90 protein-coding genes and 4 tRNA genes are annotated in these 105,566 nt (G+C 46.0%); 49 read left to right on the top strand and 45 right to left on the bottom strand.

The features are described from left to right. The first annotated feature begins 77 nt into the window (after positions 1 to 77). Together DK430_RS09540 and DK430_RS09535 are read left to right on the top strand one after the other, a co-directional pair. Positions 78 to 593 (top strand): baseplate complex protein, encoded by a 516-nt coding sequence (locus DK430_RS09540; RefSeq protein WP_109078829.1) that lies wholly within the window; start codon positions 78 to 80, stop codon positions 591 to 593. Next, positions 593 to 2,191: a hypothetical protein gene (locus tag DK430_RS09535; protein WP_109078828.1), complete on the top strand. Its 1,599-nt coding sequence runs from the start codon at positions 593 to 595 to the stop codon at positions 2,189 to 2,191. The genes DK430_RS09540 and DK430_RS09535 overlap by 1 nt, the downstream gene beginning before the upstream one ends. Before the next feature lie 512 nt (positions 2,192 to 2,703). Here DK430_RS09535 and DK430_RS09530 read toward each other — a convergent pair. From DK430_RS09530 to pgsA, 4 genes are all read right to left on the bottom strand, one after another. Continuing rightward, positions 2,704 to 2,779 (bottom strand) — tRNA-Lys (locus tag DK430_RS09530). Between the two features lie 51 nt (positions 2,780 to 2,830). Then, positions 2,831 to 2,917, bottom strand: a tRNA-Leu gene (locus tag DK430_RS09525). 1 nt (position 2,918) lies between these two features. Continuing rightward, a tRNA-Gly gene (locus tag DK430_RS09520) sits at positions 2,919 to 2,994 on the bottom strand. Positions 2,995 to 3,154: 160 nt separating this feature from the next. Continuing rightward, positions 3,155 to 3,712 carry a CDP-diacylglycerol--glycerol-3-phosphate 3-phosphatidyltransferase gene (gene pgsA, locus DK430_RS09515; RefSeq protein WP_109078827.1) on the bottom strand — a complete coding sequence of 186 codons (558 nt, stop codon included), beginning with the start codon at positions 3,710 to 3,712 and terminating at the stop codon, positions 3,155 to 3,157. A gap of 176 nt (positions 3,713 to 3,888) precedes the next feature. Here pgsA and metC point away from each other — a divergent pair, with 176 nt between their 5' ends. Both metC and DK430_RS09505 read left to right on the top strand, forming a co-directional pair. Further along, the gene (gene metC / locus DK430_RS09510; protein ID WP_109078826.1) at positions 3,889 to 5,079 is read left to right on the top strand and encodes a cystathionine beta-lyase; all 1,191 of its coding nucleotides are present in this window, start codon (positions 3,889 to 3,891) and stop codon (positions 5,077 to 5,079) included. A gap of 208 nt (positions 5,080 to 5,287) precedes the next feature. After that, the gene (locus DK430_RS09505) at positions 5,288 to 6,361 is read left to right on the top strand and encodes a porin (protein ID WP_109078825.1); all 1,074 of its coding nucleotides are present in this window, start codon (positions 5,288 to 5,290) and stop codon (positions 6,359 to 6,361) included. A 60-nt stretch (positions 6,362 to 6,421) separates the two neighbouring features. Here the strand turns inward: DK430_RS09505 and DK430_RS09500 are convergent, their stop codons facing one another. The 4 genes from DK430_RS09500 to dnaK all read right to left on the bottom strand — a co-directional run bounded on the left by DK430_RS09500 (position 6,422) and on the right by dnaK (position 10,658). Beyond that, the gene (locus DK430_RS09500; RefSeq protein ID WP_239496808.1) at positions 6,422 to 6,646 is read right to left on the bottom strand and encodes a type II toxin-antitoxin system RelE/ParE family toxin; all 225 of its coding nucleotides are present in this window, start codon (positions 6,644 to 6,646) and stop codon (positions 6,422 to 6,424) included. Positions 6,647 to 6,703: 57 nt separating this feature from the next. Continuing rightward, positions 6,704 to 6,937: a hypothetical protein gene (locus DK430_RS09495; RefSeq protein ID WP_109078824.1), complete on the bottom strand. Its 234-nt coding sequence runs from the start codon at positions 6,935 to 6,937 to the stop codon at positions 6,704 to 6,706. Between the two features lie 138 nt (positions 6,938 to 7,075). After that, a complete protein-coding gene (dnaJ, locus tag DK430_RS09490) occupies positions 7,076 to 8,203 on the bottom strand; it encodes a molecular chaperone DnaJ (protein ID WP_109078823.1) in 1,128 nt (375 codons plus the stop codon). Positions 8,204 to 8,753: 550 nt separating this feature from the next. Beyond that, positions 8,754 to 10,658, bottom strand: coding sequence for a molecular chaperone DnaK (dnaK, locus tag DK430_RS09485; RefSeq protein WP_109078822.1), 1,905 nt, complete (start codon positions 10,656 to 10,658; stop codon positions 8,754 to 8,756). A 282-nt stretch (positions 10,659 to 10,940) separates the two neighbouring features. Between dnaK and DK430_RS09480 the strand changes: the two genes are divergently transcribed. Then, the gene (locus tag DK430_RS09480) at positions 10,941 to 12,374 is read left to right on the top strand and encodes a YdgA family protein (RefSeq protein ID WP_109078821.1); all 1,434 of its coding nucleotides are present in this window, start codon (positions 10,941 to 10,943) and stop codon (positions 12,372 to 12,374) included. Positions 12,375 to 12,732: 358 nt separating this feature from the next. Here the strand turns inward: DK430_RS09480 and argS are convergent, their stop codons facing one another. Continuing rightward, entirely contained in the window at positions 12,733 to 14,466 is a 1,734-nt protein-coding gene (argS, locus tag DK430_RS09475; RefSeq protein WP_109078820.1) for an arginine--tRNA ligase, read from the bottom strand. Positions 14,467 to 14,562: 96 nt separating this feature from the next. Here argS and DK430_RS09470 point away from each other — a divergent pair, with 96 nt between their 5' ends. The 6 genes from DK430_RS09470 to DK430_RS09445 all read left to right on the top strand — a co-directional run bounded on the left by DK430_RS09470 (position 14,563) and on the right by DK430_RS09445 (position 19,418). Then, the gene (locus DK430_RS09470; protein WP_109078819.1) at positions 14,563 to 15,150 is read left to right on the top strand and encodes a VOC family protein; all 588 of its coding nucleotides are present in this window, start codon (positions 14,563 to 14,565) and stop codon (positions 15,148 to 15,150) included. A 39-nt stretch (positions 15,151 to 15,189) separates the two neighbouring features. Beyond that, positions 15,190 to 15,645, top strand: coding sequence for an outer membrane lipoprotein (locus tag DK430_RS09465; RefSeq protein ID WP_109078818.1), 456 nt, complete (start codon positions 15,190 to 15,192; stop codon positions 15,643 to 15,645). 137 nt (positions 15,646 to 15,782) lie between these two features. Next, a complete protein-coding gene (gene prfA / locus DK430_RS09460) occupies positions 15,783 to 16,865 on the top strand; it encodes a peptide chain release factor 1 (RefSeq protein WP_162616831.1) in 1,083 nt (360 codons plus the stop codon). A gap of 45 nt (positions 16,866 to 16,910) precedes the next feature. After that, positions 16,911 to 17,864, top strand: coding sequence for a peptide chain release factor N(5)-glutamine methyltransferase (prmC, locus tag DK430_RS09455; RefSeq protein ID WP_109078832.1), 954 nt, complete (start codon positions 16,911 to 16,913; stop codon positions 17,862 to 17,864). Positions 17,865 to 17,873: 9 nt separating this feature from the next. After that, positions 17,874 to 18,728 carry a 3-deoxy-8-phosphooctulonate synthase gene (gene kdsA / locus DK430_RS09450; RefSeq protein WP_109078817.1) on the top strand — a complete coding sequence of 285 codons (855 nt, stop codon included), beginning with the start codon at positions 17,874 to 17,876 and terminating at the stop codon, positions 18,726 to 18,728. 180 nt (positions 18,729 to 18,908) lie between these two features. Further along, positions 18,909 to 19,418 carry an NlpC/P60 family protein gene (locus DK430_RS09445; RefSeq protein ID WP_109078816.1) on the top strand — a complete coding sequence of 170 codons (510 nt, stop codon included), beginning with the start codon at positions 18,909 to 18,911 and terminating at the stop codon, positions 19,416 to 19,418. Positions 19,419 to 19,498: 80 nt separating this feature from the next. Here the strand turns inward: DK430_RS09445 and DK430_RS09440 are convergent, their stop codons facing one another. Beyond that, entirely contained in the window at positions 19,499 to 19,948 is a 450-nt protein-coding gene (locus DK430_RS09440; RefSeq protein ID WP_109078815.1) for a LexA family protein, read from the bottom strand. A 324-nt stretch (positions 19,949 to 20,272) separates the two neighbouring features. Between DK430_RS09440 and sstT the strand changes: the two genes are divergently transcribed. The 7 genes from sstT to DK430_RS09405 all read left to right on the top strand — a co-directional run bounded on the left by sstT (position 20,273) and on the right by DK430_RS09405 (position 26,674). Beyond that, on the top strand, positions 20,273 to 21,514 hold the full coding sequence (sstT, locus tag DK430_RS09435) for a serine/threonine transporter SstT (protein ID WP_109078814.1): 1,242 nt from the start codon (positions 20,273 to 20,275) through the stop codon (positions 21,512 to 21,514). A 134-nt stretch (positions 21,515 to 21,648) separates the two neighbouring features. Further along, positions 21,649 to 22,167, top strand: coding sequence for a hypothetical protein (locus tag DK430_RS09430; RefSeq protein WP_109078813.1), 519 nt, complete (start codon positions 21,649 to 21,651; stop codon positions 22,165 to 22,167). Positions 22,168 to 22,244: 77 nt separating this feature from the next. Next, the gene (gene dinB / locus DK430_RS09425; RefSeq protein WP_109078812.1) at positions 22,245 to 23,327 is read left to right on the top strand and encodes a DNA polymerase IV; all 1,083 of its coding nucleotides are present in this window, start codon (positions 22,245 to 22,247) and stop codon (positions 23,325 to 23,327) included. 72 nt (positions 23,328 to 23,399) lie between these two features. Further along, positions 23,400 to 24,227, top strand: a complete 828-nt coding sequence (gene folP / locus DK430_RS09420; RefSeq protein WP_109078811.1) for a dihydropteroate synthase — start codon at positions 23,400 to 23,402, stop codon at positions 24,225 to 24,227. Positions 24,228 to 24,258: 31 nt separating this feature from the next. Further along, positions 24,259 to 25,593 (top strand): phosphoglucosamine mutase, encoded by a 1,335-nt coding sequence (glmM, locus tag DK430_RS09415; RefSeq protein ID WP_109078810.1) that lies wholly within the window; start codon positions 24,259 to 24,261, stop codon positions 25,591 to 25,593. A 10-nt stretch (positions 25,594 to 25,603) separates the two neighbouring features. Further along, positions 25,604 to 26,071: a phosphohistidine phosphatase SixA gene (gene sixA / locus DK430_RS09410; protein WP_109078809.1), complete on the top strand. Its 468-nt coding sequence runs from the start codon at positions 25,604 to 25,606 to the stop codon at positions 26,069 to 26,071. Between the two features lie 231 nt (positions 26,072 to 26,302). After that, positions 26,303 to 26,674 carry a hypothetical protein gene (locus DK430_RS09405; protein WP_109078808.1) on the top strand — a complete coding sequence of 124 codons (372 nt, stop codon included), beginning with the start codon at positions 26,303 to 26,305 and terminating at the stop codon, positions 26,672 to 26,674. A 21-nt stretch (positions 26,675 to 26,695) separates the two neighbouring features. Here DK430_RS09405 and minC read toward each other — a convergent pair whose 3' ends face one another. Continuing rightward, the gene (gene minC / locus DK430_RS09400) at positions 26,696 to 27,358 is read right to left on the bottom strand and encodes a septum site-determining protein MinC (protein WP_109078807.1); all 663 of its coding nucleotides are present in this window, start codon (positions 27,356 to 27,358) and stop codon (positions 26,696 to 26,698) included. Positions 27,359 to 27,441: 83 nt separating this feature from the next. Here minC and DK430_RS09395 point away from each other — a divergent pair, with 83 nt between their 5' ends. The 7 genes from DK430_RS09395 (at position 27,442) to truB (ending at position 33,967) form a co-directional block, all read left to right on the top strand. Beyond that, positions 27,442 to 27,693 carry a YcgL domain-containing protein gene (locus DK430_RS09395; protein WP_109078806.1) on the top strand — a complete coding sequence of 84 codons (252 nt, stop codon included), beginning with the start codon at positions 27,442 to 27,444 and terminating at the stop codon, positions 27,691 to 27,693. Positions 27,694 to 27,797: 104 nt separating this feature from the next. Beyond that, positions 27,798 to 27,874, top strand: a tRNA-Met gene (locus DK430_RS09390). Between the two features lie 156 nt (positions 27,875 to 28,030). Beyond that, on the top strand, positions 28,031 to 28,486 hold the full coding sequence (gene rimP / locus DK430_RS09385; RefSeq protein ID WP_109078805.1) for a ribosome maturation factor RimP: 456 nt from the start codon (positions 28,031 to 28,033) through the stop codon (positions 28,484 to 28,486). Positions 28,487 to 28,508: 22 nt separating this feature from the next. After that, positions 28,509 to 30,005 carry a transcription termination factor NusA gene (gene nusA, locus DK430_RS09380; protein ID WP_109078804.1) on the top strand — a complete coding sequence of 499 codons (1,497 nt, stop codon included), beginning with the start codon at positions 28,509 to 28,511 and terminating at the stop codon, positions 30,003 to 30,005. Positions 30,006 to 30,020: 15 nt separating this feature from the next. Next, complete coding sequence (gene infB, locus DK430_RS09375; RefSeq protein ID WP_109078803.1) at positions 30,021 to 32,513, top strand: translation initiation factor IF-2; 2,493 nt, start codon at positions 30,021 to 30,023, stop codon at positions 32,511 to 32,513. 150 nt (positions 32,514 to 32,663) lie between these two features. Then, the gene (gene rbfA, locus DK430_RS09370) at positions 32,664 to 33,050 is read left to right on the top strand and encodes a 30S ribosome-binding factor RbfA (protein ID WP_109078802.1); all 387 of its coding nucleotides are present in this window, start codon (positions 32,664 to 32,666) and stop codon (positions 33,048 to 33,050) included. After that, complete coding sequence (gene truB / locus DK430_RS09365; protein WP_109078801.1) at positions 33,050 to 33,967, top strand: tRNA pseudouridine(55) synthase TruB; 918 nt, start codon at positions 33,050 to 33,052, stop codon at positions 33,965 to 33,967. The genes rbfA and truB overlap by 1 nt, the downstream gene beginning before the upstream one ends. Before the next feature lie 41 nt (positions 33,968 to 34,008). Here truB and DK430_RS09360 read toward each other — a convergent pair whose 3' ends face one another. The 5 genes from DK430_RS09360 to sfsA all read right to left on the bottom strand — a co-directional run bounded on the left by DK430_RS09360 (position 34,009) and on the right by sfsA (position 39,324). After that, positions 34,009 to 35,460, bottom strand: a complete 1,452-nt coding sequence (locus tag DK430_RS09360; RefSeq protein ID WP_109078800.1) for a glycoside hydrolase family 32 protein — start codon at positions 35,458 to 35,460, stop codon at positions 34,009 to 34,011. 102 nt (positions 35,461 to 35,562) lie between these two features. After that, positions 35,563 to 36,489: a fructokinase gene (gene cscK / locus DK430_RS09355; protein WP_109078799.1), complete on the bottom strand. Its 927-nt coding sequence runs from the start codon at positions 36,487 to 36,489 to the stop codon at positions 35,563 to 35,565. Positions 36,490 to 36,509: 20 nt separating this feature from the next. Continuing rightward, positions 36,510 to 37,091, bottom strand: coding sequence for a histidine phosphatase (locus DK430_RS09350; protein WP_109078798.1), 582 nt, complete (start codon positions 37,089 to 37,091; stop codon positions 36,510 to 36,512). Between the two features lie 75 nt (positions 37,092 to 37,166). Continuing rightward, the gene (gene tyrS, locus DK430_RS09345; RefSeq protein ID WP_109078797.1) at positions 37,167 to 38,354 is read right to left on the bottom strand and encodes a tyrosine--tRNA ligase; all 1,188 of its coding nucleotides are present in this window, start codon (positions 38,352 to 38,354) and stop codon (positions 37,167 to 37,169) included. 244 nt (positions 38,355 to 38,598) lie between these two features. Continuing rightward, positions 38,599 to 39,324: a DNA/RNA nuclease SfsA gene (sfsA, locus tag DK430_RS09340; protein WP_109078796.1), complete on the bottom strand. Its 726-nt coding sequence runs from the start codon at positions 39,322 to 39,324 to the stop codon at positions 38,599 to 38,601. Between the two features lie 295 nt (positions 39,325 to 39,619). Here sfsA and pntA point away from each other — a divergent pair, with 295 nt between their 5' ends. The 3 genes from pntA (at position 39,620) to selD (ending at position 43,811) form a co-directional block, all read left to right on the top strand. Continuing rightward, a complete protein-coding gene (pntA, locus tag DK430_RS09335; RefSeq protein ID WP_109078795.1) occupies positions 39,620 to 41,152 on the top strand; it encodes a Re/Si-specific NAD(P)(+) transhydrogenase subunit alpha in 1,533 nt (510 codons plus the stop codon). Positions 41,153 to 41,162: 10 nt separating this feature from the next. Next, positions 41,163 to 42,587, top strand: coding sequence for a Re/Si-specific NAD(P)(+) transhydrogenase subunit beta (gene pntB, locus DK430_RS09330; protein ID WP_109078794.1), 1,425 nt, complete (start codon positions 41,163 to 41,165; stop codon positions 42,585 to 42,587). A gap of 147 nt (positions 42,588 to 42,734) precedes the next feature. After that, positions 42,735 to 43,811: a selenide, water dikinase SelD gene (selD, locus tag DK430_RS09325; protein ID WP_109078793.1), complete on the top strand. Its 1,077-nt coding sequence runs from the start codon at positions 42,735 to 42,737 to the stop codon at positions 43,809 to 43,811. 90 nt (positions 43,812 to 43,901) lie between these two features. On the opposite strand, the gene uvrC is transcribed toward selD, so the two are convergent. From uvrC to DK430_RS09295, 6 genes are all read right to left on the bottom strand, one after another. Next, a complete protein-coding gene (gene uvrC / locus DK430_RS09320; RefSeq protein ID WP_109078792.1) occupies positions 43,902 to 45,731 on the bottom strand; it encodes an excinuclease ABC subunit UvrC in 1,830 nt (609 codons plus the stop codon). A gap of 319 nt (positions 45,732 to 46,050) precedes the next feature. Next, a complete protein-coding gene (gene kdsB / locus DK430_RS09315) occupies positions 46,051 to 46,824 on the bottom strand; it encodes a 3-deoxy-manno-octulosonate cytidylyltransferase (protein WP_109078791.1) in 774 nt (257 codons plus the stop codon). Position 46,825: 1 nt separating this feature from the next. Continuing rightward, a complete protein-coding gene (locus tag DK430_RS09310; RefSeq protein WP_109078790.1) occupies positions 46,826 to 47,005 on the bottom strand; it encodes a Trm112 family protein in 180 nt (59 codons plus the stop codon). A 19-nt stretch (positions 47,006 to 47,024) separates the two neighbouring features. Continuing rightward, positions 47,025 to 47,999: a tetraacyldisaccharide 4'-kinase gene (gene lpxK / locus DK430_RS09305; RefSeq protein WP_109078789.1), complete on the bottom strand. Its 975-nt coding sequence runs from the start codon at positions 47,997 to 47,999 to the stop codon at positions 47,025 to 47,027. A gap of 19 nt (positions 48,000 to 48,018) precedes the next feature. Beyond that, on the bottom strand, positions 48,019 to 49,767 hold the full coding sequence (gene msbA, locus DK430_RS09300) for a lipid A ABC transporter ATP-binding protein/permease MsbA (protein WP_109078788.1): 1,749 nt from the start codon (positions 49,765 to 49,767) through the stop codon (positions 48,019 to 48,021). A gap of 47 nt (positions 49,768 to 49,814) precedes the next feature. Next, positions 49,815 to 52,244, bottom strand: coding sequence for a DNA internalization-related competence protein ComEC/Rec2 (locus DK430_RS09295; protein ID WP_109078831.1), 2,430 nt, complete (start codon positions 52,242 to 52,244; stop codon positions 49,815 to 49,817). Positions 52,245 to 52,541: 297 nt separating this feature from the next. On the opposite strand from DK430_RS09295, the gene dksA reads away from it, so the two are divergent. The 4 genes from dksA to DK430_RS09275 all read left to right on the top strand — a co-directional run bounded on the left by dksA (position 52,542) and on the right by DK430_RS09275 (position 55,615). Continuing rightward, positions 52,542 to 52,979, top strand: a complete 438-nt coding sequence (gene dksA / locus DK430_RS09290) for an RNA polymerase-binding protein DksA (RefSeq protein WP_005556693.1) — start codon at positions 52,542 to 52,544, stop codon at positions 52,977 to 52,979. A gap of 115 nt (positions 52,980 to 53,094) precedes the next feature. Beyond that, a complete protein-coding gene (gene pcnB / locus DK430_RS09285) occupies positions 53,095 to 54,558 on the top strand; it encodes a polynucleotide adenylyltransferase PcnB (protein WP_109078787.1) in 1,464 nt (487 codons plus the stop codon). Then, on the top strand, positions 54,551 to 55,051 hold the full coding sequence (gene folK, locus DK430_RS09280) for a 2-amino-4-hydroxy-6-hydroxymethyldihydropteridine diphosphokinase (RefSeq protein WP_109078786.1): 501 nt from the start codon (positions 54,551 to 54,553) through the stop codon (positions 55,049 to 55,051). The genes pcnB and folK overlap by 8 nt, the downstream gene beginning before the upstream one ends. 123 nt (positions 55,052 to 55,174) lie before the next feature. Continuing rightward, positions 55,175 to 55,615: a hypothetical protein gene (locus DK430_RS09275; RefSeq protein WP_109078785.1), complete on the top strand. Its 441-nt coding sequence runs from the start codon at positions 55,175 to 55,177 to the stop codon at positions 55,613 to 55,615. A 29-nt stretch (positions 55,616 to 55,644) separates the two neighbouring features. Here the strand turns inward: DK430_RS09275 and DK430_RS09270 are convergent, their stop codons facing one another. The 4 genes from DK430_RS09270 to DK430_RS09255 form a co-directional block, all read right to left on the bottom strand. After that, positions 55,645 to 56,418 (bottom strand): M15 family metallopeptidase, encoded by a 774-nt coding sequence (locus DK430_RS09270; protein ID WP_109078784.1) that lies wholly within the window; start codon positions 56,416 to 56,418, stop codon positions 55,645 to 55,647. Between the two features lies 1 nt (position 56,419). Beyond that, on the bottom strand, positions 56,420 to 57,268 hold the full coding sequence (locus DK430_RS09265) for an FkbM family methyltransferase (RefSeq protein WP_109078783.1): 849 nt from the start codon (positions 57,266 to 57,268) through the stop codon (positions 56,420 to 56,422). Positions 57,269 to 57,416: 148 nt separating this feature from the next. Beyond that, positions 57,417 to 59,552, bottom strand: coding sequence for a phosphate acetyltransferase (gene pta, locus DK430_RS09260; RefSeq protein ID WP_109078782.1), 2,136 nt, complete (start codon positions 59,550 to 59,552; stop codon positions 57,417 to 57,419). Between the two features lie 68 nt (positions 59,553 to 59,620). Next, positions 59,621 to 60,823 carry an acetate kinase gene (locus tag DK430_RS09255; protein ID WP_109078781.1) on the bottom strand — a complete coding sequence of 401 codons (1,203 nt, stop codon included), beginning with the start codon at positions 60,821 to 60,823 and terminating at the stop codon, positions 59,621 to 59,623. Between the two features lie 265 nt (positions 60,824 to 61,088). Between DK430_RS09255 and yfbV the strand changes: the two genes are divergently transcribed. From yfbV to DK430_RS09230, 4 genes are all read left to right on the top strand, one after another. Continuing rightward, positions 61,089 to 61,532, top strand: a complete 444-nt coding sequence (yfbV, locus tag DK430_RS09250; RefSeq protein WP_109078780.1) for a terminus macrodomain insulation protein YfbV — start codon at positions 61,089 to 61,091, stop codon at positions 61,530 to 61,532. A gap of 178 nt (positions 61,533 to 61,710) precedes the next feature. Beyond that, positions 61,711 to 62,259: a CvpA family protein gene (locus tag DK430_RS09240; protein WP_109078779.1), complete on the top strand. Its 549-nt coding sequence runs from the start codon at positions 61,711 to 61,713 to the stop codon at positions 62,257 to 62,259. A gap of 13 nt (positions 62,260 to 62,272) precedes the next feature. Further along, positions 62,273 to 63,784 carry an amidophosphoribosyltransferase gene (gene purF, locus DK430_RS09235; protein ID WP_109078778.1) on the top strand — a complete coding sequence of 504 codons (1,512 nt, stop codon included), beginning with the start codon at positions 62,273 to 62,275 and terminating at the stop codon, positions 63,782 to 63,784. Further along, entirely contained in the window at positions 63,774 to 64,355 is a 582-nt protein-coding gene (locus DK430_RS09230; protein ID WP_109078777.1) for a UbiX family flavin prenyltransferase, read from the top strand. Before purF ends, DK430_RS09230 begins: the two co-directional genes overlap by 11 nt. A 62-nt stretch (positions 64,356 to 64,417) precedes the next feature. Here DK430_RS09230 and DK430_RS09225 read toward each other — a convergent pair whose 3' ends face one another. The 3 genes from DK430_RS09225 to malP form a co-directional block, all read right to left on the bottom strand. Beyond that, the gene (locus DK430_RS09225) at positions 64,418 to 66,181 is read right to left on the bottom strand and encodes a glycoside hydrolase family 13 protein (RefSeq protein ID WP_109078776.1); all 1,764 of its coding nucleotides are present in this window, start codon (positions 66,179 to 66,181) and stop codon (positions 64,418 to 64,420) included. A gap of 55 nt (positions 66,182 to 66,236) precedes the next feature. Beyond that, a complete protein-coding gene (gene malQ, locus DK430_RS09220) occupies positions 66,237 to 68,312 on the bottom strand; it encodes a 4-alpha-glucanotransferase (protein WP_109078775.1) in 2,076 nt (691 codons plus the stop codon). A gap of 263 nt (positions 68,313 to 68,575) precedes the next feature. After that, entirely contained in the window at positions 68,576 to 70,966 is a 2,391-nt protein-coding gene (malP, locus tag DK430_RS09215) for a maltodextrin phosphorylase (protein WP_109078774.1), read from the bottom strand. 172 nt (positions 70,967 to 71,138) lie between these two features. On the opposite strand from malP, the gene malT reads away from it, so the two are divergent. Further along, on the top strand, positions 71,139 to 73,853 hold the full coding sequence (gene malT / locus DK430_RS09210; RefSeq protein WP_109078773.1) for an HTH-type transcriptional regulator MalT: 2,715 nt from the start codon (positions 71,139 to 71,141) through the stop codon (positions 73,851 to 73,853). Between the two features lie 185 nt (positions 73,854 to 74,038). Here malT and DK430_RS09205 read toward each other — a convergent pair whose 3' ends face one another. From DK430_RS09205 to malE (DK430_RS09185), 5 genes are all read right to left on the bottom strand, one after another. Beyond that, positions 74,039 to 76,090 carry an alpha-amylase gene (locus DK430_RS09205; RefSeq protein WP_109078772.1) on the bottom strand — a complete coding sequence of 684 codons (2,052 nt, stop codon included), beginning with the start codon at positions 76,088 to 76,090 and terminating at the stop codon, positions 74,039 to 74,041. Between the two features lie 293 nt (positions 76,091 to 76,383). Further along, entirely contained in the window at positions 76,384 to 77,274 is an 891-nt protein-coding gene (malG, locus tag DK430_RS09200) for a maltose ABC transporter permease MalG (protein WP_109078771.1), read from the bottom strand. Positions 77,275 to 77,295: 21 nt separating this feature from the next. Further along, positions 77,296 to 78,840, bottom strand: coding sequence for a maltose ABC transporter permease MalF (gene malF / locus DK430_RS09195; RefSeq protein WP_109078770.1), 1,545 nt, complete (start codon positions 78,838 to 78,840; stop codon positions 77,296 to 77,298). A gap of 122 nt (positions 78,841 to 78,962) precedes the next feature. After that, a complete protein-coding gene (gene malE / locus DK430_RS09190) occupies positions 78,963 to 80,153 on the bottom strand; it encodes a maltose/maltodextrin ABC transporter substrate-binding protein MalE (protein ID WP_109078769.1) in 1,191 nt (396 codons plus the stop codon). An 18-nt stretch (positions 80,154 to 80,171) separates the two neighbouring features. Continuing rightward, positions 80,172 to 81,377 carry a maltose/maltodextrin ABC transporter substrate-binding protein MalE gene (gene malE / locus DK430_RS09185; protein ID WP_109078768.1) on the bottom strand — a complete coding sequence of 402 codons (1,206 nt, stop codon included), beginning with the start codon at positions 81,375 to 81,377 and terminating at the stop codon, positions 80,172 to 80,174. 353 nt (positions 81,378 to 81,730) lie between these two features. Here malE (DK430_RS09185) and malK point away from each other — a divergent pair, with 353 nt between their 5' ends. From malK to malM, 4 genes are all read left to right on the top strand, one after another. Beyond that, positions 81,731 to 82,849 (top strand): maltose/maltodextrin ABC transporter ATP-binding protein MalK, encoded by a 1,119-nt coding sequence (malK, locus tag DK430_RS09180; RefSeq protein ID WP_109078830.1) that lies wholly within the window; start codon positions 81,731 to 81,733, stop codon positions 82,847 to 82,849. A gap of 11 nt (positions 82,850 to 82,860) precedes the next feature. Then, positions 82,861 to 84,171, top strand: coding sequence for an alpha-amylase family glycosyl hydrolase (locus DK430_RS09175; RefSeq protein WP_109078767.1), 1,311 nt, complete (start codon positions 82,861 to 82,863; stop codon positions 84,169 to 84,171). A 31-nt stretch (positions 84,172 to 84,202) separates the two neighbouring features. Next, positions 84,203 to 85,486 (top strand): maltoporin, encoded by a 1,284-nt coding sequence (locus DK430_RS09170; protein ID WP_109078766.1) that lies wholly within the window; start codon positions 84,203 to 84,205, stop codon positions 85,484 to 85,486. Between the two features lie 89 nt (positions 85,487 to 85,575). Further along, positions 85,576 to 86,472: a maltose operon protein MalM gene (malM, locus tag DK430_RS09165; protein ID WP_109078765.1), complete on the top strand. Its 897-nt coding sequence runs from the start codon at positions 85,576 to 85,578 to the stop codon at positions 86,470 to 86,472. A gap of 271 nt (positions 86,473 to 86,743) precedes the next feature. Here the strand turns inward: malM and moeB are convergent, their stop codons facing one another. Beyond that, a complete protein-coding gene (moeB, locus tag DK430_RS09160; protein ID WP_109078764.1) occupies positions 86,744 to 87,472 on the bottom strand; it encodes a molybdopterin-synthase adenylyltransferase MoeB in 729 nt (242 codons plus the stop codon). Between the two features lie 15 nt (positions 87,473 to 87,487). Further along, positions 87,488 to 88,702, bottom strand: coding sequence for a molybdopterin molybdotransferase MoeA (gene moeA, locus DK430_RS09155; RefSeq protein WP_109078763.1), 1,215 nt, complete (start codon positions 88,700 to 88,702; stop codon positions 87,488 to 87,490). A 190-nt stretch (positions 88,703 to 88,892) separates the two neighbouring features. On the opposite strand from moeA, the gene folE reads away from it, so the two are divergent. Beyond that, positions 88,893 to 89,549, top strand: a complete 657-nt coding sequence (gene folE, locus DK430_RS09150) for a GTP cyclohydrolase I FolE (protein ID WP_109078762.1) — start codon at positions 88,893 to 88,895, stop codon at positions 89,547 to 89,549. Positions 89,550 to 89,648: 99 nt separating this feature from the next. Here the strand turns inward: folE and dacB are convergent, their stop codons facing one another. After that, positions 89,649 to 91,091 (bottom strand): serine-type D-Ala-D-Ala carboxypeptidase, encoded by a 1,443-nt coding sequence (gene dacB, locus DK430_RS09145; RefSeq protein WP_109078761.1) that lies wholly within the window; start codon positions 91,089 to 91,091, stop codon positions 89,649 to 89,651. 159 nt (positions 91,092 to 91,250) lie between these two features. Between dacB and greA the strand changes: the two genes are divergently transcribed. Further along, complete coding sequence (gene greA / locus DK430_RS09140; RefSeq protein WP_109078760.1) at positions 91,251 to 91,727, top strand: transcription elongation factor GreA; 477 nt, start codon at positions 91,251 to 91,253, stop codon at positions 91,725 to 91,727. 94 nt (positions 91,728 to 91,821) lie between these two features. Here the strand turns inward: greA and yhbY are convergent, their stop codons facing one another. Then, complete coding sequence (gene yhbY / locus DK430_RS09135) at positions 91,822 to 92,124, bottom strand: ribosome assembly RNA-binding protein YhbY (protein WP_109078759.1); 303 nt, start codon at positions 92,122 to 92,124, stop codon at positions 91,822 to 91,824. Positions 92,125 to 92,225: 101 nt separating this feature from the next. After that, on the bottom strand, positions 92,226 to 92,840 hold the full coding sequence (locus tag DK430_RS09130; RefSeq protein ID WP_109078758.1) for a riboflavin synthase subunit alpha: 615 nt from the start codon (positions 92,838 to 92,840) through the stop codon (positions 92,226 to 92,228). Between the two features lie 24 nt (positions 92,841 to 92,864). Here DK430_RS09130 and DK430_RS09125 point away from each other — a divergent pair, with 24 nt between their 5' ends. The 3 genes from DK430_RS09125 (at position 92,865) to DK430_RS09115 (ending at position 98,388) form a co-directional block, all read left to right on the top strand. Next, positions 92,865 to 94,262, top strand: coding sequence for an MATE family efflux transporter (locus tag DK430_RS09125; protein ID WP_109078757.1), 1,398 nt, complete (start codon positions 92,865 to 92,867; stop codon positions 94,260 to 94,262). 163 nt (positions 94,263 to 94,425) lie between these two features. Further along, positions 94,426 to 96,588 carry a TonB-dependent siderophore receptor gene (locus DK430_RS09120; RefSeq protein ID WP_109078756.1) on the top strand — a complete coding sequence of 721 codons (2,163 nt, stop codon included), beginning with the start codon at positions 94,426 to 94,428 and terminating at the stop codon, positions 96,586 to 96,588. A gap of 54 nt (positions 96,589 to 96,642) precedes the next feature. Further along, positions 96,643 to 98,388 carry an ABC transporter ATP-binding protein/permease gene (locus tag DK430_RS09115; RefSeq protein WP_109078755.1) on the top strand — a complete coding sequence of 582 codons (1,746 nt, stop codon included), beginning with the start codon at positions 96,643 to 96,645 and terminating at the stop codon, positions 98,386 to 98,388. 241 nt (positions 98,389 to 98,629) lie between these two features. Here the strand turns inward: DK430_RS09115 and ybaK are convergent, their stop codons facing one another. Further along, positions 98,630 to 99,109, bottom strand: coding sequence for a Cys-tRNA(Pro) deacylase (ybaK, locus tag DK430_RS09110; protein ID WP_109078754.1), 480 nt, complete (start codon positions 99,107 to 99,109; stop codon positions 98,630 to 98,632). 60 nt (positions 99,110 to 99,169) lie between these two features. Here ybaK and DK430_RS09105 point away from each other — a divergent pair, with 60 nt between their 5' ends. Then, complete coding sequence (locus DK430_RS09105) at positions 99,170 to 100,141, top strand: oxidoreductase (protein ID WP_109078753.1); 972 nt, start codon at positions 99,170 to 99,172, stop codon at positions 100,139 to 100,141. A 63-nt stretch (positions 100,142 to 100,204) separates the two neighbouring features. Beyond that, the gene (locus DK430_RS09100) at positions 100,205 to 100,837 is read left to right on the top strand and encodes a DUF1919 domain-containing protein (protein WP_109078752.1); all 633 of its coding nucleotides are present in this window, start codon (positions 100,205 to 100,207) and stop codon (positions 100,835 to 100,837) included. Between the two features lie 44 nt (positions 100,838 to 100,881). On the opposite strand, the gene DK430_RS09095 is transcribed toward DK430_RS09100, so the two are convergent. The 3 genes from DK430_RS09095 to msrB are packed head-to-tail and all read right to left on the bottom strand — an operon-like array spanning position 100,882 to position 103,095. Continuing rightward, a complete protein-coding gene (locus tag DK430_RS09095; RefSeq protein WP_109078751.1) occupies positions 100,882 to 101,364 on the bottom strand; it encodes a redoxin family protein in 483 nt (160 codons plus the stop codon). A 15-nt stretch (positions 101,365 to 101,379) separates the two neighbouring features. Next, the gene (locus tag DK430_RS09090; protein ID WP_109078750.1) at positions 101,380 to 102,021 is read right to left on the bottom strand and encodes a cytochrome c biogenesis protein CcdA; all 642 of its coding nucleotides are present in this window, start codon (positions 102,019 to 102,021) and stop codon (positions 101,380 to 101,382) included. A 3-nt stretch (positions 102,022 to 102,024) separates the two neighbouring features. After that, on the bottom strand, positions 102,025 to 103,095 hold the full coding sequence (gene msrB / locus DK430_RS09085; protein ID WP_109078749.1) for a peptide-methionine (R)-S-oxide reductase MsrB: 1,071 nt from the start codon (positions 103,093 to 103,095) through the stop codon (positions 102,025 to 102,027). Positions 103,096 to 103,309: 214 nt separating this feature from the next. Between msrB and can the strand changes: the two genes are divergently transcribed. After that, complete coding sequence (gene can, locus DK430_RS09080) at positions 103,310 to 104,002, top strand: carbonate dehydratase (protein ID WP_109078748.1); 693 nt, start codon at positions 103,310 to 103,312, stop codon at positions 104,000 to 104,002. A 96-nt stretch (positions 104,003 to 104,098) separates the two neighbouring features. Here the strand turns inward: can and purR are convergent, their stop codons facing one another. Together purR and DK430_RS09070 are read right to left on the bottom strand one after the other, a co-directional pair. Further along, entirely contained in the window at positions 104,099 to 105,097 is a 999-nt protein-coding gene (gene purR / locus DK430_RS09075) for an HTH-type transcriptional repressor PurR (protein ID WP_109078747.1), read from the bottom strand. 329 nt (positions 105,098 to 105,426) lie between these two features. Continuing rightward, positions 105,427 to 105,566: IS3 family transposase (locus tag DK430_RS09070; protein WP_162616830.1), on the bottom strand; the 140-nt coding region annotated here is incomplete at its 5' end.

The raw sequence follows: 105,566 nt of genomic DNA, 5'->3' as shown, positions 1-105,566 counted from the left end.
GAACCCACCGAGAGTAGCCCACGCAAAGCGGGGGAGCTAGTAGGAATCCCCGTCCTTTAGGGCGGGGAGGATGTCAAATGCACAATCTGATGACGTCGGTTAGCGTCAAGCGCGAACAGAAAGACATGAGCGGCAGTAAATCAAGTACGAAAAAAAGCGAAAAGGGCGTTAAAGCGAAGGAATTGCAGGTTAGCGGCTTGATTCCGTATGCCCGCAAAGAATGGCTGACACAGCTTTTTAACTTAGCGGAAGCGGAAGACGGCAAGGGCGAACAGGCGAAATATCGGGTTTCTTCCGTCACAGCGGAAGCGGTGAATATGCGGGAAGTGCAATTCGCCGATTCGGTGACGGCACAGGAAATGGAAAATCGCTTGGCGTGGCAAGTGTCCTTTACATTGCGCGAAGTAAATTCCGTTGCTGAGAAGAAAGAGGCGCGGAAGACAAAACCGAAAGTAAAAACACAGGGCGAAAGCGCCCCTGTGGCGCAATCGTCACAACCGCAGACCGCACAAACGGGCGGGGCGGAAGACGCGCAAAAAGAAGATAACTCACTTTCTAAAAAAATAGATGACGTATTAGGCGGGTTAGGCTAATGAAAATCATAAAAACGTGCATCATCGGCGGCAAAGAATTAGATCTGGCTAACGAAAATATCATTTTAGAACTGAACAACACCGGGCGCGGCTTTGTCACCGTGCGCACCGATGAAAAGTGCGTGGGGAAAAGTGCGGTCTTCGAGATGGGCGAATATGACAACTATTATAAATGGTTCGACGGTTTCGTAGAGCGTGAGCAGGACGCAACCGAGGGCTATAAAAAGTTGTTTATCCGCGAAAAGGCGGCGATTTTCGAACGCCCGCTAAGTTGTTCACATCGACATATCACGTTGCGCGATTTGGCGGCATGGATTACACAGCAAACGGGAATCCCCGTTAAAGTGCCGCAGGCGGACTACGCGGATAATCCGATCCCGCTTTTTACGCATAACGGATCGGGCTATCAGCTACTGGCGAACATTGGGCGGCAATATCAAATTAAAAATTATATGTGGCAACAATCCGCTGACGGGTCTTTATTCGTGGGGTCGCATGATGATTCCCGTTGGTTCGGTAAAAATATTCAGTTAGATAGCGGATTGGCGTTGCGCAGTGGCTCCAATGATATGACGTTGCCGATCATGGCGGCGATTCGCCCCGGTGCGCTAATTAACGGCAAAAAAATCAAAAGCGTGACCCTTGCGGGTGATGATTATACGTTGGAGTGGGACGACTTAGACAAAAACGGGCAACCCGTACAAAAAAGCCCGGAACGGCGGCAAATGGAAAAAACCTTTCCGGAACTGGCGGGCGGGTATCACTTGCCGAAATATGCGAAAGTGGTCGGCGTGGCAGATCCGTCGGGCGGCGGCGATATTTCCGACCCGTTCCGCCCAAAATACGCGGTGGAATTGCAATTGCTGGACGAAAACGGCAACGAAGATAAAACGGTTCCAGTTTATCCCGCCGTTCCGTTGCCCGTGACGAGCACCGCTTCACAGGGTGGAGATTTTGCGTTTCCGGAAGTGGGCACGATGGTCGAAATCGGTTTTGCTTACGGGCGATCCGATAAACCTTTTGTGCGCACCATGTTAGCGCAGGGCAAGACGGTTCCCGCCGTCGCCGTGGGCGAGCAGTTAAAACAGCAACGCCCTGAAGTGTATGAGCGCACCGACGCGGCAGGCAACAAAACCCGCGAAACGGATCAATGTATTACGGATAAATCATTCGAGCGTGTGATCCAAACGGACACCGAAACCAAGCAGATCGGCACATCGACGAAAACCATCGATTCCGACAGCACAGAAACCGTGGGCGGGAATAAGTCGGTTCATGTTTTGGGTAACATCGAAGAAGTGACGGCGAGCAATAAAACGTTAGGCGTTGCGGGCGGGTTAACCGAAAGAATAAACGGACTGGCGCAACGGGTATCATCCGAAAGCATGAAATTCGTCGCCCCGAAAAGCCACGTGGGTACAGAGGGGCAGAATATTTTCAGATTGCTAGAAGAAACGATCCAACTTTTGCATGATGTGGCTAAAACATTAGAAACCCACACCCACAGAGGACCAACACCGGATCAATCAAGTGCATTTTCGGCGCAGGCATCCAAGGCGGAAAATATCAAAGGGAGATTAACGCCGATTATTGAGTAATGAGAGAGCATCAAAAGAAAGACGGTTAGAAATTTATTAGCACATGGGAACCCTAGGCAATGCCTAGGGTTTTTTATTGTTCGCGTAAAATATAACTTACTGATTAATAAATAATAATCGTATAAAGTGCGGTCGGATTGCATATCACGTTAAATTTTCACGCAAAAAAGCGCGTCACGTAAAATCCACTTCCCCTCCCGCCGATTTTGCAAAAAAAAATCACGTTTTTTCAGTTAATTTTCAGCGGTGAAGCCTTGGCGTAAAAGGGATCTATAAAAGATCTTAACTGTAAAAATTTCACGTTTTTTCAGTGTTTTTCAGTTAAAAAAAGATCTGCTTTCCCGTCCGTTTGTGCGCACTTAATTGATTTAAAATGAAATTTTGAATTTTACGTGGCGATTTTTGGCATTTTTGCTTTACAGTTAAGCAGTGGCGACACAGCCACCGGAACAAAATTTAGAACTGATAATGTAGGGATAAAAACAGCCACTTAACAGCCACTTTTGAAATTTTGGTGGGTCGTGAAGGATTCGAACCTTCGACCAACGGATTAAAAGTCCGCTGCTCTACCGACTGAGCTAACGACCCTAAAGGATTGATATTAAATAAGGATTTTTAAAGGGTGGATTGTTTTTAAAATGGTGCCCGAAGCCAGACTTGAACTGGCACGCCTCGAAAGGCGAGGGATTTTAAATCCCTTGTGTCTACCGATTCCACCACTCGGGCTTGGAGCGGGAAACGAGGCTCGAACTCGCGACCCCGACCTTGGCAAGGTCGTGCTCTACCAACTGAGCTATTCCCGCGTCATCATTTAGCAGTGCTAAAGAACGGTGTGCATTTTACGGATTTATTATTGTGAGTCAAACGGAAATTTTAAAAATTTATTTAACTGCTTAAAAAAAATTCAAATTGAGGTTCGGTTGTTTACTATACTTTAAAAACTTTTTAAAAAATGACCGCACTTTACTTGCGGAAGTCTTCCAATAAGCTCTCTTTTGCCGCTGTGAGATATTGCAACATAGACCAAATGGTTAAAATCGCAGCGATATAAAGCAGAATGATAGCGGCAATTTCCATGTAAATGTTATAACGCCACAGCAACCCGCCCAATGCTAACATTTGTGAAGTAGTTTTTACTTTGCCCATCCAAGAAACCGCCACTTTGCTACGACTGCCCAATTCCGCCATCCATTCGCGTAAAGCGGAAATAATGATCTCACGGGAAATTACGACGATCGCCGGCAGCGTGATCCAAAAAGTGTGATTATATTCCACAACCAGTACAAGCCCTGCAACTACCATCACTTTATCCGCAACGGGATCCAAAAATGCCCCGAAACTGGTGGTTTGTTTCCATTTGCGCGCTAAATAGCCGTCCAACCAATCGGTCACACCGGCAATGAAAAAAATCAGAGTGGTTAAGAAAGGCGCCCAATCAAAGGGAAGGTAGAAAGCGATAACGAAGAAAGGAATTAAAATTACCCGAAATATCGTCAGAAAAATGGGGATGTTGAATTTCATAGGATTGCTTTAGGTTGCTTATGGATTGGAGAGCTATTCTAAATCAGATTACGGGTTTTTAAAATGGTAATTTCGCAAAATTTTGCAGTAAAAAAGGGTTTTGTTATCAACGTCGATTAGCGTTAATATGCGTTTTAAATTAACCGCACTTTTACTTCATTTTATAAGGATGTCTCATGTCAGAAAAATGCTCTTTAGCCACAACATTGGTTCACGCCGGCAGAAAAAAGCGTTACACCCAAGGTTCCGTCAATCCGGTGGTACAACGTGCTTCTTCATTGGTTTTTGACTCTTTGGCCGATAAAAAACACGCCACGATTAACCGCGCCAAAGGTGAATTGTTTTACGGCAGACGAGGAACATTAACCCATTTTGCTTTGCAGGATGCCATGTGTGAATTGGAAGGTGGCGCAGGGTGTTATTTGTATCCATGCGGTGCGGCAGCAGTAACTAACAGTATTCTCTCTTTTGTACAAAGCGGCGATCATATTTTAGTGACCGGTGCGGCTTATGAACCGACACAGGATTTTTGCAATATCGTGCTGAAAAAACTGAGCGTCACCACAACCTTTTATGATCCGATGATGGGCAGCCAAATTGCCGAGTTGGTTCAGCCGAATACCAAAGTTTTGTTTCTTGAAGCACCAAGTTCGTTAACTATGGAGGTACCGGACATTCCCGCTATGGTGAAAGCCGTGCGGGCGGTGAACCCTGACATCGTCATCATGATTGATAACACTTGGGCTGGCGGTGTGCTGTTTAACGCCTTAGGCCATGACATTGATATTTCCATTCAGGCGGGCACAAAATACTTGGTGGGGCATTCCGACATCATGATTGGCACGGCGGTATCGAATGCCCGTTGTTGGGACAAATTGCGCGAACATTCCTATTTAATGGGGCAAATGGTGGATGCCGATAGCGCCTATATTACGGCGCGTGGTTTGCGTACCTTAGGCATTCGCTTAAAACAACATGAAGAAAGTAGCATAAAAGTAGCACAATGGCTGGCACAACAGTCGGAAGTCAGCGTCGTGTATCATCCCGCATTGCCTGGTTGCCCCGGGCATGAATTTTTTAAACGGGATTTTCTTGGTGCCAGCGGGTTATTTTCTTTTGAATTAAAACAAAAGCTTACACAACAACAGTTAGAAGCCTTCATGAATCATTTTGAATTATTCACCATGGCATATTCTTGGGGCGGTTTTGAATCCTTGATTTTGTATAACCAACCGGAAGAAATAGCTAAAATCCGTCCGAATATTCAACGAAAATTAACGGGAACATTAATCCGAGTGCATATCGGATTAGAAAATGTTGATGATTTAATTGAAGATTTAAGAAAAGGGTTTATGCGTTTAAAATAATCAAATTATGATTATCTTTTGCGCATTTTTATGCTGAAAACGTGATCTGTATCAGAAAATTGAAACAAAAAAGTGAACTTTCGATTGACACTATTATTTTTCTTTGCCAAGATTGCGACACTTCAAAAAGAAGTAGCTTGGACTATTCATTTTTGAAAAGTTCAGTTTTACCCTAATAACAAATGATTTCTGAAAAGGAATGAAGATTATGAAAAAGACAGTAATCGCATTAGCAATCGCTGCATTCGCAGCAACCGGCACAGCAAGTGCTGCAACAGTTTATAATCAAGATGGTACTAAAGTTGAACTTGGTGGTTCACTACGTATTTTCTTAGGTAAATTAGGTTCAAATCAACGTGGCGACCTAGTAAACGATGGTTCCCGTATCAAAATTAACGCATCTCAAGAGTTAGATAATGGTTTGTCTGCCTTTGCAGGTTACGAATTGCGTTTTGAAAGAGATGCATATAAAAACAAACAAAATGCTCAAAATGATTTTGGTGATCCTACAACCCGCAAATTATTCGTTGGTTTAGGATTTGAAAATGTAGGTAAATTGAGCTTTGGTCGTCAAGCAACTACAGCAGATGATGTAGTAGGAGACAGCTTATATTATGAATCAGGTGAGTTGAATCCATTAACAACTCGTTCTGATAAATCTGTTCAATTCCGTTCTGCAGACTTCAATGGTTTTAGCTTCGGTGTTGACTATTTATTTGGTAATGCAGAGAAACGTACTGCAACAAACCGCTATAAAAATGGTTATCAAGTAGGTGCATTCTACAACTATGAGATTGCTGAAGATCACAAATTTGATGTTGCAGCGGTTTATACAGTAGATCAGTTTGATACTCAGGCAGATTCTGAAACTAATCAGAAGAATCACACTTGGGTTGTAGCAACTCACTATCAATTAGATGCATTGAAATTAGGTGCAGCTTATGGTCAAGGTGTTCAAAAATATAGATCCCAAGACGACAACAATAAATTTAAATATATTTTCTTAGAAGCTAAGTATGACTTAAATGCTCTTACAGGTATTCCGACAACATTTGGTTTGCAATGGGAGCGTTTGAGCAAGAAATATGATACCGCTGCTAGCGTACCTCAAGCTCAAGATGATGGCAAAACTATCAAAAACCATTACATTGCAGTTGTTGACTATAAACTTCATAAAAACGTAGTTCCTTACGTACAATATACTCGTGCAACTTCCAAAGATAACCTTGGTCAACGTACCAACGAAAACATCTACGGTGCAGGTTTACGCGTATTCTTCTAATTTGGGTTAACACTCATCAAAAAGACCGACTTTAAGTCGGTCTTTTTTTGCTAATAAGATTTAAAACTTATTTTTAACGTCTTGTGAACCGTGTAGTACACGAATAATTTTAATTTCATTGGATGAGCGAAAGAAGAATACTACATAGTGTTCTACAACATAACGATATAAATTAGAGAGAATGTAATAACAAGGCGTACCAAGCTCAAATGTACATAACTGTGAAAATGCTTTTTCAAATTTATCTAGAAAAATAACCGCACTTTTATGTCCAAATTCTGTAATACCATAACGAAATATATTCTCTAAATCTTTTTTGCCAGAGGGGAGAGATAGAGTTTCTTAGCTATTATCAACACCATTCTTTAATGATGTAAAAAATGCCGGAATATCTTTAACTTCTTCAAATTCTCCACTGTTCAAACCGGCGTGAATTGATTTTCTTAATTCTCTTAATTGTTGTTGATATTCAAAATTTGCCAGCATCTCATTAAATAATTCATTTTCTGATTGGAAGCCGCCGAGCGTCATTAAGGCATTTAGGCGTTCAATTTGTTGGGCTGAAAGCGTTAACATATTTTCCCTCAATAATCTTATTAAGCATATGTCGGCATTCTAACAGACCATAGCAGGCTCATCAAATTAGAGAAAATAAAAGTGCGGTAGAAAAACACCAAGAATTTCTACCGCACTTTTGCTTCTAAGGTTTGAAAATTACTTCGTCAGATCATCAAAAAATCGTTTTACGCCGTCTAGGAAGCTGGAGGATTTCGGGCGTTGTTTGGATTGCCCCTCCAAGCTTTCTTCCAGTTTGCGTAACAATTCTTTCTGTTCTTCGTTTAATTTCACCGGTGTTTCCACAATGATTCGGCAAATCAAATCGCCGGCATAGCCACTACGGGTGGAGGTCACGCCTTTACCGCGCATACGGAATAATTTGCCGGTTTGGGTTTCTTCCGGGATTTTTAATTTCACGCGACCATCCAGCGTTGGCACTTCAATTTCACCGCCGAGTGCCGCCATGGTAAAGCTAATCGGCACTTCGCAATAAAGGTTGCTACCGTCACGTTCAAAAATGTGGTGCTCTTTAACGTGAATTACTACATATAAATCGCCTGCCGGCGCGCCGTTTTCACCTGCCGCACCTTCGCCTGACAAACGTAATTGATTGCCGGTATCCACGCCTGCCGGGATTTTAACGGAAAGATTTTTCGGTTTGTTAACTCTGCCGTCGCCGTGACAGGTTTTGCACGGTTTTTCGATTTTCTTGCCCGTACCATGGCAGAAATGGCATGGTTGTTCGGTCACAAAGAAACCTTGTTGACGACGCAAACGACCGGAACCATGACAATGCGGGCAGGTTTCTACTTTCGAACCGGCCTCAGCTCCTGTGCCGTGACAGGTTCCGCAAGGGGCTAAAGTGTGAATTTTAATGTCTTTGGTTGTGCCCTTGGCGGCTTCTTCCAGCGTGATTTCAATGTCGTAGCGTAAATCATCGCCACGCACAACGCGCTGGCGCCCGCGTCCGCCACCACCGAAAATATCCCCGAACATATCGCCGAAAATATCCCCGAAATCCGCGCCGCCAAAACCGCCGCCACCAAACCCACCGCCTTGTTCAAATGCGGCATGACCGTATTGATCATAGGCTGCGCGTTTTTCTTTATCATTCAGTACTTCATAGGCTTCCTGAATTTCTTTGAATTTTTCTTCCTTCTCTTTATCACCCTTGGTTCTGTCCGGGTGATATTGCATGGCGAGCTTTTTGTACGCGCGTTTAATTTCTTTTTCATCGGCGGATCGGGAGACGCCGAGGAGTTCGTAGTAGTCTTGTTTTGCCATTAGGTTTTTCCGTTTTGGTCTTGTTTGCTTTTTGTATGGATGTAGGGGCGTATTACATACGTCCTTGAATGTTGTTTATCGGTTTCGCCGATGGGCGACTTACTTTCTTTTGCTTGCCCAAAAGAAAGTAAGCAAAGAAAAGTGCACCCCGGATAAATCGCTTTTCTTCGCTTGGTTACAATTTTCTTAACGCTAAATTTCGAACTCGCTACGCTCAGACAGGCGAAATTTAGCTAAAAATTGTAAGTCGCTCAGGCGATTTATACGGGGACCCCGTTTTATTTTTTCTCCGAATATTCCCCCTTTTTGATAAAGAGGGGCTAGGGGGGGTTTTAAAGTGCGGTCAAAATTTAAAATGTTTTAATGTGGTCGGGCACAGGATCCAACCTTTACAAAACAATCAAAAAAACAACCGCACTTTTTCTATTCCTCAGCCCCAAAGGGGCTGAATTATGCTTAACCTAGGGTAACTTGTTACCCTAGGATTACTGTCAGTAAATAGCCAAAAAGGGCGTAATCATACGCCCTTTGTTATTATCTAACAAATCAATTATTTGTTATCTTTTACTTCCTCAAACTCAGCATCAACAACGTCGTCATTCGGTTGGCTGTTGCCTTGCGCTTGTTGTTGCGGCTCGCCTTGTGGTTGAGCGGTTTGTGCAAGTCTTTGTGCTACTTCGGCAAGTGCTTTGATTTTCGCTTCGATAACGGCTTTATCTTCGCCTTTTGCCGCTTTTTCCAAGTCGCTTAATGCGCTTTCGATTGCACCGCGATCTGCTGCAGGCACTTTGTCGCCGGCTTCGTCCAATTGTTTACGCGTGCTGTGGACTAAGTGATCCGCTTGGTTGCGTGCTTGTACCAATTCTTCAAATTTACGGTCAGATTCGGCGTTTGCTTCAGCATCGCGTACCATTTGTTGAATTTCTTCATCGCTTAAACCGGAAGAGGCTTTGATGGTAATTTGTTGTTCTTTACCTGTGCCTTTATCTTTCGCAGAAACGTGGATAATACCGTCGGCGTCGATGTCGAAAGTCACTTCAATTTGCGGCATACCGCGTGGAGCAGGGTTGATGCCCTCTAAGTTGAATTGACCCAAAGATTTGTTGGCTGACGCTTGTTTACGTTCACCTTGTAACACATGGATGGTTACTGCACTTTGGTTGTCTTCCGCTGTGGAGAACACTTGTGATTTCTTAGTTGGAATCGTGGTGTTTTTCTCAATTAAGGTCGTCATCACGCCACCCATGGTTTCAATACCAAGGGATAACGGCGTCACGTCTAACAATAATACGTCTTTTACATCACCGGCTAATACGCCGCCTTGCACTGCGGCACCGATTGCAACCGCTTCGTCCGGGTTCACGTCTTTACGAGGTGCTTTGCCGAAGAATTTTTCCACTTCTTGTTGAACAAGCGGCATACGGGTTTGACCGCCCACTAAAATCACATCGTCGATCTCAGACGGAGATTTGCCCGCATCTTTTAACGCAATGCGTACAGGTTCGAGGGATTTCGCCACTAAATCTTCAACCAAAGACTCTAATTTTGCGCGAGTCAGTTTGATGTTCAAGTGTTTAGGACCGGTTGCATCCGCCGTGATATACGGAAGATTAACATCGGTTTGTTGTGCGGAAGAAAGCTCGATTTTGGCTTTTTCTGCCGCTTCTTTCAAACGTTGCATTGCAAGCGGGTCGTTGCGTAAGTCGATACCTTGTTCTTTTTTGAACTCATCTACTAAATAGTTGATGATACGGTTATCGAAGTCTTCACCACCTAAGTGGGTATCACCGTTGGTTGCCAACACTTCAAAGGTTTTTTCGCCGCCCACTTCATCGATTTCAATGATGGATAAGTCAAATGTACCGCCACCTAAGTCGTAAACTGCAATCGTGTGATTACCTGTGCCTTTATCTAAACCGTAAGCCAATGCGGCGGCAGTCGGTTCGTTGATGATACGTTTAACGTCTAAACCTGCAATACGACCGGCATCTTTGGTTGCCTGACGTTGTGCGTCGTTAAAGTATGCCGGAACGGTAATCACCGCTTCGGTCACCGGTTCGCCCAAGTAATCTTCGGCAGCTTTTTTCATTTTTTTCAATACTTCGGCAGAAATTTGCGGAGGCGCTAATTTGTCACCTTTCACTTCAACCCAAGCATCGCCGTTGTCCGCTTTAGTGATAGCAAACGGCATGATGTCAATGTCGCGTTTCACTTCTTCGTCTTCAAAACGACGACCGATTAAACGTTTAATCGCAAATAAGGTATTTTTCGGGTTGGTCACCGCCTGACGTTTTGCCGGTTGACCCACTAAAGTTTCGTTATCGTTTGTATAAGCAATGATTGACGGGGTAGTACGATCGCCTTCTGCGTTTTCGATTACGCGAGGTTTATCACCTTCCATGACGGCAACGCAAGAGTTGGTTGTACCTAAGTCAATACCAATAATTTTTCCCATTTGTTTTCTCCTAGTGAAATTTAATTCGGTGTAATGATTTACAAGTTGTAAGATGTGGATGCTTTTCCGCATTTCAAGTCATCTTTTTAAAAAATTTTAACCTGTGAAAAGTGCGGTCAATTTCCTGTTCGTTTTCGTAAAATAAGGTTAAAAATATGAACTTCAAGGGAAAAATTTAAAAAAAATTTACTTTTATTTTGCGAATGAATTGATCCCTTTTTTATTTGTGCTAGATTAGCCGAACTTATTTTATTGCTTATCATTTATATAAGGACACATTGTATGAAAAAATCGGCATTAGCTTTAGGCGTTGTTATTGCTTTAGGTGCGGCTTGGACAGGTGGTGCGTGGTACACCGGTAAAGTCGCCGAAACGGAATTTGCCCGTCAAATTAATCTTGCCAATAAAGATATAAATAAATCCGCTTATTCTTTAGGCTTAGATATTCGCTTTGATAATGTTTCTTTTGAGCGCGGTTTGTTCACTTCTAAAACCAAATATGAAATCTTGGTTGCTGAGTTAGACAACCCTAACAAAACCTGGACGTTGCCGTTTGAAGGTACGTTATATCATGGTCCGTTGCCATTAAATCAATTGTCTCATTTCAACCTCATGCCAAGTATGTTCTCCAGCGTGGATTTAATTACCAAAAACGAAACCACAACGCCTTGGTTTGATGCTACCAAAGGCAAGACGCCGATTACCGTGACCACATCCGTCGGTTACAACCAAAGCGGTTCATCCGATATTGAGCTTGTGCCTTTTGAAGCGGCAATGAAAAAAGGCACATTGGCGGTAAACGGCTTTGATATGAAATTCGGCTTTGTGCGTGAAGGCATTAATAAGCTGGATTTTGCGCTGGATAAAATCCTGTATAGTGAGTTTGACAAAAAAGGCGCTATTGAATTTAACGACTTGAAAATTGATGCCGACTACCAACGGATTCCGGAATGGGAATATATTACTACCGGCAAACAGTCCCTGTCCGGCGGCGCAATTAAAATCAACGCCACGGATTCCGAAGGAAAAACCAATAATATTGAATTTAAAAACTGGAAAATGGATTTTGACACAGTCAGAAAAGATAAATTCTTGGATTCCGGCGCGAAAATAGCATTTAACGGTATTACCGTTCGTGGTGCCAATTTTGGTGATTTAGCCATTGATACGGCGTTTAATCACGTTGACGGCGAAACCTTCAATCACTTGCTTCAGGTTTATACCGAAGCGGCGAAAAAACAACAGGAAGAATTTACCGAAACCGAAGTACAGGCGACCAAAAAATTCATTGACACTCAGCCGCAGTTTATTTTGAATCCGACGCTCACCAACCAAGCCGGTAAGTTGACCTCAAACTTGGATATTTCCATTGCAAGTTCCGATTTTGAAAATGCCATCAGTAAAGGCAAAGTTTTCAGTTTGTTTAACCACTTCATTTTCAAAATTGACGCCAACAAAGAGGCGTTAATTGAAGAAACCGCAACGGCATTGCAATTGCAACAGCTTGATAAAGAACAAGCCGTGAAAATGGCAACGACGCAAGTCAATGAAGGTGTGAAAACCGGCGTTTTGCAAGGCATATTAGTAGAAGACGGTAAACAGGTGAAATTGGATTTAGTACTGGAAAACGGTCAATTGAAATTGAACGGTCAAGTCATTCCGGAAGAGCAGGTTGTTTCAATGTTATTCCTTGGCATGATGTCAATGGGTCATTAATTCAGAACGACACACAATCATAATATTCCACTCAATAAACTAAAGTGCGGTCGAAATTCACTGTAAATTTCAACCGCACTTCTATTTTGTAAAGCCAACTTTAGTTAAGGTAAATTTTTTGTAAATCAGTGATTTATATCACATTTTTTATGAAATTCATTTGCTTTGTGATGGCGCTCGGAGTATTCTTAGCGCCAACAAAAACAAGTGCTATATAAATAGCCAAACATATTTTGCTTTCCGAGTAGTGCCTCCTGTGAGGCACTTTTTTTTGCCTGATTTTTCCTGATTTCTATTTCATTTTCCAAAGATAAAAAAATCCCGCTCATTAAAAGCGGGATGTGGTCTATTAATAAGATTACATTTTTTCGACAGTTTTAATGCCGAGTAAGTCCAATCCTTGCTTTAAGGTTCTTTCCGTTAATAACGCCAATTTCAAACGGCTTAATTTCACCTGCTGATCTTCGTTATTCAGAATCGGGCAGTGTTCGTAGAATGAAGAGAACACGCCTGCCAATTCGTATAAATAAGCACAAAGCACATGCGGCGTGCCGTCTTTAGCGACAGTCTGAATGGCTTCTTCAAATTGCAATAATTTGATCGCCAGCGCACGTTCTTTTTCATCGCTAAGGGTTAATTGCGCCTGTTCCACATCGCTTGGGGCGATTTGGCTACGATTAAAGATGGAACGAATGCGGGTATAAGCGTATTGCATATAAGGTGCGGTGTTGCCTTCAAAGCTCAGCATGTTGTCCCAGTCGAACACGTAATCGGTGGTGCGGTTCTTGGATAAGTCGGCGTATTTCACGGAGCCGATACCCACCGCTTCAATCACATCCGTTTTTTCCTGATCGGAAAGTGCGGTGGATTTTTGCGAGATTAATACGCCGGCGCGTTCAATGGCTTCGTCCAATAAATCCGCCAGTTTTACGGTGTCGCCACTACGGGTTTTGAACGGTTTGCCGTCCTTGCCCAACATCATGCCGAAGTTTTTGTGTTCCAGTTGGAAGCTGTCCGGCACATAACCGGCTTTGCGTGTAATAAGCCACGCCTGTTGCATATGCTGGCTTTGGCGGGTGTCGGAGAACACTAAAGCGCGGTCGGCTTTTAAGGTTTCATAGCGATATTTGGCGGCGGCAATGTCGGTGGTGGTATAAAGGAAACCGCCGTCTTTTTTCTGTACAATCACGCCCATCGGATCGCCGTCTTTATTTTTAAATTCGTCCAAATACACCACTAATGCGCCGTCATCTTCCACGGCTAAACCTTGTTTTTTCAGATCTTCTACAATGCCCGGCAACATTGGGTTATACAGACTTTCGCCCATCACGTCTTTTTCCGTCAGGGTGACGTTTAAACGATCGTAGTTGTGTTGGTTTTGCTGCATGGTGATTTTCACCAGTTTTTGCCACATGGTACGGCAATACTCGTCGCCACCTTGCAGTTTTACCACATAATTGCGGGCTTTTTCGGCAAACACCGGATCCTCGTCGTAATGTTTTTTCGCCGCGCGATAGAAGGCTTCCAAGTCGCTTAATTCCATTTCACTGGCGTGTTCGTTTTCCATTTTTTCTAAGTAGGCGATGAGCATACCGAACTGCGTGCCCCAGTCGCCCACATGGTTCGCGCGGATAACGTGATTACCTAAAAATTCCAAGGTACGCACCACCGCATCACCGATAATGGTTGAGCGTAAATGTCCCACGTGCATTTCTTTGGCAACGTTCGGGGAAGAGTAGTCCACGACGACGGTTTGTTTCTCGTGATTGTGCACGCCCAGTTTCGGATCTTTGACGGCATTATTGATGTTGTCCGCAAGCCATGTTTCTTTCAGGAAAATATTGATGAAGCCCGGGCCGGCAATTTCGGTTTTTTCTGCAATGTCTTGTAATTCGGCGTGTTCTAACACCTTTTGCGCAAATTCACGCGGGTTTAAACCCAGTTTTTTGGCGGCAGGCATGATGCCGTTGGCTTGATAATCACCGAACTGCACTTTGCCTGATTGGCGCACCAATGCCTCACATTGCGCATCGGCGCCGGCGGCAAGCATCGCCTGTTTAATTTTGTCGGATAAAATAGATTGAATATTCACGGCTGAACCTTAAATTTTTGAAATAAGTTGGGCTGATAAAAATAGCTGGATATAATACCGTTCTTTCACCTTTCAGAAAAGCCAAAAAGGAAAATTATGTCGTTTCAAGTTCCGCATAAAATGTTTGAAAAACAGACCGCACTTTTCACCGATTTTGAAGATTTTGAGCAAAAAATTCACGCCTTGGCGCAACGAATAGATTTGGATTTAACCCAATATGAAATCGATCATCTGTCTTTGCGCGTGAATACCGAGCAAACGGCAAAGAGATGGCTGGCGTTACTCTTAGAACATGGTTCGGTGTTGAGCGATAATGTGGTCAACGGGCGGGTGATTTATTTGATTCGGTTGCATGAGCCTTTGCGTTTTGCGCAACAATGGGTGGATGTGGTGGAATTGCCGTTGCCTAAAGACAAGCAGTATCCGCAGGAAACCTGGGAGCATATTGAAGTGGTTGTGCCGTTTTTGGTGAAAGAAACGGCAGAGGCGTGGATGGCGCGCATAAAAAAATCGTTTTTGCGGAACCAATTTTCAGATTTAACAGTCAAAGCGAGCAAACCAAAAGCAAGTGGTGAAAAATTAGAAAATTTATCCGTTGCGATAAGTTTTTCGAATAAAATAGGTAACCATACTTGCATTAAGTTTCACCCATACAGTATCAAACACATCATTAACGCGGTATGATACGCTTGATTTGACCCTCTTATAATTTAAGGAGCATTTATGAAAAAAATCGCATTAGCTGTTTTAGTCGGCTTAACCGTTGTCGGTTGTGCCAACCAAGACGTGTATAGCGGTAGCGTGTATTCTTCGGAGCAAGCGAAAGAAGCGCGTTCTATTAGCTACGGTACTATCGTTTCCACCCGTCCGGTGAAAATCCAAGCGGATAACCAAGGCGTGATCGGCACCGTCGGTGGCGGTGCTATCGGTGGTATTGCCGCTTCCGGTATCGGCGGCGGTACGGGACAAGTGCTTGCCAGCGCAATCGGCGCGGTTGCCGGTGCGGTCATCGGTAGCAAAGTGGAAGAAAAAGCCAGCCAGGTGGAAGCTTTGGAAATGGTGATCAAAAAAGATGACGGCAAAGAAATCGTTGTAGTGCAAAAAGCCGAATCTAACTTAGTACCGGGCGCACGCGTGCGTATCGTCGGCGGTTCACGTTTGAACGTTTCCGCACTTTAATTTCAATCTATTCACACAAGGCTTTTGGCAAAATCCAAAAGCCTTTTTTATTACCTAAACTTCAACAACATTTCCATTCTGTGCTAGAATGCCCCGATTTTTATTTCCTTTTCCACTTTCCTTCTGAAGGTCAAATAATGAAACCCTCAATTATCAATAAATTAGATAGCTTAAAAGAACGTTATGAAGAGCTGGAAGCCTTGCTTGGCGATGCTTCCGTTATCAGTGATCAAGATAAATTCCGTGCCTATTCCAAAGAATATGCCCAACTGGAAGATGTGGTAAAAAGTTTTAATCGTTGGAATCAGCTTAATTCCAACTTAGAAGAAGCGCAGATTCTGCTTGACGATCCTGAAATGAAAGAAATGGCACAAATGGAGATCGAAGAATCTAAAGCCGAGTTGGAACAGGTTGAGCAGCATTTGCAAATTTTATTATTGCCGAAAGATCCGAATGACGAATATAACTGTTACTTGGAAATTCGAGCCGGCACAGGCGGTGATGAAGCGGGGATTTTTGCAGGCGATTTATTCCGTATGTACAGCCGTTATGCGGAAACCAAACGCTGGCGCGTAGAAGTGCTCAGCGAGAATGAAAGCGAGCAGGGCGGTTTTAAAGAAATTATCGCCCTGGTTAGCGGTGACGGCGTGTATGGTCAATTAAAATTCGAATCGGGCGGTCATCGTGTACAGCGTGTGCCGAAAACCGAATCCCAAGGGCGAATTCACACCTCCGCCTGTACGGTTGCCGTGATGCCCGAATTGCCGGAATCGGAAATGCCGGAAATCAACCCGGCGGATTTGCGCATCGACACCTATCGTGCTTCGGGCGCGGGCGGTCAGCACATCAATAAAACCGATTCCGCGGTGCGTATTACCCACATCCCGACCGGCATGGTGGTGGAATGTCAGGATGAGCGTTCACAACATAAAAATAAAGCCAAAGCGCTTTCTGTATTGGCTTCCCGCTTAGTGCAACAAGAGCAGGAAAAACTGGCGCAGGAACAAGCGGACACCCGTCGCAATCTCTTGGGTTCCGGCGACCGTTCCGACAAAATCCGCACTTACAATTACCCGCAAGGTCGCGTCACCGATCATCGCATTAATTTAACGATTTACCGCCTAGATGAAGTCATGAACGGTAAAATTGATGACTTGATTCAACCGATTATCACCGAATATCAGGCGGATCAGTTGGCGGCATTGTCCGAACAGAATTAATCACAGGAACGAGCTTAACGGCTCGTTCATTTTTATTTGATGAAAATGAACTATCAACAGTGGCTGCAACAAGCCGCCCAAGCGTTAAATCAGGCGAATCCCGCCGAGAACGGCAAAACCGATGCGCAGGTGCTATTGCAATGGGTAACGCAAAAATCCCGAGCGGCGATTTTGGCGTTCGGTGAAACGGCATTGGATGAAAAAACACTGGAAAAACTGACCGCACTTTTATCCCGCCGTTTGCAGGGCGAGCCTATCGCTTATCTTTTAGGCGAAAAAGAATTTTGGTCATTGCCGCTCAATGTGTCGGCGGAAACGCTGATTCCCCGTCCGGATACGGAAATTTTGGTGGAGCGGGCGGTGGCCATTGCCATGAGTAAAATGAATCTATTGCAACGTAATAGACAGATTTCCCCCCCTCAGCCTTCGGCAGCTCCCCCCGTAAACGGAGGGAGCGAAGATAAGTTTCGTATCTTAGATCTCGGCACCGGAACGGGGGCGATTGCCTTGGCATTGGCGTCGGAGCTAAAACCGCTTGCCCAAAAGCAACAGATTAAACTGGAGATTATCGGCGTGGACTTGATGCCGGATGTGGTGGCATTGGCTGCCTCCAACGCGGAGAAAAATCAGTTGGAGGTGACATTTTTGCAAAGTCGCTGGTTTGAAAACGTCGCGGGATCGTTTGATTTGATCGTCAGCAATCCGCCTTATATTGATGAAAAGGATGAACATTTAGCGCAAGGCGACGTACGGTTTGAGCCGTTGTCCGCGTTGGTGGCGGGCGAGGAAGGCTATGCGGATTTGCGGCACATTATCACCAATGCACCGAAATTCATGCAAGCGAACGGCTATTTGTTGGTGGAGCACGGTTGGCAGCAGGGCGAAAAAGTGCGGTCGATTTTCCTCGAGAATTGTTGGTCGGCGGTTGAAACTTTGCGGGATTACGGAAATAATGAGCGCGTGACATTAGGTTGTCGGGCGCAAACGGAAAATAAATAAGGAAAGCGTATGCAAAATAAACTCATTCAATTAGGCGATATTCAAATTGCCAATGACAAACCCTTTGTTTTATTCGGTGGCATGAATGTGCTGGAAAGTCGCGACATGGCAATGCGTGTGTGCGAAAAATATGTGGAGGTGACTCAAAAACTGGGGGTGCCTTATGTGTTCAAAGCGTCTTTTGACAAGGCGAACCGTTCTTCCATTCATTCTTATCGTGGCCCCGGCATGGAACAGGGCTTGAAGATTTTTGCCGAATTAAAACAAACGTTCGGCGTGAAAATCATCACCGATGTGCATGAAATTTATCAATGTCAGCCGGTTGCCGAGGTGGTGGATATTATTCAGCTGCCGGCGTTTCTTGCCCGTCAGACGGATTTGGTGGAAGCCATGGCACGTACCGGTGCGGTGATTAATGTGAAAAAACCGCAATTTTTAAGCCCGGGACAAATGGGCAATATTGTGGAAAAAATCGCGGAATGCGGCAATGATAAAGTCATTTTGTGTGATCGCGGCACGAATTTCGGTTACGACAATTTGATTGTGGATATGCTGGGTTTCAGTGTGATGAAAAATATTTCCAAAGGTTGCCCGGTGATTTTTGACGTAACCCATTCTCTGCAATGCCGCGATCCGTTCGGTGCGGCTTCCGGCGGTCGTCGTGCGCAAGTGACCGAACTTGCCCGTTCCGGTTTAGCGGTGGGCTTGGCAGGTTTATTCTTAGAGGCGCATCCGGATCCAAATAACGCAAAATGTGACGGTCCGTCGGCATTGCCGTTAAATAAACTGGAAGCCTTTGTTAGCCAAATGAAAGCGGTTGATGATTTGGTGAAATCTTTCCCGGAATTGGATACGTCTAACTAATCCTTTCAGCATTCAATATGTAGTGCTTAAAATTCGTTTTATGCACTACATATGCTAAAAAATAGGGGTTTTTGTTAAATTAAAAGTAGATTTTTACATAAATTTACGGTATCATCGCGCGCAATTATGTAACTCGAAATGCAAACCTTAAATCCATATTCAAAATAACAACTTAAACCTATGTTCAAAAAATTATTGATTATCACTCCTTTGTTCATCTTAACTGCGTGCTCGAATAGCACCGCCTCATACCAACCTGATCAAGACGAAGAACAACTTAATCAATTAATTGCCTCCCAACTCAAAACCAACAAGCCTCATCAATATTCCGGCATTATGGACAAACGCCTTTCCAAAGTTTATCGGGAATGGGCGGGAACCCGCTATCGTTTTGGCGGAACCACCAAAAATGGCATTGATTGTTCCAGTTTCATGCAAACGACATTCTTAGATGCGTTTGGTGTGGCGTTACCGCGTTCCACTGCCGAGCAGCGCTATGTGGGAAAAGCCATTCAAAAGAAAGAATTAAGATCGGGAGACTTGGTGTTTTTCCGTAGAAACAACCATGTGGGCGTGTATATCGGCGATGATAAATTTATGCATTCCAGTACAAGCCGTGGTGTGATTATTGAATCCTTAAGCGACAATTACTGGGCGAGAACCTATACCCAATCCCGTCGCGTACTTTAATCTGGTATTGAATAAAAAAGTGCGGTTAAAAAAACAATTAAATTTTTAACCGCACTTTTTTTGTCTTTTTACCCAAACTATCATGCCGCAAAGCGCATGGTATTTTTGCGTTGTAGTTGATGAATGACATTGGTAACCGTGCCCACAATCGGCAGCTTACGCCAATCGTCAATTTTAATATTCTCGGTTTTGGAATCTAATGATAAGAACACGAATTCACCGTTTGTGTGGGCGATGAATTCATAGATATGAAATTCGTTATTTACTTCAAGCACAACCAGTTCTTCCACAAACAGTTCGTTGTTCTTTTCCACCACCAGCATATCGCCCACGTCAATTCCCCATGCCAACATATTCGGATTGGTTACGCGAATAAAGCAGGTTTGCTGAGGGCGTCTAATACAGTATAAGTTGAGATCCAGCTTTTTATTAAAGAACAAGTTATTTTGTTTCATATCATCAAAAAACGGCATAGGTTGATAAGAAAAAGACTGATCATTTTGTGCGCCGACGTGATTTTGATAGTTCATATTGAATCCTTAGTTAGAATTAACTGTTCGTTTATACAGTATTAATATACTGATATTTTATACAGTAAGTCAAGCAGGAAAAGAAAATTTTTTTCCCGGCGGGTGAAAGATAATGGGGATTTTATCGCTAACGCTAAAATGAGCTGCTGTTTATTAGATGATTTTTAATTTTATTGCGAATATTTTTAAAAAGCTAAAAAAATTACAGGTGTTCGTATTTTCTTTAGCCAAAATTTAAGCTATCTTTATCGGGTTTTTTTAGGGGAATCAGTTTTGATTCAAAGATCAACAGCAAGTCTATTTGCACAACAGCATTAATCTATTATGAACATGTCTCGTTTAGTTTCTCTGTTTTTTCAAGGTAATCTGGTTAAACGCATTGCCATTGGTTTGGTACTCGGTATTCTCGTTGCGCTGATTACGCCTGTGTTACAACCGGTGTTGGGTTTTAGCCTGGCGGAAAAAGTCGGTGTTTTAGGTCAAATCTTTGTCCGCTCATTGCGTGCCGTTGCACCGTTGTTAATTTTCGTGTTGGTTATGGCGGCCATTGCTAATAAGAAAGTGGGCACTCAAACCAGTATGAAATCTATCATTATTTTGTACTTATTAGGCACTTTCTTAGCTGCGCTGGTTGCGGTGATTGCGGCCTTTTTATTCCCAACAGAAGTGGCGTTATCCGTAAAAGAAGATATTACATCCGCACCGAAAGGCGTGGGTGGGGTCTTGTTGGATCTGATTTTTAATATGGTGGATAACCCGTTAAATGCCTTATTTAAAGCCAACTTTATCGGTGTGTTGTCTTGGTCTATCGGTTTAGGTTTGGCGCTTCGCCATGCTTCCGACACCACAAAAGCGGTGATTTCCGATTTTTCTGAGGCTGTGTCTAAAATCGTTTATGTGATCATTTCCTTTGCGCCGATCGGCGTATTCGGTTTAGTTGCCGAAACTTTAGCAGATAAAGGCTTAGGCGCATTAGGCGGGTATGTTCGATTACTGAGCGTATTAATTGGTTCGATGTTCTTTGTTGCGTTAGTTGTGAATCCGATTTTGGTTTATTGGAAAATCCGTCGTAATCCGTATCCGTTGGTTTGGACTTGTTTGCGTGAGAGTGGCGTGACTGCTTTCTTTACCCGCAGTTCGGCGGCGAACATTCCGGTGAATATTAACCTAGCGAAACGTTTGAATTTAGACGAAGAAACTTACTCCGTTTCCATTCCGTTGGGCGCAACCATTAACATGGCGGGAGCGGCGATTACCATCACAGTATTAACCCTTGCAGCAGTGCACACGCTCGGCATTGAAGTCTCTTTCGGTAGCGCAATTCTGTTGAGCATTGTGGCAAGTCTTTGTGCTTGCGGCGCCTCCGGTGTGGCGGGTGGTTCTTTGTTACTTATTCCGTTGGCGTGTAGCTTATTCGGCGTTTCCGATGATGTCGCGGCACAAATGATCGGTGTGGGCTTCATTATCGGTATTTTGCAAGATTCTACCGAAACCGCGTTGAATTCTTCAACAGATGTGCTTTTCACTGCGGCGGCTTGTATTGCTGATGAGCAAAAGAAAGCATAAAGCAAATTGAGTAAAAAGAAAGGATAGAGCATTTTCTATCCTTTTTTGTTTTTGTAAGTTAATGAAAATTCCGTTTTCACCCTATCTTATATAGGGTAGAATGCCGCCACTTCAGTTAATTTAAAGGTTATCCAATGAAATTTGTCAAATTAGTGACTTTGCTTGCATTCTCTTCCGTATTGACTTTCAATACTGCATTCGCTGCCGAGCCAACGACAAAAGGCAAGGCTCAAACAACCCAGCAAACCAAGCAAAAAACGAAGAATACTCAACAAAGTGCCTTATCACAGTTTAAAAACAGCGTAGATATTCATTTTGAAGAACGTGACATAGTGGTGGATGATGAAAATCAGGCTTATGTGTTGGTGAAATATTCCGTGGAAAACAAAAGCAATAAACCGATTAAATCGCTGTATTGGATTGCCGCCTATTTGTACGATCAGCAAATGATTTATTCGCAGGACGTGCCGTTAAATTTTGCTCAGCCGATGGCACCGAAAACTAAAATTACGGTAAATTTGCGTATTCCGTTTAATCAAATTCCGGAGCAATATCGTTCGCTGTTCACCCATTTACAGGAGCCGGTGCAAGTGTATTCCGTGGCGCGGAATTTAACTTTTGCCGACGGGCAACAAATTAACGTCGCCAATTAATTACTGTTTATTTATACAGTTTTATGTGATAAAGTGCGGTCGACAAAAAATAATTAAATTTTTGACCGCACTTTTTTATGCCGAATTCTCCCGTTCACAAACCCAGAAAAATTATTCACATTGATATGGACTGCTTTTATGCGTCCATTGAGATTCGTGAGAATCCTTCCTTAGCCGACAAACCTGTCGCCGTGGGTGGCAGAGCGGAGCAGCGCGGCGTGCTGACCACATGCAATTATATGGCGCGCAAATTCGGTTTACACAGTGCCATGTCCACCGCACAAGCTTTGAAACTCTGTCCGAATTTGGTATTGCTTCCCATTAATATGGCGTTATATCGTGAAGTGTCGCAGCAAATTCATCACATTTTTCAGCGTTATACTTCCATCATCGAACCTCTTTCTTTGGACGAAGCCTATTTGGATGTGACCGATTGCGATAAGTGTTTCGGTTCCGCCACTTGGATTGCGCAGGATATTCGTCAGGCGATTTTTAACGAGCTGCATTTAACGGCATCGGCGGGCGTCGCGCCGTTAAAATTTCTGGCGAAAATCGCCTCCGATCAAAATAAGCCGAACGGGCAATTTGTCATTGAGCCAAAGGATGTGGCGGATTTTGTGGCGGCATTGCCGCTGAAAAAAATTCCTGGTGTAGGTAAAGTCACCTCGGAAAAATTACAACAAATGGGCTTGGTGACTTGTGCCGATGTGCAACGATATGATCGAAATGTGCTGTTTAATTTATTCGGCAAAATGGGACAGCGCATTTGGGCATATAGCCATGGTATTGATGAGCGCCTTGTGCAGCCTCATCGTGAGCGTAAATCCGTCGGCGTGGAAACCACATTGTTGGAAAATATCGAGCAGCTTACTCAAGGGTATGACGTGTTGAAAAAACTTTATTCTCAGCTGGTGGCACGGGTACAACGCGCCTGCCCGCATATTCCGTTGACCCAATTTCGCAAAATCGGTGTGAAGTTAAAGTTTGAGGATTTTCAGGTGACGACGTTAGAAAAAAGTGCGGTGGATTTTTCCGAAGAAAATTTCAACCTGCTGTTGAGTCAAATCTGGCAGCGTAAGGCGGGGCGCAGCGTGCGTTTAATCGGGCTGCACGTTACCTTGCCGGAAGAAAAAACAACAGAGCAAATGAGCCTGTGGTAGCATTTTTTGGCAAGGTAAAAAAACTCCGTTATAATGCACCGCACTTTTTGCCTATAAGCAAGCGAACATCTCATGAAATTAACCGCCAACAATAAAATCTTAGATCTTTCCTCACCCCAAATTATGGGGATCCTCAATTTCACCCCCGATTCTTTTTCCGACAGCGGCAAATTTTTTCAGTTAGATAAAGCCCTAGTTCAAGTGGAAAAAATGCTACAACAAGGCGCGTCGATTATTGACATCGGCGGGGAATCGACTCGACCGATGGCGGATGAAGTGACCTTAGAACAAGAGCTGGAGCGGGTTGTACCTTTGGTGGAAGCGGTGCGACAACGTTTTGATTGCTGGATTTCGGTGGATACCTCAAAGGCGCAGGTGATGCAAGAAGCGGCAAAGGTAGGCATGGATTTGATTAACGATATTCGTGCACTACGCGAACCGTATGCCTTGGAGACCGCCGCACAGCTTGCCTTGCCGGTGTGCATTATGCATATGCAGGGACAGCCGCGTACTATGCAGCTTAATCCACATTATGAGGATGTCGTGGCAGACGTTTTAAAATTTATGCAAGAACGTACGGAACAATGTCTGGCGGCAGGAATCAAACAAGGTAATATCATTTGGGATCCGGGCTTTGGGTTTGGTAAAAGCGTGCAACATAATTATCGATTGCTCCATGATCTCGCGGTTTTTTGCAAACAGGGCTACCCTGTCTTAGCAGGAATTTCCCGTAAATCAATGATTGGCGCAGTGCTGGACAAACCGGTGGAACAACGAATCGTCGGCAGTGTCAGCGCCGCTTTAATTGCCGCCATGAACGGCGCTTGTATTTTGCGTGTGCATGATGTGGCGGAAACTGCCGATGCGTTGAAAATCCGGCAGGCGACCATAAACAGTTAAATTAAACATATCTAAAAAGAAGGAATAAAACATGGCTGAACGTAAATATTTCGGTACCGACGGTGTTCGCGGCAAAGTGGGAACGCATCCGATTACCCCGGATTTTGTGTTAAAACTCGGTTGGGCTGCGGGGAAAGTGTTGGCAAACCACGGTTCCCGCGTGGTGCTTATCGGCAAAGATACGCGTATTTCCGGCTATATGCTGGAATCGGCGCTTGAAGCCGGGTTAGCCGCCGCCGGCTTATCCGCCGCTTTTACCGGACCGATGCCGACGCCTGCCGTCGCTTATTTGACCCGCACTTTCCGCGCCGAAGCGGGGATTGTGATCTCTGCTTCACATAACCCGTATTATGATAACGGGATTAAATTCTTTTCCACGCAAGGCACAAAATTGCCGGATGAAGTGGAAGAAGAAATCGAAGCTATGTTGGAACAGCCGATGGATTGCGTGGAATCCGCCGAGTTAGGGCGTGCCAGCCGAATTAAAGACGCGGCGGGGCGTTATATCGAATTTTGTAAAAGCACTTTCCCGGCACATTTAAGCTTGGAAGGTTATAAAATCGTCGTGGATTGTGCCAATGGCGCTACGTATCATATTGCGCCGAATGTGATGCGCGAGCTGGGCGCGGAAGTGATTGAAATCGGTACGCACCCGAACGGTATGAACATTAACGAAAAATGCGGTGCAACCGACATTGCCGCATTGCAAGCCAAAGTTGTTGAGACCCATGCCGATGTAGGTTTGGCGTATGACGGCGACGGTGACCGTTTAATCATGATAGATCATCTGGGTAATAAAGTGGATGGTGACCAAGCATTATTTATTATCGCCCGTGAAGCCTTGCGTGAAGGGCGTTTACAAGGCGGCGTCGTGGGAACTTTAATGAGTAACATGAGCCTTGAGTTAGCGTTAAAACAATTAGCCATTCCTTTCGTACGCGCCAATGTGGGCGATCGTTATGTATTGGAAAAAATGCAGGAACGCGGTTGGGGGTTAGGCGGGGAAAACTCTGGCCATATTATCATCGCCGATCGTAACACCACCGGGGACGGCATTATCGCTTCACTTGCCGTCTTAACCGCCATGGCGAAACACCGTTTAACCTTAAACGAATTGGCGGGCGCAGTGAGATTATTCCCGCAAGTCTTGATTAATGTGCGTTTTGCCGGCGGTGAAAATCCGTTGGAAAGCGATTCGGTGAAAGCGGTTGCGGCTGACGTTGAAAAACGTTTGGCGGGCAAAGGTCGAATCCTGTTGCGTAAATCCGGTACGGAGCCGCTTATCCGTGTGATGGTGGAATGTGAGGACGGCACATTGGCACAACAATGTGCGGAAGAAATTGCTAATGCTGTGAAAGCAAACTAGGTGAGCGGTCATGCGTTTGTTTGTTATGCGTCACGGCGAAGCGGAATTGATGGCGAAATCCGATAAGGAGCGCCATCTTAACGCGCGCGGTAAAGAGCAATCCTCAACACAGGGAATGTGGCTGAAATCCACCGCCCCTGTATTGGATAAGGTTTTAGTTAGCCCCTATGCCCGCGCGTTAGAAACCTTTCATCAAATTAATGAGGTGTATGATCAGAAACTGACGGATAAGTTAGAAATCTGGGATGGCATTACGCCTTACGGCGATTCCGGGATGGTGAGCGAGTACCTTTCCGTGCTTGCCGAAGATGGCGTGGAAAATGTGTTGTTAATTTCACATTTGCCTTTGGTGGGCGACATTGTGAAAGAAATGTGCGGTCGAAATCCGGCGAGTTTTTACCCTGCGACGATTGCGGAAATTGATCTCAATGATGATCGCGCAGAGGTGGCTGAAATTAAATATTTGGATAAATTTTAACCAAAATTAAAGCTATTGTAAATTTTCCTCATTTTTTTATTTAAAATTAGGAAGGTGAATAAAAGTATTATATTTCAGTATATTAAAGTCAATTTTTGCTTGTTTTATTCAAGGTTTAAGCACTTTTTGGCAAAAAAATATTTGCTTTTGTAAATTTTTGTTACAGACTATGGGTGTCTTACAGAACAATTTTGTAAGGCGTTTATTTTTAATTGTTAATTAGGAGTAACGATGAAAAAATCAGTATTAGCCGCATTAGTGTTAGGCGTAACTTTAAGTTTAACCGCTTGTGATGACGGTAAAACTTCACCACAAGCCGAACAGGCAAAAGCAAGTGTCTCCGAGGCTAAAGATGCTGTAGTAAACGCCGCACAAGATGTGAAGGATGCTACAGTTGAAGCAGCGAAAGATGCAAAAGAAGCTACAGCAGACAAAATGGCAGAAGCAAAAGACGCCGCATCTGAAAAAATGGATGCAGTGGCAGCAAAAGCCGATGAAATGAAAGATGCTGCAGCAGAAAAAGCCGGTCAAGCTGCCGATGCCGTATCCGAAAAAGCCGCTGAAGTGAAGGACGCCGTAAAAAGCGAAACTGAAGGCAAATAAAAAAGCAGACTAAGCTGCTTTTTAGAAAGGAGCAAAAACTAATTTCTCCTTTTCTGCAAAAATCCTGACTGAACGATATAGGAATTCGGTCGGGATTTTTTCTTTATAGAGAAAACGGCTGTTAACCGCCACGAATTCGGCATCCAAATATTGTGTGTAAATGGAGCCTGAACTGCTATTGACACCCGCCATGGCGCGCCCCAACAGCTCGCCGTAAATATGAATGTTGCCGTCAGCCGCCACTTCCGCGCCATGTTCCACATCACCGTGAATAATCAAATCGCTGTTTTTAGCGTAGATAACCTGTTTGTCAATCACATTGTGAGGCACAATTTTTGTTGCTTGATGGCGTGGCTCGGGCAAAATTTCGGAGAGATTATCAATTTTGCCGAGAAGAGGTAAGTCGGCGGTAAGGATTAACTCCCGTTGCAAATGGTTTTGCCAATCGGCAACGCCAATGACATGAATGTTATATTCCGCCAGTAAATCCTTCAATGCAACCAAATTGACTTTTTCCAGCATAGGATTAAATTGCAAAATCACTTCAATATTTTGAAACAATGAGGGTGCATTTTTACTTTTCTTTGTCAAAGCGCGCTTAATCGCCGTTAAGCTTGAACTGTTGATACTGATAAATACGGCGGAAAATTGACCTGTTCGTAGTTCGATAATATCCTGTGCCATAACGAAATTCCAAGAAAAAGAGTTGCCTAATAATAATGAATTATTGCAAAATCGGCAACTTGAACCTTGCTAGGGAGCAAATTATGCTATGTGCTATTTATAAAAGCCCGAAAGAAGCGGGTATGTACCTTTATGTGGAAAAACGCGATCAGTTTGAGGCGTTACCGGAGGCGTTGTTAAAGGTTTTCGGCAAGCCGATTTTTGTTATGCCGTTTAACCTTGACGGAAAAAAATCGTTGGTCAATGCGGATAACGCGGAGGTTCTGCAACAAATTAAAGAAAAAGGCTTTTATTTGCAAACGCCGAAGAAAGACGATTGGTTGTTTAGCCTCTAAAAGTGCGGTCATTTTTTGCGGCGTTTTTTCATTTGAGCTTTTGTCGCTGAATTAAACCTTGCTATTTTCATCACAGATCACTATAATACGCCACATATTTCGGACGCGGGGTGGAGCAGCTTGGTAGCTCGTCGGGCTCATAACCCGAAGGTCGTCGGTTCAAATCCGGCCCCCGCAACCAATCACAAGTTCAGTAAAAAGAACCCCAATTTTGGGGTTTTTTTATACGATAAATTTGTTGTTTAAATATCAAATAATTGTTTTTAATTAGTTGATAATTATTGAAAAACTGGGCTTTAAGCCCTTTTTTTACGTCTATCGTTTGAGGGAGGTTGTTTTGGCAACTTTGGAACAGAAATTACAGGATTTATTACAAAGCTCCGTAGAAGATCTCGGTTGTGAGCTTTGGGGCATTGAATGCCAACGTGTCGGCCGTTACTTAACCGTGCGTTTGTTTATTGATAAAGAAGGCGGCGTAACTGTGGATGATTGCGCCGATGTGAGCCGTCAGGTAAGCGCGGTGTTAGATGTGGAAGATCCGATTGCGGATAAATATAACCTTGAGGTTTCCTCGCCGGGATTGGATCGCCCGCTCTTTACGTTAGCGCAATATGCCCGTTATATTGGGCAGGAAATTGTGGTGCATTTGCGTATTCCGGTGGCGGATCGTCGTAAGTGGCAAGGGGAATTGGAGAAAATTGACAATGATATGATTACGCTGATTATGGATAAACAAGAACAGGTTTTGGCGTTCGGCAATATTCAAAAAGCCAACGTTGTTGCAAAATTTTAAATTTAAAAAGGATAGAAACAGCATGAGTAAAGAAATTTTATTAGCGGCAGAAGCCGTGTCCAATGAAAAATTATTGCCACGCGAGAAAATTTTTGAAGCGTTAGAAAGCGCCATTGCCCTTTCAACCAAAAAGAAATACGAATATGACGTGGATGTGCGCGTTACCATTAACCCAAAAACCGGTGAATTCGACACCTTCCGCCGCTGGCTTGTCGTGGAAGAAGTGAATAACCCGACCAAAGAAATCACGTTGGAAGCCGCACGTTTTGAAGATCCGAATGCGCAGGTGGGCGATTATGTGGAAGACCAAATTGAATCCATCGCCTTTGACCGTATCACGATGCAAACCGCACGCCAAGTGATCAGCACCAAAATTCGCGAAGCGGAACGCAGTAAAATCGTCGATCAATTCCGTTCCAAAGAAGGACAAATTATTACCGCTACCGTGAAGAAAAGTAACCGCGACAGCATTATTTTAGATGTGAACGGCGAAGACGGTAACAAAGCGGAAGCCGTGATGTTACGCGAAGATATGCTACCGCGCGAGAACTTCCGCCCGGGCGATCGTGTGCGCGGCGTGTTATACAAAGTTAATCCGGAAAGCAAAGGCACACAATTATTCGTGACCCGCGCCAAACCGGAAATGTTAATTGAATTGTTCCGTTTGGAAGTGCCGGAAATCGGTGAGGAATTAATCGAAATCCGCAGCGCCGCACGTGATCCGGGTTCCCGCGCAAAAATTGCGGTGAAAAGTAACGATAAGCGTATTGATCCGGTAGGCGCTTGCGTGGGGATGCGCGGTGCACGTGTGCAGGCAATCACCAATGAGCTCGGTGGCGAGCGCGTGGACATCGTGCTTTGGGATGACAATCCGGCACAATTCGTGATCAATGCCATGGCGCCGGCGGATGTGAGTTCTATCGTAGTCGATGAAGACAAACATTCCATGGATATTGCCGTAGAAGAAGCCAATTTAGCGCAAGCCATCGGTCGTAACGGTCAAAACGTGCGTTTGGCAACCCAATTAACCGGCTGGGTGTTAAATGTCATGACTACGCAGGAATTGAATGCGAAACACCAAGCGGAAGACGACAAGGCATTAAACTTGTTTATTGATGCTCTGGAAATTGATGAAGAATTCGCCCAATTATTGATTGATGAAGGTTTTTCCACCTTAGAAGAATTGGCGTATGTTTCCGTGAGCGAGTTAACCGCTATCGACGGTTTGGAAGACGAAGATTTGGTCGAAGAGTTACAAACCCGTGCGAAAAATGCTATTACGGCAAAAGCGTTAGCGGAAGAAGAAGCGTTGAAACAGGCAAAAATTGAAGATCGTTTGCTCAACCTTGAAGGTATGAATCGCCATATCGCCTTTAAATTGGCGGAAAAACAAATTACCACCTTGGAAGAGCTTGCAGAGCAAGGGGTGGACGATTTAGCCGACATTGAAGGACTCAGTGCCGAACAAGCTGCGGATTTGATTATGGCAGCCAGAAACATTTGTTGGTTCACTGAGTAATGAAGGAGTGAAAAGATGACAGAAGAATTAAAAAACGCCCCGAAAAAACTGAGCTTACAGCGCAGAACAAAAACCACCGTTAGCGGCACCAGTGCTTCGGGCAAAAGTAAAGAAGTGCAGGTTGAAGTGCGCAAAAAACGTACGATTCCAACAGAGGCGGCTCAAAAAGCCGAAGAAGCGGCAAAATTGAAAGCAAGACAAGAAGCCGAACAAAAAGCGGCGGAAGAAAGAGCGCAAAGAGAGAAAGCGGCGAAAGAAAAAGAAGCTGCCGAAAAAGCAAAACAGGCACAAGTTGCGCCGGTGCAAAGTGCGGTCAATAATCCGGTTAAATCTGCAGATCCGGAAAAAGAAAAACGTAAAGCGGAAGAAGCGGAATTGCGTCGTAAAGCGGAAGAGTTAGCCCGTCAAAAGGCGGAAGAACAAGCGCGTAAAGCGGCGGAAGAAGCAAAACGTTATGCCGATCTTTCCGATGATCATCATCAAAACAATAGTGCGGAAGATTATTCCGACTACAATTTGACGTCCAGTTATGCCCTTGAAGCTGAAGACGAAGAAGAGCGTCGCAATGAAAATCGCGGTCGTGGTAAAAATAAAGTGAATAAGGCGAAAAAGGGCGGACGTGATGACGACAGCAATAAAAACGAGCGCGAGTCTAACCGTCGCAACCAAAAAGATGTAAAAGGCGGCAAAGGCAAGCAGGCGAAAAAAGGCAGTGCGTTACAACAAGCCTTTACCAAACCGGCTCAAGCGGTTAACCGCGATGTGGTTATCGGTGAAACCATCACTGTTGCCGAACTTGCCAATAAAATGGCGGTGAAAGCCACGGAAGTGATTAAAACCATGATGAAAATGGGCGCTATGGCGACCATTAACCAAGTGATCGACCAAGAAACCGCGCAACTTGTCGCGGAAGAAATGGGACACAAGGTCATCGTGCGTAAAGAAAATGAATTGGAAGAAGCGGTGATGAGCGACCGTGATGTGGACGCGGAATTAGTGACGCGTGCGCCGGTTGTGACCATTATGGGGCACGTTGACCACGGTAAAACTTCCTTGCTTGACTATATTCGTAAAGCCAAAGTGGCGGCAGGCGAAGCGGGCGGGATTACGCAGCACATCGGTGCGTATCACGTTGAAACCGATGACGGCAAAATGATTACTTTCTTAGATACCCCGGGACATGCGGCGTTTACTTCCATGCGTGCACGTGGTGCAAAAGCCACCGACATCGTGGTGTTGGTCGTCGCTGCCGATGACGGCGTGATGCCGCAAACTATCGAGGCGATCCAACACGCCAAAGCGGCGGGGGTGCCAATCGTGGTTGCCGTGAACAAAATCGATAAACCGGAGGCCAATCCGGAACACGTTGAGCAGGAATTACTGCAATATGACGTGATCGCCGAAAAATTCGGCGGTGACGTACAATTCGTGTATGTCTCCGCGAAAAAAGGGACCGGCGTTGACGAATTGCTTGAAGCCATCTTATTGCAATCGGAAGTGCTTGAATTAACCGCTGTGAAAAACGGCATGGCGACCGGCGTGGTGATCGAATCCTACTTGGATAAAGGTCGCGGTCCGGTAGCAACTATCCTCGTACAATCAGGCACGTTAACCAAAGGCGACATTTTGCTTTGTGGCTTTGAATATGGACGCGTGCGTGCAATGCGCGATGAAAACGGTCTAGAAATCGACGAAGCCGGTCCGGCAATTCCGGTGGAAGTGTTAGGGCTTTCCGGCGTACCGGCAGCGGGTGATGAGGCCACTGTCGTACGTGATGAGAAAAAAGCGCGTGAAGTGGCGTTATATCGCCAAGGCAAATTCCGTGAAGTGAAACTTGCCCGACAACAAAAAGCCAAACTGGAGAATATGTTCAGCAACATGGCGGAAGGCGATGTGGCAGAATTGAACGTCATTGTGAAAGCGGACGTTCAGGGTTCCGTAGAAGCCATTGTGCAATCCTTAATGGAACTTTCCACCGACGAAGTGAAAGTGAAAGTGGTGGGTTCCGGCGTGGGCGGTATTACCGAAACAGACGCGACTTTGGCGGCAGCTTCTAACGCGATCATCGTCGGCTTTAACGTGCGTGCAGACGGCTCCGCCCGCCGCATTATCGAAAGCGAAAACATTGATTTACGTTACTATTCCATCATTTACGAATTGCTCAACGAAATCAAAGCGGCAATGAGCGGCATGCTCCAACCTGAATTCAAACAAGAAATCATCGGCTTGGCAGAAGTACGCGATGTGTTCCGTCATCCGAAATTCGGCGCCATCGCCGGCTGTATGGTGACCGAGGGCGTGGTGAAACGTAATAATCCAATTCGCGTCTTGCGCGACAACGTGGTCATTTTCGAAGGCGAACTGGAATCCCTCCGCCGCTTCAAAGACGATGTCGCCGAAGTGCGTAATGGCATGGAATGCGGTATCGGCGTGAAGAACTACAACGACGTGAAAGTCGGCGACCAGATTGAGGTGTTTGAAGTGGTTGAGGTTAAGCGCTCAATTTAATCCTTAAAGTGCGGTCAAATTTGACCGCACTTTTTGCCTAGGCTACACACAATTTTCCCTTTTGGGGTTATGTACAAACTTCCCCAAAGGGGAAGAACTTATGCCTAACCGTGGGTATACTTACCCGCGGACAAATAAAAGAGAAACAAAATGGCTCGAGAATTCAAACGTAGCGACCGTGTCGCACAAGAAATCCAAAAAGAAATCGCGGTGATTTTACAGCGCGAAGTGAAAGATCCCCGTATCGGCATGGTGACGGTATCCGATGTGGAAGTGTCCAGTGATTTGGCGTATGCCAAAATTTTCGTCACGTTTTTATTTGATCATGATGAACAGGCGATCTCACAAGGCATGAAAGGCTTGGAAAAAGCCGCGCCTTATATCCGCACGTTGCTAGGCAAAGCCATGCGTCTGCGTATCGTGCCGGAGATTCGCTTTATTTACGATCAATCTTTAGTGGAAGGTATGCGCATGTCTAATCTAGTGACTAACGTCATGCGTGAAGATCAGAAAAAACACCACGAGGACAACGAGTAATGTCCAAACCGCGTAAACGTGGGCGTGATATTCACGGCGTGTTTTTGCTGGATAAACCGCAAGGCATGTCTTCCAACGACATCATGCAAAAAGTGAAACGCATTTTTCAGGCGAACAAAGCCGGGCATACCGGTGCGTTGGATCCGCTTGCCACAGGGATGTTGCCTATTTGTTTGGGCGAAGCCACCAAGTTTTCCCAGTTTTTGCTGGATGCCGATAAGCGTTACTTGGTGACGGCAAAACTGGGCGAACGCACCGACACATCCGATGCGGAAGGGCAGCTCGTGGAAACCCGCCTGGTGAAGGTAAAAACACCTGAAATTTTGACCGCACTTGAAGCGTTTCGCGGGGATATTTTGCAAGTGCCGACCATGTTTTCTGCACTGAAACACAACGGCAAACCGCTTTATGAATACGCACGCCAAGGCATTACCGTAGAGCGTCAAGCGCGTCCCATTACGATTTTTGAACTGAATTTCATCGAATATAACGCCCCTTATTTAACGTTAGAAGTGCATTGCTCCAAAGGCACTTATATTCGCACCTTGGTGGATGATTTAGGTGAGGCTTTAGGCTGCGGTGCACACGTCACCATGTTGCGTCGTACGGCGGTGGCGGATTACCCGACGGAGAACATGCTGGATTGGAACGCTTTGCAAGCCTTGGCGGAACAGCAAGATTTAAACGCGTTGGACGCTTTATTGCTGCCAATGGATACCGCCGTAGCAAAATTGCCGGCGTTAATCTTAGATGAACAGCAAACCCAAGGCATCGGTTTCGGTCAGCGCATAAAATTCGATAATTCGGCGGAATTACAAGGACTGGTGCGGTTATTCTCCCATGAGAACCGCTTTCTTGGCGTCGCGCGGATTGATGAAAACAACGTGATTCGACCACAGCGATTAGTGGTGTATTGATGAAAAAAGTGCGGTGAAATTTCACCGCACTTTTTAGTTTATCAAGCTTGAATTTCTTTTGGATAGCCAATTTGCAACGCTAATTTTCTATCGATTTCAACCATGTTTTTCCGATCCTCAATAAAAAAGCGCGAGGTCATGGCTTTTTCGCCGTCGTTCAGGAAAATTTCTACCACGGAGCGATCAAAGAAAATTTCCACTTTTTGCAGATTTTCGATTTCGCAATAACGCTTGGCTTTGAATTTTTCCATGAGTTCCGTTTGGTCGGTGGCGGAACGATCTAAGCAAAGCACACCGTTTGCATAAGATAGAATCAGCTTTTGCCCTTTGTCGTTTTGGAAAAAATCAAGCTTGAAGGCTTGGTTGTTTGCGTTGAACGTGACATAAGCGCGATCCAAATGGGTGATTTCCGCCTGATTTTCCACGGTGATGTCGGAAAGTGCGGTCAGATTTTCGTACGTTTTTACGATCGCACGTTGAAATAATCGATTGCCCTGTAAACGCAATTCACGCGGCAGGGTGAGGGTGGAATGCCATTTGAATTTATCCGTCGGATAGGTTAAATCCGGCAAACCGCACCAGCCGAACATGATGGTGCTTTCCGCATTGCGCAATCCCGCAAAAGTTTGCGGCGCGTAGAAATCAAAGCCCTGATCCAACTCGGCAATGTGCTCGGCATGGAACGTTAAGCCTTCCAGCTTGCCGACGGCATACACCGCATGATAATTATTTTGGAATTGGTGGGCTTCGCGCTGTTTGCCTTGCGGCGACCAAATAAACACGTCTTTATCGCCCAATTTAAATAAATCCGGGCATTCCCACATGAACACATTGCCATTGTCGAATGCCGGAAGGGAAAGCTCGCCCAATAAACGCGGTTCGGAGGCTAAATTATCCATTTCAAAAAGAATGGCGGTGCCGGTGAGATTTTCCCGCTGCGCGCCGCACACAAAGCGAATTTTGCCGTCTTTGGTGAAGAACGGTTTCGGATCGCGAACGTGCTCTGTATAGCCTTCAGGGGCGTTTTCAATTAACGGACGTTTACTCAGCAATTTTCCGTTAAGATCGAAAATCGCTAAATTTTGATAAGGCACGCGTTGATTATCCGTTGGGCGGCGGGTGTTGCCCGTGTAAAACATCGCCAATTTATCGCCGACTTTTAACGCTCCGCCGGAATAGCAACCGTGGGATTCAAACAGTTCGCAAGGAATCAAATCGTCGGCGGATTCATAGTGTTGAAAATCGCGGGTGATGAAATGTTTCCAGTGTTTCATGCCGTGCAGGGCATCAAACGGAAACCATTGATAAAAAAGATGGTATTTTTCACCGTCGAAAATTAAGCCGTTCGGGTCGTTTAATAATCCCGTCGGCGGCGCAAGATGGTAGGTCGGGCGAAAATCTTTGTCTTTTTGCACGGTTTGAGCAATTTCCGCAAGCTCACCGGATTCTGCCGCAAGGATGCTTTTGTATTTTCCGTTGTTGAAAATATGCATAGAGGGGCCTCGTAGGGGCGGGTCCTGTGCCCGCCCAAATTTTGATTTGATATTTACGGGCGGGCACAGGACCCGCCCCTACAAATTAGATTCGGCGAGGAATTACTTTGCCAAAAACGCCGCCAATTGTGCTTTATTCGGCAAGGCGGACATGGCACCTTTTGCCGTGGTCGCCAAGGCACCGCAGGCATTGGCTTGGCGGATAATGTCGACTAAAACCTCATGTTCATGCCAGTTTTCATGTTGCGATAAACCGGACAGCAACCCGCCCACGAAAGCATCGCCCGCGCCGGTAGTGTCCACCGGTTGTAACGGCTTGCCGGCGACGATTTCACGGGTTTGGTTGAGGTGATAGAGCGCACCGTCTTTGCCTAGGGTGACGATAATCAATTTCTCCGGATAAAGTGCGGTGATTTTTTCAAACGCTTCGTCTAAAGTTTGGGTGTCGGTGAGCAGCGTCAGTTCTTCTTCCGAAAATTTCAACACATCCGCCAATGCGACTGCCTGCATAACGGTTTGCTTCATGTCTTCAAAACTTGCCCACAGAGATTCGCGCAAATTCGGATCGAAGGAGAAAAATCCGCCTGCCGCTTTAATGCGACGAATGGCTTCAAAGGTGGTTTCGCGGGACGGGTTATTGATTAACGCAATGGAGCAGCAGTGCAGCCATTCATTCGCTTGGAAATTCGGCAAATCGGCGACCTGCAAAAACTGATCCGCACTTGGGTTCACCATAAAGGTAAAACTGCGTTCGCCGTTGTCTAAACCGACCACCACCGTGGAAGTGCGTTGTTGTGGATCAAGAATCATATGAGCGGTTTGCACGTTTTCTTGTTGCAGGGTTTGTTGCATAAATTCGCCTAAAGGATCTTTGCCCACGCGACCGATAAACGCGCTGTCGCCGCCTAAACGGGCAATGCCCACCGCCACATTCGCCGGCGCCCCGCCCGCACAACGCAAATAATGGTTTTCCCCGTCCGGAATTAAATCCACCACGGCATCACCCAGTACCCAGATTTTTTGATTCATCACATGCTCCTGTTATTAAGCTATAAATTTGTATTTTGTTTGAATGTAAAATTTTGGAATATCTCTACACAAAAACATCCGTTCTTTTCATGAAATGATTTTATAAAGTGATTTTTCTTCAAATGTTTTTTTATTTCATGTTGAATAAAACCATGGCTGACAATACAGCAATCTTGTTCTAGCAACGTTGGCAGTAACTTTTCAACCCGCTTCTTTTCTTCTCTTATATTTCTTTGCGTTTTATTTAATCCCAATAGCCATAAAATTCTGGAAAGAATAAACCATGAGTTAAGTGTGAGTTTTATTTTTGGAATATTGATTATTTTTAGATCAAACTCTTTTAAATCTTCCAGAGTAATTAATTCATGGCTTGGGAATAAATAATCAGCCGTTTTTTGTGCCCTAATCAGAGGAGAAACAAAGCGTTTCTTGATTGTTAAAATATCCTGATATGTAGAACTTTGTTTGAAGGAATTTATTTCATTTAGTGCCAAGCGTTCGGTTTGATTATATTCAAGTAAACGTTTTTGGGCTATGGAGGCATTGCATTTGTCACCATCAACCAATGGCGTTACATGTCTGATGAGAACGATTTTAGGCATATCATTTCAAAACGCAGTTAAAAATAACCGCACTTTATGGCGTGCATGAAAGTGCGGTCAGTTTTCGGGCTGTTTTTATTTCACCGTCACTTTGGCGAATTTGCGTTTACCCACTTGGTAAACGGCGGTTGAGGCGGTGACGATCAGTTTGGCGTCTTCCACTTTTTCGCCGTCGATTTTCACGCCGCCTTGCTGCACCATACGGTTGGCTTCGGAGGTGGAAGCGACCAGACCGGCTTCTTTTAGCAGGTTGGCAAGCCCAATTTCGCCTTCAAAAGTAAATTCCGGCATCTCGTCAGGCATCGCGCCTTTTTGGAAACGGTTGATGAATTCCTGTTCTGCAGCGTCTGCATCGGCTTCGTTGTGGAAGCGGGCGATGATTTCTTTTGCTAATAGAATTTTTACATCACGCGGATTTTTGCCGTTCGCCACCTCTTGTTTTAATTGGGCGATTTCCGTTAACGGACGGAAGGAAAGCAGGTTGTACCAATCCCACATTAATTCATCGGAAATGGACATGATTTTGCCGAACATGTCACTAGGCGCATCAGTGACGCCGATGTAGTTGCCGAGGGATTTGGACATTTTTTTCTCGCCATCCAAGCCCACCAATAACGGCAGCGTGATTGCCACTTGCGGTTTTTGACTGGCGGATTTTTGCAGTTCGCGTCCCACCAATAAATTGAATTTCTGGTCGGTACCGCCCAGTTCAACGTCGGCTTCCAAGGCGACGGAATCGTGCCCTTGCAGGAGCGGATAAATAAATTCGTGGATAGCAATCGGTTGGTTGTTGCTAAAGCGTTTTTTGAAATCGTCACGTTCTAACATACGCGCGACGGTGTAATTGCTCGCCAGGCGAATCATGCCTTCGGTGCCGAGTTTGCCCAACCATTCGGAGTTGAACACAATGCGGGTTTTTTGCGGATCCAGAATTTTATAGATTTGCTGTTTGTAGGTTTCCGCGTTGCGTAGCACGTCTTCGCGACTAAGCGGCGGACGGGTGGTGTTTTTGCCGGACGGATCGCCCACCATGCCGGTGAAATCGCCGATGAGGAAAATCACTTCATGACCGAAATTTTGGAATTGGCGTAATTTATTTAACACCACGGTGTGACCTAAATGAATATCCGGCGCTGTCGGATCGGCACCGAGTTTCACGCGCAACGGGCGGTTTTCTTTAAGTTTCTCAATTAAATCCTGTTCGGAAAGAATTTCATCTACACCGCGCTTTAGTTCCGCGAGAACGGTATTCATATCAGTCATGTGATGTCCTAATGTTATTCAATTTACAGAAAGGCTACATTATAGAGATTATTCGCCAAATTTGAATGGTTTTTGCCTAGGAACGGCAAATTTCAGACAAAAAAAACGCCTCTTTTGTGGGGGAGGAGGCGTTAAATGTTGGAGTGATTATCTATTATTGTTTGAATGTTCTAAATGATAATTGTTCTCAAAGGTAAAGTCAAGTACTTTAATGAAAATAATTATCAAATAAATTGAATCAAACTTAATCCGGTTTAAACGGCACGACTTTCGTCAAGTTAAGTGCGGTCGGAATTCCTTGTGTTTTTTCAAACTCGGCGGCGTACGCATAGACTTCCACGCCTTCTTTTAATGCTTGGCGGAGCAGTTCGTCATATTTGGGATCGATGTGTTTGGCGATTTGGAAATGATCGAAGCCGTCATGCAGCCCGCAGAAGAAAATCACCGCGCGGTGTCCCTGTTTTTTCATGGCAATCAATTCGCGCAGGTGTTTTTGCCCGCGCGTGGTGACGGCATCGGGGAACATACCGAGTTTTTTGTCCTTGTCCACATAAGTGATGGATTTCACTTCCACATAGCAATCGGGTAGATCTTTGCCTTTCAGCAGAAAATCAATACGGCTGTTTTCTTCGCCGTATTTCACTTCAGGGTGAATTTCGTCATACATGGCAAGCTCAAAAATTTGCTTTTTTTGTAAGGCATCGAAAGTGAGCTGATTGGAACGGTGGGTATTAATGCAAACCAGGTTGCCGTTTGCCAGTTGGGTCAATTCCCAAGAGCTTGGGTATTTACGTGTGGTGCTATCGGAGGTGGAATACCACACCGTATCGCCTTCCGCGCCACAGCCGATCATGGCGCCGGTGTTGGCGCAGTGCAGGGTAGTGATGTCGCCGTTCGGCAGTTGTACATCGGCTAAAAAGCGTTTGTAACGACGGATTAAGGTGGCGGGTTGTAATGAAGGTAATTGCATTTTGTTAGCCTTGTGTATAAAAGTGCGGTTTATTTTGGCAGTGTTTTTTAACACGCTGCAGTTAAACGGCGGAAAAACGGTTGGCGCGTAAGATAGCAAAGCAGGCGATGAATTTCTAATCCTTTTGAACAATTAAACAAATTATAATCGGGATCACATATCGCATAAAAAGCCGAAAAACTTTTTCAGTTTTTGACCGAACAATGATAGAGTTAGCCACAGTTTGACTTTTAAAAAATAGTCATTTCGGGCGGGTAATTTTACCCAAATCATTAATCAATCAAAGGGAATCATTATGTTAATTGGTGTACCTAGAGAACTGCTTGATAATGAAAGTCGCGTGGCGGCAACGCCGAAGACGGTTCAGCAAATTTTAAAGCTTGGCTTTGAGGTGATTGTTGAACATGATGCGGGTTTTAAAGCAAGCTTTGAGGATCAGGCATTTGCAGCCGCCGGCGCGAAAATCGGCGATGCAGCACAGGTTTGGAACGCAGACATTATTTTTAAAGTCAATGCGCCGACCGACGACGAAATTGCCTTAATGAAAGACGGTGCGACCTTGGTCAGCTTTATTTGGCCGGCGCAAAATCCGCAATTAATGGAAAAACTCTCAGCGAAAAAAATCAATGTATTGGCGATGGATGCCGTGCCGCGTATTTCCCGTGCACAGGCGCTCGATGCGTTAAGTTCCATGGCGAATATTGCCGGTTATCGTGCGGTGGTGGAAGCTGCTCATGAATTCGGCAGCTTCTTCACCGGGCAAATTACCGCCGCAGGTAAAGTACCGCCGGCGAAAGTGTTGGTTATCGGTGCGGGTGTTGCCGGTCTTGCGGCGATTGGTGCGGCAAACAGCCTTGGCGCTATCGTGCGTGCTTTTGACTCCCGTCCGGAAGTAAAAGAACAGGTTGAAAGTATGGGTGCCAGCTTCCTTGAAATCGATTTCAAAGAAGAAGGCGGCAGCGGCGACGGTTACGCAAAAGTGATGTCCGATGAGTTCAATCGTCGCGCGCTTGAACTTTACGCCGAACAAGCGAAAGAAGTGGATATTATCATCACCACCGCGTTAATCCCGGGTAAACCGGCACCGCGTTTAATCACCAAAGAAATGGTGGCGTCCATGAAACCGGGTAGCGTGATCGTGGATTTGGCGGCGGCTACCGGCGGTAACTGCGAACTGAGCAAAGCGGGCGAAGTGGTGGTCACCGACAATCAAGTAAAAATCATCGGTTACACCGATTTACCAAGTCGCCTGCCAACCCAATCCTCCCAACTTTACGGCACCAACCTCGTCAACTTATTGAAATTACTTTGCAAAAACAAAGACGGTCAAATCGACATTAATTTTGACGATGTGGTATTGCGCGGCGTAACCGTCATTCGTGACGGCGAAGTGACTTGGCCGGCTCCGCCGATTCAAGTTTCCGCTCAACCGCAACAAGCCAAACCGGCAGCAAGTGCGGCTAAAAAAGAAGAAAAACCGGCAGATCCACGTAAGAAATACGGCATCATGGCGGTGGTCGGCATTCTGTTCTTATGGCTCACTTCCATTGCGCCGGCAGCCTTCCTTTCTCACTTAACCGTGTTCGTACTGGCCTGTGTGGTCGGCTATTATGTGGTTTGGAATGTCAGCCACGCGTTGCATACGCCGCTCATGGCGGTAACCAACGCCATTTCGGGCATTATCATCGTGGGCGCATTATTGCAAATCTCACAAGGTAATCCTTTCATCAGCGTGTTGGCGTTCATTGCGATTTTAGTGGCAAGCATCAACATTTTCGGTGGCTTCCGCGTCACTCAACGTATGCTTTCTATGTTTAGAAAAGGCTAAGGAGAAAACGATGTCAGAAGGTTTTGTACAAGCTGCGTATATTGTGGCAGCGTTGCTCTTTATCATGAGCTTAGCCGGTCTTTCCAAACATGAAACCGCGAAAGCAGGGTGTTGGTACGGCATTATCGGGATGGGTATCGCACTCATCGCGACTATTTTCGGACCGAAATCCGAAGGCACATTGTGGATTATCATTGCGATGGTGATCGGCGGCATTATCGGTATTCAACGCGCATTAAAAGTGGAAATGACCGAAATGCCGGAACTGGTTGCGATCTTGCACAGTTTCGTGGGTTTAGCTGCCGTTTTGGTGGGCTATAACAGCTACGGTTTACATGATATTCCGACCATGCCGAACGGCTTAAACGATGTGGAACAGGCGAAATTCCTTGCGGAACAAGCCGCACTTGCCAGCGTGCATAACGTGGAAGTGTTCCTCGGCATCTTCATCGGTGCGGTAACGTTCACCGGTTCTGTTGTGGCATTCGGTAAATTAAGCGGAAAAATTGATTCCAAAGCGTTAATGTTGCCGCATCGTCACAAACTAAACTTAGCGGCGTTGGTGGTTTCTGCATTATTGATGGTGGCGTTCCTGAATAATCCGGACAACATCTTCCCGGTATTAATCATGACCGTGATTGCCCTTGCCTTCGGCTGGCACTTGGTGGCATCCATCGGCGGTGCGGATATGCCGGTGGTTGTGTCTATGTTGAACTCCTATTCCGGTTGGGCGGCTGCAGCAGCAGGTTTCATGCTCAGCAACGACCTGTTAATTGTGACTGGTGCGCTGGTGGGTTCTTCCGGTGCGATCCTGTCCTACATCATGTGTAAAGCCATGAACCGCTCCTTCATCAGCGTTATCGCAGGCGGTTTCGGCAATGATGTTCAGGTGTCTTCCGACGCGGAACAAGGCGAACACCGTGAAACCACCGCAGAAGAAGTGGCGGAATTGCTGAAAAACTCCAGCTCCGTGATCATCACCCCGGGATACGGCATGGCGGTGGCGCAAGCGCAATATCCGGTAGCGGAAATTACGCAAAAATTACGCGAACGCGGCGTCAACGTGCGTTTCGGTATCCACCCTGTTGCCGGACGCTTGCCGGGCCACATGAACGTGTTATTGGCGGAAGCCAAAGTGCCTTACGACATTGTGTTGGAAATGGATGAAATCAACGACGATTTCGCCGACACCGACACCGTCTTGGTTATCGGCGCCAACGACACCGTGAACCCGGCGGCAATGGACGATCCGCACAGCCCAATCGCCGGTATGCCGGTGTTAGAAGTGTGGAAAGCCGCTAACGTGGTGGTATTCAAACGTTCAATGAATACCGGCTACGCAGGCGTGCAAAATCCGCTGTTCTTCAAAGAAAACACCCAAATGCTGTTTGGTGATGCCAAAGAACGTGTGGATGACATTTTAAAAGCGCTTTAATTGGATTTTAAATGACAATATAAAAGACAAAAGTGCGGTGAGTTTTCACCGCATTTTTTTGTTTCCGAAGAAATTGATTTCAGACAATGAATCCTTAGCCCAATAAAGCTATAATCACGCTATTCGTTTAACAAAAAGGAAGTAAACATGACAGAGCAGGCTTTGCACGGTGTGCAAGATGAGCTAATCGACGACATCCGACTGACACAATATAGCCACGGTGCCGGTTGAGGTTGCAAAATATCGCCTAAGGTTTTAGAGGAAATTTTGCATACCGAAATGGCTCCGTTTATTGATCCGAATCTGTTGGTCGGCAACGACACCAAAGATGACGCGGCGGTGTATGATTTAGGCAATGGTACGTCGATTATCAGTACCACCGACTTTTTCATGCCCATTGTGGACGATCCTTTTGATTTCGGACGTATCGCAGCAACTAACGCCGTGAGCGACATTTTCGCCATGGGCGGTAAGCCGATTATGGCGATTGCGGTGTTCGGCTTCCCGATTAACAAATTGCCCGCGAGTGTGGCGCAACGCATCATCGACGGTGGGCGTTTTGCCTGTCAGCAAGCGGGTATCGCCCTTGCCGGCGGGCATTCCATCGATTCACCCGAACCGATTTTCGGCTTGGCGGTGACGGGCATTATTGACACGGAAAAAGTGAAACGCAATGCCTCAGCAGAAGCAGGATGTCATCTGTATTTAACCAAACCGCTGGGCATCGGCGTGTTAACTACTGCAGAGAAAAAAGGCAAATTAAAACCGGAACACAAAGGTTTGGCAACCCATTGGATGTGTCAAATGAACCTTATCGGCAACGAGTTTTCCCATATTGACGGCGTAACCGCCATGACCGACGTCACCGGTTTCGGCTTGTTGGGGCATTTAGCGGAAATTTGCGAAGGCTCCGACCTCAATGCCGAAGTGGATTTCGCCAACGTGAAAACCTTGGACGGTGTGTACGATTACATCGCACAAGGCTGTATCCCGGGCGGCACCAATCGAAATTTCGACAGCTATGGACACAAAATCGCGCCGATTAACGATCTGCAAAAAGCCGTATTATGCGATCCGCAAACCTCCGGCGGTTTACTCATCGCCGTGAAACCGGAAGCAAAAGATGAGGTTTTCGCCGTTGCGCAAAAAGCCGGTGTAGAACTTTACCCGGTTGGCAAATTAATTGAGCGACAAGCTACGGCGGAATTTATTGTGGTGAAATAGCGGTTTTTTCTAAAAAAGTGCGGTCATTTTCTCAAGTGTTTTTTCAAAGTAAAAAACGTTAAAGAAAATGACCGCACTTTTCTTTTTAACCTAATGTTGCAACGTCTCAAAAATCTTTTCCGCCAAGGCTTTTGATATGCCGGGGACGGAGGCGATTTCGTCGAGGGTAGCATTTTTGACGCCTTGCAAGCCTCCGAGGTATTTGAGCAGGGCTTGGCGACGTTTGGCGCCGACGCCTTCGATGCTTTCCAAGCCGCTTTGGGTGAAATGTTGTTGGCGTTTTTTGCGGTGTCCGCTGATGGCGTGGTTGTGGCTTTCGTCGCGGATATGTTGGATTAAATGCAGTGCGAGACTGTCTGACGGCAAATGTAATTCTTTGTCCCATTTGCTTAAAATCAGGGTTTCCAAGCCGGCACGGCGATCCACACCTTTGGCGACGCCGATTAAGTGTGGTCGGTTTTTATTCCATTTTACCTTGAGATTTTCGAACACCTGCAAGGCGCGGTTAAGCTGCCCTTTGCCGCCGTCGATAAAAATAATGTCGGGAATTTTGTCTTCGTCCAAATCTTTATCGTAGCGTTTCAATAGCGCCTGCTCCATGGCGGCGTAGTCGTCGCCTTTGGTGATGCCGCTGATGTTGAAACGACGATAATCGGATTTTAGCGGGCCGTCCTGATTAAATACCACGCAGGAAGCGATAGTTTGCTCACCCATGGTGTGGCTGATGTCGAAACATTCCATGCGTTTGATGGCATCAATGCCGAGTAATTCTTGTAGTGCCACGTAGCGATCATGTTGCAACGTGGATTGTTTTAATTTGGTAATTAACGCCGCTTTGGCATTCATTTGTGCCAGTTGCAAATATTTGCTTTTATCGCCTTTGGCATGATCCTGAATGCTGACTTTGCGTCCTGCTTGATCGCTTAACAGCGTTTCCAAATCGGCTTTTTCTTCCAACTTTTGATCCACAATGATCGTATTCGGAATGGTTCTGCCTTGGTGCGCCTGTAAATAAAATTGTCCCACAAAGGTTTCCGTGAGCTCCGCCAGATTGGTATTGCTCGGCACTTTCGGAAAATAACTGCGGTTGCCTAAAATCTTGCCTTGGCGAATAAACAACACTTGCACGCAAGCCACGCCTAGTTGGTAGGCGATAGCGATAATATCAATATCGTCATGACGATCGTTGGCGACGAATTGTTTTTCGATCACTGCGCGCACCGCCTGAATTTGGTCGCGAATGCGTGCCGCTTCTTCAAAATTCAGCTGCTGACTTGCCTGTTCCATTTGTTTCACCAAATGATCCAACACCTGCTGATCTTTTCCCTGCAAAAACAAGCGGGCAAAATTCACCTGCTGTGCATAGGCTTCGTCGGTCACATAACCTTTTACGCACGGCGCCAGGCAACGCCCGATTTGATATTGCAAACAAGGGCGCGAGCGGTTGTTATACACGGAATTTTCACATTGCCGAATAGGGAACAGTTTTTGCAATAAGGACAAGGTTTCACGCACCGCACCGGCGTTTGGATAAGGCCCGAAATATTCCCCTTGAATTTTTTTCGAACCGCGATAAGACGTAATGCGCGGGTGGGTTTCTTTGGTTAATAAAATGTACGGATAGGATTTATCGTCTCGCAGCAGCACGTTATAACGCGGTTGATAGGTTTTGATGTAATTGTGCTCAAGCAGCAGCGCTTCTGTTTCCGAGGTGGTGATGGTGGTTTCAATATGCTGGATCGACGCTACCAACGCTTCCGTTTTTTTGCTGTTTAACTGCTTGCGAAAATAACTGGACAAGCGCTTTTTCAGATCTTTCGCCTTGCCCACATAGATTACCGTGTGGCTATCGTCATACATGCGATAAACGCCCGGTAAGTGCGGTACGTTGGCGAGGAATTTTTTGGCGTCGAAAGTCATATCGGATACAGAGAGGCTCACATTTATTACTTCGGGTAAATTTTTCCTCTCGCCCGTTTACGGGAGAGAGACAGACGGAAAGTGCATTCAGCACTTGGAGTCAGAGAGAGGGGAAAAGTGCGGTTAATTTTTCTTGTGTTTTTCCCCTCTCCCTCCGAAAATCCTGCGGATTTTCTCCGCCCTCTCCCGCAAGCGGGCGAGGGGAAGCGTCGCAATCTTTGATGTTTTGATAATGCACGCTTCTGAAGAGTGTGCTTACTATTACATTTTTGATTTTAACACGCGTGAGGAAACATGCGCCGACGGTTGTTGAGAAAGATTAATTATATTTTGCTTCTAAAATCGACCGCACTTTTTCCAGATCGTCGGCGGTATCCACACCCACCGCAGGCACTTCTTTAGCAAGTTCCACGTGGATTTTTTCGCCGTACCAAAGCACGCGTAACTGTTCCAGTTTTTCGATTTGTTCCAGCGCGGTCGGTTGCCATTGCACATATTGTTTGATGAAACCGGCGCGGTAGGCGTAAATGCCGATGTGACGCAGATATTGGGTGTTCAGCTGTAATGTTGCCACATCATCCGTTTGCGCAAACTGATCACGATCCCAAGGAATCACGGCGCGGGAGAAATAGAGCACATAACCGTCTTTATCGGTCAGCACTTTTACCACATTAGGATTGAATAATTCTGCCGGTTCGTCGATGTTGACCGCCAGACTCGCCATGTTCACTTGATATTTGGCGAGATTTTCCGCCACTTGTTTGACGATAACCGGCGGAATCAGCGGTTCGTCCCCTTGAATGTTGACGATGATTTCATCCTCGGGAATCGCCAGTTTTTCCACCACTTCCGCCAAGCGTTCCGTGCCGGAATTATGGCTTTCGGCGGTCATGCACACTTCTGCGCCGAAATTTTTGGCAGCGGTTGCCACCAGTTCATTGTCGGTGGCGATAATCACGCGGTTTGCGCTCGATTGTTTGGCTTGTTCGAAAACGTGTTGAATCATCGGTTTGCCGGCAATGTCCGCCAGCGGTTTGCCCGGTAAACGACTGGATGCGTAGCGGGCGGGAATGATGACGGTGAATCGGGTCATGTTATTCGTCCTCCGCCTGATTTAACGGTTGCCCCTGTTCCGCTAACAAGACAGGAATGCCGTGGTTAATCGGGTAGGCAAGTTTTTCAAAACGACAGATTAAGCGTTGATTTTGCTCGTCGTATTCCAAACGTCCGTGGCAGCTTGGGCATGCCACGATTTCTAATAATTTACCGTTCATAATGTATCTCGATTTGTGTTTATTTCCGACCGCACTTTTGTACGATCTTTTGAATCAATTGTTGCGCTTTTATGCCCAGAATTTCCGTGGTGACGGGCACATACCACCAATTTTCCTGCGCAAAGGCGAGGCATTTCACCGCGTCTTTTTCCGTCATGAAGAGCGGTTGCGTTTTATCGAATTTCTCAAATAATTCGGCGCTGAAAGCTTGGTGATCTTGAAATGCCAGCGTTTCAGTTAATTTGATACCGTGCTGTTCCAGCATGGCAAAAAAGCGCGGCGGATTGCCGATGCCCGCGATGGCGACAGCCTGTGAAAATGCATTTAACGGGCGTTGTTCCTTGGTGACTAAATTGACGGCGTATTGCGGCGTTAAGCGCATGACGGCGTCGCTGTATTCATTTTCCGCACCGTTGGTAATGATGAAATCAACGGATTGCAAACGGCTCGACAATTCCCGTAACGGACCTGCCGGTAGTAGGAAACCGTTACCCAAGCCGCGTTGCGCGTCCATGATCACGATTTCAATATCACGTTGCAATTTATAATGTTGTAACCCGTCGTCACTGATGATGACATCGCAGGGTGCGTGCTGTAATAAACATTCCACAGCGTGTCGGCGATTAGGCGAAATGCACACGGGTACTTGGGTGCGGTTGGCGATTAGAACGGGTTCGTCACCGGCTTCCACGGGATTGCAGGTCGGCGTCACCAATAAAGGATAGGTTTTTGCTTGGCTACCGTATCCCCGCGAAATCACACCGACGTTTAGACCGCACTTACGGAGTGCTTCCACCAACCAAATGACAGCGGGTGTTTTGCCGTTGCCGCCGACAGAAAGATTGCCCACCACCACGACGGGCACCGGCGCGCGGTAAGATTTCAATAGATTAAGGCGAAACAACGCGCGACGAACGGCAGTTATCAGCCAAAATAATAAGGAGAAAGGGCAGAGTAGCCATGTAAGCCATGAGCGGGAATACCAAAACTGCATGAGTTCTCCTTCGAGTGAATTATTGACTGAATTGCATGCTGTGCAATTGTTTGTAGGCACCGCCTTGCGCCAATAATTCCTTGTGATTGCCGCGTTCTTTAATTTGTCCGTGTTCGATCACTAAAATTTCATCGGCTTTTTCAATAGTGGATAAACGATGGGCGATTACCAAAACCGTGCGATCTTTTTGAATCTCTTCTAACGCGGCTTGAATAGCGCGTTCGGATTCCGTATCCAAGGCGGAAGTGGCTTCGTCCAAAATCAATACCGGCGAATTACGCAACAGTGCGCGAGCGATGGCTAAACGTTGGCGTTGACCGCCGGATAGGCTGGCGCCGTTTTCGCCGATGACGGTATCCAAACCGTTTTCCAAATTCTCGATAAATTCCATGGCATGTGCCGCTTTTGCCGCTTTGATGATTTCTTCGCGGCTGTATTTGTCTTTCGCCGCATAAGCGATGTTGTTGGCGATGGTGTCGTTAAACAAATGCACTTGTTGTGACACCACCGCACAGTTTTCACGTAAATCAGACAGGCGATAATCCTGTATGTTTACGCCGTCCAGCGTGATTTCGCCTTGATGGACATCATAAAAACGGGTGACCAAATTGGCGATAGTGGATTTACCGGAACCGGAACGTCCCACTAATGCAACGGTTTTGCCGTGTGGGATTTTGAAGGAAATATTGTCTAAGGCACGTTCTTCTTTGCCTTGATAGCTAAAGGTGACATTTTTAAATTCAATGTCGCCTTTCACATGATCAGCCTTATAAGTGCCGGTGTCTTTTTCCGTTTCCATGTCCAAAATACCAAACAAGGTTTGGCACGCCGCCATGCCGCGTTGGAATTGCGCGTTCACGTTGGTGAGGGATTTTAACGGGCGCATTAAAGCCAGCATGGAGGAGAAAACAACGGTAAAAGTACCCGCACTTAAATTCTGATCCATAATAGAAGGGAAGGTTGCCAAATACAGCACGGCGGCAAGAGCAAAGGAGGCGATGATTTGTACCACAGGATCGGCAATGGCATCGGCGGCGGTCATTTTCATGCCTTTGCGACGCATATCGTTACTGACGTGGTTAAAGCGTTCTTCTTCAATGAGTTGCCCGCCGAAAGAAAGCACCACTTTATGCCCTTTTAACATTTGTTCGGCAGTGGATGTCAGTTCTCCCATGGAATTTTGCATATTGCGACTTAGATCGCGGAATTTCTTGGAAACCAGACGAATTAAAATACCGATAATCGGACCGATAACAAATAAAACCAAAGAAAGTTGCCAGCTGGTATAAAGCATGATGCCGAGCAATGAAATCAAATAAGCGCCTTCACGCACAATAGTAATTAAGGAGCCGGAGGAGGCGCTGGCGATCATTTCCGAATCGTAGGTAATGCGGGAAAGTAATCGACCGGAAGAGTTACTGTCGAAAAAACTGACCGGCATGAACATTAAATGTTTAAACAGGCGACGGCGCATGGTCATCACCACTTTGCCGGAAACCCATGCCAAACAATAGTTGGAAATGAAGCTGGACACGCCGCGAAAGAGAATCAGCAACACCACAAACACTGACATTTGCTTTAAGAAAGAAGCGTCCGCTTTGCCAAAACCGTCGTCCAATAAAGGTTTGAGTAAGAAAATTAAGCCGGAATCGGTTAACGCGTTTAGTACCAACGCTACACCGGAAACAATCAAACCTGCTTTATACGGGCTAATCATTGGCCATAAACGCTTGAAGGTTTGCATGGTGGAAAGGTCTTGATCTTGCATAATAAATCTTCTGTCTTAAGGTCAAAAAATAATGGCGCATTGTACCCTTATTTCGTGCTCAAGCCAATCAATCTGCGATACCAAGGCGAAAATTCCGTACGCGCTGTTCTGATTTTGATGCCATCATCGTAGAACAACAGGCGGATTTGTCCGCTATGTGCTGTGTTATAAATTTGCGATCCTTGCTGTTGTAAACGCGCTACCACATCCTTATTCGGAAAATGCCACGGATTCCAACGCCCGCTGGAAATCAACGCAATGTCCGGTTGGGTATGACGCAGCAACGCCTGCCCGGTGGAGGTTTTACTGCCGTGGTGTCCCACTTGTAGCACATGGATCTTGTCGAGTTTCGGCAGGATCTTATATTCCACACTCAGATCCGCATCGCCCGTCAGCAAAATCTTGTGCTTGCCGTCGCTCAATAAAAGCGTGCAGGAATCCTGATTTTCCGCACGGGGTACGATTTTATCGGGCGATAGCACGCTAAACCGTAACCCTTGCCAACCCCATTGTTTGCCCGCTTCACAAAAAGTGCGGTCGTTTTTTTCGGTGTTTTTTGCTTCGTAGCGCTTTTGTGAGGCGGTGGTCAGTTGAATATTGGGGTAAGCCGCTAAAATCGCATTGGCGCCGCCGGCGTGATCGTTGTCGTCATGGCTTAAAATCAACCATTCCAAGTCAATGCCTTGCCGTTGTAAATAGGGCAGAATTTCCAATTGTGCCATATTGCCGCCGTTCCAACCTGCGCCGGTGTCATACAGCACGCCTTTGCCGTCTTTTACGATTAAGGTCGCCAAACCTTGCCCCACATCCAAGGTTTCAAGCTGCCAGTTCGGGCGGGAAAGATATTGATAGGTTAAGGCGATACCACAAAAGACAATCAGGCTACCGCCCAACGCATAAGCCGTTTTCCGTAACGGTAAACTTAAAGTGCGTTCCGGATTCAGGTGAAATCCTTTAAAACGGAATTGTTTTGCCAATTCCAACGTCGAGTTAATCGGTTTTGGTGGTTTATAAATGTGATAGACCGTAAATAAAAATAGCGCGGTTAAAACAAGGGTTATCCATAAGCTTTGCGTGATTGAAATCACCAGCCATCGATCTTCAAAAGGCGCTAAAAGTGCGGTGATTTTTTCCGTTAAATCGTTAGCAAGCTGCCAAGAATGCAATGCGCCCCGAGTGAGCACGGCAAATAACACCAGCGGCACGAGAAAGAAGCTATAAAGCGGCACGGCGATGAGATTGGCGATGAAGCTATTTAATGAAATGCCGTTAAAAAACAGCAACTGAATCGGCGTGAACAGCCAAAGTAAACCGAATTGCAAATGAAACAGCCCAAAAACATACCGCACTTTACCCCACGCCGAATGGGCAAGTGACTGTCCGCGCCATTGTAATAAAGACAGCGGAAAACATTGATACCAAATAATCAGGCAAGTCACCGCGCCCACCGACAGCCAAAAGCTGGTGGAAAGCAACATGAGCGGATCGATAAAAATCAGCAGCGCAACCACCCGAAATAACAGCTGCCACACCGTCCAATACAACCGCAGGTGCTGTATGGCATAGAGCATCGTTAACGCGATAACGGCGCGAAACGTGGGAATGGCAAGCCCCGCCAGTTGGCTATAAAGCAGGGCGAAAATCAAGCCGCAGAGAATGGGAAACGTCGGACTGATATAACGGGTCGGCAAAGCAAATTGCAGTAGGCGCGCTAAGGCAAAGCCCAGCATCATCGCCAGCCCAATATGCAAGCCCGAAATGGCGATTAAATGCGCAGTGTTGGTTTTTTGATAAATTTGCCAAGTTTTGTTGTCTAAGCGGAAACGTTCACCGAAACCGAGCGCTAAAAGTAAGCCTTGTTGGGATAAATTTTCCGTTTGTTGCAGGGCGTGATGCAGAGCGGTTTGGCGCCAGGAAAAAAGGCTTTCCGATTTGACCGCACTTTTCACTTCCGCCCAAGCCGTGATGCGTTTACCGAAGTACCATTGTTGGCGATCAAAGCCCTCAAAATTCAAACGGGAAGAAAGCGGTCGCAGGCGTAAGTCGCCCATGTAACGTTCACCGATATTGACTTTTTGCTCCGGTTTCCAGTGAGCGTAAAGTCGTTGTTCGGGGAGAGCTTCGGCGAGTTTCGCTTGAATTACCAAGGTTTGGTAATCCTGCTGATGCAAAATTTCCTGCACGGTAAATTCAGTATGTATCTTTTTCGGCAGATTGACGATATTGTCCGTCTGTGCCGGCAAGATGATTGCCGGATGGTGAACATAAGCCAGATTGACAATGAATAAAAACAGCCCGATGAATGCCTGTTTTATTTTGTGACACGAAAAGGCTTGCGCAAGCAGGATTAAGGGCAATAAAAGGAGGAGTAAATAGCACGCGGTTTGCCATGACAACAAAAAACGGTCGGGCAAAAACAGCAACGTGAAGCCACTGAAAATCAGGCTAAAGGCAAATTTATCCAAGGAAATGCTCACATTTTTAACCGCACTTTTATCATCCGAAAGGCGGCTACTATGGCGTAAAGGCATAGTGTGTAAAATCAGCGGAAGTGAATATTGGAAGCTGAATCACAAAAATAAAAATTTTCATCAAAAAAGCCGATTGATGTGTAAATTTTATTTGATAAATAGGATAAGTTCTGCTATTTATACGCCTTCAAAATTTGGGTCCGTTTTTAGTCGGTTTTACTGTGTGGTAGTTATGACATTAAGCAACACTGATTGTGGGGGCTTAGAAGAATAAATGGATGACTTTTTTATTAGGAGATACAAATGAGTAAAGCGTCTTTGAGTTTATTAGCTTTAGCCGGTGTTGAGCCGTACAAAGAAAAGAAAGGCGAAGAATACATGAATGAGCACCAAGTGCTGCATTTCAAAAAAATTCTGCAAGCCTGGCATGATCAAATTAGAGATGAAGCTTCTCGAACCGTTGCTCATATGCAGGACGAAGCATCTAATTTTCCGGATCCATCCGACCGTGCCACCCAAGAGGAAGAGTTCAGCTTGGAATTGCGTACCCGCGATCGTGAACGCAAATTAATGAAGAAAATCGAAAGTACCTTGAAAAAATTGGATACGGACGATTTCGGTTATTGCGAATCCTGCGGTGTTGAAATCGGTATTAAGCGTTTAGAAGCGCGCCCGACGGCCGACCTTTGTATCGATTGTAAAACGCTGGCGGAAATTCGCGAAAAACAAATGGTGGGTTAATTCCACCGAAAACGGATAAAAGTGCGGTCAAAAAACACATCATTTTTCGACCGCACTTTCACTTTCTTTTTGTGATAAATGGAGATGTCTTATCTTTACCTATATTAAAAATCTTTTGAGCAAGAAAACGAAGAATAAAGCCTCCGCTCAAAATGAAGTCAAAGCCTCACCGAAAAAACAACCCGTTACTGAATCAGAACCTGTCAAAAGCAAGGCTCAAGGCGCTTCCCACAACAAAAAAAACGTCCATAAAAAAGATTTCAAACATAGCATAAAAGCCTCAACCCATGGCATTACGCCCCGCATGATCAACCGTAACGCATTAACCGTGGTAGAAAAATTACAACGTCAAGGCTACGAAGCCTATGTCGTCGGCGGTTGTTTGCGCGATTTATTATTAGGTAAAAAACCGAAAGATTTTGACGTGGCGACCAATGCCCGTCCGGAACAAATTCAGGCGGTATTTCAGCGCCAATGCCGCTTGGTCGGGCGCCGTTTCCGATTGGCGCATGTGATGTTCGGACGTGAAATTATTGAGGTCGCTACTTTCCGTGCAAGCCATGCGGAACACCATAATGAAAAACTCGCCAAGCAAAGCGAAGAAGGCATGCTGTTGCGCGACAACGTGTACGGTACTCTGGAACAAGATGCGGAGCGCCGCGATTTCAGCGTGAATGCGTTGTATTACAACCCGCAGGACAACACATTGAAAGATTATTTCAACGGCATTGAGGATTTAAAAAACGGTAAATTACGTTTAATCGGTGATCCGGTGACCCGTTATCAGGAAGATCCGGTGCGGATGTTACGTTCCATTCGTTTTATGGCGAAGCTGGACATGTTTCTGGATAAACCGAGCGAAGTACCCATTAAAGAATTGTCACATTTATTGAAAAATATCCCGCCGGCACGCTTATTTGAAGAAAGTCTAAAATTGTTACAGGGCGGAAGCGGCGTCAAAACCTATCGTCTGCTACGCCAATACGGCTTGTTTGAACAGCTATTCCCGTTGTTGACAAATTATTTTACCGAGCGTGAAGACAGCATGGCGGAAAAAATGATTCTGCGTGCGTTGACTTCTACCGACGAGCGCGTCGCCGACAAATTGCCGATTAATCCTGCGTTCTTGTTTGCCGCCTTTTTTTGGTATCCGTTGCGTGAACGGGTGGAAACCCTGAAGAACGAAGGCGGTTTAAATAATTATGACGCTTATGCCTTGGCGTCTAACGATTTGTTGGATGTGTTGTGCAATGCCTTGGCTGTGCCGCGTCGCCATACCGCCGTGATTCGCGACATTTGGTCGTTGCAGTTGCAATTCTTAAAGCGTACACAAAAATCCGTGCAACGCGTGATGGAGCAGTCCAAGTTCCGTGCGGGCTTTGATTTGTTGGTAATGCGCGCGGAAATTGAGGGCGGTGAAGCGGTTGAACTGGCGGCTTGGTGGCATGAATATCAATTCAGCAATGATAACCAACGGCAGGATTTGGTGAAAGCTTTACCCGGTCAACCAAAGCGCAAATATCATCGTCGCAAACGCAGTAATCCCGCTAAAAATACAAGCAAGGTCTCCCATGGATAAGGTTTATATCGCCCTTGGCAGTAATTTGGCGGAACCGCAGGAACAATTAGTTTCTGCGTTGCAGGCGATGAATCGGTTACCCGACAGTAAACTCACTGCCGTCAGCTCTTTCTATCAAAGCAAACCCCTTGGGCCGCAAGATCAGCCTGATTATGTAAATGCCGTCGCCTGTTTGGAAACGGCACTTCCGCCCCTTGCACTACTGGACGAATTACAACGTATTGAGCGCGAGCAAGGCCGTGTTCGTCTTCGTCGTTGGGGCGAGCGCACGCTGGATTTGGATATTTTGCTTTATGCCGACCAAACCATTCAATCGGAACGTCTCACCGTTCCTCATTACGATATGCACAATCGTGAATTCGTGATGATTCCTTTGGCGGAAATTGCCCCGAGTCTTTCTTTACCGAACGGGCAATCTATAACTGTGATTGCACAAAAGTTTGCTCATCATCAGATGATGATCGTAAAAAAGAAAGGGGATATTGTCTTTTAAAAAAAGTGCGGTCAGTTTGAAAAACGTTTTTTAAACCGACCGCACTTAAATCTTATTTTTCTATCAATTTATTAAAAAATAAGTATAATCTCTAATATTCTTATATAGTATTGAGGATTCTCTATGTCTAAGGAATTCTTCTTTTTATTTATTGTAATAGCATTGGCAATTATTGTGCCAATGGCATTACCTTTTATTGATTCTTTTATTAATTATCATGAAATAAAATCTATCCATTACTATAAAGAAAATGTTCTAATTTTTATTATTCCTCTTATCATTTCTAATATTCTTTATTATTTTGTTAGACCCTCAGCAATGACTGGATCTTTAGTAACATCTACTGTTATTCTCATTGTATATTATTTATTTTTTAGAAAATATGATGATTCAGGTGTTTTTCTTTACCTTTATGGGTGTTTTTTTTCATCTTTTATTTCTATTTTACTTGTTATTTTATATCCTAAGTATATTGTTAATGATTCTTCAATTATTGCTTTTATAGTATCTATGTTTTTCTCTTTTTCTAGTTTTTTAATAATGTATTGGATTTTTATTTATTAATTTATGATATTTAATTTAGAATATTATTTTCAACGACAATTCGGATGTAGCAATTCCGGGCGATATTCAAAATGCACAGAATCGTGGTGATACCATTTCCCGCCCCAAATAAAACCGTGTTTTTCAAATATACCGACGAGTTGCTTGAGCTTTGGATCTTGGATGAGTTTTTTCGGATAAGGGCAGGGCGAATCGGCTTTGCAGCCGCTCCATTGCCAGTAAGTGCCAAGCCCATTGGGCAGGGTAAAATCAATGGCAATACCGAAGGCGTGGGCGCTACGGCGTTTTGTGCCGCTGATGACGCGATAATTGAAAGTGCCGGCAGGTTTGGCAACATAGGCGATTAATTGCGGGTTTTGCGCAATTTCTTCTCCTACTTTCTGTAACGCTTGCGCTGCGCCATTGACGCGATTAAACGATAAGGTTTTGCCGTTAGGTGCCCAATGTACGGAAACCAGATTTTTTCTGATTGTCTGCTCCGTATCACCATACATCGCCGAAAAAAAAGTATCATTGCGAATTCTGCCCGGATCGGCATTTTGTGCCGGAATCGAGAAATCCAAAGGGTAGCGCTGCGAAAGCTGATCCAGTAATTCACCATGATGCAATTTCTCATTAAAATTGCCAACAAATTCGGTTATCGGCAGTTTTTGTCCATTGACGATAAGCTCACCGTTTTCATATTGCACGCTTTGCGGATAAGCGGTTTGGTAGCAATGCCCCGCTTGTTGCGGGGATATAGCGTGGGCGGTTAAGGTTATTGCGCTCAAGGTGGCGGAGGCATATAAAAAAGTGGGCTTCATATTAACTTTCCGGAATAGGAACGATGGAAATTTCATCGCCGGAGATGAATTCGGCTTCAACGAGATAATCCGGCGGTATGATCTGTTGCTTATCTAACTGTTTTTGTGGGTAGCAGATAAAATTGATGTCATATCCATCAATAGCATTCGGATTATTAAAATAGTTGTTGGTGCGATAACGTTTCGATACAAACCAATAGCATCGATAATTTATGCTTCTTAAATGGGAAAGCAAGGCATTACATGAATGTAAGTGAGCTTCAATAAAAATAAGCGGTTGCAATTTTTTGATGGTATTTTGGGCTCCTTTTAAGACTTTTAACTCAAATCCTTCCGCATCAATTTTAAGTAGCTTTAATGAAGTCAGTTGTGCTATTTGCAGTTGTGAATCCAGTTTTATTATCGGTGTCATTTCGTTTTTTGTGGCACCGTGAAAGGGTGACTCCGTGCTAAATCCTTTATCTAATGAAAAACTGCCGTAATTCCAACTTGTGTTATAGTCGGTGCTTTGCGTTTCTATGACAGTGTTTTGATTGCCGACACCGGAATTGAATGCATAAACATTCACTAAACTATTCAGGTTCAGATTACAGCATAATTGTTGATAGATAATCCGTTGAGGCTCAAAACAGAACAGCCTGCCTTGAGGAATCGCTTTTGCCAAAGGTACGGAATGCATACCGATGTTGGAACCTACTTCAATGACATTATCGTCTTCAGCTAAGTTGTTTATCAGAAATTGCACTTCCGTTTCAGACCATTCGCCGTAACGTTTGGCAAATTCGCTGATCATGTCGCCTTTGAGTAAGTTAAATATTCCCCATTTGAGTTGATGCAGAGAGGTTTCCATCACGTTTCCTTAGATTGAATAAATGCTAATGTGGTTGGTATCGGATGCCGGTTATACAAAACCGCACCTGTTTATCAAGTGCGGTTTTATGTTGTCCGCGAAAGTGCGGTCACAAAAAACAACGTTTTTTTAACGTTGGCTTTGCCTTTTATTGTGTCGCTTGGATTGCGGTTAAGGCAATGGTGTACACGATGTCGTCAACTAAAGCACCACGAGACAAGTCGTTCACCGGTTTGCGCATACCTTGTAACATTGGTCCGATGGAAACCAGGTCGGCGGAGCGTTGAACCGCTTTGTAGGTGGTGTTACCGGTATTCAGATCCGGGAAGATGAACACAGTGGCTTGACCGGCAACCGGTGAGTTCGGCGCTTTGGAACGTGCCACGTCTTCCATCACGGCGGCGTCGTATTGTAACGGACCGTCGATGAGTAAATCAGGACGTTTTTCTTTTGCGATACGGGTGGCTTCCTTCACTTTCTCTACGTCAGCACCGCTACCTGATGTGCCGGTGGAGTAAGAGATCATTGCCACTTTCGGATCAATACCGAAGGATTTAGCGGATTCGGCAGATTGAATGGCGATTTCCGCTAATTGTTCTGCTGTCGGATCCGGGTTCACCGCGCAGTCGCCATAGACTAACACTTGATCCGGTAGCAACATAAAGAAGATAGAGGAAATGATGGAGCTGCCCGGAGCGGTTTTGATGATTTGCATCGGCGGACGAATGGTATTCGCTGTAGTGTGAACGGCGCCGGACACTAAGCCGTCAACTTCGTTGGCTTCCAACATCATGGTGCCAAGCACCACGTTATCTTCCAACTGCTCGCGCGCCATAGTTTCGGTCATGCCTTTGGCTTTGCGCAATTCCACCAAACGCGCTACGTAGTTTTCACGCACGCTTGCCGGATCAACAACGGTAATGCCTTTCACCAATTGCACGCCTTGGGATTCCGCCACGCGTTGTACATCTTCCGGTTTGGCTAATAGAACACATTCCGCAATACCGCGTTCGGCACACAAAATCGCCGCTTTGATGGTACGCGGTTCATCACCTTCCGGCAACACGATGCGTTTGTTGGCGGCGCGGGCTAATTCCGTTAATTGGAAACGGAACGCCGGCGGAGATAAGCGACGTAAACGGCTGGAGGCTTCCACTAAGCCGTTGACAAAGGAGGCATCCAGTTTCTCACCGGTGTAACGTTTGATGTTTTCAATACGTTCTTTGTCGTCAACCGGCACTTCAAGATTGAAACTTTGTAAGCTTAATGCGGTTTGCCATGTGTTACCTTCAATGCGGAAGACCGGCAATTTCTTGCTTTCGAACACATGTTGGCAAAGTTTTTTGATTTGCGGATCCAGTTTATAGCCGCCGGTTAATAATAAACCGCCGATTTCAATGCCGTTGGACACCGCAAGCGCAGCCGCTACGATAACGTCGGGACGGTCGGCAGAAACCACCAATAAGCTACCGGCACGGAAATGTTCCACCATGTTCGGCAGACTTCTGGCGCAGAATGTAATACCGCGAATACGGCGGCTGACATCGCCTTCATTGAGAATCGCCGCACCTAAGTGTTTGATTAAATCGATGGCACGGGTGGCGATAAGTTCGGCAGACCAAGGAATGCACGCTAATAATTTAATCGGGCTTTGAGCGAAGAGTCGGACTAATTCAGATTCGCTGTTGTGGCTGTGTTGGAAGGAGTCGAAAATTTCACTTAAATCAGGGCGGGTTCTGCCGGATTCATCCACCGGTGCGTTGAATTTATTCACGATAACGCCGAGTAAATTCTTGTTGCCTTTACCGCCGAATAAGGAGGCGGCGGCTTCTACGCGTTCTTTAAGTTGTGCCGGGGTTTCGGTGGACGGTGCGGCGACTAACACGATTTCCGCATCTAGGGCTTGCGCGATTTCGTAGTTAATGCTGTTGGCGAAAGCGTGTTTACGGGTCGGAATCAAACCTTCCACAATGACAATTTCGTTGTTTTTAGACAGTTTTTGGTGATTCTCAACAATCTTTTCCAATAACACGTCGGATTGATTTTGACCGATTAAGGATTCCGCTACGCTTAACATAAAAGGTTCGGCAGTTTCCAAGGCAGTGCTGGTGCGCACGATAGACGTGGTGCGGTCGATAATATCTTCACCGGTGTTAGGTTGGGAAATCGGTTTCATGAAGCCGACTTTGGCACCTTTTTGTTCAAGTGCATTGATTAAACCGAGACTTACGCTGGTTAAGCCTACGCCGGTGCTAATCGGGATTAAAATAATAGTACGGGACATAATTTACCTTTGATTTGTGTGAGTCAAAAAGAAACTGCCGAGTAAATCGGCAGTTCGTTTTATTGATGTTAGATACAAAGACGCGCAGTATCTTGTGCGATAACTAATTCTTCATTGGTTGGGATCACCATGGCGATAGGGGTGTTATCGGCGGTGATGATACCTTCTTTACCGAAACGGGCGGCAAGATTTTTTTCTTTATCCAGTTTGTAGCCGAATAATTTTAAGTGATCTAAAGTGATTTCACGCACATGGGCGGAGTTTTCACCGATACCGCCGGTAAATACGATAGCATCTAAACGTTCACCGATAACCGCCATGTAAGAGCCAATGTATTTGGCCAAACGGTAGCAGTACACGTCTAAAGCACGTTTTGCCGGGATTTCTTTTTCGTAGTTATCTTCCGCATAACGACAGTCGCTGGTCACTTCGGTTAAACCGAGTAAACCGGATTTTTTGGTTAAAGTGTCGTTAATTTCTTTCACGGACATGCCCAAGGTGTCGTGCATATAGAACACGATTGCCGGGTCGATGTCACCGGAACGGGTACCCATCACTAAGCCTTCTAACGGGGTTAAGCCCATGGAGGTGTCGATACATTCACCGTGACGGATTGCCGATACGGAGCCGCCGTTACCCAAGTGGCAAGTGATGACGTTGATTTTATCTTCCGGTACGCCTAAACGTTTTGCGGCTTCGCGGCTTACATAGTAGTGGCTGGTACCGTGTGCGCCGTAGCGACGAACGCCGTGTTCGCGGTATAAAGAATAAGGTAATGCGTATAGGAAAGCCTCTTCCGGCATGGTTTGGTGGAATGCGGTATCGAATACCACCACGTTTTTATCTTTTAAGTGCGGGAATAATTTAAAGGCTTCTTTGATCCCGATTAAGTGCGCCGGGTTGTGTAACGGTGCGAATTGAATAGCTTCTTCAATGCCTTTTACCACTTCATCGGTGACGATAACGGAAGAGGTGAATTTCTCGCCGCCATGTACGATACGGTGACCGATAGCAACAACGCCTTTTTGCAATTCAGGATCGAGAGAGAAAATGTTATGTACAATGAAATTCAATGCTTCGGCATGGGCGGCACCGGCACCTAAATCTGCCTGTCCTTTTTCACCGTGCAATTTCCATTTAATGCGGGCTTCAGGCAAATAAAAGGCTTCGGCTAAACCGGATAATTTTTCTTCGCCTGTTGCAGGATTAAGAATTGAGAATTTTAATGAGGAACTACCACAATTGAGGATTAGGACTAATTTTTCAGACATAAGCGACCTATACTGGTTTGAGTTAAACAAAATTCGCTCAAATAATGAACGAATAATAGAAAATTAAACCGCCATAGGATACACCTTTCGCCACATAAAATAAATTCTCAACTTCAAAAAACACGACATTAATCAAAAAATTCGGTGATTTTCGGCGGTAATAAATTTCACCCTTCACATTCCTCCAAATCTACCGAATGATTATAAAAAAGCACGGCTTTATGTTATGGTGAGCGCCACGTTAAAAAGAAGGATGAAGTAATAAATGGGCTTTTTTAGCACCTTAAAAACCGGTCAGCAATATCTAAAAACCTGGCCCTTAGAACCGAAACTCGGCGCAATTTTCCCGGAAAATCGAGTGATCAAAGCGACGGTGTTTGCACAAAAATTTATGCCTTTTCTGGCGGTGTTTTCTGTGGTTTGGCAGCAATTTTACGCCCGTGGCGATACGATGGCGTTGGCGGTTGCGGTGTTAACCGCCATATTTGCGTTATTCCTGCCATTGCAGGGCATTTATTGGTTGGGAAAGCGGGCAAAAACACCGTTGCCGCCAAAAAGTGCGGTCGGTTTTCAGCGTGTTTTTGAGAAGCTGAAAGACAAGCGGATCGCCTTGCCGACATTCCCCGAGCAACCCACTTATTTTGATTTGGCGACGCTGTTAAAACTGGCGCAACAAAAATTGGGACGGGATTTCTGGCAAGATCTGTAACCTGTGAATTTTTCTATATTCCCAAGCATAACAATGGTATAGTAACGCCCTTTTGGTCATTTGCTCAAAAGGGCGTATTTTTTCCGCCAATATTTCTTGCGCAAACGTTTTCGTTTTTTGCTAGAATATGCGCCCATTGCAAATGAAAATGTCTTTTTCAACGCACAGAGATGATTTAATGATTGATTACATTATTATCGGCATTATTGTTTTTTCCATTATTGTCAGTTTATTACGCGGTTTCGTCCGCGAAGTCATGTCACTTGCCAGCTGGATAGTGGCATTTTTAATTGCAAGCAACTTCTATATGTATCTGGCGGGATTCCTCACTTCCATCGAATCCCTGTATATTCGTAACGGCGCGGCTATCGGCATTTTATTCATCGCTTCATTGATTGTCGGCGCCATCGTTAATTATGTATTAGGACAACTTGTGGATCGCACGGGCTTAAGCGGCACGGATCGTGTGCTTGGCGCTTGTTTCGGTTTAATGCGCGGTATTTTAATCGTCGCCGCCATGTTGTTCTTCTTAGATACGTTCACCAGTTCAAATCAAAGCGATTGGTGGAAAGAATCCAAATTAATACCGCACTTTCGTTTTGTGGTGGATTGGTTCTTCCAGCAGTTGCAAGCCAATTCCAGTTTTTTAAATTCAACCCTGAATTTGGAGCAAATCGCCAACCCGGCGACGAATGCGGCTCCGGGTTCAACAACACCAAACCAATAGAGGAACAACAAGCATGTGCGGTATTGTCGGTATAATCGGTCACACCCCGGTAAATCAAGCTATTTATGATGCCTTAACGGTATTACAGCATCGCGGACAGGACGCGGCGGGCATCGTCACCATTGATGACGAAAACCGCTTCCGGTTGCGTAAGGCGAACGGCTTGGTCAGTGACGTATTCCAACAAGTGCACATGTTGCGTTTAGCGGGCAATGTCGGTATTGGTCATGTGCGTTATCCTACCGCCGGCAGCTCCAGTGTTTCCGAAGCGCAACCCTTTTATGTGAATTCGCCGTACGGTTTAACCTTGGTACATAACGGCAACCTGACCAATTCTGCGGATCTCAAACAAAAACTGTTTAACCTTGCCCGCCGTCACGTTAACACCAATTCCGATTCCGAGCTGTTACTGAATATTCTTGCTTATCATCTCGATCAACCGCAAAAATACGCCCTTGAACCGCAGGATATTTTCACGGCGATCAAACAAACTCACAAAGATATTCGCGGCGCTTATGCCTGTATCGCCATGATTATTGATCACGGTATGGTGGCATTTCGTGATCCGCACGGTATTCGTCCGTTGGTGTTGGGTAAACGTGAAGATAACGGCAAAACCGAATACATGTTTGCCTCCGAAAGCGTGGCGTTGGATGTGGTGGGCTTTGAATTTGTGCGCGATGTGGCGCCGGGCGAAGCCATTTATGTGACGTTCGACGGCAAATTATACGCACTGCAATGCGCCGAAAATCCGGTGCTGACGCCTTGTATTTTTGAATATGTCTATTTTGCCCGCCCGGATTCCTGCATTGACGGCGTTTCCGTGTATGCCGCCCGCGTGCACATGGGACAGCGTTTAGGGGAAAAAATCGCCCGCGAATGGCAGGATTTGGATATTGACGTGGTGATTCCGGTGCCTGAAACCTCTAACGATATTGCACTGCGTATTGCGAACGTATTAAACAAACCTTATCGTCAAGGCTTTGTGAAAAATCGCTATGTGGGACGCACTTTCATCATGCCTGGGCAGGCACAGCGCGCCAGTTCCGTGCGTCGCAAACTGAACACCATCGCTTCCGAATTTAAAGGCAAAAACGTTTTGTTGGTGGACGATTCCATCGTGCGCGGCACCACGTCCGAACAAATCGTGGATATGGCACGCGCCGCCGGGGCGAAGAAAGTGTATTTCGCTTCCGCCGCACCGGAAATTCGTTACCCGAACGTATACGGCATTGATATGCCGACCAGCAGCGAATTAATCGCCTTCGGTCGCGATACGGACGAAGTGGCGAAACTTATCGGCGTGGACAAATTAATCTTCCAGGATCTTGCGGATTTAACCGGTTCCGTGCAGCAGGAAAATCCGTCCATTAAAGAGTTTGATTGCTCCGTCTTTACCGGCTGCTACGTCACAGGAGACATCTCCGAGGCATATTTGGAGCAAATCGCTGCGCAACGTAACGATACCGCCAAGAAAAAACGCGAGAAAGATTCCTCCAATCTTGAAATGCACAATGAACGATAAAAAACATCTGATTATTGGCATAACCGGCGCATCAGGTGCCGTTTATGCCATTCGTCTTTTAGACGTGTTAAAAACCCTTCCACACATCGAAACCCATTTGATTATCAGCCAAGCCGCCAAGCAAACCATTCCGGCGGAAACCGATTACAGCCTGCAACAAGTGCGTGAATTGGCGGATTACAACTACGATGTGCGTGACATCGGCGCGGCGATTTCTTCCGGCTCTTTCCGCATTAGCGGCATGATTGTTGTACCCTGTTCCATCAAAACCTTATCGGGTATTGCAAATTGTTATGCCGAGGATTTAATCACCCGCGCCGCCGATGTGTGCTTGAAAGAAGATAAACCGTTGATCTTATGCGTGCGGGAAACGCCGTTGCATTTGGGGCATCTACGCTTAATGACCCAAGCCGCCGAAATCGGCGCCCGTATCGTACCGCTCATGCCGGCGTTTTATCATCGTCCGCAAACGGTGGACGACATCATCAATCAGGGCGTAAATCGTTTAGTGGATCAGTTCGATATTGCGCTGGAGCAGGATTTGTTCGAACGTTGGCAAGGCAATAGATAATAAAAGTGCGGTGGATTTTAAAAACGTTTTTTAAATCCACCGCACTTTTTCATCATAAATTTTTACAAAACCCTCTGAACTACAAACTCATCGGGTGCGAGAATCATCTCTTTATCGGCGACAGACGACCGATTACTCAAAACCACCTCGCCCATTTTTTCTAAGCGAATCGGCGCCGTGGTGTTGTTATAGCTTGCGACGAGCACAGAACCATTGTGTTTTAGGCTCACCTGCAACAGCTGATTAGCCAAAACCCGAATCTGCCGTTCGCCGTAAATGATGTGTTGCTGATAGGCTTTTCTGAAAGCAATCAGTTCCTGCATAAACGCCAACATATTTTGATCCTGTTGATGTTCGTCCCAAGGCATCACCCGCCGACAATCGGGATCGCCGCCGCCCGTCATACCCACTTCCGTGCCGTAATAAATACAAGGTGTGCCGGTGTGCAAAAACATAAAAGTCAGCGCTGATTTCACCGCATTTTTATTGCCTTGCGCTACGGTGAGAACACGTTCGGTATCGTGGGAATCCAACATATTGAACATCACTTCATTGGTCTGTTGGCGATAAAACATGGCTTGGTTGTTGAGGCGATGCTGTAAGGTTTGCGCCGAAATGCACTTGCTTAAAAAATAATCTTTAATGCTATTTGCCAACGGATAATTCATCACGCCGTGGAATTCGTCGCCATTCAGCCAAGGGCGTGCGCTGTGCCAGATTTCGCCGAGAATATAAATGTCCGGTTTCATCGCTGTCACGGTTTTGTGGAATGCTTTCCAGAATTGATGATCGATTTCGTTTGCCACGTCCAAACGCCAGGCGTCAATATCAAATTCCTTGATCCAATACACCGCGATCTCCAGTAGATACTGCTTCACCTGCGGATTCGTCGTGTTGAGTTTCGGCATTTTCGGGCGGAAAGCAAAGGTGTCGTAGTTCAATCGCAGATGAATGTCCGGCGTCCATTCCGTTTCGGTATTGACGGGAAAATGATGAATATGGAACCAGCCACGATAAACGGATTTTTCACCGTTTTTAATCACGTCCTGCCATTGCGGAGAATGGTTTCCGATATGATTGAATACCGCATCCAACATTATTTTCATGCCACGGCGATGAGCTTCCTGCACGAGTTTGCGAAAAACGGCTTTGTCGCCGAAATGGCAGTCGATTTCAAAGTAATCGATGGTGTCGTATTTATGGTTACTCGGCGCTTCAAAAATCGGGCAGAAATACAGCCCGGTAATGCCTAATTCCGCCAGATAATCCAGTTTACCCAGTACGCCGTATAAATCGCCACCGAAAAAATCTCCATGAGCCGGGGCGGTATTTACATTCCAAGGCAAACTGCCGGCAGGAGAAATCTGCGGATTTCCGTTGGCAAAACGTTCGGGAAAAATCTGATACCAACAGGTTTCTTTCACCCAAGCGGGCACTTTCACCCGATCGCCGTCATGCAAATAGGGAATGCGAAAGCCGTTGAGTAGCATGCTATATTGCTCCGGCAGATTTTCCACCACGCCCAAATCGCCGAACAGCACCTTTTCGCCGTCGTTGCCGGTCACTTCAAACAAATACAGCAACCGATGATAATCCACCCGCACGTTTGCCTGCCAATAATCATGTAGATCATCGACGGCGACTTTATACATTAATACACGATACTGATATTTCCCCGTATCCTCAAAAATCGTGCTGTCACCGTAGTGCAGCTCCACCTGAGTCACATCCTCTTTCTTGCTGCGGAACCGAATGTGAATTTCGTCCGCCGTGTAAAGATAGGCGTATTCCGATTCCGCGCGATGATACAGTGCCGCTTTTTCCATGGAGGGGACCTTTAAATTTACCTAAATTTTCGACCGCACTTTTATGTCGGCGGACTTAGCTTTTACGCTTCGCGTTCACGTCTTTCAACAATTGCTGAATATCCTTGTCGGCGAAAATCGTGTCGGTGTTTTGCGTTAAACGGCGGCGCCAGTTGGCGTATTGCATACTGGTGCCCGGGATGTTGACCGGTTCGGTTATATCCAGCCAGTCTTCCGGTTGGAAGCCGAACAGGGCGCTGCTTACATCGGCGACGTAAGATTGTAGCTGATGAACGAATTTCTTATTCACGGCGGAAGATAAGGTTTCGTCAATGCCCGCGTCCACTTCAATGCGGTTTTCTTTCAGGCGTTGCAGGATTGCCGCTTTCGCTTTCACACGACCTTTTTTCAAGATCTCCAAAATTTGCGGATTCGGATACACGCCGTATTTTTGCCCCAACTCAAAATCGTAACCGCGCCAGTAACCGTTAATGGTCGGCAAATCGTGGGTGCTCAGAGTGGTCATCGCCTGATACGGATAGTCCAGCAGGTCGCGGCTTTGTCCTTTCTGATCGAATTCAAAATAGAAAATTTTGTAAGACAAAATGCCGGCGTTTTTCAGTTTGCTGACGATTTCTTTCGGCACCGTACCCAAATCTTCGCCGATAATCACGCAACGACGACGTTGGCTTTCCAGCGCCAGAATGGCAATCAGGTCATCCACCGGATAACGCACATAAGCGCCGTTTACCGCGCTGTCGCCTTTCGGGATCCACCACAAACGCAGCAGTGACATAATGTGATCGATACGCAATGCGCCGCAGTGTTTCATATTGGCTTGCACCAGGTCGATAAACGGCTGATAGGCGCGTTGTTTCAGAATGTGCGGATTCATCGGCGTTAAGCCCCAGTTTTGCCCTTGCGGACCAAGAATATCGGGCGGCGCACCTACGGAAGCACGCAAACAATACAATTCCTTATCGCTCCAGGTTTCCGAACCGCTACCGGTAACGCCTACCGCCAAATCGCGGTACATGCCGATAGTCATTTGTTGTGCTTTACATAAAGCGTCGCATTCGGCAAGTTGTTGGTCGGCACAGAATTGCAACCAGGCGTAGAACTCGATTTCTTCGCCGTATTGATGGCGGAATTGAGCGACGGTTTCGGAATGGTAATCACGGAATGGCGGTGCCCAGAAATCCCAACCCCATTGTTCCGCATAACGGCTGCTCAAATGGACGTGCAACGCATCAAAAGTGGCTTGCACCTGCAAACTTTCGCCGCCTTCGCGCACGAAATCGGCAAAGGCTTGCTGTGAAAGTGCGGTGGCATTTTCTTTAAATTCTGCAAAGGCAAAACGTAGCCCCTTTAATTTTAACGCGGAGACTTCGGCGTAATTAATCCATTCGGCGGTGCGTAAGGCTTTTAATTTTTCCTGCACTTCCGCCGAGTTAAACCAAGTTTGTGCTGCTTTGCTTTGTTGGAATTCCGGCAGTTGATCGATGTTGATGTAAATGATGTTTAACCATTTGCGCGACGACGGACTATACGGGCTGGCGCCGTCAGGATTGCCCGGGAACAGAGCGTGAATCGGGTTCAAGCCTAAAAAATCCGCCTGATACGGGGCAAGTCCGTGAATAAATTCTTTCAAATCGCCAAAATCGCCCACGCCCCAGTTGCGCGCCGATTTCAGCGTATAAAGCTGAATAAAGCTGCCCCAGAGTTTTTTCTGCTCGGCGAAGGCTTGCGGCTCATAACAACGTTGCGGCGCAACGATAAGGCGACAATGCACCTCTTGCTTCCCGCCGTGCAGTACCAAATCATGATAACCGAGAGGCAAATCACTTGGCAGATTAATGCGGTTGTTTTTCACCTTGCCTTCAATCACACCGCCATTATTTTCCAAATGAAGCTGCCATTTGCCCTGCCATGCATGGGTGGCATCGGAGATGTTTAACGGCAGAAAGTGCGGTTGATTTTGACGGAGAATTTTCACCGGCGGCAGTGGTTGAGTACGGCTGGTGACATGCCCTTCAAAAGTGGAAAGCAAGGTTTTTTTGATAGCAAGCGGTGCGCGTATTCTTAACCCGCGTTCGTCAAAAAAGTAGGGCATGATACCCGCTTGGTCGAATGGTTTTTCTTTAATAGACATAGCGATTCCTTAAAGGATTGTCTTGCGTTATTACTACTATACTTCCGAATGATGGTGCTGTTGCTACTACGCTTCCCCTCGCCCGTTTACGGGATAGGGTGGAGAAAATCCGTAGGATTTTCGGAGGGAGAGGGGAAAATATCAAGAAAATTAACCGCACTTTCCCCTCTCTCTGACGACAAGTGCTCAACGCACTTTTCGTCGGTCTCTCTCCCGCAAGCGGGTGAGAGGAAATCCTTCGCAATCCTCTCACAAAAGTGCGGTCATTTTTTCAGCCAAATTCGTTGTTGATAATCACGAATAGAGCGATCGGAACTGAACATGCCTAAACGGGCGGTGTTCAAAATCGCACTACGTAGCCAAGCGTCTTGATTCACATAGGCTTCGCCGACGTTTTGTTGCGCTTTTACATAGCTGTCGAAATCTGCTAACACTAGGAACGGATCGTGCTTCAACAAGCTGTCCAGCATCAGCTTAAACATGTGTTTGTCGCCGTGGCAGACTTTGCCTTTGGTGAGGAAATCCATGGCACCTTTTAATACCGGATCGCGTTTATAGTAATCGCGCGGTTTGTAGCCTTTCGCCAACAATTCGCGCACGCTTTCCACGGTGTGACCGAAAATAAACACGTTTTCTTCGCCCACCATCTCGGCAATTTCCACATTCGCGCCGTCCAGCGTCCCCAACGTCAAAGCGCCGTTTAACGCCAGTTTCATATTGCCGGTGCCGGAGGCTTCTTTACCCGCCATGGAAATTTGCTCGGACACATCCGCCGCCGGAATGATTTTTTCCGCCAGGCTGACACGATAATCCGGCAGGAACGCCACTTGCAGGCGATCTTTCATAGCTTTGTCGTGGTTGATCACCTCCGCCACGTTGTTAATGGCGTGAATGATGTTTTTCGCCAGATAATAGCCCGGCGCCGCTTTGCCGGCGAATACGAACACGCGCGGGGTGTAATCCTGATTCGGATTGGCTTTCAGAGACTGGTAAGTGGCGATAATGTTCAACAGGTTCAAATGCTGACGTTTATATTCGTGGAAGCGTTTAATTTGCACGTCGAAAATCGCGTCGGTATTCACGGTGAAACCTAAGGTGCGTTGAATTTCATCGGCGAGCACCACCTTGTTGTGGTGTTTGATGGCGCGGTATTCCTCACGGAAGGCGGCATCATCCACAAATTTTTCTACGCCCTTCAGCAATTCCAGATCTTTCGCCCAATCTTGTTTCAGGGTTTTATCCAACAGCGCGCTTAATTTCGGGTTGGCTTGTTGAATCCAGCGACGCGGCGTGATGCCGTTGGTAACGTTGCAGAATTTGGTCGGGAACAGTTTGTGGTATTCCGGGAACAAATCGCTGACCACCAAATCCGAGTGGATTTGCGCCACGCCGTTGACTTTGAAGCAGGTCACTACGCACAAATTCGCCATGCGCACGCGATAGTCGAACAGAATCGCCAGTTTTTCCCAGACTTTCGGATCCGCGCCGAATTCCGACCGCACTTTTTCGTGGAAGATATGGTTGATTTTTTCTACGATTTGGAAATGGCGCGGCAGTAATTGCTTGAACAGACGCTGATCCCATTGTTCCAAGGCTTCCGGTAACAGAGTGTGGTTGGTGTAAGCGAAGGTGTGGGAACAGATTTTCCAAGCGTCATCCCAGCTGAGATCGTGCTCGTCCAATAACACGCGCATGAGTTCCGGAATGGCAAGGGTCGGGTGGGTGTCGTTCAGTTGAATCACTTGATATTTGGCAAAATCTTTCAAGGCATGACCTTCGGCGAAATGGCGCGCCAGAATATCGGCAACGGAGCAGGCGCAGTGGAAATATTGCTGCATTAAGCGCAATTTTTGTCCCGCTTTGTGATTGTCGTTCGGGTATAACACCTGCGTAAGTGCGGTGGCATTGACGATCGTTTTATCGGCGTTGAGGAATTTACCGTCGTTAAATAAGGCTAAATCGAAAGATTGTTCGCTGTCCGCCTGCCATAAGCGTAGCGGTTGGATGACATCGTTTTTATAGCCGACGATCGGTAAATCAAAGGCTTTGCCTTGGATGGTGAGTTTCGGCTCCCAAGCGTATTTGTCGCCTTTAATTGGCGTGATTTTGCCGCCGAAGCCGATAGTTTGGGTTTTAGACGGGTTGTAACTGTGCCACGGGTAGCTGTTGCGCGACCACAGATCAACACTTTCTTTTTGCATGCCGTCTTCAAAAGATTGTTTAAATAAGCCGTATTGGTAATGCAAGCCGTAGCCGGTGGCGTTTTGCCCGAGTGCCGCCATAGAATCCAAGAAACACGCCGCCAAACGGCCTAAACCGCCGTTACCGAGCGCCGGATCGCGTTCCTGTTCCAACACATCAACCAATTCTACATCATAGTTTACCAAATAGGCTTTGATGTCGTCGTAACAACCTAAGTTCATCAGGTTGTTGCCGGTGAGGCGACCGATCAGAAATTCCATGGAAAGGTAATTAACATGACGTCCGCGCTTTTTCGCGACAGGTTTGCTATAAGCCAGTTCAAGGGTGCCTTCCGCGATGACGCGATACCATTGATCTAAAGTGAATTGTTTCGGGGATTGCACGTCAAAGTAACGACAATATTTTTTAACGATCGCGTCAAAGGCGTCGTTATAATTGCTTTGTTTCGGCATAAAAGGGCTCCTGATTAAATAAACCGATTTTGGTGTTTTTATTATGTTTAATCAAAGTAAAAGCAAATCCTCCCTGCTATAATCTTGCCGGTATGACTACAAGGAAGTAATTCGTTAGAGTGGGTAGGAGAAATCCGCCTCTTTCGTCACCATTAAATTCACGATTAAAGTTATGTTAATTCCATCAAAGTTAATTTGTTCTTATCGCTTACAAAACAGCATTCAGCGCGACCGCTTAACCCGTTTATTGGACAAGGCGCATCTTTATCCGCTGGTGTTAATTCATGCGCCGGCAGGTTATGGCAAAACCACCTTAATTTCCCAATGGGTTGCCGGGCAACAACATGTGGGCTGGTATTCTTTGGATGACAGCGATAACGAAGCGGAGCGTTTCGCCACCTATTTCGGCGCGGCGTTACATCGCGCTATCGGCGCCAAGCCGCAAGTGAGCGAGGAGGGTTTTAATCAGGCGAATCTGCTTTCTTCCTTAAACCAGCTGCTGATCAAAGCGCTGGATTTCAAAGAACATTTTTATTTGATTATTGATGACTATCATTTAGTTGATAATGAAGAAATTCATGAGGCGTTGAAGTATTGGATTCGCCATCAACCGGAAAATATGACGCTGATTCTGATTTCCCGTTCCTTGCCGCCGCTAGGCATTGCCAGCTTGCGGGTGCAGGAGCAATTATTGGAAATCGACATGCATCAACTTTCCTTTACCCATCAGGAATCCCTTGCCTTTTTCCATTCCCGTTTAGGCGACGAACTGCCCGAACAGGAAATTATCGCCCTATGCAACGAAGTGGAGGGCTGGCCTACCGCACTTCAGCTGATCAGTCTTTCCGCCAAGCAGGCGATGCACAAATCCGGCGGCGTGTTGCCGTTACAGGAAATGGAAAAACGACTGGCAAAATTAAATAATTTCCACATTAACGAATATTTGAACGACGAAGTGTTAAATCATGTGGATGCTGAAACCCGCACTTTCGTATTGCAATGTTCCATTTTGCGTTCCATGAATGAAAATTTGGTGAAAGAAGTCACCGGGCTGACCAACAGCCGCCGCAAACTGGAAGAACTTGAGAAACAGGGGCTGTTTATTCAGCAAATGGACTCCGAGGACAACTGGTGGCGTTTCCATCCGCTATTTGCCTCTTTTCTCGCCCATTGCTGCGAATTGGAATTAACGGAACAACTGGAAGAATTACACCGTCGTGCCGCGCAAGCTTGGTTAAAGCTGGGTTATTTCACCGAAGCCTTATACCACGCCATGCAGCTCAGCGACATTTCTACTTTATTGACGATCTTGCAACAACACGCCTGGCGTTTGTTCCATCAGGGCGAATTGAATTTATTGGAAGAGAGCCTGAATCGCATTGATTATCCGAGTTTGGTTCAGCATCCGAATTTGGTGTTGCTCAAAGCTTGGCTGGTACAAAGCCAACATCGCCATGCGGAAGTGGACGGCATTTTCGCCCATTTCCAACAAGCTTTGGCAGACAATAACGTGCAACTAAGCAAAGAAAATCAGGCGGAGTTTGATGTGTTGAAAGCACAGGTGGCGATTAATCGCGGCGATGAAAATACCGCTTTTTCTCTCGCTTCCAAAGCCCTTGCCGATTTGCCCGAGAGTTTTTATTACGCACGCATTGTGGCGACGTCCATCATCGGCGAGGCGTATCACTGTTACGGCAACCTTAACGAAGCCTTAATTATGTTGCAAGGCGCGGAAAAAATGGCGCGTCAGCATCATACTTATCACAATATTTTGTGGTCGCTCCTGCAACAATCGGAAATCCTGATGGCGCAAGGCTTCCTGCAAGCCGCTTACGATATGCTGGATAAAGCCAGTTTATTCGTGAAGGAAAATCATCTGCAAAAAGTGCCCATGTATGAATTTCTGTTGCGTCTGAAAGGGCGTATTTTGTGGGAATGGTACAATCTGGATAAAGCGGAAGCCATGGCAAATGCGGGCATCACCGTGTTGAACGAGCCGAAAGACAAGCTGCAATGTATTGCATTATTGAGCAAAATTTCTTTGGTGCGCGGCGATTTGGACAACGCCACCCGTTTATTACGGGAAGCGGAACAGTTGCAAAATGCCTATAACCATCATCATGATTGGCTGGCAAATGCCGATCAGGTGAAATTATTTTTATGGCAAATGACCAACGACGAAGAGGCGGCGCACAACTGGCTGATTCAAAACCAACCGCCGGCAACGGATCGCAATCATTTCACTCAGGTGCAATGGCGCAATATCGTACGTGCGCAAATGTTGGTAGGGCAGTTTGAGGAAGCCAAACAGATTCTGGATAAACTTATCGCCACAGCCGAAGAATATCACCTCACCAGCGATTTAAACCGCGCCTTGATTTTACGTAACCGTTGGTATTTCCTGCAAAATGAAAAACATTTGGCGCAGAAAGATTTAATTGAAGCCCTGCGTTTGGCGCGTCAAACCAATTTCATCAGCGCCTTTGTGATCGAAGGGGAAATCATGGCGCAACAAATCCGCCATTTGTTGCAACTGAACGTGCTGGACGAACTCGCCTTGCACAAAGCGCAATTTATTTTGCGCAACATCAACCAATATTACCGCCATAAATTCGCCCATTTCGATGAACAATTCGTCGCCAAATTACTTGATAATCCGCAAGTGCCCGAACTGCTTAAAATCAGCCCGCTCACCCAGCGGGAATGGCAGGTGTTGGGCTTGATTTATTCCGGTTACAGCAACGAGCAAATTTCCGACGAACTCCAAGTTGCAACCACCACCATCAAAACCCACATTCGCAATCTCTACCAAAAAATCGGCGTAGCAAACCGTAGCGAAGCCATCGCCTACACTAGGGATTTGTTGAAGTTGATGGGGTACAACTAAGGAAAAAGTGCGGTGCGTTTTAAAAACGTTTTCTAAAATGACCGCACTATCTAAAGGCGTATGTTTTTGTGTAGGGGCGGGTCCTGTGCTCGCCCGAATTTTAATGGGGTATTCATGGGCGGGCACAGGACCCGCCTCTACAGATAAAATTCATTATAAAAACCTACCGCACTTTTCAATAAACCTCATTTCCCCGCCCAAACCACCATCACCTTATCGCCGTCCGATTCACGACTAAAGGCATAATATTTATCCGTTTTTGCGGTGGTTTGTTTGCCGGCGCCGATTGCCGGGTGGGCTTGGCGGAAGCGGGCGAGTTTTTGCCAGTGGGTAAGTAACGCTTGTTTGTCGGCATTTGTGCCGAGATCCTGCCAGCTCATGTCGGAGCGTGTGCCTTGCATCGGGTCGGAGCCGGTCGGTCCGAATTCGCGACCGCTTTCGTCGCCGTAATAGATTTGCACGGCGCCCGGTGCCAGTAATAGCAGGTTGGCGGCGGTTTTTTGTTTCCCATTGTCGCCTTGGCTGTCGGCATGGTAGAACAAACGGGTGTCGTGGGAAGAAAGGTAGCTCAACACGTTAAAATCTTTCAGTTTGTCGCTCATGTCCTGATACACGGGATCGATGTCGGCAAAGCAATCCAACGCATTTTTCGCCTGATCCTGAAAGTCAAAATTAATCATGGCGTCGAAGCCGTTTTGATAATAATCGCTTTTCAGCACGCCGTGCCCCCAAGCCTCGCCCGTCATCCAAAACGGTTCGCCGTTGCTCTCGGACGGATGTTTTTGTTGCCATTGTCGCAAAGCGGCGTCTGCCGATTGTTTTAATGCCAACCAAGTGGATTTTTCAACGTGTTTTGCCGTATCCACACGGAAGCCGTCCACGCCGTAGCGGCGCACCCAATCGGACAGCCAGCCGATCACATAATCACGCACCTTGGCATTCGGTAGGGCTTTTGCATGAGTCTGTTTATGTTGATAAAAGGGCGGTAAACCCACCGCACTTTCGCTTTCGGTTTTCAAATCGGGTAGGGAGGCAAGGGACATTTTCAGATCGTCGAATTTCGGGCTGTCGTAATCGCCGATGTCGGATCGCACCCAATCTTTGCCCCACCATTTCGCCCAACCGGCTTTGTCGCCGAAGTTGATGTAATCGTTAAAACTATGCCAATTCTGACCGCTCTTTGGTCGCCAGTTCGTCCATTTTTCGCCGAGCAGGGAGTGAATTTCTTCCGGTTTTAAATAAAGGGCACCAAAACCGAATTCCTGCATATCGGCGAGGGTGGCGTAGCCGGTGTGATTCATCACCACATCAAAAATCACTTTAATGCCGCGTTTGTGGGCTTGCTCGATAAGATGTTTGAGATCCTGCTCCGTGCCCATGTTGGCGTCGATTTTCGTCCAATCCTGATGATAATAACCGTGGTAGGCATAATGCGGGAAATCGCCTTTATCTCCGCCGCCGACCCAGCCGTGCATTTGTTCCAGCGGGGAACTGATCCACAGGGCATTCACGCCGAGTTGTTGTAAATAATCCAGTTTTTCCGTTAAGCCCTGCAAGTCGCCGCCATGGAACGTGCCGATTTCCTGCATGCCGTCTTTTTGGCGTCCGTAACTGTGGTCGTTGTTCGGATTGCCGTTGTGGAAGCGGTCGGTCAGCACGAAATACACGGTGGCGTTCTTCCAGTGAAAAACACTTGAATTTTTAACCGCACTTTTTTCCAATAACAGCAAACCATTTGCCTGCGGATCAGGCGTGAAGGTCACTTTGCCGTTTTTTACCACCGCACTTTTGCCCGAGTAGGCATCACGCACGCTGTCGCCGTCGGCGAAGGTGCTACTCACGTCAATTTCCAGCGGTTTGCGATCCCATTTCGGGCAGATTTTCGCCACGGTTTCCGCTTCCGGTTGTTGTTCAAGGCTAATGCGCAAGGTCGGGGTGCCGCTGCGAGTGTCGAGTTGGGCAAGATAATTACCGCTACGGAAAATGCGCAGTTGCGGTGCGTCGCCATGGCAAGGCTCAAGAGACGCGGTTTGGTTCAGTTTCACGGCAGTTTGCGGTTGGAAGCATTTGCCGTCCTTTTGGAATTGGAGCGGATAACTGCCTTTGTCTAAAGTTGCCTGCCCTTGGAAAAGTTGTTTTTCTGCGCTGTCGTTCAGTTCGGTAAATTGCGGATGTTGCCATGCGGCGATGGCATGAGTGGCGCAGAAGAGGGAAAGGTAGAGGATGGATTTTTGCATGGAACGCCTCCTGATGGACAAAAGTGCGGTGACAAAAAACAACGTTTTTTGAACGTTGGCGTTGCCAACGGCCCCGAAGGGACGAATAAATCACCTTAGTGATTTATGAGTAATTTTTTACAGTACTTTTTCCTCTCGCCCGCTTGCGGGAGAGAGACGGGCGAAAAGTGCGTTTAGCACTTGGAGCCAGAGAGAGGGGAGGGTGGACTCTATTTTCCCCTCTCCCTCCGAAAACCCTTCGGATTTTCTCCACCCTCTCCCGCAGGCGGGAGAGGGGAATTGATAATGCTGTTTTACCCCTTCACTCCACCTGCCGTTAAGCCGCCGATTAACCAACGTTGTGCCAGCAAGAACACCAAGGTAATCGGAATGGCGGAAAGTACCGCTGCGGCGGCGAAGTCGCCCCAGAGGTAGTTTTGCGGGTAGAGGTATTGTTGCATGCCTACCGCCAAGGTATAGCTGTTCACGTCGCGCAATAATAGGGAAGCGACCGGCACTTCGGTGATGGCGGAGATGAAAGACAGGATGAAGACCACCGCCAGAATCGGTACGGAGAGCGGTAATAAAATCAAGCGGAATGCCTGCCATGGAGTGGCGCCGTCTAAGGAAGCGGCTTCTTCCAGTGAGCCGTCGATGGTTTCAAAATAGCCTTTAATCGTCCAAACGTGTAAGGCGATACCGCCCAAGTAAGCGAAGATTACGCCGCCGTGGGTGTTTAAACCGAGGAACGGGATATATTGACCGAGGCGGTCAAATAAGGCGTATAAGGCGACCAAAGACAACACGGCAGGGAACATTTGGAAAATCAACATGCCTTGCAAGATGGTTTTTTTGCCTTTGAATTTCATCCGCGCAAATGCGTAGGCGCAAGTGGTGGAAAGGGTTACGATGCCGATAGAGGTGATGGTCGCTACTTTGATGGAGTTCCATAACCACAACAATACCGGGAACGGAGGCGGCGTGACGGAACCGTCGGCGTGCACCACATCAAAACCGAGCGCCGCCTGCCAGTGTTCCCAAGAAATTTGTTTCGGGATCAAATCCCCCAAAGCCAAGTTACCCGGGCGTAATGAAATGCCGATGACCATCAATAGCGGGAAAATAATCAGACAAATAAATGCAATCAGCAGCAAATGGGTTGCCCATAAACGGTAGCGGGCGGATTTGGATTGTACGATAGCCATAAATTGATTCTCCTGAATGCGTTAGTCTAATTTCATTTTAGTGGCTTTGATGTTCAATAATGCCAAGCCGCCGACCAGTAGGAAGATGATGGTGGCAATCGCCGCCGCCAAGCCGAAGTCTTGCGTGCCGCTGCCTTCAAAGGCGATACGGTAGGTATAGCTTACGAGCAAGTCGGTGTAACCTGCCGGCGTGGTAGTGCCGATCATATCCGGGCGACCGTTGGTGAGTAATTGAATCAATACGAAGTTGTTGAAGTTAAAGGCGAAGGACGCGATCATCAACGGGGTTAGCGGTTTTAATAGCAACGGGAAGGTAATTTTGCTGAAGTTCTGCCAGGTGGACGCACCGTCCATGGCGGAGGCTTCATATAAATCCGACGGAATGGCTTTCAATAAACCCATACATAAAATCATCATGTACGGATAGCCCAGCCAGGTGTTGACGATAAGAATCATGGTTTTCGCCAAGAACGGATCGTTAAACCATTCCGGGCTGATGCCGAATAATTGATTCAGAATGACGTTGATTTCCCCGAAACTTTGGTTAAACAACCCTTTGAAAATTAAGATGGAAATAAAGGACGGCACGGCGTACGGCAAAATGAGCAGCAATCGATACACGCCTTTGCCTTTCAGTGCTTCCCATTGCACCACGCAAGCCAACACCATGCCGAGAATCACGGTGAAGACCACGGTTAATAGAGAGAAAACAACCGTCCAGATAAAGATTTGAATAAACGGTTTTTGGATACCTTCATCGGTAAAGATTTTCACAAAATTCATCCAGCCCACAGAGACGGTGTAGCCCGGTTCTAAGGTTTCGTTTAACCATTCGCCCGTTTCGTTCACCGCTTGGAAAAAGCCGATGTCGTTGTTGGCTTTGTAGGTTTTACCGTTTTCGTTGTTGGTTAAGATGTTAGTTTCGCTATTGAAGGTGTAACGCGGTTTTTGTTCGGAAAATTGACGTAATGAACTCATGGTCAATTCGTTGCCGCTTGGTAGTGTCACGCGCATGGCTTGTAATGCGCTGCGATTTTGCGTCACCACTTTAAGCGGTGCGACTTCGCTCTGTGGTGCGGCTTGTTCGGTGACTGTGATTTCTTTGTCGGTGAGTTTAATGGGTACGGACGCGAAATCCTGCCCGCTGTTGTTATTGTGTAACGCGAGGATGTAGCTGTTGTCTTGCTGCGGGTAGAGTTTGAAATCGTATTTATCACCGGCGAAATAGCGTTGTTCGCCTAATACGGCAACGGCGCGTTCAAAAGAAAGTTGGTTGGTGCCGCTGTAATTGGTAAACGCGATGGCGATGGTGGCGACCAGCGGGAATAAAATAAAAATCGCCATACCGGTTAAGCCGGGATAGACATAACGCCAGGCGTACACTTTTTTGCTACTGAAAATATAGACGCCGGAGGTCAGAATCACCAAGGTTAAAATGGCGAACAAATATTCTCCCTGCGAATACATTAAAACCACTAAATATAAGTCAATCAACAATACGACGCCGGCTAATAAATATTTCAGCCACGGGGATTGCGATGTCGCTTGAGTCGGAGATTGTTGCATAAAACACCTCGAGAAAATAATGACGAACCGGATGCGGCATGAAAAACACTTTAAATTCCGACCGCACTTTTGAATTGAGAATGTGCCGAACCGTGAATTCGGCTCGGCACATTAGGCTTATGTTATTGTTGTTTTTGGATACGCGCGCGGGCATCGTCCAAGGCTTGTTTCACGCTTTGACGACCGCTCACCGCATTCACGATAGCCGCTTTTTCCGCATACCAGAAGGCGCTCATTTGCGGAATATTCGGCATGATTTCACCGTTTTGCGCATTTTCCATCGTCGCGGCGATACGCGGATCTTTCGCCAGTTTGTCTTGGTAGGATTTCAATGCTACCGCGCCTAACGGTTTGTCTTTATTGACTTGTTCCAAACCTTCGTCGGTCAACAGGTAGTTTTCCATGAATTCTACCGCTAAATCTTTGTTCGGGCTGGCGGCGTTAATACCCGCGCTTAATACGCCGACGAACGGTTTGGCTTTTTCGCCGTTTAAGGTCGGCAACACGGCAACGCCGTAGTTGATTTTGCTTTTCTCAATGTTACCCCAAGACCATGGGCCGTTGATGGTCAACGCCGCATTGCCTTTGTTAAATGCCGCTTCCGCAATGGCGTAGTCCATATCCGCGTTGATGACTTTGTTTTTCACCATGTCCACCACGAATTGCAGCGCTTTTTGTGCGCCTTCGCTGTTTACGCCGATGTCGTTAATGTCGTACTTGCCGTTGGCGAATTTGAAGGCATAACCGCCGTTGGAGGCGATGATAGGCCAAGTGAAATACGGTTCGGACAGGTTCCACATGATGGCGTTTTTCTTTTCCGCTTTGAATTTTTTATCTAATTCAACCACTTCTTCCCAAGATTTCGGCGGGGTAGGGAGCAAGTCTTTGTTATAGATTAACGAAAGGGATTCGATCGCCACCGGATAACCGATGAGTTTGCCGTTATAGGTTTCCGCATCCCAAGCGAAATCCACGAATTTGTCTTTAAATTCTTTGCTTGGGGTGAGTTCCGCCAATAAGCCGGATTGGGCGTAGCCGCCGAAACGGTCATGCGCCCAGAAAATAATATCCGGGCCGTCACCGGTGGAGGCCACTTGCGCGAATTTTTCTTCCAGTCTGTCCGGATGTTCTACCAACACGGAAACACCGGTTTCTTTTTCAAATTTTTTACCCACTTCCGCCAAGCCGTTATAGCCTTTGTCGCCGTTGATCCAAATCACCAATTTTCCTTCGGTCATTTTTGCCATCACGGCGGAGGACATGACTAAGCCTGCAACGGCGGTTAAGGTGAATTTAACGAGTTTGTTTTTCATGTTGTAAGTCCTTTTGGGTTATTTACTGATACCGGAGCGAATGCGTTGAGCCGCTTCGTCCAGTGCTTGTTTAACGGGTTGACGACCGGTTACCGCGTTTTTAATGGCTGCGTTTTCTGCATACCAGAACGCCGACATTTGCGGAATATTCGGCATGATTTCACCGTTCGCCGCGTTATTCATGGTGGCGACCACACGCGGATCGGAAGCGAGTTTTTCCTGCAATGAAAGCAGCGGGATAGCACCTAACGTGTTGAATTTATTAATCGTGGCAAGACCTTCTTCGGTCAGCAGATAATTTTCAATAAATTCTGTCGCAAGATCTTTATTCGGGCTGGCGGCGTTAATGCCGACGCTGGTGATGCCGACAAAAGGTTTGGACGGTTTGCCGTTAAAGGTCGGTAAGGTGGTCACGCCATAGTTCATGTTGGCTTTATCCAACGCCGACCACGCCCAAGGGCCGTTAATGATCATGGCGGCTTGACCCTTGGCAAATTGGGTTTCGGCAATTTGGCGATCCATATCGGAAGCGATGTGTTTGTCTTTCACAAAATCCACTAAAAATTGCAGACCTTTTTGTGACCCTTCGTTATTCACGCCGATGTCATTCACGTTGTAGCTACCGTTTTCAAATTTAAAGGCATAACCGCCTGCTGCGGCGATTAACGGCCAGTTGAAATAAGGTTCGGCTAAATTCCAGACAATGGCGGTTTTACCTTTTTTCTTCAGTTCGGCATCTAACGCAGGAATTTCTTCCCAGGTTTTCGGCGGGTTAGGCAACACGTCTTTATTGTAAATCAGAGAGAGGGATTCGATTGCCATCGGATAACCGATGATTTTGCCGTCATAGGTTTCCGCATCCCAAGTGAATTTGGCGAATTTGTCTTTAAACGCTTTGCTCGGATTTAGCTCTGCCAACAAGCCTGCTTTGGCATAACCGCCGAAACGATCGTGGGCGTAAATGATAATATCAGGTCCTGCACCGTTGGATGCCAGCTGTGCATAATCTTCTTCCAGCTTGCCTGGATTTTCTACTTTCACCGGCACACCGGTGTCTTTTTCAAATTTCTTACCGATTTCGGCAATGACCGTATGACCCTTGCCACCACCCCAAACTACCAGTTTGCCTTCTTCAAATTTCGCAAAGGCGGCAGGGGATAAAACGGCACTAATAAGTGCGGTCAATAAAACAGGTTTAATGGAATGCTTGATTGTGAATGGCATGATGTCCTCCGCTGACTTGGGATGAAACAGAAATAAAACCCTTTTTTACACCAACCGAATTATCTGGAAATATTTCTTTTTGTTATCCTCCCCCTAACTACGCCCTAGGCGTAGCACTGTGATCTCATCGACATTTTTTATAAATTCGTGATCTTGATCACATAAATTAATCAAAAAAATTAGAGCAAGATCACAAAATTTTTCATCCTTGCCAAAAAAGAAAAGTATTGAGTGAATTTTGAACGATTTTATCTCATACCCCCAAAATTTTTATCAGGGAGGATTTTTTCTCTGGACGGATAAGTATGATTATCGCCGAACGTATAAAAGACAAGGTATTGAGAGGTTTCATTATGGCAAATGTAACATTGCGCAATGTGGGTAAGTCTTACGGCAACGTGCATATTTCCAAAGACATTAATTTGGATATTGAAGAGGGCGAATTTGTCGTTTTTGTCGGGCCGTCAGGTTGCGGAAAATCCACTTTGTTGCGCATGATTGCCGGGCTTGAGGACATTACCGCCGGTGAACTTTACATCGGCGACAAGCTGATGAATGACGTGCCGCCGGCAAAACGCGGTATCGGCATGGTGTTCCAATCTTACGCCCTTTATCCTCATTTGGACGTGGCGGAAAATATGTCTTTCGGGCTGAAGCTCGCCGGTGTGAATAAAACGGAACGGGATCAACGCGTGAATCAGGTTGCCGAAATCCTACAGCTTGCCCATTTGCTTGAACGTAAACCGAAAGCCTTGTCGGGCGGTCAGCGCCAACGCGTCGCCATCGGGCGTACATTGGTGTCCCAGCCGGAAGTGTTTTTGCTGGATGAACCCCTTTCCAACTTAGATGCCGCCTTGCGCGTACAAATGCGGGTGGAAATCTCCAAATTACATAAAAAACTCAACCGTACCATGATTTATGTGACCCACGACCAAGTGGAAGCCATGACCTTGGCGGACAAAATCGTGGTGTTAAATGCGGGCGGTATTGCGCAAGTGGGCAAACCGCTAGAACTTTATCATTACCCGAAAAACCGCTTCGTGGCGGGCTTTATCGGTTCGCCGAAAATGAACTTCCTGCCGGTGAAAGTCACGGCGGTGGAAAAAGAACGGGTGCAAATTGAATTGCCGGATGCCAACCATCACAACTTCTGGATTCCTGTTTCCGGCAACGGCGTGAAAGTGGGGGAAAACCTGTCTTTAGGTATTCGTCCGGAACATTTGATTCCGTCTGATCAGGCGGAAGTCACTTTACGCGGCAACGTGCAAGTGGTGGAACTGCTTGGCAATGAAACCCAAATTCACCTCGAAATCCCTGAAATCAAACAACCGACCTTAATTTATCGCCAAAACGATGTGGTGTTAGTGAAAGAAGGCGAGGTCATGGACATCGGAATCATGCCGGAACGTTGTCATTTATTCAAAGAAGACGGCACGGCTTGCCAACGTTTATATAAAGAACGAGGCGTTTAAAGGAAATGACGATGGAAGCTGTAGCGCAATACCAACCGCAGCCTTTTGTGGAAATCAAACATCCCGAGTGGGCGGAAAGTGCGGTCATTTATCAGGTTAATTTACGCCAGTTTACGCCGGAAGGCACGTTCAATGCCTTCAAAGCCCATTTGCCGCGTTTAAAAGAACTGGGCGTGGATATTCTGTGGTTGATGCCGATTCATCCTATCGGCGTGAAAAATCGCAAGGGCAGTCTCGGCAGCCCGTATTCCGTGCAGGATTATTACGGCGTGAATTCCGAATTCGGCACGTGGGAGGATTTCAAGGCGTTAGTTGCCGAAATTCACCGTTTCGGCATGTATGTCATTATCGACTGGGTGGCGAACCATTCCGCTTGGGACAATCCGTTGGTAGAACAACATCCCGAGTGGTACAGCAAAAATAAAGACGGCAATTTCCAGCCGACGCCTTGGTATGACTGGGACGATATTATCGAATTCGATTATGACAACGCCGAATTGCGTCAATACATGACCGATGTCATGAAATATTGGGTGCGGGAAACGGACATCGACGGTTTCCGTTGCGATGTGGCGGGGTTCGTACCGACGGATTTCTGGAATAACGTGCGCCGTGAATTGGATAACATCAAATCCGTATTCATGCTGGCGGAATGGGAAAGTCGCGATTTACACCAAAAAGCGTTTGATATGACCTATAACTGGTCGTTGTGGGACAAACTTACCGCCGTGGCAAAAGGTTCAGGCTTCCACGCCTTGGTGGAATACATGGCGCATGATGTGAAAACTTTCCCGCGCGACGGTTACCGCATGAATTTCACCGACAATCATGACAAAAACGCTTGGGAAGGCACACAGTATGCCAATTTCGGCGATGCTTTATCCCTCGCCACGGTGATGACCGTGGTCGCTAACGGTATGCCGTTAGTGTATAGCGGGCAGGAAGCGGGCTTAAATCGTTCCTTAAAATTTTTTGATCGCGACACCATTGAATGGCGCGAACACCCCAATACCGAATTGTATAAAACCCTGTTTGCCTTGAAACATCAAAATTTGGCATTACGCAACGGCAAACGGGGCGGACAAATGATCCGCATAAACAATAACACGCCGAACGTGCTGTCTTTTTATCGCGAAAGTGAAGGGCATCGCGTGGTGGCGATCATGAATTTCAATGCCGAGCCGGTTCGCGCAACACTCGCGTGCGACAGCATCGGCGGCGAATATCTGGATTGGTTTAAAGGGCAGAATTATTCACTAGCGAATTCTGCCGAAATACCACTGAACGGCTGGGGATACCTTGTGTTATCCCAAGTCGCTTAAGGTTATTAACTCAACGCAAGAGAGGTCTCTTATGAAAATTCAAAAAACACTTTTGACAGTTGCTATTAGTGGGGCATTGTTTGCAACATCCGCCGCTGCGGTGGATTTCCACGGCTATGCCCGTTCCGGTATCGGTTGGACATCCGGCGGCGGCGAATTAACCGCATTTTCCGCTAATGGTGCGCCGGCAAAATACCGTTTAGGTAACGAGTCCGACACCTATGCGGAATTAGGCTTCGGTCAGGAATTGTGGAAAGAAGGTAACAAACGCTTCTATTTCGACAGCTTAATTGCCTACGGTGGTAATTTGCATAGAGGCGACTGGACTGAAACCAGCCCGGCAGTGCGTGAATTAAACGTGAAATTTGAAAACTTCGCCGATAGCTTACCGGGCGCCACATTATGGGCAGGTAAACGCTTCTATCAACGTCATGATATTCACATGAACGACTTCTACTACTGGGATATTTCCGGTCCGGGTGCAGGGGTTGAAAACATTGATTTAGGTTTCGGTAAACTCTCCGTTGCGGCAACACGTAATACCGAATCAGGCGGTGCGTTCACTTACTACTATAATCATGCAACCAAACAATGGGTAAGCAATCGTAGTGAACAACAAGATGTTTACAACGATGTGTTCGATATTCGTTTGGCAGAAGTGGAAGTGAATCCAAACGGTAAATTGGAATTCGGTTTCGACTATGCCAACGCGCATAAAAAAGATAATGCCCGTTTTGCGAATGATGACGCGACCAAAAACGGTCACATGTTCACTATTGAACATACTCAAAGCGAATTCTTCGGTGGCTTCAATAAATTTACCGTGCAATATGCGAAAGATTCTATGGCGTCAGAAGGTTGGAACTCCGGTCACGCGCAAGGTTCTTTAGTGAATAACCGCGGTCACATGCTTCGCTTAATTGACCAAGGTACCGTTCAATTCAGCGACAAAGTTGAAATGATGTATGCCTTGATTTATCAAAAAACCGATTTGGATAACAAACAAGGCAGCACTTGGTACTCCGCCGGTATTCGTCCGATGTATAAATGGACTAATACCATGAGCACCTTAATGGAGCTTGGTTATGACCGCGTGAAAGACCAAGCCACCGGCAAGAAAAATGATTTAACCAAAATCACTCTTGCCCAACAATGGCAAGCGGGTAACAGCATTTGGGCGCGTCCGGCAATCCGTGTGTTCGGCACTTACGCACACTGGAACGATAAATTCAACACCGAAAATCGCACAAACTTAGGTTACAAAGCGAAAGACGGCGAATTTATCGCAGGCGTTCAATTTGAAGCTTGGTGGTAATCACCGTAAAATGTGCTATCCGCCAAAAGCGGGTAGCACAAATTCCTTTTCTCAATCCTTTTATAAAATAATTTTTTTCTGAGGTTAATATGAAAAAAACGATGAAATTTTTGACCGCACTTTTATTGGCGAATATGGCTGTAACTTCTCCAAGCTGGGCTGATACGCCTGTTCATATTAACTCAACGGCACTGGCGAACCTGCAATGGCAGGATGTGTCCTTTTCCGAAAAAGTCACCACGAATTTATCCGAACAACAAAAACAAGCCTTTACCACCAGTTTTGCCGGCGTAGAAAGCCCGATTGCAGCATATCGTATTCCGGCGAACCAAGGCACCTTAGAAGTGGAAATCATCAGCCCGATCGAAAATAAAAGCGTATTCGTTCCAAGTGCGGTGGTTTTAGACAGCAATTTTAATGTGGCGGCGACTTACCCGTCTTCAGAATTCAAATTCAAGGAAGAGCGCGGCATGCAACCGAACCGCTTTGAAGCCGAATTAAATCTCACTCCGGCTGCCTCACAAGGCTATATTTACCTATTGATTTACACCACTCAACAGGATTTGGCGAAAACGACCATGATCCCGCACCCTGCAAAACTGTATGCCAAAGGCACCGGACACCAACCGCCGGCACTGAATGATATTGAAGTAAAACACAGTCTGAACGGTCAGATTATCGTGAATGTCAGCAATGCTAACGGCACACGCTTCATCGGTATGCCGACCACAATTTTCTCCTCCGAGAAAAAAGCGGCACAACCGGTAGGCGCAGCCCCTGCACCGACTCCGACAGCCAATGTTGCACCGTCCAAAGCCGTCAACGTACCTGTGGATAAAGACACCGAAGCCTATTTCAATCAGGCGATCACTAAAGCGTTAAAAGCCGGTGATGTAAATAAAGCGATGAATTTAGTCAATGAAGCAGAAAAACTCGGCTTAACTTCACCGCGCCAAACCTTCTTAAAACAGGTTTCCTCCAAATAGCAAACTCTCTTTTTCATTCACTTTTCATTATTCGCCACCGATATTCGGTGGCTTTTTTTATGGTTGGAATGGGACGAGTGTGGGAAAAGTGCGGTCGTTTTTTGAAGTGTTTTTCAGCCCCTCTCTTTAGAAAAGAGGGGGGGGATTTGAAAAAGAGATTAGCAAAGGAAATAATTAATTTAATGATGGCGCGCGTTTCCTAACGCGTGCCTTTTTCCTTTTCATATCAATATGCTAGAAGCACACGCTAGGAAGCGTGCGCTAGCCATTATTACACGTTACCACTTGGCAATTTCACTTCCCGAACCGACATCGTCATGCCGTCGATCAACAATAACCGACCGCATAAATTCGTGCCGATTTTCAACCGCACTTTGATGGCTTCAAGGGCTTGAATAGAACCGACCAAGCCCACAATGGGCGCCAGTACGCCCGCTTCCACGCAACTTAATGCGTTATCGCCGAATAAGCGGCTTAGTGTGTGATACGTCGGTGTGTTGTCTTCGTAAGTGAAAACGGAAACCTGTCCTTCCATGCGAATGGCGGCGCCGGAAATGAGCGGGATTTTATGGGCGGCGCAGGCGGAATCCAGTTGATTGCGGGTGGTGACGTTATCGGTGCAATCCAACACGACGTCAAACTTGCCGACCAACTCCTTAAGTTGTTGTTCATCCAGTAATTGATGGATGGCGTCCACTTGAATATGCGGATTCAAACGCTGCAGGGAGCGTTGCGCCGATTCTGTTTTCGGCATACCGATACGACTGTCGTCATGCAACACCTGACGTTGCAAGTTGGATAAATCCACGGTGTCGAAATCCAACAACGTCAAATGCCCCACGCCGGCAACCGCTAAATATTGACCGGCGGCGCAACCTAAACCGCCAAGACCGACAATGAGCATTTTGCTACTTTTTAACGTTTCCTGCCCGTCGAAATCAATGTCTTTTAACACAATTTGGCGGTTGTAGCGCAATTCTTCCTGATGGGTTAATTCCATAACAAACTCAATGTATTAGCGTAATAAATCGTTAAACGGTTCGATGGTGACAGTTTCGCCCGCCGCCACATTGCCGCGATCCTGTTCCAGCACGATAAAGCAGTTGCTTTTTACAAAGGAGCTGAATAAATGGGAACCTTGAAAGCCCACCGGCTGCACGTCGATTTGTCCTTGTGCATTGAGTTGATAGTAGCCGCGTTGGAAGTCTAATCGTCCCGGCGATTTTTTCAAATTCACGGCGGCAACGGCAGATAAACGTGCCGGCGCTTTCCATTGGCTGTAGCCGCTGAGTTTGGCAATGGCAGGTTGCACTAATTGATAGAAGGTCACCAAGGCGGAAACGGGATTGCCCGGCAACCCACAGAACCAGGCGTTTTCCAATTTGCCGAACGCGAACGGTTTACCGGGTTTAATGGCGATTTTCCAGAAATTGATTTTGCCCACTTTCTCTAAAATATGTTTGGTGAAATCCGCTTCGCCCACGGAAACGCCGCCGCTGGTGATCACCAAATCCGCCTGTTGTTGCGCTTCTACAAAGGCTTTTTCAAATTGCGCTTCGTTATCGGGCAAAATGCCGAAATCCATCACCTCACAGTTTAATTTTTCCAACAACAGTTTTACGGTGAAGCGGTTGGTGTCGTAAATTTGCCCCGCCTGTAACGGCTGTCCCACGGGAACCAGCTCATCACCGGTGGAAAGCACCGCCACTTTGAGACGTGGGAACACCTTGACTTTTTCAATGCCGAGGGAGGCGAGCAACGGTAAGGAGACAGCGTTCAATAAAGCGCCTTGTTGCAACACCACATCGCCCTGTTTGACATCTTCACCGATACGGCGAATGTTTTGATTTAACTTCGGCAGGCTTGCGAAAGTCACCGTGCCGTTATCGTTTACCTGAACGTCTTCCTGCATCACCACGGCATCGGCACCCTGCGGAATCATGGCGCCGGTCATAATTCTGACCGTACTTTGCGCTGCCCATTCGCCCTCAAAGGGCGCACCGGCAAAGGCTTTACCCGCAACGGATAAAGTCATGGATTGCTGCAAATCCGCCAACCGCACGGCATAACCGTCCATGGCGGAATTGTCGAAAGAGGGCACGTTAATCGGAGAAATGATATTCTCGGCACAAATGCGTTGCGCGGCTTGATGAATCGGGAGGGTTTCCGTGGCAGTCGGAGAAGGAAGTTGGTTTAACATTTGCTCAAGGGCTTGAGATAACGGCAACATACGGGATCCTTGTAAGAATAAAAAGTGCGGTCATTATACTCGGGGTTGAGAATGTTTCAAAAAATACTTATGACGTGGTGTTTTCCTTTATTTCGGAATAAAACTTTTCATGGAATATAGCGATTATTCTCATTTTATTATTGCCCCTGATTTTGCTAAAATGCGCCATTATTTTTATTGGGAGCAGTAAATGAACGATATTTCACCTGAAGCAGAAAAAGTCCGTACGGCACTGGTTCAGAAAGGAATTGAAACACCGATGGTGGTGTTGAAGGAAAGCACAGACGAACGTCGCACTAAAATTGAACAACATATGCGGGAAGTGTTACGTTTAATCGGTTTAGATTTGTGCGACGATAGTATCGAAGAAACCCCGTCACGTCTTGCCAAAATGTTTGTTGATGAGATTTTCAGCGGCTTAGACTATGCCAATTTTCCTAAGATTACCAACATTGCCAATCGCATGAAAGTGAGCGAAATGGTGCTGGTAAACGATGTCACATTAACCAGTACCTGCGAACATCACTTCGTCACCATCGACGGCAAAGTATCCGTCGCCTATTACCCGAAAAAATGGGTTATCGGGTTGTCAAAAATTAATCGAGTGGTGGCGTTTTTTGCTCAACGCCCACAAGTACAGGAACGTTTGACGGAACAAATTTTACTGGCGTTTCAAACCATTTTAGAAACGGACGATGTGGCGGTGTATGTGAAAGCCACCCACTTCTGCGTGAAATGTCGCGGTATCAAGGATGCCAACAGCTACACGGTGACGTCTGCTTTCGGCGGGGTGTTCTTGGAAGATCGGGAAACCCGTAAAGAATTTTTGAGTTTGATTAATAAATAATTCGACAGTTTTCTAAAACTAAAAAGTGCGGTGGATTTTTGAAACGTTTTTAAAACGCTACGAAAATCCACCGCACTTTTGTTTCTCAATTCAGCTTAATTAATCCTGATATAAGGCGTTATACACGCCGCTTTCAAATTGCACCAGAGGGGCGCGTTTGGTTTTGCTTTCCAGATCGCCGGTGGAGTAGCCGTTGATAAATTGCACGAACGCCACTTTTTCGCCGCGCGCGTTGGTGAGATAACCTGCCAGATTGTACACACCTTTCAATGCGCCGGTTTTGGCGATGACGTTTTTCACCAACGGCGGATTGATTAAGGATCCGCGTCCGCTTAATGTGCCGTCCACACCGGCGATAGGGAAGGTGTCCAGTAAATGCAATTTGTCTTCATTTTTCGCGATGTAGTCCAGCACCTGTAACATGGTTTGCGGCGCGACCAGATTATGACGGGAAAGACCCGATCCGTCGGCGATAACGCTGTTGCCGAACTTAATGCCCACTTGCGATAACACGCGTTTCATTGCCAATGTGCCCAGTTGGAAGGACGCGGGGCGTTTGTATTGTTGATAGGCGATAGTGCGGAACAGGGCGTCGGCAATTTGATTGTCGGATTTTTTCATCATTTTTTTGATGAGATCGGGCAAGGGTTTGGATAAATGCTGCGCCAAGAGCTGCCCTTGTTGTTGGCGATAAGGCTGTTGCACCTGTCCGTTCAATTCAATATTCAGGCGTTTTAGTTGACGTTGAATCACGGCGGCGGCAAAGGCATCCGGATCCTGCACGGCAAAACTTAAGCCGAAAGGTTTGGCTTGACGCGCCAAGCAGCCTTTTACCTGATAGCGGTTGTTGTCATGTACGATGGCATCCAGCTGGCAATAAGGCGCTTCCTCTTTGCCCGCCACATAAACCTGACCGAACACCTGAATCGGGTATTGCGACGGCACGTTGAATTTCACCGGTTGTCCTTCCGGCTGGTTGGCGTCAATGTCCACATAGAAACAGTTATTATCAATGTTCACGGCGGCAGGCGGTGCGTTAAAACACATGGTCAAGTCGTTCCAAATCCAGCCTAAACCGCGGTCATGTCCTCTAAATACGGACGTATCCAAAATCAGATTGCCGGTAATTTTGCTGATGTTTTGTTTCTTTAATTCCGATAATAAATTAAATAATTGCCCGCTGGTCAAATCGGGGTCGCCGGTGAAGCGCACGATTAAATCGCCGTTTAATTGCCCGTTTTGCACTTTGCCGTTGGTTAAAAGTGCGGTCTGAAATTGAAATGAATCGCCGAGCGCCAATTTAGCCGCTAACGCGGTGAAGACTTTTTGCGTGCTGGCGGGGAGCATGAACGTTTGCCCGTTGTAGTCGGCAATGATGCTATCCTGATTGATGTTTTTTGCCATAAACGCCAAATTCGCCCCTTCGGGAAGATTGGCGGTGTAGTTGCCGATATTTACTTCGGCGAAAGTGGAAGTGGCGATGCCAAGGCTAAGTAATAAGAGTGTTTTTTGAAAAAGATGACGTGGTGAAAATTTATACATAATTCGTGCTTGAGGTTGCTATTTTTTGAAAGACGAACAATAATAGTACGCGAATACGCGGGAGTAAATGCTTTTCTCCCACCATAACCAATTAATTGATACTGTGGAATCCTTTGGATTCCACGGTTTTTCTTTTATTCAAATTTAGGGAAAAGAAGAATGCAACAAATTCCAATGACCGTTCGCGGCGCACAATTATTGCGTGAGGAACTGGATTATCTGAAAAACGAACGTCGCCCGGAAATCATCAAAGCCATTGCGGAAGCACGCGAACATGGCGATTTAAAAGAAAATGCGGAATATCATGCCGCCCGCGAACAACAAGGTTTCTGCGAAGGGCGCATTCAGGAAATTGAAGGCAAACTCGCCAACAGCCAAGTAATTGATGTCACCAAAATCCCGAATAACGGCAAAGTGATTTTCGGCGCGACCGTGGTGCTGATCAATACCAACACGGATGAAGAAGTGAGCTATCGTATTGTGGGCGATGACGAAGCGGACATTAAAAACGGGCTGATTTCCGTGAATTCACCTATTGCACGCGGTTTGGTGGGCAAAGAGGTAGACGATGTCGTCAACATCACGACACCGGGCGGTGCAGTCGAATTTGAAATTATTGAAGTGGATTATGTTTAGTTAGATGGGGCGGTCCTGTGCCGTCCCGATGTCTTAGTCATCTAAATAATCAAAAGGCAGTTAAAAAACTGCCTTTTTTATGTTTGCTTTTCGCTTATTTACGCGGAAGCTGAATTTTATTTTCTTCGCTAGGACGATATAACACCAGCACATGACCGATGGTTTGCACCGCCGCCGCGCCGGTTTCGCGCACAATGGCATCGATAATTAATTGTTTGGTTTCACGATCGGAACCGCTGATTTTCACTTTAATCAATTCATGATGATTCAGCGATAAATCAATTTCCGCCAGCACACCTTCCGTTAAACCGTTACCGCCGAGCATCACCACCGGGCTTAAATGATGGGCGAGACCTTTTAAATATTGCTTTTGTTTTGTTGATAATGTAATTGACATAATAATCTCTTTGAAAAAATTGACGGGTGATTCTAATGCAAAACGGTCGCTTTAGCTAATGAATTCTGTTGAAAAAACACCGCGAAAAACAACCGCACTTTTTACGCCTCTTTCTGCGCCAGATAGCGTTCCACCGTATCGACGATGGCTTGGGTTTGCGGGTCGATTTCGATATTTACTTTTTCGCCCACCTCTTTTTTACCGATAAGCGTACGGTGAATCGTTTCTGGGATCAGGTTGACGCAAAAGCGTTGTTCCCGCACTTCGCCGATGGTTAAACTGATGCCGTCCACAGCGATGAAGCCTTTGGTTAGGACATATTTCATCATCGCTTTTGTCGGCAGTTGGAACCAGATTTGCAGGTTGTTTTCGGATGGAATGCGCTCAACGATTTCCGCCGTGCAATACACATGACCGGATAAAATATGCCCGCCGATTTCCGTACCCATTTGCATAGCGCGTTCAATATTCACGAAGTCGCCCACCTTTAATTCGCCCAAATTGGTGATTTTCAGGGTTTCCTGCATTAAGTCGAAACGGACCAGATTTCCCCTAATTTCCGTTACGGTCAAACATACGCCGTTATGCGCAACGGACGCGCCGATTTGTAATCCTTTCAGCATTTCTTGTGGCATTTCCACCTGGTGTGTTCTAAAATTAGCCCTTTCCGTGATCGCCCTAATTTGTGCGGTACCTTGCACAATACCTGTAAACATAGTGACCTCAAAATCTCTCTATTTATGAATTTAACAATCGTCAAAGAATATCATATTGAAGCTAAAAAATTAATTGCTATCGCCATTCCCATTCTGCTTGCACAAATTGCACAAAATTCCATGGGGCTGGTGGATACCATCATGGCAGGGCGTGTCAGCGCGGCGGACATGGCGGCGATTTCCGTGGGCGCGTCTATTTGGCTGCCGTTGGTGTTATTTGGGCATGGTTTACTGCTCGCGCTGCCACCGACGATTTCCTATTTAAACGGCTCCGGACAACGCAAACGCATTGCCCACCAAGTGCGCCAAGGCATTTGGATTGTATTGTTTAGCTGTATTCCGCTTGGTTTGCTGATTTATAACAGCGATGTTGTGCTACAAAAAATGGACATGGAACCGCGCCTGGCGGAGATTACCATTGGCTATTTACACGCCATGGTTTGGGGCTTACCGGGCTACTTGCTGATGATTAATTTCCGCTGTTTAAATGATGGCATCGCAAAAACCAAACCGGCGATGGTGATTACCTTTCTTGGTTTAATGCTGAATATTCCGCTTAATTATATTTTTATTTACGGCAAATTCGGCGTGCCGGCATTCGGCGCGGTGGGGTGCGGTATCGCCACGGCAATCGTAAATTGGATGATGTGCCTGCTGATGTTGGGCTATTGTATGCGGGCAAAAAATCAGCGGGATCTGAAGGTATTTGCCAATATCATTGAACGCCCGAACATGAACACCTTGCGCAAGTTGCTGAAACTGGGTTTTCCTATTGCTATGGCGTTATGTTGTGAAGTGGCGTTGTTTGCGCTGACATCTTTATTCTTATCGCCCCTTGGTTCTGATGTGGTGGCGAGCCACCAAATTGCGCTGAACACCAGTTCCTTTGTGTTTATGTTGCCGATGTCGCTCGGCATGGCGACGACGATTTTGGTGGGGCAACGTTTGGGCGAAAAATCCCCGAGCGGTGCTAAACAGGTCACTTATTCCGCCTTGGCGGTGGGGCTGTCTGTGGCGGTGGTGACGGCATTTTTAACGGTTACCCTGAGAGAGCAAATCGCCTCGATTTTCGTGACCGACATGGAGGTTATCGCCATGGCGGGATCATTGTTATTGTTGGCGGCGTTATATCAATTTTCCGACACCATACAAGTCATCATCGGCGGTGTCCTGCGCGGTTATAAAGACACCCAAGCGATTTTATACATCACGTTGTTTTGCTATTGGGGCGTCGGTATGCCGTTGGGCTACACCTTGGCGCGTACCGATTTGATTATCCCCGGCGGCATTGCGGCAAAAGGCTTCTGGATTGCCTTTGTGGTAAGCCTTACTATCGCGGCGATTTTATTGTTCTATCGCCTGCGAAAAACACAAGGGCAACCGGACGATATCTTGCTGACACGATTAGAAAAATTAAAATAAACCTCAACGCCCGTTGCATTAGCAGCGGGCTTTTTTCATGTAAAGTGCGGTGGGTTTTTGCGGCGTTTTTTCGTCTTTCGATAAAAAAGAGAATGATTATATTTTATGCCTGAAACTTTTCAGCTATACTGTCGCCGTTTTTTGACTTGAAAAGGTAACTTTTATGAAATTTAAATTAAGTTTAATTTCCACCGCACTTTTAACGGCGGTATCTATGGCGGCTTATGCGGAGGAAAATACCGAAAAGTTGGATCAAATTAATGTTGATGTGAACTCTGAAGAATTACAACAGGTCGGTTATCACGCAGTGGGAACCTCTTCCGTTTCCAAAGTGAACGTGCCGATTATTGATACACCGACCACGGTTAATGTGGTGACAACCAAACTAATTGAAGATCGTAAACCGAACGATTTAATTGACGCACTATCCAGTGTGAGCGGAGTAAGCCAAGCTAATACGTTGGGCGGTGTGTTTGACGCGGTGCAAAAACGTGGTTTCGGTGGTAATCGCGATAATTCCATTATGCGTAATGGCATGCAAGCCGGTCCGTCGCATAACTTCGGTGCAACAACAGAAACTGTTGAGGTGTTAAAAGGTCCCGCTTCCGTGCTTTACGGTATTCAAGATCCTGGCGGTATTATTAATGTGATCACTAAAAAGCCACAACAGGAAAGTAAGCACGTTGTGGGTGGTACCGTCGGCAATAACGATATGTGGGGAATGCAATTGGATTCCACAGGCGGTTTAGGCAACGGCTTTGCTTATCGCTTTATTTATGACAAAAAGGATAAAGATTACTGGCGTAATTTCGGCAAGATTGAAACCACTACTTATGCTCCGTCTCTTTCTTGGGAAAACGACACCACAAAAGTCTTGTTGGCTTACGAACATTTGGATTACACCCAACCTTTTGATCGCGGTACGCAGCTGGTGAATGGTTCCGTGGTGAATATTCCCGCCGAGCGTCGTTTGGATGAGCCGAATAACCAAACCAACGGTAAAACCGACAATATTCAGGTAAAAGTCGAACATAAATTAAGTGAACAATGGAAATTGAATTTTGCTTATGGTTACGCACGCGATAAATATAATTATCGTCAAACCCGTGTGGTAGCGGTGAATACCAATGATACAAATAATTATGCGTATAATAACCGCGTTTTAGCTCCAAGAACGGCATTGCGTCGTTTGGAAAAACAAGCGGCAGATCAACGTGTACATACAGGATCTCTTAATTTAGTTGGGGAATTTTCTATTGGTGAAATTGCCAACCGCTTTATTGTTGGCGTAGATGCTTCCCGCAACTACCGAACTACTGGTCCGGTGTATAACAATGGAGGTTGGAGTTACATTAATATTGATAACCCCGTTTATACTGATCCTGATGCACGTGAGACGTTAAGAAATAATAACTATCAAATTAATAACATTAAAACCGTTGGTGTTTTTGTGCAAGATACGGCATATCTGACAGATAGTGTGATTGTTACCGGTGGTTTGCGTTATGAGTATTTTGATCAGGTTGCAGGACGTCATCAAATCGGTAGTCCGTTTGAACCGAATACTAAACAAAATGATGGCAAACTACTTTATCAATTCGGAGCTGTGTATAAATTCACGCCAAATTGGGCAACATATGCGAACTATGCAGAATCTTTCCGACCACAATATAGCATTGCGAATAGAGTTGATTCAGGTTTAGAGCCGGAAGAAGGTAAATCTATTGAAATCGGAACGAAATATGAAAGTGCCAACATCAATGCAACGTTAGCTTTATTTAATATTGATAAGAAAAATGTAGCAGAAACCGATACAAATGGTGATGTATATATTGCGGGTAAGCAACGTTCTCGCGGGGTAGAAGTGGATGTGAACGGTTATATTACCGATAAATTAAGTGCTTCTGCTACCTATACTTATACTAAAGTTAAACATCGTGAAAATAAAAGTTATCCCGATGCAGTCGGTCAACAGTTAAATGGTGTGCCAAAACATCAAGCGGCATTATTCTTAAGCTATGATTTAGGCGAGTTTCTAAACGGACAATGGCGAATCGGTGCAGGTGCACGTTATTTAGGCTCTTGGAATGCTTATACTTCCGACTATGCAACAAGCTACAAAATTCCTGATGCAACGATTTATGATGCATTCTTAGCTTATGAAACCAAAGTAGCAGGTAAGAAAGTCAGCTTGCAATTGAATGGTAAAAACTTGTCCGATAAAGTTTATTATCAATCCACTTCAGGCAATGCGGATCAATACATCGTACCGATTTCTTTAGGTTACGGTCGTGAAGTCTTCCTCAACGCTAAAGTCGAGTTCTAATAAACAAATTTAATCCCAAAGGGCGTTTAACGCCCTTTCTTTTTGGATATTCAAATGGATTGGCAAACGGAACTTAATCGTAGTTTTAGCTGGCTTTTAACCGCACTTTTTTATGTTTCTTTAGTGTTGGTTATGTCGGCGTTGGCGTTGCATAAAACCTCGTTCGGCAAGAAATTCTGGCTGATTGTAAAACCCTGCGTACAAACCTCGCAGGCGTATAAAATCCTCGGCTTAGTGTTGCTATTGCTGACGTTGATCTTGCTGGAAGTGCGCATCAGCGTATTGAACACCTTTTTCTACAACGGGCTTTATTCGTCATTGCAGAAGCAACAAGCCGAAGCCTTTTGGTTTTTTGCCGGGCTCAATGCACTGTTGGTGATGTTCAAAATCGTACACTCCATCGTCAATTATTTTGTGCGTCAGTTGTTTGAAATTCGTTGGTTGGAAAAGCTGAACAATGAGATGGTGGTGCGTTGGATTCGCCATAAAAATTATTATCGCCTGAAATACGAAAAGGAATTGCCCGATAACATCGATCAGCGTATCGAACAGGATGCCCGTGAATTTATCAGCGGTACGGTTTCTCTGCTGCAGGGATTGATTAATTCCGTCATGTCCACCATTGAATTTACCATTGTGTTATGGGGCTTGTCGGGCTTATTGGTGCTGCTCGGCGTGCCGATTCCGAAAGGCGCGGTGTTCTTTATTTATATTTTTATCCTCATCGCCACCGCACTTTCCGTGTGGATTGGGCACCCGCTGATTAAACTGAATTTTGAAAAAGAACGGCTGAACGGGGATTATCGTTATTCCCTGATTCGCGTGCGGGATAACGCGGAAAGTATCGCCTTTTATGGCGGCGAGGAAAAAGAGCGGTGGAATTTACAGGCAAAATTTAATTCTATTATTCATAACCGTTGGGCGATTGTGCGCCGTATGCTTGGATTGGACGGTTTTAATACCGGCGTGACCCAAACCGCGATGATTCTGCCGCTCATGTTGCAGGCGCCGCGTTTCTTCGCGGGGCAGGTGAGCTTGGGCGATATGCATCAAACGGTACAAGCCTTTAATCGTCTTATGCGGGCGTTGTCGTTTTTCCGTTTGTTCTACGAAGAATTTACCCTGTATCAAGCGCGCCTAAATCGTTTATACGGATTTTTCGCCAAACTGGACGAACTGGATACCACCGAAATTCATCAGCCGGTGGAATGTTCCAATCGGGTCTCGCTGCATCACTTCGGCATTAAAGACGGCAACGATAAAGTCTTGTTAAAGAACTTAAACGTGGAGCTGCAGAACGGAGACGCGCTGTTAATTCAAGGCCCGTCCGGTGCGGGCAAAACGTCGTTGCTCAAGGCCATTGCGGGGATTTATCCTTTTGATACGGAAGGGCGGGTAGAGCGTCCATGCAGCAACAGTCTGTTCCTGCCGCAACGCCCGTATATGCCGCAGGGCACGTTGCGCGAAGCCATTTGTTACCCAAACATCGAGCCTAAACGCGGTGAGCTGGAACTGGCGATGGAGCAGTGCCGTTTGAGTAAATATATCCCGTCACTCAACGAATCCAACGACTGGCAGGCGATTTTGTCGCCGGGCGAACTGCAACGGGTGGCGTTTATCCGCATTATCCTCATGCAACCTGACGTGATTTTCTTGGATGAAACCACCTCGGCACTGGACGAACCAACGGAGGAACTGCTGTATAAAATCATCCGCAGCCGTTTCCCGAATATGATTATTCTCAGCGTCGGGCATCGTTGCACCTTGCAGCAGTTTCATAATAAGCGGTTGGAGTTGTGAGAAAAGTGCGGTGGTTTTTTAGAATAAAATGTAGGGGCGGGTCCTGTGCCCGCCCGTAATGTCAAATTAATAAATCAATTTTAATTTTCTATTTTCACATGATTATAGGGCGGGCACAGGACCCGCCCCTACATACAATTAGCTAAATCTCTCCTTATCCTCTTTGCAAAAGAGAGGGAGTTTATCTTGGCGTCATCCTTTCTCGAAAGATGAAAAAACACCGCTGAAACCCACCACACTTTTACCCCTCATCCACCACATCCACAAATTGCGCATTTAATATTTTCGCCAAATCTTGCGGGGCGATTTCTACGCTTAAGCCACGTTTGCCGCCGGAGACATAAATGTTGTCGAAGTTCAGCGCAGAATGGTTGATGACGGTGGCAACCCGTCTCTTTTGACCTAACGGACTGATGCCGCCCACCAAGTAGCCCGTGCTTTTTTGCGCAGCGTCTTTGTCCGCCATTTCCACTTTTTTCACGCCCAAGGCTTTCGCCGCTTTTTTCAGGCTTAACATATGGCTGGTGGGGAGCACAAAACAGGCGAGTTTTTTCTGATCGCCGTTTTCGGCAACCAATAGGGTTTTGAAGGATTGATCAGGATTAATGCCTAATTTTTCGGCGGCTTCATCACCGAAATGGGTATTGTCTGGGTCGTGATCGTAGTGGTGTAAGGTGAAAGGGACTTTTTGTTTTTTCAATAAGTCAATTGCCGGTGTCATTGTATTTCCTCGTGATAATTCAGTAAAATGGAGCCCGTTTATTTTACTGCGGAGAAAAAAATGGATACAAGATTAAATATCGCCCTTGTCGCCGAATTCGATTTATGCGAGAAGTTGGCGGAAGCGTTGGAACAGAGTAGTTTAGACATTGAGACATTGTCCGTGGTGGAACTTTTCCCTTTTGGTGAAGAACAGGGCATTCGCTTCAACAACAAAAGCGTCGCACAAATTCCGTTAGAGGAAACGGAATGGTCGGATTTCAATTATGTGTTATTTGCCGGCGAATTAACCCACGCGGCGCATATTGCCAAAGCGGCACAAGCGGGCTGTGTGGTGATTGATTTGAAAGGCGTGTGCGCCTCGTTAAATGATGTGCCGTTGATTGTGCCGACCATTAACGATGAACAGTTGGTTTTATTGCAACGTAACATTGTGTCTTTGCCTGATCCGCAAGTCACTCAGTTTGTTTTCGCTGTGTCACAATTTGCCCGTGAGAACACCCTGTCTCAAGTGTTGGTCACGTCCTTGTTGCCGGCATCTTATATCGACAGCGAAACCGTGAACAAACTTGCCGGGCAAACCGCGCAACTGCTTAACGGCATTCCGTTAGATGAGGAACAGCAACGCTTGGCGTTTGATGTGTTCCCGCCCGCCAAACCGACGGCAAGTCTTGCCGCCCAAGTGGAAAAAATCTTCCCGCAATTACCGAATGTGATATTCCATCAAGCGCAAGTGCCGGTATTTTACGGCATGGCGCAAATGGTGACGTTGCTTTCCGAGTATGAATTTGATGAACAATCGCAGATTCAAGCATGGCAGGAAAATGCGTTGGTGGATTACCGCGCAGACCAATTATTGACGCCGGTGACTAACGGCGAAACCGAAGCGGGCGAAGAACCAACATTGCATATCGGCGGATTTACACGCTTAGACAACGGCGTGCAATTCTGGCTGGTCGCCGATGAACAACGCTTTGATATCGCCTTGCTGGGGGTGAAATTGGCGGAATTGGTTTATCAGAAAGGGTATTAGCCTGAGTTAAACTGAAAAGTGCGGTGAAAAATGACCGCACTTTTTCTCTAGTCGGAGTCAATGATGTCGTTATTTTCAAAAATCAAACGTGCGGTGAACAAATTTCAGCGAAAATCCATTAATCGTACGTTAAAAAGCCGATTGCAAAATCATGGTATGTCGGTGTTATCAAGCAATTGTGTTGGCGCGTTTATTTTGCATGATTTGAATGAACCCTTTAATTCGCCTTTTGTGAATTTGTATGTGAAGCCGCGGGATTTTATCCGTTATCTACAAAATATTCCTCATTATCATCAGCAAACTTTAGCCTTTAAACCTGCCGATAAGCCTTATCCCGTCGGTTGGCTGGACGATATCCCCATTCATTTTATGCACTATCACAGTGCGCAGGAAGCGCAAGAAAAATGGGAAACCCGTTTGAAGCGACTGGATTTGAACAACCTGTTTATTGTGATGACGGACAAAGACGGCACGGAAGGTGTGACGTATCAGGATTTGGTGGATTTCGACAATTTACCGTTTAAAAATAAAGTGGTATTTACCCATAAATCTTATCCCGAACTAGCCTCCGCCTGCTACATTCAAGGCTTTGAAAATGAAACTCAAGTGGGTGATATTTTTGAATTTTCAGGCTGGAACGGCGCGAAATATTACGATCAGTTCGATTATGTAGCATGGTTTAATCAGCCGAATTAAAAAAGTGCGGTCAAAAATGACCGCACTTTTTTGTCCTTAAGGAATCAATTTCCCATCAACTGTTTAATTTGTGCCGTTCCTAAATGCCCCGGCACGGTTTTTTGAATAGTCAAATCCGCATCAAGTAATACACTCGACGGGTAGCCGCGCACTTTAGCGCGCTTAATAGTCTCGCCGTTTTCGTCTAACAGCACGATGATGTTTTTATATTCCAAGCCTTTGTACCATTCAATAAAATCCTTGGTTTCTTTTTCGCCTTTAGCGCCCGGTGAAACGAGGGTGACGACATCAAAGTTTTTGTTCGGCTCGGCGCTGAGCTCGTTGATTTCCGCTAAGCCGGCAAGACAGATCGGACACCAAGACGCCCACATTTTGACGTAAACAGGCTTGTCTTTGCTTGTCACTTGTTCAAGTGTAACCAGGTTATTATTTAAGTCTTTAAATTGCACGTCTTTCAATGTATTTTCTCCTTCGGCAAAGCTATTTACGCTGAATGCCATGAATAATAATGCAATGATTTTTTTCATGATGAATCCTTCCTTTTATTGTAAGTTATTGGTGATTAATAAAATGCCCATCACGATAATGAGTAAACCACCAATAATTTTAAATTTGCCTAGGTGTTTGTTTAGCGCTTTGGTGCGTTTCAGTAACTCTTGTGAGAACAATGAGAAAAGCACGAACGGCGTTGCCAAACCTAATACATAAACCAACATCATCGCTGCGCCATATAAGGCGGAGCCTTCGTCGCCGGATAATGCCAGCACGGAAGCTAAAATCGGACCGATACAGGGTGTCCAGCCGAGGCTGAACGTCAGCCCTAAGAAAAAGGCTTCAAAGGAGGCGCTTTTGCCTTCGGTTTTCACTTCCAGCACTTTGGTTCTTTCCAAGAAATTCAATTTGATAATACCTAATTGATGGATTCCCAGAATGATTACGATGATCCCGGCGATGATTCGCACGTTATCGTTAAAGAATAAATTGCTTAAAAATCCGAAGCTGAAGCCTAGGCTGACGAAGGTTAAAGACAAACCTGCAATGAACAAAAAGGTATTCAGGATTTTTCTGCCGCCTTTCGCCAGAATGCCGAAATAAATCGGGATAATCGGGAAGATACAAGGCGACAAAAAGGACGCCAGACCGGCAAGGAAAACCGTGCCGATTAATAACTGCTGATCAAACATCCTTTACTCCTTCACGGCATTTATCAGATAACCGTAGTTTTCTTTTGCCATGTCTTCCAACGGAATGAATTTAATGGACGCACTGTTAATGCAGTAACGCAAGCCGCCCTTGTCTTTCGGACCGTCGTCAAACACATGCCCCAAATGGGCTTTTCCGCTACGACTAATCACTTCCGTTCTGAGCATATTGAAGCTGTGATCTTCCTGATAAGTCACCACCTCTTTTGCAATCGGCTTGGTGAAACTCGGCCAGCCACAACCGGACTCAAATTTATCTTTCGATGAAAACAGCGGTTCACCGGTAGTGATGTCCACATAAATGCCAGGTTTGAAGTTGTCCCAGTATTCGTTGCTGAAGGAATGTTCGGTATTTTTATTTTGCGTCACGCTGTATTGCAACGGTGTGAGTTTGGCTTTCAGTTCCGCGTCGCTCGGCTTCGGATAATCTTTTTCGTCAATAATGACGTTATTGGCTTGTTCCAAATCAATGTGGCAATAACCGTTCGGGTTTTTCTTCAAATAATCCTGATGGTATTCTTCCGCCAACACATAATTGCGCAACGGTTCCACTTCAATTTGAATTTTGTTTTTGTATTTTTTTTGTAACGCAGTGATTTCATTATTAATAACCGCTTTGTCTGCCGCATCCTGATAATAAATGCCTGTACGATATTGTCTGCCGCGATCGTTGCCTTGTTTGTTCACACTGGTCGGGTCAATCACCTGAAAATAATATTTGAGCAATTTATCCAAGGAAATTTTATTGCGATCATAGGTGACTTTGACGGTTTCCGCATGGTCGGTAATGCCGATCATTTGGTAGCTGGTTTGGTCGCCTTTGCCGTTGGAATAACCGGAAACGGCATCTTCCACGCCGTAAATGCGTTCCATGTAGGCTTCAATGCCCCAGAAACAGCCGCCTGCCAAATAAATGTCGTGTAGATCTTTTGTTGCTTCGGACATCTTACTTTTCTCCATGGTTGGTTGAACGCTAATTTCCGCCATTACGCTTGTCGGGATTGCCGCACAGGATAAAAGTGCGGTCAAGATCACGACCAATTTTGATTTTTTCATGATAACTCCTTCATAATTTTACATAATGAAAATGGTACCTTTTCATATAGGTTAGACGGAGCAGCCTAAAAATACTTACAAATTATTTTAATCATTTTGTGCTAATTCGTTAAATCATCATTGGAAATAACAGGTTATACCAAAAGCAATTTTATCGCCGCCCGTTCTGGGCTATACTGTGCTCCTTTTTGATTTATTGCAGGAGTAGGAACATATGAAAAAAATAGAACAACTTTTTGCCAATAATTACAGCTGGGCAACGCGCATGAAAGAGGAAAACTCAACCTACTTTCAGGAATTGGCGGAGCACCAGCAGCCTCATTATTTATGGATCGGTTGTTCGGACAGTCGCGTACCTGCGGAAAAATTAACCAACTTGGGACCGGGTGAATTGTTTGTGCACCGTAATGTAGCGAATCAGGTGATTCATACGGATTTGAACTGCCTCTCCGTGGTGCAATATGCGGTGGATGTGTTGAATATCGAGCATATTATTATTTGCGGGCACACCAACTGCGGCGGTATCCATGCGGCGATGAACGATCAGGATTTGGGCTTGATTAACAACTGGCTGTTACACATTCGCGATATTTGGTTTAAACACAGTCATTTGCTTGGCAACCTTTCGCCGGAACGCCGCGCCGATATGCTGACAAAACTGAACGTCGCGGAGCAGGTGTACAACCTCGGTCGTTCGTCAATTGTGAAAAATGCCTGGAAAAACGGTAAAAAATTATCGCTGCACGGCTGGGTCTATGACGTAAAAGACGGCTTTTTAATTGACCAAGGTGTGATGGCGACCAGTCGTGAAAGCCTCGAAATTTCCTATCGAAATGCGATTTCCCGTTTACTGAAATTAAATGAAGAGGAAATGTTGCGAAAGGCGCATGAACAGGATTTGGAGTAGGGCATATCTTGGTTAGGTGGGCATTGCCCCACCATTTTTTAATGGGATAATTTCATCCCTCAAACAAGTCATTTATGCTCTTCTATAACCTGCTATTTAAATTTGTTTCACCGATTTTCGCACCACCAATTCAGGGTGGATTTCAATGATTTCCCGTTGATCGGATTTGTGATTGATACGTTCGAATAATAAATTCATCGCTTGTACGCCTAGGCGGGATTTGGATTGATGAATTGTCGTCAACGGCGGCGAATAAAAGCGGGAGGCGTGGATGTTGTCATAACCGATAATGGAAATGTCATCCGGTACGCGCAAGCCTTTTTCACCAATGGCGGAAATGGCACCCAACGCCATTACATCGTTACAGCAGAACACGGCAGTCGGCAGGGTTTCTTGGCGAAGAATTTTATTCATACATTCATAGCCGTCTTCCGGCTCGAAAAAACCTTCCGTTACCCAATTCGGGTTGATTGCCAAACCGGCTTCCTGCATGGCGTGAACAAAGCCTTCGTAACGGGTCTTAGCGGTGGTTTTGCTGAGTTCGCCGGCAATAATACCGATGTTTTTATGTCCGTTTTCAATTAAATGTTTGGTTGCCAGATAACCGCCGTCAAAACTATTATCCTGAATAATATCCGTGTGCGCATTCGGCCCCCAATCCATCACCACCATCGGAATAGAGGAGAACGCCGTGAGCAGATCCAACGAATCCTGTAAATACTCGGAACACATCACCAAAATGCCGTCAACACGTTTTTTCGCCAGCATATCCAAGTGATTTTTGATTTTTTCCGCATTGTTTTGCGTATTACATAAAAACAAAGAATAGCCTTGGCGATAGCAATGTTCTTCCACTGCGTGAATAATTTCGGCGAAATAGGGCGCTTCACTGGTGGTGACGATCATGCCGATGGATTTGGTGGTGTTAACTTTTAAGCTACGCGCCACCGCACTTGGCGAATAGTTGAGATCTTTGATCGCCTGCAACACCTGCTGTTCGGTTTCGGCGGCAACGAAGCGGGTTTTGTTGATAACGTGGGATACCGTGGTGGTGGATACGCCTGCCATTTTGGCGACATCTTTGATGGTAGCCATAATTTTCTCCGTAAAAAATTTTGGCTATTATAAAGATCGAATAGGGTTTGGTTAAGGAGATTCACAAGAAAACAGATGAAAAATTACACTTTTTTACATTTGTTTAGCTTTTTCTGTGAATTTTTTGTTAAAATGCGCGGCGACTGAATATCAACAGGAAAAATGAGGTAAAAAATGGGTACTTTTGGTTATGCGATGATGATGGTTGTGCTTTCTCTCGGCTTAATTCTGGTGTTGGCATCTGCCATTTTCTAATTAAAAAAACAATTTAAAATCAAACCGCACTTTAAGCTTTAAAGTGCTCTGCTCCCCAAAAGTTGGACAGATAACTAAACTTCAGTTAAATATTGAGCTCTGTATTGCACAGGGCTCAAATTGTTTAACTTAAGCTTAATACGTTCCTCGTTATAATAACGAATATAGTCATGTATTGCCCGTTCTAATTCATCAATATTGTTAAACCGGCGGG

The sequence above is a fragment of the Aggregatibacter kilianii genome, assembly GCF_003129965.1.
GTDB classification, from domain to species: domain Bacteria; phylum Pseudomonadota; class Gammaproteobacteria; order Enterobacterales; family Pasteurellaceae; genus Aggregatibacter; species Aggregatibacter kilianii_A.
Note: the sequence above shows the minus strand (reverse complement) of the source record. Positions and strands in the feature narration are given on the sequence as shown.

Coding starts and splice junctions, on each gene's coding strand:
- DK430_RS09540 (WP_109078829.1), top strand. CDS start 78: ATGCACAATCTGATGACGTCGGTTAGCGTCAAGCGCGAACAGAAAGAC.
- DK430_RS09535 (WP_109078828.1), top strand. CDS start 593: ATGAAAATCATAAAAACGTGCATCATCGGCGGCAAAGAATTAGATCTG.
- pgsA (WP_109078827.1), bottom strand. CDS start 3,712: ATGAAATTCAACATCCCCATTTTTCTGACGATATTTCGGGTAATTTTA.
- metC (WP_109078826.1), top strand. CDS start 3,889: ATGTCAGAAAAATGCTCTTTAGCCACAACATTGGTTCACGCCGGCAGA.
- DK430_RS09505 (WP_109078825.1), top strand. CDS start 5,288: ATGAAAAAGACAGTAATCGCATTAGCAATCGCTGCATTCGCAGCAACC.
- DK430_RS09495 (WP_109078824.1), bottom strand. CDS start 6,937: ATGTTAACGCTTTCAGCCCAACAAATTGAACGCCTAAATGCCTTAATG.
- dnaJ (WP_109078823.1), bottom strand. CDS start 8,203: ATGGCAAAACAAGACTACTACGAACTCCTCGGCGTCTCCCGATCCGCC.
- dnaK (WP_109078822.1), bottom strand. CDS start 10,658: ATGGGAAAAATTATTGGTATTGACTTAGGTACAACCAACTCTTGCGTT.
- DK430_RS09480 (WP_109078821.1), top strand. CDS start 10,941: ATGAAAAAATCGGCATTAGCTTTAGGCGTTGTTATTGCTTTAGGTGCG.
- DK430_RS09470 (WP_109078819.1), top strand. CDS start 14,563: ATGTCGTTTCAAGTTCCGCATAAAATGTTTGAAAAACAGACCGCACTT.
- DK430_RS09465 (WP_109078818.1), top strand. CDS start 15,190: ATGAAAAAAATCGCATTAGCTGTTTTAGTCGGCTTAACCGTTGTCGGT.
- prfA (WP_162616831.1), top strand. CDS start 15,783: ATGAAACCCTCAATTATCAATAAATTAGATAGCTTAAAAGAACGTTAT.
- prmC (WP_109078832.1), top strand. CDS start 16,911: ATGAACTATCAACAGTGGCTGCAACAAGCCGCCCAAGCGTTAAATCAG.
- kdsA (WP_109078817.1), top strand. CDS start 17,874: ATGCAAAATAAACTCATTCAATTAGGCGATATTCAAATTGCCAATGAC.
- DK430_RS09445 (WP_109078816.1), top strand. CDS start 18,909: ATGTTCAAAAAATTATTGATTATCACTCCTTTGTTCATCTTAACTGCG.
- DK430_RS09440 (WP_109078815.1), bottom strand. CDS start 19,948: ATGAACTATCAAAATCACGTCGGCGCACAAAATGATCAGTCTTTTTCT.
- sstT (WP_109078814.1), top strand. CDS start 20,273: ATGAACATGTCTCGTTTAGTTTCTCTGTTTTTTCAAGGTAATCTGGTT.
- DK430_RS09430 (WP_109078813.1), top strand. CDS start 21,649: ATGAAATTTGTCAAATTAGTGACTTTGCTTGCATTCTCTTCCGTATTG.
- dinB (WP_109078812.1), top strand. CDS start 22,245: ATGCCGAATTCTCCCGTTCACAAACCCAGAAAAATTATTCACATTGAT.
- folP (WP_109078811.1), top strand. CDS start 23,400: ATGAAATTAACCGCCAACAATAAAATCTTAGATCTTTCCTCACCCCAA.
- glmM (WP_109078810.1), top strand. CDS start 24,259: ATGGCTGAACGTAAATATTTCGGTACCGACGGTGTTCGCGGCAAAGTG.
- sixA (WP_109078809.1), top strand. CDS start 25,604: ATGCGTTTGTTTGTTATGCGTCACGGCGAAGCGGAATTGATGGCGAAA.
- DK430_RS09405 (WP_109078808.1), top strand. CDS start 26,303: ATGAAAAAATCAGTATTAGCCGCATTAGTGTTAGGCGTAACTTTAAGT.
- minC (WP_109078807.1), bottom strand. CDS start 27,358: ATGGCACAGGATATTATCGAACTACGAACAGGTCAATTTTCCGCCGTA.
- DK430_RS09395 (WP_109078806.1), top strand. CDS start 27,442: ATGCTATGTGCTATTTATAAAAGCCCGAAAGAAGCGGGTATGTACCTT.
- nusA (WP_109078804.1), top strand. CDS start 28,509: ATGAGTAAAGAAATTTTATTAGCGGCAGAAGCCGTGTCCAATGAAAAA.
- infB (WP_109078803.1), top strand. CDS start 30,021: ATGACAGAAGAATTAAAAAACGCCCCGAAAAAACTGAGCTTACAGCGC.
- rbfA (WP_109078802.1), top strand. CDS start 32,664: ATGGCTCGAGAATTCAAACGTAGCGACCGTGTCGCACAAGAAATCCAA.
- truB (WP_109078801.1), top strand. CDS start 33,050: ATGTCCAAACCGCGTAAACGTGGGCGTGATATTCACGGCGTGTTTTTG.
- DK430_RS09360 (WP_109078800.1), bottom strand. CDS start 35,460: ATGCATATTTTCAACAACGGAAAATACAAAAGCATCCTTGCGGCAGAA.
- cscK (WP_109078799.1), bottom strand. CDS start 36,489: ATGAATCAAAAAATCTGGGTACTGGGTGATGCCGTGGTGGATTTAATT.
- DK430_RS09350 (WP_109078798.1), bottom strand. CDS start 37,091: ATGCCTAAAATCGTTCTCATCAGACATGTAACGCCATTGGTTGATGGT.
- tyrS (WP_109078797.1), bottom strand. CDS start 38,354: ATGACTGATATGAATACCGTTCTCGCGGAACTAAAGCGCGGTGTAGAT.
- sfsA (WP_109078796.1), bottom strand. CDS start 39,324: ATGCAATTACCTTCATTACAACCCGCCACCTTAATCCGTCGTTACAAA.
- pntA (WP_109078795.1), top strand. CDS start 39,620: ATGTTAATTGGTGTACCTAGAGAACTGCTTGATAATGAAAGTCGCGTG.
- pntB (WP_109078794.1), top strand. CDS start 41,163: ATGTCAGAAGGTTTTGTACAAGCTGCGTATATTGTGGCAGCGTTGCTC.
- uvrC (WP_109078792.1), bottom strand. CDS start 45,731: ATGACTTTCGACGCCAAAAAATTCCTCGCCAACGTACCGCACTTACCG.
- kdsB (WP_109078791.1), bottom strand. CDS start 46,824: ATGACCCGATTCACCGTCATCATTCCCGCCCGCTACGCATCCAGTCGT.
- DK430_RS09310 (WP_109078790.1), bottom strand. CDS start 47,005: ATGAACGGTAAATTATTAGAAATCGTGGCATGCCCAAGCTGCCACGGA.
- lpxK (WP_109078789.1), bottom strand. CDS start 47,999: ATGCAGTTTTGGTATTCCCGCTCATGGCTTACATGGCTACTCTGCCCT.
- msbA (WP_109078788.1), bottom strand. CDS start 49,767: ATGCAAGATCAAGACCTTTCCACCATGCAAACCTTCAAGCGTTTATGG.
- dksA (WP_005556693.1), top strand. CDS start 52,542: ATGAGTAAAGCGTCTTTGAGTTTATTAGCTTTAGCCGGTGTTGAGCCG.
- folK (WP_109078786.1), top strand. CDS start 54,551: ATGGATAAGGTTTATATCGCCCTTGGCAGTAATTTGGCGGAACCGCAG.
- DK430_RS09275 (WP_109078785.1), top strand. CDS start 55,175: ATGTCTAAGGAATTCTTCTTTTTATTTATTGTAATAGCATTGGCAATT.
- DK430_RS09270 (WP_109078784.1), bottom strand. CDS start 56,418: ATGAAGCCCACTTTTTTATATGCCTCCGCCACCTTGAGCGCAATAACC.
- DK430_RS09265 (WP_109078783.1), bottom strand. CDS start 57,268: ATGGAAACCTCTCTGCATCAACTCAAATGGGGAATATTTAACTTACTC.
- pta (WP_109078782.1), bottom strand. CDS start 59,552: ATGTCCCGTACTATTATTTTAATCCCGATTAGCACCGGCGTAGGCTTA.
- DK430_RS09255 (WP_109078781.1), bottom strand. CDS start 60,823: ATGTCTGAAAAATTAGTCCTAATCCTCAATTGTGGTAGTTCCTCATTA.
- yfbV (WP_109078780.1), top strand. CDS start 61,089: ATGGGCTTTTTTAGCACCTTAAAAACCGGTCAGCAATATCTAAAAACC.
- DK430_RS09240 (WP_109078779.1), top strand. CDS start 61,711: ATGATTGATTACATTATTATCGGCATTATTGTTTTTTCCATTATTGTC.
- purF (WP_109078778.1), top strand. CDS start 62,273: ATGTGCGGTATTGTCGGTATAATCGGTCACACCCCGGTAAATCAAGCT.
- DK430_RS09230 (WP_109078777.1), top strand. CDS start 63,774: ATGAACGATAAAAAACATCTGATTATTGGCATAACCGGCGCATCAGGT.
- DK430_RS09225 (WP_109078776.1), bottom strand. CDS start 66,181: ATGGAAAAAGCGGCACTGTATCATCGCGCGGAATCGGAATACGCCTAT.
- malQ (WP_109078775.1), bottom strand. CDS start 68,312: ATGTCTATTAAAGAAAAACCATTCGACCAAGCGGGTATCATGCCCTAC.
- malP (WP_109078774.1), bottom strand. CDS start 70,966: ATGCCGAAACAAAGCAATTATAACGACGCCTTTGACGCGATCGTTAAA.
- malT (WP_109078773.1), top strand. CDS start 71,139: ATGTTAATTCCATCAAAGTTAATTTGTTCTTATCGCTTACAAAACAGC.
- DK430_RS09205 (WP_109078772.1), bottom strand. CDS start 76,090: ATGCAAAAATCCATCCTCTACCTTTCCCTCTTCTGCGCCACTCATGCC.
- malG (WP_109078771.1), bottom strand. CDS start 77,274: ATGGCTATCGTACAATCCAAATCCGCCCGCTACCGTTTATGGGCAACC.
- malF (WP_109078770.1), bottom strand. CDS start 78,840: ATGCAACAATCTCCGACTCAAGCGACATCGCAATCCCCGTGGCTGAAA.
- malE (WP_109078769.1), bottom strand. CDS start 80,153: ATGAAAAACAAACTCGTTAAATTCACCTTAACCGCCGTTGCAGGCTTA.
- malE (WP_109078768.1), bottom strand. CDS start 81,377: ATGCCATTCACAATCAAGCATTCCATTAAACCTGTTTTATTGACCGCA.
- malK (WP_109078830.1), top strand. CDS start 81,731: ATGGCAAATGTAACATTGCGCAATGTGGGTAAGTCTTACGGCAACGTG.
- DK430_RS09175 (WP_109078767.1), top strand. CDS start 82,861: ATGGAAGCTGTAGCGCAATACCAACCGCAGCCTTTTGTGGAAATCAAA.
- DK430_RS09170 (WP_109078766.1), top strand. CDS start 84,203: ATGAAAATTCAAAAAACACTTTTGACAGTTGCTATTAGTGGGGCATTG.
- malM (WP_109078765.1), top strand. CDS start 85,576: ATGAAAAAAACGATGAAATTTTTGACCGCACTTTTATTGGCGAATATG.
- moeB (WP_109078764.1), bottom strand. CDS start 87,472: ATGGAATTAACCCATCAGGAAGAATTGCGCTACAACCGCCAAATTGTG.
- moeA (WP_109078763.1), bottom strand. CDS start 88,702: ATGTTGCCGTTATCTCAAGCCCTTGAGCAAATGTTAAACCAACTTCCT.
- folE (WP_109078762.1), top strand. CDS start 88,893: ATGAACGATATTTCACCTGAAGCAGAAAAAGTCCGTACGGCACTGGTT.
- dacB (WP_109078761.1), bottom strand. CDS start 91,091: ATGTATAAATTTTCACCACGTCATCTTTTTCAAAAAACACTCTTATTA.
- greA (WP_109078760.1), top strand. CDS start 91,251: ATGCAACAAATTCCAATGACCGTTCGCGGCGCACAATTATTGCGTGAG.
- yhbY (WP_109078759.1), bottom strand. CDS start 92,124: ATGTCAATTACATTATCAACAAAACAAAAGCAATATTTAAAAGGTCTC.
- DK430_RS09130 (WP_109078758.1), bottom strand. CDS start 92,840: ATGTTTACAGGTATTGTGCAAGGTACCGCACAAATTAGGGCGATCACG.
- DK430_RS09125 (WP_109078757.1), top strand. CDS start 92,865: ATGAATTTAACAATCGTCAAAGAATATCATATTGAAGCTAAAAAATTA.
- DK430_RS09120 (WP_109078756.1), top strand. CDS start 94,426: ATGAAATTTAAATTAAGTTTAATTTCCACCGCACTTTTAACGGCGGTA.
- DK430_RS09115 (WP_109078755.1), top strand. CDS start 96,643: ATGGATTGGCAAACGGAACTTAATCGTAGTTTTAGCTGGCTTTTAACC.
- ybaK (WP_109078754.1), bottom strand. CDS start 99,109: ATGACACCGGCAATTGACTTATTGAAAAAACAAAAAGTCCCTTTCACC.
- DK430_RS09105 (WP_109078753.1), top strand. CDS start 99,170: ATGGATACAAGATTAAATATCGCCCTTGTCGCCGAATTCGATTTATGC.
- DK430_RS09100 (WP_109078752.1), top strand. CDS start 100,205: ATGTCGTTATTTTCAAAAATCAAACGTGCGGTGAACAAATTTCAGCGA.
- DK430_RS09095 (WP_109078751.1), bottom strand. CDS start 101,364: ATGAAAAAAATCATTGCATTATTATTCATGGCATTCAGCGTAAATAGC.
- DK430_RS09090 (WP_109078750.1), bottom strand. CDS start 102,021: ATGTTTGATCAGCAGTTATTAATCGGCACGGTTTTCCTTGCCGGTCTG.
- msrB (WP_109078749.1), bottom strand. CDS start 103,095: ATGAAAAAATCAAAATTGGTCGTGATCTTGACCGCACTTTTATCCTGT.
- can (WP_109078748.1), top strand. CDS start 103,310: ATGAAAAAAATAGAACAACTTTTTGCCAATAATTACAGCTGGGCAACG.
- purR (WP_109078747.1), bottom strand. CDS start 105,097: ATGGCTACCATCAAAGATGTCGCCAAAATGGCAGGCGTATCCACCACC.